Source organism: Pseudorhodoferax aquiterrae, from assembly GCF_014652235.1.
In the GTDB taxonomy this organism is placed as follows: Bacteria; Pseudomonadota; Gammaproteobacteria; order Burkholderiales; family Burkholderiaceae_C; genus Pseudorhodoferax; species Pseudorhodoferax aquiterrae.
In genome coordinates this window covers 1-114,624 of sequence record NZ_BMYK01000010.1, presented here as the reverse complement: position 1 = coordinate 114,624, position 114,624 = coordinate 1, and the positions used below count along the sequence as shown (strand labels likewise).

Annotated in this window: 97 protein-coding genes and 2 tRNA genes (1 of these 99 only partly in view); 31 read left to right on the top strand and 68 right to left on the bottom strand. The window is 68.0% G+C overall.

Annotated elements, in window-relative coordinates:
- On the top strand, positions 1 to 340 hold the 3' end of the coding sequence (locus IE209_RS17185; RefSeq protein ID WP_189688242.1) for a LysR substrate-binding domain-containing protein. Its footprint begins 551 nt before the window's first position; 340 of the gene's 891 nt are visible here — the last part of the coding sequence; its start codon lies off the left edge, out of view; it ends in the stop codon at positions 338 to 340.
- On the opposite strand, the gene IE209_RS17180 is transcribed toward IE209_RS17185, so the two are convergent.
- Positions 332 to 1,495, bottom strand: coding sequence for a CaiB/BaiF CoA transferase family protein (locus tag IE209_RS17180; RefSeq protein WP_189688169.1), 1,164 nt, complete (start codon positions 1,493 to 1,495; stop codon positions 332 to 334). The two genes, IE209_RS17185 and IE209_RS17180, sit on opposite strands and share 9 nt — an antisense overlap.
- A gap of 139 nt (positions 1,496 to 1,634) precedes the next feature.
- Here IE209_RS17180 and IE209_RS17175 point away from each other — a divergent pair, with 139 nt between their 5' ends.
- Complete coding sequence (locus tag IE209_RS17175) at positions 1,635 to 2,594, top strand: hydroxymethylglutaryl-CoA lyase (protein ID WP_189688168.1); 960 nt, start codon at positions 1,635 to 1,637, stop codon at positions 2,592 to 2,594.
- Here IE209_RS17175 and IE209_RS17170 read toward each other — a convergent pair whose 3' ends face one another.
- The gene (locus IE209_RS17170) at positions 2,595 to 3,557 is read right to left on the bottom strand and encodes a Bug family tripartite tricarboxylate transporter substrate binding protein (RefSeq protein ID WP_189688167.1); all 963 of its coding nucleotides are present in this window, start codon (positions 3,555 to 3,557) and stop codon (positions 2,595 to 2,597) included.
- A gap of 312 nt (positions 3,558 to 3,869) precedes the next feature.
- Between IE209_RS17170 and IE209_RS17165 the strand changes: the two genes are divergently transcribed.
- Together IE209_RS17165 and IE209_RS17160 are read left to right on the top strand one after the other, a co-directional pair.
- A complete protein-coding gene (locus IE209_RS17165) occupies positions 3,870 to 5,531 on the top strand; it encodes an L-lactate permease (RefSeq protein WP_189688166.1) in 1,662 nt (553 codons plus the stop codon).
- A 21-nt stretch (positions 5,532 to 5,552) separates the two neighbouring features.
- A complete protein-coding gene (locus tag IE209_RS17160) occupies positions 5,553 to 6,704 on the top strand; it encodes an alpha-hydroxy acid oxidase (protein ID WP_189688165.1) in 1,152 nt (383 codons plus the stop codon).
- 225 nt (positions 6,705 to 6,929) lie between these two features.
- On the opposite strand, the gene IE209_RS17155 is transcribed toward IE209_RS17160, so the two are convergent.
- The 14 genes from IE209_RS17155 to IE209_RS17090 form a co-directional block, all read right to left on the bottom strand.
- Positions 6,930 to 8,744, bottom strand: coding sequence for a sensor domain-containing diguanylate cyclase (locus tag IE209_RS17155; RefSeq protein WP_189688164.1), 1,815 nt, complete (start codon positions 8,742 to 8,744; stop codon positions 6,930 to 6,932).
- Between the two features lie 118 nt (positions 8,745 to 8,862).
- The gene (locus tag IE209_RS17150; protein ID WP_189688163.1) at positions 8,863 to 9,639 is read right to left on the bottom strand and encodes an enoyl-CoA hydratase/isomerase family protein; all 777 of its coding nucleotides are present in this window, start codon (positions 9,637 to 9,639) and stop codon (positions 8,863 to 8,865) included.
- A gap of 13 nt (positions 9,640 to 9,652) precedes the next feature.
- A complete protein-coding gene (locus IE209_RS17145) occupies positions 9,653 to 10,450 on the bottom strand; it encodes an SDR family oxidoreductase (RefSeq protein WP_189688162.1) in 798 nt (265 codons plus the stop codon).
- A gap of 186 nt (positions 10,451 to 10,636) precedes the next feature.
- Positions 10,637 to 11,617 (bottom strand): Bug family tripartite tricarboxylate transporter substrate binding protein, encoded by a 981-nt coding sequence (locus IE209_RS17140; RefSeq protein ID WP_189688161.1) that lies wholly within the window; start codon positions 11,615 to 11,617, stop codon positions 10,637 to 10,639.
- Between the two features lie 23 nt (positions 11,618 to 11,640).
- Entirely contained in the window at positions 11,641 to 13,290 is a 1,650-nt protein-coding gene (locus IE209_RS17135) for a long-chain-fatty-acid--CoA ligase (protein ID WP_189688160.1), read from the bottom strand.
- Positions 13,291 to 13,349: 59 nt separating this feature from the next.
- On the bottom strand, positions 13,350 to 14,513 hold the full coding sequence (locus tag IE209_RS17130; RefSeq protein WP_189688159.1) for an acyl-CoA dehydrogenase family protein: 1,164 nt from the start codon (positions 14,511 to 14,513) through the stop codon (positions 13,350 to 13,352).
- Positions 14,510 to 15,331, bottom strand: coding sequence for an SDR family NAD(P)-dependent oxidoreductase (locus tag IE209_RS17125; RefSeq protein ID WP_189688158.1), 822 nt, complete (start codon positions 15,329 to 15,331; stop codon positions 14,510 to 14,512). Before IE209_RS17125 ends, IE209_RS17130 begins: the two co-directional genes overlap by 4 nt.
- Before the next feature lie 17 nt (positions 15,332 to 15,348).
- Complete coding sequence (locus IE209_RS17120; protein ID WP_189688157.1) at positions 15,349 to 15,765, bottom strand: MaoC family dehydratase; 417 nt, start codon at positions 15,763 to 15,765, stop codon at positions 15,349 to 15,351.
- An 11-nt stretch (positions 15,766 to 15,776) separates the two neighbouring features.
- On the bottom strand, positions 15,777 to 16,220 hold the full coding sequence (locus IE209_RS17115; RefSeq protein ID WP_189688156.1) for a MaoC family dehydratase N-terminal domain-containing protein: 444 nt from the start codon (positions 16,218 to 16,220) through the stop codon (positions 15,777 to 15,779).
- Positions 16,221 to 16,222: 2 nt separating this feature from the next.
- A complete protein-coding gene (locus IE209_RS17110) occupies positions 16,223 to 17,407 on the bottom strand; it encodes a lipid-transfer protein (RefSeq protein WP_189688155.1) in 1,185 nt (394 codons plus the stop codon).
- 165 nt (positions 17,408 to 17,572) lie between these two features.
- Positions 17,573 to 18,598, bottom strand: a complete 1,026-nt coding sequence (locus tag IE209_RS17105) for an AraC family transcriptional regulator (RefSeq protein ID WP_189688154.1) — start codon at positions 18,596 to 18,598, stop codon at positions 17,573 to 17,575.
- A 193-nt stretch (positions 18,599 to 18,791) separates the two neighbouring features.
- Positions 18,792 to 19,457: a nucleoid occlusion factor SlmA gene (gene slmA, locus IE209_RS17100; RefSeq protein WP_189688153.1), complete on the bottom strand. Its 666-nt coding sequence runs from the start codon at positions 19,455 to 19,457 to the stop codon at positions 18,792 to 18,794.
- Positions 19,458 to 19,477: 20 nt separating this feature from the next.
- Complete coding sequence (argB, locus tag IE209_RS17095) at positions 19,478 to 20,386, bottom strand: acetylglutamate kinase (RefSeq protein ID WP_145550982.1); 909 nt, start codon at positions 20,384 to 20,386, stop codon at positions 19,478 to 19,480.
- Between the two features lie 55 nt (positions 20,387 to 20,441).
- A complete protein-coding gene (locus IE209_RS17090) occupies positions 20,442 to 21,545 on the bottom strand; it encodes an MraY family glycosyltransferase (protein ID WP_189688152.1) in 1,104 nt (367 codons plus the stop codon).
- Between IE209_RS17090 and IE209_RS17085 the strand changes: the two genes are divergently transcribed.
- The gene (locus tag IE209_RS17085; protein ID WP_229882912.1) at positions 21,487 to 22,335 is read left to right on the top strand and encodes a glycosyltransferase; all 849 of its coding nucleotides are present in this window, start codon (positions 21,487 to 21,489) and stop codon (positions 22,333 to 22,335) included. The genes IE209_RS17090 and IE209_RS17085 overlap by 59 nt on opposite strands.
- Before the next feature lie 22 nt (positions 22,336 to 22,357).
- Positions 22,358 to 23,755: a hypothetical protein gene (locus IE209_RS17080; RefSeq protein ID WP_189688150.1), complete on the top strand. Its 1,398-nt coding sequence runs from the start codon at positions 22,358 to 22,360 to the stop codon at positions 23,753 to 23,755.
- Positions 23,756 to 23,762: 7 nt separating this feature from the next.
- Here IE209_RS17080 and IE209_RS17075 read toward each other — a convergent pair whose 3' ends face one another.
- The 12 genes from IE209_RS17075 to rfbB are packed head-to-tail and all read right to left on the bottom strand — an operon-like array spanning position 23,763 to position 38,542.
- Positions 23,763 to 24,128 carry a GtrA family protein gene (locus IE209_RS17075; protein WP_189688149.1) on the bottom strand — a complete coding sequence of 122 codons (366 nt, stop codon included), beginning with the start codon at positions 24,126 to 24,128 and terminating at the stop codon, positions 23,763 to 23,765.
- 11 nt (positions 24,129 to 24,139) lie between these two features.
- A complete protein-coding gene (locus tag IE209_RS17070; protein WP_229882911.1) occupies positions 24,140 to 25,114 on the bottom strand; it encodes a WxcM-like domain-containing protein in 975 nt (324 codons plus the stop codon).
- Positions 25,092 to 26,045, bottom strand: a complete 954-nt coding sequence (locus IE209_RS17065) for a glycosyltransferase family 2 protein (RefSeq protein ID WP_189688148.1) — start codon at positions 26,043 to 26,045, stop codon at positions 25,092 to 25,094. The genes IE209_RS17070 and IE209_RS17065 overlap by 23 nt, the downstream gene beginning before the upstream one ends.
- Positions 26,033 to 27,127 (bottom strand): DegT/DnrJ/EryC1/StrS family aminotransferase, encoded by a 1,095-nt coding sequence (locus tag IE209_RS17060; RefSeq protein WP_189688147.1) that lies wholly within the window; start codon positions 27,125 to 27,127, stop codon positions 26,033 to 26,035. Before IE209_RS17060 ends, IE209_RS17065 begins: the two co-directional genes overlap by 13 nt.
- Positions 27,127 to 31,440, bottom strand: a complete 4,314-nt coding sequence (locus tag IE209_RS17055) for a glycosyltransferase (protein WP_189688146.1) — start codon at positions 31,438 to 31,440, stop codon at positions 27,127 to 27,129. The genes IE209_RS17060 and IE209_RS17055 overlap by 1 nt, the downstream gene beginning before the upstream one ends.
- Before the next feature lie 19 nt (positions 31,441 to 31,459).
- Positions 31,460 to 32,929: a methyltransferase domain-containing protein gene (locus IE209_RS17050; RefSeq protein ID WP_189688145.1), complete on the bottom strand. Its 1,470-nt coding sequence runs from the start codon at positions 32,927 to 32,929 to the stop codon at positions 31,460 to 31,462.
- A complete protein-coding gene (locus tag IE209_RS17045; RefSeq protein ID WP_189688144.1) occupies positions 32,904 to 34,247 on the bottom strand; it encodes an ABC transporter ATP-binding protein in 1,344 nt (447 codons plus the stop codon). The genes IE209_RS17050 and IE209_RS17045 overlap by 26 nt, the downstream gene beginning before the upstream one ends.
- Positions 34,237 to 35,073, bottom strand: coding sequence for an ABC transporter permease (locus IE209_RS17040; protein ID WP_189688143.1), 837 nt, complete (start codon positions 35,071 to 35,073; stop codon positions 34,237 to 34,239). Before IE209_RS17040 ends, IE209_RS17045 begins: the two co-directional genes overlap by 11 nt.
- Positions 35,074 to 35,125: 52 nt before the next feature.
- Positions 35,126 to 35,683: a dTDP-4-dehydrorhamnose 3,5-epimerase gene (rfbC, locus tag IE209_RS17035; protein ID WP_189688142.1), complete on the bottom strand. Its 558-nt coding sequence runs from the start codon at positions 35,681 to 35,683 to the stop codon at positions 35,126 to 35,128.
- Positions 35,683 to 36,570 (bottom strand): glucose-1-phosphate thymidylyltransferase RfbA, encoded by an 888-nt coding sequence (rfbA, locus tag IE209_RS17030; RefSeq protein ID WP_189688141.1) that lies wholly within the window; start codon positions 36,568 to 36,570, stop codon positions 35,683 to 35,685. Before rfbA ends, rfbC begins: the two co-directional genes overlap by 1 nt.
- A complete protein-coding gene (rfbD, locus tag IE209_RS17025; protein ID WP_189688140.1) occupies positions 36,567 to 37,475 on the bottom strand; it encodes a dTDP-4-dehydrorhamnose reductase in 909 nt (302 codons plus the stop codon). The genes rfbA and rfbD overlap by 4 nt, the downstream gene beginning before the upstream one ends.
- Positions 37,472 to 38,542, bottom strand: coding sequence for a dTDP-glucose 4,6-dehydratase (gene rfbB, locus IE209_RS17020; RefSeq protein WP_189688139.1), 1,071 nt, complete (start codon positions 38,540 to 38,542; stop codon positions 37,472 to 37,474). Before rfbB ends, rfbD begins: the two co-directional genes overlap by 4 nt.
- Before the next feature lie 97 nt (positions 38,543 to 38,639).
- Between rfbB and IE209_RS17015 the strand changes: the two genes are divergently transcribed.
- The 6 genes from IE209_RS17015 to IE209_RS16990 all read left to right on the top strand — a co-directional run bounded on the left by IE209_RS17015 (position 38,640) and on the right by IE209_RS16990 (position 41,984).
- Positions 38,640 to 39,161 carry a phasin family protein gene (locus IE209_RS17015; RefSeq protein ID WP_189688138.1) on the top strand — a complete coding sequence of 174 codons (522 nt, stop codon included), beginning with the start codon at positions 38,640 to 38,642 and terminating at the stop codon, positions 39,159 to 39,161.
- 5 nt (positions 39,162 to 39,166) lie between these two features.
- Positions 39,167 to 39,586 carry a hypothetical protein gene (locus IE209_RS17010; RefSeq protein ID WP_189688137.1) on the top strand — a complete coding sequence of 140 codons (420 nt, stop codon included), beginning with the start codon at positions 39,167 to 39,169 and terminating at the stop codon, positions 39,584 to 39,586.
- A 47-nt stretch (positions 39,587 to 39,633) separates the two neighbouring features.
- Entirely contained in the window at positions 39,634 to 40,311 is a 678-nt protein-coding gene (locus IE209_RS17005) for a TetR/AcrR family transcriptional regulator (RefSeq protein ID WP_189688136.1), read from the top strand.
- A gap of 37 nt (positions 40,312 to 40,348) precedes the next feature.
- Positions 40,349 to 41,122 (top strand): tetratricopeptide repeat protein, encoded by a 774-nt coding sequence (locus IE209_RS17000; protein ID WP_189688135.1) that lies wholly within the window; start codon positions 40,349 to 40,351, stop codon positions 41,120 to 41,122.
- Between the two features lie 100 nt (positions 41,123 to 41,222).
- Positions 41,223 to 41,669 carry a hemerythrin domain-containing protein gene (locus IE209_RS16995; RefSeq protein ID WP_308433188.1) on the top strand — a complete coding sequence of 149 codons (447 nt, stop codon included), beginning with the start codon at positions 41,223 to 41,225 and terminating at the stop codon, positions 41,667 to 41,669.
- A gap of 57 nt (positions 41,670 to 41,726) precedes the next feature.
- The gene (locus tag IE209_RS16990; protein WP_189688134.1) at positions 41,727 to 41,984 is read left to right on the top strand and encodes an acyl-CoA-binding protein; all 258 of its coding nucleotides are present in this window, start codon (positions 41,727 to 41,729) and stop codon (positions 41,982 to 41,984) included.
- 4 nt (positions 41,985 to 41,988) lie between these two features.
- Here IE209_RS16990 and IE209_RS16985 read toward each other — a convergent pair whose 3' ends face one another.
- The gene (locus IE209_RS16985; RefSeq protein ID WP_229882917.1) at positions 41,989 to 42,987 is read right to left on the bottom strand and encodes an aminopeptidase; all 999 of its coding nucleotides are present in this window, start codon (positions 42,985 to 42,987) and stop codon (positions 41,989 to 41,991) included.
- Positions 42,988 to 43,183: 196 nt separating this feature from the next.
- Here IE209_RS16985 and IE209_RS16980 point away from each other — a divergent pair, with 196 nt between their 5' ends.
- Positions 43,184 to 44,722, top strand: coding sequence for a gamma-glutamyltransferase (locus IE209_RS16980; RefSeq protein ID WP_189688132.1), 1,539 nt, complete (start codon positions 43,184 to 43,186; stop codon positions 44,720 to 44,722).
- A gap of 85 nt (positions 44,723 to 44,807) precedes the next feature.
- On the opposite strand, the gene IE209_RS16975 is transcribed toward IE209_RS16980, so the two are convergent.
- Genes IE209_RS16975 through IE209_RS16955 form a run of 5 tightly spaced genes read right to left on the bottom strand, consistent with a single transcriptional unit; the run spans position 44,808 to position 50,469 of the window.
- Complete coding sequence (locus IE209_RS16975; protein ID WP_189688131.1) at positions 44,808 to 45,200, bottom strand: RidA family protein; 393 nt, start codon at positions 45,198 to 45,200, stop codon at positions 44,808 to 44,810.
- Complete coding sequence (locus IE209_RS16970) at positions 45,197 to 46,822, bottom strand: AMP-binding protein (protein WP_189688130.1); 1,626 nt, start codon at positions 46,820 to 46,822, stop codon at positions 45,197 to 45,199. The genes IE209_RS16975 and IE209_RS16970 overlap by 4 nt, the downstream gene beginning before the upstream one ends.
- A 2-nt stretch (positions 46,823 to 46,824) precedes the next feature.
- A complete protein-coding gene (locus tag IE209_RS16965; protein WP_189688129.1) occupies positions 46,825 to 47,679 on the bottom strand; it encodes an enoyl-CoA hydratase family protein in 855 nt (284 codons plus the stop codon).
- Entirely contained in the window at positions 47,676 to 48,152 is a 477-nt protein-coding gene (locus IE209_RS16960) for a MarR family winged helix-turn-helix transcriptional regulator (protein ID WP_189688128.1), read from the bottom strand. The genes IE209_RS16965 and IE209_RS16960 overlap by 4 nt, the downstream gene beginning before the upstream one ends.
- Before the next feature lies 1 nt (position 48,153).
- Positions 48,154 to 50,469 (bottom strand): bifunctional salicylyl-CoA 5-hydroxylase/oxidoreductase, encoded by a 2,316-nt coding sequence (locus tag IE209_RS16955; protein WP_189688127.1) that lies wholly within the window; start codon positions 50,467 to 50,469, stop codon positions 48,154 to 48,156.
- A 121-nt stretch (positions 50,470 to 50,590) separates the two neighbouring features.
- Between IE209_RS16955 and IE209_RS16950 the strand changes: the two genes are divergently transcribed.
- Together IE209_RS16950 and IE209_RS16945 are read left to right on the top strand one after the other, a co-directional pair.
- Complete coding sequence (locus tag IE209_RS16950) at positions 50,591 to 51,859, top strand: class I SAM-dependent methyltransferase (protein ID WP_189688126.1); 1,269 nt, start codon at positions 50,591 to 50,593, stop codon at positions 51,857 to 51,859.
- A 5-nt stretch (positions 51,860 to 51,864) separates the two neighbouring features.
- Entirely contained in the window at positions 51,865 to 52,191 is a 327-nt protein-coding gene (locus tag IE209_RS16945) for a DUF1840 domain-containing protein (protein ID WP_145551042.1), read from the top strand.
- Positions 52,192 to 52,202: 11 nt separating this feature from the next.
- Here IE209_RS16945 and IE209_RS16940 read toward each other — a convergent pair whose 3' ends face one another.
- Positions 52,203 to 53,213: a Bug family tripartite tricarboxylate transporter substrate binding protein gene (locus IE209_RS16940; protein WP_189688125.1), complete on the bottom strand. Its 1,011-nt coding sequence runs from the start codon at positions 53,211 to 53,213 to the stop codon at positions 52,203 to 52,205.
- A 202-nt stretch (positions 53,214 to 53,415) separates the two neighbouring features.
- On the opposite strand from IE209_RS16940, the gene IE209_RS16935 reads away from it, so the two are divergent.
- The 6 genes from IE209_RS16935 to IE209_RS16910 all read left to right on the top strand — a co-directional run bounded on the left by IE209_RS16935 (position 53,416) and on the right by IE209_RS16910 (position 61,579).
- Positions 53,416 to 55,467: a PQQ-dependent dehydrogenase, methanol/ethanol family gene (locus tag IE209_RS16935; protein WP_229882916.1), complete on the top strand. Its 2,052-nt coding sequence runs from the start codon at positions 53,416 to 53,418 to the stop codon at positions 55,465 to 55,467.
- Between the two features lie 70 nt (positions 55,468 to 55,537).
- The gene (locus IE209_RS16930; protein WP_229882909.1) at positions 55,538 to 55,873 is read left to right on the top strand and encodes a hypothetical protein; all 336 of its coding nucleotides are present in this window, start codon (positions 55,538 to 55,540) and stop codon (positions 55,871 to 55,873) included.
- Positions 55,874 to 55,969: 96 nt separating this feature from the next.
- Complete coding sequence (locus IE209_RS16925; protein WP_189688123.1) at positions 55,970 to 58,078, top strand: TonB-dependent siderophore receptor; 2,109 nt, start codon at positions 55,970 to 55,972, stop codon at positions 58,076 to 58,078.
- On the top strand, positions 58,078 to 58,803 hold the full coding sequence (locus IE209_RS16920) for an ABC transporter ATP-binding protein (protein ID WP_189688122.1): 726 nt from the start codon (positions 58,078 to 58,080) through the stop codon (positions 58,801 to 58,803). The genes IE209_RS16925 and IE209_RS16920 overlap by 1 nt, the downstream gene beginning before the upstream one ends.
- Positions 58,800 to 60,227 (top strand): DUF3526 domain-containing protein, encoded by a 1,428-nt coding sequence (locus tag IE209_RS16915; protein WP_189688121.1) that lies wholly within the window; start codon positions 58,800 to 58,802, stop codon positions 60,225 to 60,227. Before IE209_RS16920 ends, IE209_RS16915 begins: the two co-directional genes overlap by 4 nt.
- Positions 60,224 to 61,579 (top strand): DUF3526 domain-containing protein, encoded by a 1,356-nt coding sequence (locus IE209_RS16910; protein ID WP_189688120.1) that lies wholly within the window; start codon positions 60,224 to 60,226, stop codon positions 61,577 to 61,579. Before IE209_RS16915 ends, IE209_RS16910 begins: the two co-directional genes overlap by 4 nt.
- A gap of 49 nt (positions 61,580 to 61,628) precedes the next feature.
- On the opposite strand, the gene IE209_RS16905 is transcribed toward IE209_RS16910, so the two are convergent.
- From IE209_RS16905 to IE209_RS16870, 8 genes are all read right to left on the bottom strand, one after another.
- Positions 61,629 to 62,606, bottom strand: coding sequence for a tripartite tricarboxylate transporter substrate-binding protein (locus tag IE209_RS16905; RefSeq protein ID WP_145551058.1), 978 nt, complete (start codon positions 62,604 to 62,606; stop codon positions 61,629 to 61,631).
- A gap of 94 nt (positions 62,607 to 62,700) precedes the next feature.
- Positions 62,701 to 63,954 carry a phenylacetate--CoA ligase family protein gene (locus IE209_RS16900; RefSeq protein ID WP_189688119.1) on the bottom strand — a complete coding sequence of 418 codons (1,254 nt, stop codon included), beginning with the start codon at positions 63,952 to 63,954 and terminating at the stop codon, positions 62,701 to 62,703.
- The gene (locus tag IE209_RS16895) at positions 63,951 to 64,790 is read right to left on the bottom strand and encodes an ABC transporter ATP-binding protein (RefSeq protein WP_189688118.1); all 840 of its coding nucleotides are present in this window, start codon (positions 64,788 to 64,790) and stop codon (positions 63,951 to 63,953) included. The genes IE209_RS16900 and IE209_RS16895 overlap by 4 nt, the downstream gene beginning before the upstream one ends.
- Positions 64,791 to 64,794: 4 nt before the next feature.
- Complete coding sequence (locus tag IE209_RS16890) at positions 64,795 to 66,102, bottom strand: ABC transporter substrate-binding protein (protein ID WP_189688117.1); 1,308 nt, start codon at positions 66,100 to 66,102, stop codon at positions 64,795 to 64,797.
- 29 nt (positions 66,103 to 66,131) lie between these two features.
- A complete protein-coding gene (locus tag IE209_RS16885) occupies positions 66,132 to 67,193 on the bottom strand; it encodes a branched-chain amino acid ABC transporter permease (protein ID WP_189688116.1) in 1,062 nt (353 codons plus the stop codon).
- Between the two features lie 3 nt (positions 67,194 to 67,196).
- On the bottom strand, positions 67,197 to 68,126 hold the full coding sequence (locus IE209_RS16880) for a branched-chain amino acid ABC transporter permease (protein ID WP_145551068.1): 930 nt from the start codon (positions 68,124 to 68,126) through the stop codon (positions 67,197 to 67,199).
- Between the two features lie 12 nt (positions 68,127 to 68,138).
- Positions 68,139 to 68,963, bottom strand: a complete 825-nt coding sequence (locus tag IE209_RS16875) for an ABC transporter ATP-binding protein (RefSeq protein ID WP_189688115.1) — start codon at positions 68,961 to 68,963, stop codon at positions 68,139 to 68,141.
- Between the two features lie 14 nt (positions 68,964 to 68,977).
- Positions 68,978 to 70,924, bottom strand: coding sequence for an AMP-dependent synthetase/ligase (locus IE209_RS16870; RefSeq protein ID WP_189688114.1), 1,947 nt, complete (start codon positions 70,922 to 70,924; stop codon positions 68,978 to 68,980).
- Between the two features lie 101 nt (positions 70,925 to 71,025).
- On the opposite strand from IE209_RS16870, the gene IE209_RS16865 reads away from it, so the two are divergent.
- The 3 genes from IE209_RS16865 (at position 71,026) to IE209_RS16855 (ending at position 72,859) form a co-directional block, all read left to right on the top strand.
- The gene (locus IE209_RS16865) at positions 71,026 to 71,766 is read left to right on the top strand and encodes a Crp/Fnr family transcriptional regulator (protein ID WP_189688113.1); all 741 of its coding nucleotides are present in this window, start codon (positions 71,026 to 71,028) and stop codon (positions 71,764 to 71,766) included.
- A gap of 62 nt (positions 71,767 to 71,828) precedes the next feature.
- On the top strand, positions 71,829 to 72,266 hold the full coding sequence (locus IE209_RS16860; RefSeq protein ID WP_189688112.1) for a FecR family protein: 438 nt from the start codon (positions 71,829 to 71,831) through the stop codon (positions 72,264 to 72,266).
- Complete coding sequence (locus IE209_RS16855) at positions 72,266 to 72,859, top strand: OmpA family protein (protein WP_229882908.1); 594 nt, start codon at positions 72,266 to 72,268, stop codon at positions 72,857 to 72,859. Before IE209_RS16860 ends, IE209_RS16855 begins: the two co-directional genes overlap by 1 nt.
- On the opposite strand, the gene IE209_RS16850 is transcribed toward IE209_RS16855, so the two are convergent.
- The 3 genes from IE209_RS16850 to IE209_RS16840 are packed head-to-tail and all read right to left on the bottom strand — an operon-like array spanning position 72,860 to position 78,737.
- Complete coding sequence (locus IE209_RS16850; RefSeq protein WP_189688110.1) at positions 72,860 to 74,983, bottom strand: CHASE2 domain-containing protein; 2,124 nt, start codon at positions 74,981 to 74,983, stop codon at positions 72,860 to 72,862.
- Positions 74,980 to 75,369, bottom strand: coding sequence for a response regulator (locus IE209_RS16845; protein ID WP_189688109.1), 390 nt, complete (start codon positions 75,367 to 75,369; stop codon positions 74,980 to 74,982). The genes IE209_RS16850 and IE209_RS16845 overlap by 4 nt, the downstream gene beginning before the upstream one ends.
- Positions 75,370 to 75,371: 2 nt before the next feature.
- Positions 75,372 to 78,737, bottom strand: coding sequence for a PAS domain S-box protein (locus IE209_RS16840; RefSeq protein WP_189688108.1), 3,366 nt, complete (start codon positions 78,735 to 78,737; stop codon positions 75,372 to 75,374).
- A gap of 93 nt (positions 78,738 to 78,830) precedes the next feature.
- On the opposite strand from IE209_RS16840, the gene IE209_RS16835 reads away from it, so the two are divergent.
- Positions 78,831 to 79,565, top strand: a complete 735-nt coding sequence (locus IE209_RS16835; protein ID WP_189688107.1) for a response regulator — start codon at positions 78,831 to 78,833, stop codon at positions 79,563 to 79,565.
- A gap of 26 nt (positions 79,566 to 79,591) precedes the next feature.
- On the opposite strand, the gene IE209_RS16830 is transcribed toward IE209_RS16835, so the two are convergent.
- Positions 79,592 to 80,950, bottom strand: coding sequence for a hypothetical protein (locus tag IE209_RS16830; RefSeq protein WP_373305368.1), 1,359 nt, complete (start codon positions 80,948 to 80,950; stop codon positions 79,592 to 79,594).
- Positions 80,951 to 81,053: 103 nt separating this feature from the next.
- Between IE209_RS16830 and IE209_RS16825 the strand changes: the two genes are divergently transcribed.
- Positions 81,054 to 81,992 carry a LysR family transcriptional regulator gene (locus IE209_RS16825; protein WP_189688106.1) on the top strand — a complete coding sequence of 313 codons (939 nt, stop codon included), beginning with the start codon at positions 81,054 to 81,056 and terminating at the stop codon, positions 81,990 to 81,992.
- Positions 81,989 to 82,933, top strand: a complete 945-nt coding sequence (locus tag IE209_RS16820; protein ID WP_189688105.1) for a Bug family tripartite tricarboxylate transporter substrate binding protein — start codon at positions 81,989 to 81,991, stop codon at positions 82,931 to 82,933. The genes IE209_RS16825 and IE209_RS16820 overlap by 4 nt, the downstream gene beginning before the upstream one ends.
- 12 nt (positions 82,934 to 82,945) lie before the next feature.
- Here IE209_RS16820 and IE209_RS16815 read toward each other — a convergent pair whose 3' ends face one another.
- Genes IE209_RS16815 through IE209_RS16805 form a run of 3 tightly spaced genes read right to left on the bottom strand, consistent with a single transcriptional unit; the run spans position 82,946 to position 85,705 of the window.
- The gene (locus tag IE209_RS16815; protein ID WP_189688104.1) at positions 82,946 to 84,553 is read right to left on the bottom strand and encodes a serine hydrolase; all 1,608 of its coding nucleotides are present in this window, start codon (positions 84,551 to 84,553) and stop codon (positions 82,946 to 82,948) included.
- Entirely contained in the window at positions 84,550 to 85,239 is a 690-nt protein-coding gene (locus IE209_RS16810) for a substrate-binding domain-containing protein (RefSeq protein ID WP_189688103.1), read from the bottom strand. Before IE209_RS16810 ends, IE209_RS16815 begins: the two co-directional genes overlap by 4 nt.
- A 49-nt stretch (positions 85,240 to 85,288) precedes the next feature.
- Positions 85,289 to 85,705 carry a MarR family winged helix-turn-helix transcriptional regulator gene (locus IE209_RS16805; RefSeq protein ID WP_145551095.1) on the bottom strand — a complete coding sequence of 139 codons (417 nt, stop codon included), beginning with the start codon at positions 85,703 to 85,705 and terminating at the stop codon, positions 85,289 to 85,291.
- Between the two features lie 240 nt (positions 85,706 to 85,945).
- Here IE209_RS16805 and IE209_RS16800 point away from each other — a divergent pair, with 240 nt between their 5' ends.
- Complete coding sequence (locus IE209_RS16800; protein WP_189688102.1) at positions 85,946 to 86,434, top strand: tripartite tricarboxylate transporter TctB family protein; 489 nt, start codon at positions 85,946 to 85,948, stop codon at positions 86,432 to 86,434.
- An 8-nt stretch (positions 86,435 to 86,442) separates the two neighbouring features.
- On the top strand, positions 86,443 to 87,957 hold the full coding sequence (locus IE209_RS16795; protein WP_189688101.1) for a tripartite tricarboxylate transporter permease: 1,515 nt from the start codon (positions 86,443 to 86,445) through the stop codon (positions 87,955 to 87,957).
- Between the two features lie 58 nt (positions 87,958 to 88,015).
- Here IE209_RS16795 and IE209_RS16790 read toward each other — a convergent pair whose 3' ends face one another.
- Positions 88,016 to 90,097 (bottom strand): spermidine synthase, encoded by a 2,082-nt coding sequence (locus IE209_RS16790; protein WP_189688100.1) that lies wholly within the window; start codon positions 90,095 to 90,097, stop codon positions 88,016 to 88,018.
- 157 nt (positions 90,098 to 90,254) lie between these two features.
- Here IE209_RS16790 and IE209_RS16785 point away from each other — a divergent pair, with 157 nt between their 5' ends.
- Together IE209_RS16785 and IE209_RS16780 are read left to right on the top strand one after the other, a co-directional pair.
- Entirely contained in the window at positions 90,255 to 90,473 is a 219-nt protein-coding gene (locus IE209_RS16785) for a hypothetical protein (RefSeq protein ID WP_189688099.1), read from the top strand.
- Positions 90,474 to 90,507: 34 nt separating this feature from the next.
- Positions 90,508 to 94,830, top strand: coding sequence for a DEAD/DEAH box helicase (locus IE209_RS16780; protein ID WP_189688098.1), 4,323 nt, complete (start codon positions 90,508 to 90,510; stop codon positions 94,828 to 94,830).
- 106 nt (positions 94,831 to 94,936) lie between these two features.
- Here IE209_RS16780 and IE209_RS16775 read toward each other — a convergent pair.
- The 17 genes from IE209_RS16775 to IE209_RS16695 all read right to left on the bottom strand — a co-directional run bounded on the left by IE209_RS16775 (position 94,937) and on the right by IE209_RS16695 (position 114,551).
- Positions 94,937 to 95,012: transfer RNA gene (locus IE209_RS16775), tRNA-Phe, on the bottom strand.
- A gap of 20 nt (positions 95,013 to 95,032) precedes the next feature.
- The gene (locus IE209_RS16770; RefSeq protein ID WP_189688097.1) at positions 95,033 to 95,737 is read right to left on the bottom strand and encodes a response regulator; all 705 of its coding nucleotides are present in this window, start codon (positions 95,735 to 95,737) and stop codon (positions 95,033 to 95,035) included.
- A gap of 43 nt (positions 95,738 to 95,780) precedes the next feature.
- Positions 95,781 to 98,060 carry a sensor histidine kinase gene (locus IE209_RS16765; protein ID WP_229882906.1) on the bottom strand — a complete coding sequence of 760 codons (2,280 nt, stop codon included), beginning with the start codon at positions 98,058 to 98,060 and terminating at the stop codon, positions 95,781 to 95,783.
- Positions 98,057 to 98,689: a DUF4390 domain-containing protein gene (locus tag IE209_RS16760; RefSeq protein WP_229882905.1), complete on the bottom strand. Its 633-nt coding sequence runs from the start codon at positions 98,687 to 98,689 to the stop codon at positions 98,057 to 98,059. Before IE209_RS16760 ends, IE209_RS16765 begins: the two co-directional genes overlap by 4 nt.
- On the bottom strand, positions 98,640 to 99,965 hold the full coding sequence (gene rsmB, locus IE209_RS16755; protein WP_189688095.1) for a 16S rRNA (cytosine(967)-C(5))-methyltransferase RsmB: 1,326 nt from the start codon (positions 99,963 to 99,965) through the stop codon (positions 98,640 to 98,642). The genes IE209_RS16760 and rsmB overlap by 50 nt, the downstream gene beginning before the upstream one ends.
- A gap of 4 nt (positions 99,966 to 99,969) precedes the next feature.
- A complete protein-coding gene (locus IE209_RS16750) occupies positions 99,970 to 101,247 on the bottom strand; it encodes an NAD(P)/FAD-dependent oxidoreductase (RefSeq protein ID WP_189688094.1) in 1,278 nt (425 codons plus the stop codon).
- 13 nt (positions 101,248 to 101,260) lie between these two features.
- On the bottom strand, positions 101,261 to 101,578 hold the full coding sequence (locus tag IE209_RS16745; protein ID WP_189688093.1) for a c-type cytochrome: 318 nt from the start codon (positions 101,576 to 101,578) through the stop codon (positions 101,261 to 101,263).
- A gap of 91 nt (positions 101,579 to 101,669) precedes the next feature.
- A complete protein-coding gene (locus tag IE209_RS16740) occupies positions 101,670 to 102,224 on the bottom strand; it encodes a LemA family protein (RefSeq protein ID WP_189688092.1) in 555 nt (184 codons plus the stop codon).
- 102 nt (positions 102,225 to 102,326) lie between these two features.
- Positions 102,327 to 106,544, bottom strand: coding sequence for a DNA-directed RNA polymerase subunit beta' (rpoC, locus tag IE209_RS16735; RefSeq protein WP_189688091.1), 4,218 nt, complete (start codon positions 106,542 to 106,544; stop codon positions 102,327 to 102,329).
- A 27-nt stretch (positions 106,545 to 106,571) separates the two neighbouring features.
- A complete protein-coding gene (rpoB, locus tag IE209_RS16730) occupies positions 106,572 to 110,684 on the bottom strand; it encodes a DNA-directed RNA polymerase subunit beta (protein ID WP_189688090.1) in 4,113 nt (1,370 codons plus the stop codon).
- A gap of 275 nt (positions 110,685 to 110,959) precedes the next feature.
- Positions 110,960 to 111,337, bottom strand: coding sequence for a 50S ribosomal protein L7/L12 (gene rplL, locus IE209_RS16725; RefSeq protein ID WP_189688089.1), 378 nt, complete (start codon positions 111,335 to 111,337; stop codon positions 110,960 to 110,962).
- Between the two features lie 43 nt (positions 111,338 to 111,380).
- On the bottom strand, positions 111,381 to 111,917 hold the full coding sequence (gene rplJ / locus IE209_RS16720; RefSeq protein ID WP_145551130.1) for a 50S ribosomal protein L10: 537 nt from the start codon (positions 111,915 to 111,917) through the stop codon (positions 111,381 to 111,383).
- 242 nt (positions 111,918 to 112,159) lie between these two features.
- Positions 112,160 to 112,855 carry a 50S ribosomal protein L1 gene (gene rplA / locus IE209_RS16715; protein ID WP_145551132.1) on the bottom strand — a complete coding sequence of 232 codons (696 nt, stop codon included), beginning with the start codon at positions 112,853 to 112,855 and terminating at the stop codon, positions 112,160 to 112,162.
- Positions 112,856 to 113,287 carry a 50S ribosomal protein L11 gene (gene rplK, locus IE209_RS16710; RefSeq protein WP_145551133.1) on the bottom strand — a complete coding sequence of 144 codons (432 nt, stop codon included), beginning with the start codon at positions 113,285 to 113,287 and terminating at the stop codon, positions 112,856 to 112,858.
- A 121-nt stretch (positions 113,288 to 113,408) separates the two neighbouring features.
- Entirely contained in the window at positions 113,409 to 113,996 is a 588-nt protein-coding gene (gene nusG / locus IE209_RS16705; RefSeq protein ID WP_145551135.1) for a transcription termination/antitermination protein NusG, read from the bottom strand.
- A complete protein-coding gene (secE, locus tag IE209_RS16700; RefSeq protein ID WP_189688088.1) occupies positions 113,997 to 114,380 on the bottom strand; it encodes a preprotein translocase subunit SecE in 384 nt (127 codons plus the stop codon).
- A 95-nt stretch (positions 114,381 to 114,475) separates the two neighbouring features.
- Positions 114,476 to 114,551: transfer RNA gene (locus IE209_RS16695), tRNA-Trp, on the bottom strand.
- Between the last annotated feature and the right edge of the window lie 73 nt (positions 114,552 to 114,624).

Here is a 114,624-nt window from a genome sequence, read left to right as displayed (position 1 = left end):
CTATGCCGACACGCTGGAGTACGACCAGGTCGGCATGCACCGCGGCAGCGCCGGCAACGAGATGCTGATGCGCGCGGCCACGGCCGCCAACCTGCCGCTGCGCATGCGCTTTCAGGTGACGTCCTACGACGCCATGGTCGCCATGGTCAAGGCCGGCTTCGGCGTGGGCGTGATGCCGGGCGAGGCGCTGGCGCTGTACGCGGGCGACGGCCTGGCCCCCATCGCGCTGACGGACGGCTGGGCGCAGCGCGAACTCAAGATCTGTGTGCGCGCGGGCGAGGGCCTGCCCAACGCGGGCCGGCTGCTGCTGGCCCATCTGCAGGCAGCGTCCCTAAGCTGACAGCGACGCGATCTCCACTTCGCTGAGTCCGGCCTCGCGCAGCACCTCGGCCGTGTGCGCGCCCGGGTCCGGCGCCGGCAGCCGCACGGCGCAGGGCGCCTCGGAGAACTTGACCGGAAAGCCGTTCATGCGCACCGTGCCATGGCCCGGATGCGCGACCTCCAGCACCATCTGCTGCGACAGCACCTGCGGGTCGCTGTAGACCTCGGCCAGGTTCATGACCGTGCCACAGGGCACGCCGGCCGCGTTCAGGGTGGCGATCCAGTGCGCCTTGTCGTGGCGCGACACGGCCACGTTCACATGCGCATTGATCGCTGCGCGGTGCTGCACGCGCAGCGCATTCGTGGCGAAGCGCGGGTCCTCGCGCAGGTGCGTGAGCTCCAGCGCCTGCAGCAGCTTGTGGTAGACGGCATCGTTGGACGGCGCCACCGCGATCTCGCCATCGCTGGCCGTGAACAGTCCGTAGGGGGCGACCAGCAGGTGGTCGTTGCCGGTCGGCACGGGCAGCTTGCCGCTGGCCAGGAAGTCCGCGCTCGCGAACGCGCCGAAGCTGATGAGCCCGTCCACGAGCGAGGCGCCCACGCGCTCGCCCTGGCCCGTGCGCGCGCGCCGCACCAGCGCGGCGGCCGTGCCGAGCGCGGCATAGCAGCCCGCGATCAGGTCGCTGATCGGCAGCGTGCTGCGCAGGGGCCCGGTGGCGGGCGTGCCGTTCATGCTCATGAAGCCGCTCATGGCCTGGGCGATGAAGTCGAAGGCTGGCCGGTCCACATAGGGGCCGGAGGCGCCGAAGCCGGTCACGCTGGTGTGCACGATGCCCGGGGCCAGCGCGCGCAGCGCGTCCCAGCCCAGGCCCATGCGTTCCATGACGCCCGGGCGGAAGTTGTCGACCACCACGTCGGCGCCTGCGATGAGCCGGCGCAGCGCGGCCATGCCGGCCTCGGACTTGAGGTCCAGCCGCACCGAACGCTTGTTGCGGTTGAACGCGGCGAAGTACCAGCTCATGCCGGCGACGATCTCGCCCTGGGCGCGCACCGGGTCGCCGTCGGGCGCCTCGATCTTGACGACGTCGGCCCCCATGTCGGCGAGCAGCATGGTGCAGAACGGGCCGGAGAGGATGCGCGTCAGGTCGATGACGCGGATGCCGCTCAACTGCATGGAACGAACTCCTGGAATCGGGGACGGGTGCGATCTTGCGGCACGACCGTGGCCCACGCATCGCATTTGGCGATGCCGCCCTGCCCAAAGGCCAAGCCTGCGCCGGCCCGCACCGCTATGCTGGCCGCAGGAGACCCGCATGCCCAACGCACTCTTGCACCCCACCTACCCTGCCCAGGTCCGCATCACCGAGGTCGGCCTGCGCGACGGCCTGCAGTCGGAGGCCGTGTTCGTACCCACAGCCACCAAGGTCGCGCTGCTGGAGCGGCTCATGGACGCCGGCGTGCGCCACTTCGAGGCCACCTCCTTCGTCTCGCCGCGCGCCGTGCCGCAGCTGCGCGACGCGGCCGAACTGCTGGCCACGGTGCGGCGCCGCCCGGGCGTGCAGCTCGCGGTGCTGGCGCCCAACCGCAAGGGCGTGGAGCGCGCGCTGGCGGCCGATGCCGACGAGGCCGTGGTCTTCCTCTCGGCCTCGGAGACGCACAACCGCAAGAACCTGAACCGCAGCATCGCCGATTCGCTGCAGGACATGCGCGAGATCGCCGAGGTCGCGCGTGGCGCGCCCATGCGCCTGCACGGCGCGATCGCCTGCGCCTTCGGCTGCCCGTTCGAGGGCGACGTGGCGCTGGACCAGGTCGAGGCCATCGCGCGGCAGTTCGCCGAACTCGGCTTCGCCGGCCTCACGCTGGGCGACACCACGGGCATGGCCACGCCACCGCTGGTGCGCGCCACCGTCGAACGCCTGGCCGCCCGCGTGCCGCAGCTGCCCGTGGCGCTGCACTTCCACAACACGCGCGGCCTCGCCCTGGCCAACGTCATGGAAGGCCTGGCGTTGGGCGTCACGCGCTACGAGGCCGCGCTGGCCGGCACGGGCGGCTGCCCGTTCGCGCCCGGCGCCACGGGCAACGTCTGCACCGAAGACACCGTGCACCTGATGGCGCAGTTGGGCGTGCAGACCGGCATCGACCTCGACGCACTGTGCGAGGCCGCGCGCGAACTCGAGCGCGTGCTGGGCCGGCCGCTGCCGGGCCAGGTCATGCGCGCCGGCCCGCGGCTCAAGCGCTACGACGCCGAGGCGCAGGCCGCGGCCGTGGGCTGATCACTCCAGCTGGATCTTCGCGGCCGCGATCACCTCGCGCCACTGTGCGATGTCGGCCGCCAGGCGCTCTCCCAGTGCCTGCGGCGTGCCAGGCCGCACCTCGCCGCCCTGGGCGCGAACGGCACTCTGCACCTCGGGCAGCTGCAGCACCTTGTCCAGCGCGGCGTTGAGCTGCGCCACCACGGGCGCCGGCACGCCGGCCGGCGCGAACACGGCGTACCAGACGTTCACGTCGAAGTCTTTCACGCCGCTCTCGGCGATGGTCGGCACGTCCGGCAGGATGGGGCTGCGCCGCGCCGAGCTCACGGCCAGCGGCCGCAGCTTGCCGGCCTGCACCTGCGACAAGGCCGAAGGGATGGACGAGGACAGCACGGTGACCTGGCCGCTCACCACGTCCACGAGCGCCGGCGCCGAACCCTTGTACGGGATGTGCTGCATCTTGGCGCCCGCGCGCAGCTGGAACAGCTCGCCCACGAGGTGCGAGACGGTGCCGTTGCCGGCCGAGGCGAAGGTGATGCGCCCGGGCTCGCGCGCGGCCGCCACCACGTCGGCCAGCGTCTTGTAGGGCGAGGCGGACGAGGTCAGCAGGATGATGGGGAAGTCCGCCACGTTGGTGACGGGTTGCAGGTCGCGCTGCGGCTGGTAGGCCAGGCCTTTGTAGAGCAGCGGCGCCACGCCCAGGTTGTCGAGCTGACCCAGCAGCAGCGTGTGGCCGCTGGCCTCGGCCTTGGCCGCCTCGGCCACGCCGATGGTGCCGCCGGCGCCGGCCTTGTTGTCGGGCACGACCGTCCAGCCGGTCCCCTCGGCCAGCCGCGTGGACACGGTGCGCGCGATGAAGTCGGTGCCGCCGCCGGGCGGGAACGGCACGATCATGCGGATCGGCTTGCTCGGAAAGGCCTGTGCGCGTGCCGGCGCGGCGGCGGCCAGCGCGAGTGCGCTGGCCAGCAGGTGTCTGCGGTCCATGCTGTCTCCTTCTTGTGGTGGCCGGGGGATTGCGCTCCCCCCGGTGCGGGCCCATGATCCCGGCCGGCACCGCTGGCTGCGTGCATTTTTTTCGACCACGCATCGCGCCACGCGACGGCAGCCGACTGACACAAGGCTGACAAAGAGGGCGCCCTGCCGCGTGAAAAACCTTCACAAGCCCGTCGCGGGCATTTCACACCCCGCGGGGACTGGCCCCCCTACAGTCCGACGCGCCGTGCACCGCGCACCCGGGCGCCCGCCGCCCCACGCCCTGTTCACAACCACTTTTTCAATACCGGCAGGAGACCCGCCATGACCTGGCAGCAAATCTACGACCCCTTCGGCAACATGTTCCTATCGACCGCGCTGGCGGCGATTCCCGTGATCGTGATGCTCGGCGCTCTCGGCTTCTTCCACATCAAGGCCCACATCGCGGCCGGCATGGGCCTCATCGCCGCGCTGATCGTCGCGGTGTTCGCCTATGGCATGCCGGCCGACATGGCCGGCCGCGCCGCCATGCTGGGCGGTTTCACGGGCCTCTTGCCGATCGGCTGGATCGTGCTGAACATCATCTTCCTGCACCAGCTGACCGAGCAGAACGGCAGCTTCAAGGTGCTGCAGGATTCGCTGTCGGGCATCACCGAGGACCGCCGCATTCAGCTGCTGCTGATCGCGTTCTGCTTCGGCGCCTTCTTCGAGGGCGCGGCCGGCTTCGGCACGCCCGTGGCCGTGACGGCCGCCATCCTGATCGGCCTGGGCTTCTCGCCGCTGGCCGCCTCGGGCCTGTCGCTGATCGCGAACACCGCGCCCGTGGCATTCGGCGCGCTGGGCACGCCGGTCATCACGCTGGCCCAGGTGCATGGCTACGACCTCATGGAGGTCACGGCCATGATCGGCCGCCAGCTGCCCTTCTTCTCGCTGCTGGTGCCGTTCTGGCTGATCTGGGCCTTCGCCGGCCGCAAGGGCATGCTGGAGATCTGGCCCGCGATCCTCGTGACGGGCCTGTCCTTCGCGATCCCGCAGTACCTGGTGTCCAACTTCATGGGCCCCGAGCTCGTGGACATCATCGCCGCCATCGTCTCCATGCTCTGCCTGGTCGCCTTCCTGCGCGTCTGGCAGCCCAAGAAGGTCTGGACTTCGCCGGCCATGCGCGGCAGGGACCCGAGCGCCGCCGAGGCCAAGCCGCCGCAGCCCGTGGTGCGCCACTCCAAGGAGGCCCTGGTCGCGGCCTGGACGCCCTGGGCCATCCTCTCGGTCTTCGTGTTCGTCTGGGGCCTGCCGCCCGTCAAGGCCTGGCTCAACGGCATCTTCGCGCCCAAGTTCCCGATCGAGGGCCTGCACAACCTGATCATGAAGGTGCCGCCCGTGGTGCCCACGCCCCACCCCGAGGCCGCCGTCTACACGCTGAACCTGCTGTCGGCCACCGGCACGGGCATCCTGCTGGCCGCCATCGTCTCGGCGCTGGTCATGAAGTACAACCCGGTCGCCATCGTGCGCACCTTCTTCAAGACCTTCTGGCTGGTGAAGTACTCGCTGCTCACCATCGTGCTGATGCTGGCCCTGGGCACGCTCACGCGCTTCTCGGGCACCGACACCACGCTGGGCTTGGCGTTCGCCAACACCGGCGTGCTGTACCCCTTCTTCGGCACGCTGATGGGCTGGATCGGCGTGGCGCTGACGGGCTCGGACACGGCATCGAACGTGCTGTTCGGCGGCATGCAGAAGGTCGCGGCCGAGCAGCTGGGCCTGTCGCCCAACCTCATGGGCGCGGCCAACAGCTCGGGCGGCGTGATGGGCAAGATGATCGACGCGCAGTCCATCGTCGTGGCCTCCACGGCCACGCGCTGGTTCAACAAGGAAGGCGAGATCCTGCGCTACGTGTTCTTCCACTCGATCGCGCTGGCCTGCCTGGTGGGCCTGTACGTGACCATGCAGGCCTACGTCTGGCCGTTCACCCTGATGGTGGTGAAGTGAACTGAGCAAGAAAATACCGCCATGACCGTCATCACCACCATCGAGGACCTGCGCGTCCTCGCCGAAAAGCGCGTGCCGCGCATGTTCTACGACTACGCCGACTCCGGCTCGTGGACCGAAGGCACCTACCGCGCCAACGAGGCCGACTTCCACAAGATCAAGCTGCGCCAGCGCGTGGCCGTGAACATGGAGGGCCGCACCACGGCCACCACCATGGTCGGCCAGGCGGCGAAGATGCCCGTGGCCATCGCGCCCGTGGGCCTGACGGGCATGCAGCACGCCGACGGCGAGATCCATGCCGCGCGCGCGGCCGAGAAGTTCGGCATCCCGTTCACGCTGTCGACCATGAGCATCTGCTCGATCGAGGACATCGCCGAGCACACCAAGGCGCCGTTCTGGTTCCAGCTCTACATGATGCGCGACCGCGACGCCATGGCCCGCATGATCGAGCGCACCAAGGCCGCCAGGTGCAGCGCGCTGGTGCTCACGCTGGACCTGCAGGTGATCGGCCAGCGCCACAAGGACTTGAAGAACGGCCTCACCGCGCCGCCCCGGCCCACGCTGCGCAACATCGTGAACCTGGCGACCAAGCCGCGCTGGTGCCTGGGCATGCTGGGCACCCAACGCCGCACCTTCCGCAACCTCGTGGGCCATGTGAAAGGCGTGAGCGACATGCGTTCGCTGTCGGCCTGGACCAACGAGCAGTTCGATCCGCGCCTGTCCTGGGCCGACATCGAGTGGGTCAAGAAGCAATGGGGCGGCAAGCTGATCCTCAAGGGCATCATGGTGCCCGAGGACGCCCAGCTGGCCGTGGACGCCGGCGCCGACGCCATCGTGGTCAGCAACCATGGCGGCCGCCAGCTCGACGGCGCGCCCAGCAGCATCGAAGCGCTGCCCGCCATCGTCGATGCCGTCGGCACGAAGACCGAGGTGTGGATGGACGGTGGCATCCGCGGCGGCCAGGACGTGCTCAAGGCCTGGGCCCTGGGCGCGCGCGGCACCATGATCGGCCGCGCCATGGCCTACGGCCTGGGCGCCATGGGCGAGGCCGGCGTGACCAAGGCGCTGCAGATCCTGCACAAGGAGCTGGACGTGACCATGGCCTTCTGCGGCCACACCAACATCCAGAACGTGGACCGCAGCATCTTGCTGCCGGGCACCATCCCGGGCTGAGAACGTGTGAACGAACCGCTCACACCCACGCGAGGCCCCCGATGAGCACCCGTTTCCATCATGATCGTTGCGCTCGGGGCCTCGCCCTTCGGGCCGGGGCCCGCCAGGCCGCATGCGGGCGTTGCGGTCCTTGCCCGGGCACGAGCCCGGGCGGCGGCCCGCGCCTACGCCTGCGGCCCGCCGCACCCCGTCGTGGGAGCGATCGGTTCATTCACACGTTCTGAGTCAGAACAGAGTGCTGTAGACGCTGACCTGGTCGCGGCCGGCCTGCTTGGCTGCGTACATGGCGTGGTCGGCGCGCTGCAGCAGGGTATCGAATGCGGCGTCGCCTGCCTCGATGGTGCTGACGCCGAAACTGGCCGTGCAGCGCAGCGCCTGGCCCTCGAACGCGCCACGCCAGTCGGCGATGAGCTCACGCAGGCGCTCGGCGGTGCGCTGGGCATCCAGCAACTCCACTTCGGGCAGCAGCACCGCGAACTCCTCGCCGCCGATGCGCGCCAGGAAGTCCACCTCGCGCACCGCGCCGCGCACGATGCCGGCCACGGCGCGGATCACCAGGTCGCCCGCCGCATGGCCATGGGTGTCGTTGACCTGCTTGAACAGGTCGATGTCGAACACCAGCACCGCGAGCGGATGCCCGTAGCGCCGCGCGCGCAGGAATTCACGCTCGGCCACCTCCTGGAAGGAGCGCCGGTTGGCCACGCCCGTCAGCGCGTCCAGCCGGGCCAGCTGCTCGGCCTCGTCGCGCGCCCGCGCCAGTTCGGCCGTGCGCTCCTGCACCTGCTGCTCGAGCCGGATGTTGGCCTTCTCGAGCTGGAACGAGGCCTGCAGGCGCTGGCGCGTGGCCTGCGCCTGCGCGGCGCGGCGCTGCTGGTGCAGCAGATTGATGCGGTCGGCCAACGCCAGCGAGAGCAGCACCACGTCCACGAGAATGCCGAACTCGGCCGCATGGAAGTGCACGAAGGTGTAGGGCAGGAAACCGCTGACCGTCAGGGCGGTGACGAAGCTGCCGGTCAGGCTGGCCATGGTGGCCAGCACGAAGAAGCGCGCGGCGCGGTAGCCCCGCAGCCAGGCGCGCAGGCCGGCGGTCAGGATCAGCGGCGTGCCCAGGAAGATGAAGTACACGGGCGCGGCGTTGTAGGCCACCGGGTCGCCGGCCAGCGTCACCACCAGCCAGGCCACCAGCGTGAGCGCCAAGTAGACCTGCATCACGCGGTGCACGCGCGGCGTGCGCTGGCGCGACTCCAGGAAACTCATCGAGAACCACAGCGCGACGACCTGGAAGCCGAAGATGAAGGGCGTGTGCGCCCAGTTGCTGAAACGCGGCGACTCCGGCCAGAAGTACTGGTACGCGAAGCCGTTGTAGGACGCGTTCATGAGGAAGAACGACAGCAGGTAGGCGCAGTAGGCCAGGTAGTTGCGGTCGCGCGTGGAGGTCCAGATGAAGGCGTTGTAGAGCACCATCACGGCCAGGATGCCGTAGAACATGCCGTAGTAGGCCGACCAGCGCCGGTCGCTCTCGTGGAAGGCCTTCAGCTCCCACAGCTCCATGGGCGTCATGAAGGCCTGCGCGCTGGTGATGCGCAGGTAGTAGGTGTGTCGGCCGGGCAGAACGGACAGGCTGACCACGAACTGCGGCGCATCGACCTCGCGTTCTTCGAACGGCAGCGTGTCGCCGAAGCGGCGGTGGACGGTCTGGCCGTCAGCCCCCGGCGCGTAGAGGTCCACGGTGTCCAGCCAGTTGGTGCGCAGCACCAGCAGCCGCGAGAGCGGGCTGGCGCCGGGGTTCTCCAGCGTGAAGCGGAACCAGTAGGCGGACGCGGTGAAGCCGAAGCTGGACAGCCCGCCTTGGGGCGGTGCGAAGCGCTGGCCAAGCACCGCCTCCAGCGTCAACTGGCCCGTGGGGTCCTCGAGCACCTCCGCCGCCTCGTGCAGCACCAGCTGGCCCTGCCCGGGCACGACCTGGACGGCCTGGGCCGCCGCCACGCCGACGCACAGCCACAGACAGACCCCCCACAGCCACCCCAGAGCCCTGCGCATCGATCAGCATCCGGACGCCGGTGCGACAACGGGCGCCCCATGCGCACCGCCCCACCGCGAAGCGGCGCATTGTCGCAGCGCCGGCGCAACACGTCGTACGCCGAATGGCGCCAGGGGATTACGCCGGCCAGGAAAACCGGGGCGGACGCTTGTGCAGGAAGTCCTGGATCGCGCTCTTGTGCTCGGGCGAGCCCATGGCCAGGGCCTGGGCATCGGCCTCCAGGTTGAGCTGGCCGACCAGGTCGCCGGTGGAGGCGCAGGCGCGCTTGATCAGGCTCACCGCCAGGGGCGAAGCGCCCTCGAAGCTCTTGGCCAGCGCCAGCGCGCGCGGCAGCAGTTGCTCCGCCTCGACGACCTCCATGGCGATGCCCAGGCGCAGCGCCTCCTCGGCCTGGACCTCGCGGGCCGACAGCATGAGCTCGCGCGCGCGCTGCGGGCCGACCACGCGCGGCAGCGTGTAGAAGATGCCGCAGTCGGGCACCAGGCCGACCTTCAGGAAGGAAACGCTCATGCGCGCACGCGGCGTGGCCAGAATGAAGTCGCCCGCCAGCGCCAGGCCGAAGCCCGCGCCGTAGGCCGCGCCGTCCACCGCGCAGATCACGGGCTTGTCCAGGCTCAGCAGCTTGGCCAGCCAGTCGTGCAGCAGGTGCAGGCGGTCGCGCCAGCCGCCGTTGTCCAGGCCCACGGTGGCGATGTTGCGCAGGTCGCCGCCCGAGCAGAAGTGCCCGTTGGCGCCCGTGATCACGAGGGCGCGGATGCCGGCGTCGGTGCGCACACGCTCAACCACCTCGGCCACCTCCACGCGCATCTCGGGCGACAGCGCGTTGCGCACGGGCGCATCGTCCAGCGTCAGGATGGCGGTGGCGCCCTGTTGTTCGAAACGGATCTTGCTCATCGCTGCTCCCCGCTCATTGCGGGCTCGCGCCCAGGTCGCGCCCGCCCGGCAGCGAGCTGCCGCCGTCCACGTGGAGGATGGCGCCGGTCACGTAGCTGGCCAGCGGCGAGGCCAGCACCAGGGCCATGTTGGCGATCTCCTGCGTGCTACCCATGCGGCCCAGCGGCACGGAATCGATGACCCGCTTCTCGGCCGCGGCATCGGGCGCCAGGCGCTTCATGCCCTCGGTGCCGGCGACGGGGCCGGGCACCAGCGAGTTGACGCGGATGCCGTCCGGCCCCCACTCCATGGCCAGCACGCGCACCATCATGTCCAGCCCGGCCTTGGCCGCGCAGACATGCGCCTGCAACTTCGTCGGGTTGGCCGCCTGCGGGGCCGAGATGTTCAGCACCGAGGCCCCGGGCTTGCGCAGGAAGGCATGGGCCCCGCGCACCACGTTGAAGCCGCCGAGCAGGTCGATGTCGACCACGGTCTTGAAGCCTTTGGGCGACATGCCCAGTGCCGGCGCGACGAAGTTGCCGGCCGCACCCGAGACGAGCACGTCGATGGGGCCGAAGCGTTCGTGCGCGGCGCGCAGCGCGGCCTCGATGGCCTCGGCATCGCGCACGTCGGCGCTGTAGCCCTCGGCCTCGCCACCGTGGGCGCGCAGCTGCGCCACGGCGCCCGCGATGCGCTCGGCCGAGCGGCTGGCGATGGACAGCTTGGCGCCGGCCTGCGCGAAGGCATCGGCGATGGCGAGGTTGATGCCCGAGGAGCCGCCGGCCACGAAGACGTGGCGGCCCTTGAAGTCGAAAGGATGAGGTTGAGACATGTCAGTGGTCCATCGGGCGCGCGGCCCGTATCGCATGAAACCGGCACGCAGGCCGCTGCTCGAAAGGCCGCGGAGCAGGCCATGCCAGCAGCCGCCGCGGAACGGGCTTTGCCCGGCCGCTGGCGGCGCCCCCTTGAGGGGGTATCGAACTTCTACACGCAGTGAGAAGTTCAAACGGGGGTGGGTTCATTGGTCGATCCTGATGTTGGCCTCTTTGATGACGCGGCCCCAGATGTCCAGGTCGCGGCGCATCTCCTTCGCGAACTCGGCGACCGGTTCGCCGCCCGGCAAGAGGCCCAGCTCCTCCAGCCGCTTGCGCACCTCGGGCTGGGCCACGATGGCGATGAGTTCGTCGGACAGCTTCTTGACGATGGCCGGCGGCGTGCCGGCTTGCGTGAACAGCGCGAACCAGCCGTAGGGCTCGAAGGACTTGTAGCCCAGCTCGGTGAGGGTCGGCGCGTTGGGCGCCAGCGGCGAGCGCCGTGCGCCCGTCACGCCCAACACCTTCACGCGCCCGCCGCCCATCTGCGCGGCCGCTGTGGTGGAGTCCAGGAATCCCACCTTGACCTGGCCGCCCAGCAGGTCGGCCATCAGCGGGCCGGCGCCCTTGTAATGCGCGATGGCCAGGTCCAGGCCGGCTTGCTGGTTGAGCATGGCCGCATGGATGTGGCCCGAGGTGCCGTTGCCATACGAGCCCAGCGCGTAGGTGCGCGGGTCGGCCTTGGCCAGCTTGACGAACTCCTCGACCGTGTTGGCCGGCACGTCGCGGTGCACCAGCAGCAGGTCGGCCGAGCGCGCGGCCACGGCCAGCGGCTGGAAATCCTTGAGCAGCTCGTAGGGCAGCTTGGGCATCAGGGCCGGGTGCTGCACCATGACCGTGATGGCCATCAGGATGGTGTGGCCGTCGGCGGGCGCCTTGGCCGCCATGTCGTTGCCGATCACGCCGCCCGCGCCGGGCTTGTTCTCCACCACCACGGTGGCCTTGAGGTTCTCGCCCAGCTTGGTCGCCATGAGGCGGCCGATGGTGTCGGTGCCCCCGCCCGGCGCGTAGGGCACGATCACGCGCAGCGGCTTGTTCGGGAAATCCTGCTGCGCGAGCGCCGGCAGGCCGGTAATGGCGAGTGTGGTGAAGGCCAGGGCCTGGCGGCGTGTGATGTCTTGGTGCATCGGTTTGTCTCCTTGGTGTGTGCTCAGGTTCGGGAAAAAGCTTCCTGGATCTCGCGCCAGGCCACCTTGCCGGTGTTGGACTTGGGCAAGGCCGCGCGAAACTCCACGGCGCGCGGCGCCTTGTACACCGCCATGCGCTCGCGGCACCAGGCAATCAACGCGGCCTCGTCGAGCGCCTGGCCGGGCCGCAACACCACCACCGCGCAGACCGATTCGCCCTGCTTGGTGTCGGGCCTGGACACGATGCAGGCCTCGTGGATGGCCGGATGCTCGTAGAGCATGCTCTCCACCTCGGCCGGCCAGACCTTGTAGCCGCTCACGTTGATCATGCGCTTGAGGCGGTCGCGCATGAAGAAATAGCCGTCGGCGTCCATGCTCGCCAGGTCGCCGGTGCGGAAGTAGCGCTGGCCATCGATCTCCAGGAAGGCCGCGCGGTTGGCCGCCTCGTCGCGCCAGTAGCCCTGCATGACCTGCGCGCCGCGGCTGACCAGCTCGCCGGTCTCGCCGGGCGCGAGCTCGGCCAGCGTCTCGGGATCGACGATGCGCGAATCCACACCGAAGGTCGGGATGCCCAGGCATTGGCGCTTGCTGGCCTGCATCGGGTTGCAGTGCAGGAAGGAGGCCGTCTCGGTCAGGCCGTAGCCCTCGATGTAGGTGATGCCGAAGCGCTCCTTGAGCATGGCGGAGACGGCCTCGGGCATGGCCGCGCCGCCGCCGTTCAGCATGGCCAGGCTGGACAGGTCGCGCCGTTGCGCATCCGGATGCGCGAAGAAGTCGATCAGCATCGCCGGTGGCGAGGCCCAGACCGACACGCCGTAGCGTTCGATCAGCGCGGCCGCGGCGCCGGCGTCCCAGCGCGCGAGCATGACCACGGTGGCGCCCTGCCAGACCGGCATCAGCAGCGCGTTCTGCATGCCCAGCAGGTGGAACATGGGCGCCACGCCCAGCACCACGGATTCGGCGTGCAGGTTGCGCCACAGGCAGGCGCCCACGCTGGAGGCGATCAGGCTCGCGTGCGTGTGCATGCAGCCCTTGGGCCGGCCGGTCGTGCCCGAGGTGTAGGGCAGCGCGGCGAGGTCGCCGGGCTGGCTGTCCGCGGGCGCGGCGGGGGCGCCGGCCAGTGCCTCGGCCCAGGCCACGCAACCGGCTTTCGCCAGCGGCTGGCGCGGCGCGCGCACGACCTCGGGCACGGCAAGTTCGGTCGGCGCGGTCAGCGCGTCGGCGTAGCAGATGACGACCACCTCGCGCAGCGCGCCACGCGCGAGCGCGGGCTCCATCGCCGGCAGCAACTCCTGCGCCGCGATGGCGTGGCGCGCGCCACTGTCTTCGAGGTAGTGGTCGACCTCGCCGGCCGTGCACATGGCGTTGACGGGCACGACCATCGCGCCGCAGCACTGCACGGCGAAGAAGCCGATCGCGAACTGCGGGCAGTTCTGGCTCATCAGCAGCACGCGGTCGCCCTTGGCGACACCGGCGCGTTGCAGGTGGCCGGCCAGCGCCCGCGCCTGGCGCAGGTACTCGGCATAGCTCAGCACGCTGTCGTAGTAGACGATGGCGGGCCGCTGCGGGTAGCGCGCGGCGCTGGTCGCCAGGTTGTCCCACAGCGTGGTCTGCGGCACGGCCAGCGCGTGCGGGAAGCCGCGCGGCCAGTGCTTCAGCCAGGGCCTGGTCATGGAACTCCCTCCGGCTTCGCCTGCGGTGCGCGCTGGCTTGGGGCGGCCCGGCGCGGCGCTCATTGGTTCTCCATCGCGCGGGCGATGATTTCCTTCATGACCTCGTTGGCGCCGCCATAGATGCGCGAGACGCGCACATCGGCGTACATGCGGGCGATCGGATACTCCTGCATGTAGCCATAGCCGCCGTGCAGCTGCAGGCATTCGTCCACGACCTCGCAGGTGGCCTGGCTGACCCACCACTTGGCCATCGCGGCCGTGGGAATGTCCAATTCGTGACGCGCGAGCCGGGCCACGCAATCGTCGAGGAAGCTGCGCGCGATCGTCGCCTTGGTCTGGCACTCGGCCAGCTTGAAGCGCGTGTTCTGCAGGTGCAGCAGCGAATCGCCGAAGATCTTGCGGTCGCGCGTGTAGGCCAGCGTTTCGTCCACGGCGCGCTGCATGGTGGCCGCACAGCCGATGGCCAGCACCAGGCGCTCGCGCGGCAGTTGCTGCATGAGCTGTGCGAAGCCCTTGCCCTCCTCGCCGCCGAGCAGGTTGGCCTGCGGCACGCGCATGTCGTTGAAGAACAGCTCCACCGTGTCCTGGCCCTGCTGGCCCACTTTTTCCAGCAGGCGGCCGCGGCGGAAGCCTGCGAGATCCTTGGTCTCGATCACGACCAGCGAGACACCCTTGGCCTTGGCCGTCGGGTCGGTCTTGCAGGCCACGACGATGATGTCCGCCAGCAGGCCGTTGGTGATGAAGGTCTTGGCACCGTTGATCACGTAGTCGTCGCCGTCCTTCACGGCGCTGGTCGTGATGCGCTGCAGGTCCGTGCCGGCGCCGGGCTCGGTCATCGCGATGGCGGCGATGGTCTCGCCCCGCGCCATGCCGGGCAGCCAGCGCTGCTTCTGCGCCTCGGTGCCGTAGGCCAGCAGGTAGTGCGCCACGATGCCGCTGTGCACGTTGATCGAGAAGCTGTTGACCATCGCGCGCATCTGCTCCTCGCAGATCACGGCCTCGTGCAGGAAGCTGCCGCCACCGCCGCCATACTGCTCGGGGATGCCGGCGCACAGCAGGCCCAACTCGCCGGCCCGGCGCCAGATGGGGCGGTCCACGTGGCCCTGCTCCTGCCATTTCTTCAAGTGGGGCACGCACTCGGTCTCGAAGAAGCGGCGCGCGGTGTCGCGCACCATCTGCAACTCGTCGGTCATCCAGGGCCGTGGCGCGTTGGCGAATGTCATGGACGCCCCCCGCCGCAGACCAGCACCTGGCCGCTCACGTAGTTCGACTCGGGGATGCAGAACATGTAGACCGCACCCGCCGCTTCTTCGGGCGTGCCGCCACGGCCCAGCGGGATCGTGGCCTCGGCGGCCTTCAGGCGGTCGGGTTGCACGCCTACCGCGATGGTGCGACCGCCGATGTCCACACTGGCTTCGCCGGCCGTGAGCGGCTGCGTCAGCCGCGTCTGGATCAGGCCGAAGGCCACGCTGTTGACGTTGACCTTGTAGCGGCCCCATTCCTTGGCCATGGCCTTGGTCAAACCGTTGATGCCGGCCTTGGCAGCCGCATAGTTGGCCTGGCCCGCGTTGCCGTACACGCCCGAGGTGGACGAGATGTTGACGACCTTGCGGAACACGGGTGCGTCGGCCTCCTTCTTGGCGGCCTCGCGGATGAAGTCGGCAGCGGCGCGCAGGATGCGGAACGGCGCGGTCAGGTGCACGGCCAGGATGTCTTCCCACTGCTGGTCGCTCATCTTCTGGATCACGTTGTCCCAGGTGTAGCCGGCGTTGTTGACGATGATGTCCACGCCACCGAATTCCTTCAGCGCGGTGGCTACGAAGCGCGTGCCGAAGTCGGCGTCGGTCACGCTGCCCACGCAGGCGCAGGCCTTTCCACCGGCAGCGCGGATGGCGGCCACGGTTTCCATGGCCGGGCCTTCGTCGAGGTCGTTGACGACCAGCCGCGCACCTTCGGCGGCGAGCTTCATCGCGATGGCGTTGCCGATGCCGCGGCCGGAGCCGGAGACCAGGGCGACTTTGTCTTGGAGCTTGAGCGTCATGTCGTTTCTCTTGGACATCAGGACAGGGCGACGACCGCGTCGCCAGAGAGCTTGGTCTGGCCGTTCTGGTCGGTGGTGGACAGCTCCACGCGCAGGCGGCGCTCGCCGTCCTGCTCGAACTTCTCGGTCACGCGGCCTTCGCAGCGGACCTGGGCACCGACCTGGGTGATGGCGACGAAGCGCACGCCGTACGCGCGCAGCGCGCTCTGCGGCACCCAGTTGGTCAGCAGCCGGCCCAGGTAGGCCATGGACAGCATGCCGTGCGCGAAGACGTCGCCGAGGCCGGCCGCCTTGGCGAAATCGGTGTCCACGTGGATCGGGTTGTGGTCGCCCGAGGCGCCGCAGTACAGCGCCAGCGTGAGGCGCGAGATCGGCTCGGTCTCGAAGGACGGCAGTGCGTCGCCGACCTGGATCTGGTCGTAGGAAATCGTCATCTGTTGGCTCCTCATGCGTTCCTCATCACGGTCACGCCCTGGAGGTCGGCCACGTGCTCGCCGCGCTGGTTCGTCACGCGCGTGCTGCGCACGACGAACTCCAGCGCCCCGCCCTTCTTGTCGTAGATGTCTTCGATGCGCTGCTCGAAGGTGAGCCGGTCGCCGGCGTAAGCCATGCGGTGGTAGACGAAGCGCTGCTCCCCGTGCAGCAGCCGGCGGTAGTCCAGGCCCAGCAGGTTGCGCAGCGCAGCCGGGTCCGGCGACTCCATCTCCAGGCAGAACAAAAAGGTGGGCGGCACGGGCAGCGCGGGGTGGCCGGCATCGCGTGCGGCGGACGCGTCGCTGTAGACCGGGTCCGCCTGGCCCGTGGCCTTGGCAAAGAAGCGCAGGCGCGAGGCTTCCACGGCGACCGTGAAGGCCGGCTGGGTGTGGCCGATGTATTTCTTGTCGATCATGGTCAGACGCGCTCGTAGAGGGTCACGACGCACGCACCACCCAGGCCCAGGTTGTGCTGCAGCGCGAGGCGCGCGCCTTCCACCTGGCGTTGGTCTGCGGTGCCGCGCAGCTGGTGCGTCAACTCGTAGCACTGCGCCAGGCCCGTGGCGCCCAGCGGGTGGCCCTTGGACAAGAGGCCGCCCGAGGGGTTGGTCACGACCTTGCCGCCGTAGGTGTTGTCGCCGTCCAGGATGAACTTCTCGGCCGTGCCTTCGGGCGTCAGGCCCAGGCCTTCGTAGGTGATGAGTTCGTTGGCCGTGAAGCAGTCGTGCAGCTCCACCACGTCCAGGTCCTCGGGGCCCACGCCGGCCGCTTCATAGACCTGCTTGGCGGCGGCGGCCGTCATGTCGTAGCCGACCACGCGGCGCATGTCGCCGCTGTCGAAGGTGCTGGGCGTGTCGGTCGTCATGGACTGGGCCGCGATGCGCACCTTGCGCGCGATGCCGTGCTTCCTGGCGAATTCTTCCGAGCACACGATGGTGGCGGCCGCACCGCAGGTGGGCGGGCAGCATTGCAGGCGCGTGAGCGGGTCGAACACGGCGGGCGAGGCCATGACCTCTTCCAGCGTCACGGTGTCGCGGAACACGGCGAGCGGGTTGCGCGCGGCGTGCTGGCGGGCCTTGACCGAGATGCGGCCGAAGGTGTCGGGCCGGATGCCGTACTGCTTGATGTAGTCGCGGCCGGCGCCGCCGAAGAACTGGGCCGCGCGCGGTGCGGTGGGCAGCGTGCCTTGCAGCTGGTCCATGGTCTCGGCGAAGCGGGCCATGGGCGAGGGACGGTCGTCGTAGGCGCCCTTGAGCGCGCCCGGCACCATCTGCTCGAAGCCCAGCGCGATCGCGCATTCGGCCACACCGCTTTCCACGGCCTGGCGCGCCAGGTACAGCGCCGACGAGCCGCTCGAGCAGTTGTTGTTGAGGTTGAAGACCGGGATGCCCGTCAGGCCCACGCCGTAGATGGCGGCCTGGCCGGCGGTGGAGTCGCCGTAGACGTAGCTCACGTAGGCCTGCTGCACGGCGTCGTAAGGCACGCCGGCGTCCTGGAGCGCGAGCGCGGCGGCGCGTGCGCCCATCACGTTGTAGGCCTCGCTCTTGCCGGGCTTGGTGAAGGGGATCATCCCGACGCCGGCAACGTAGACATTGCGTCTCATGTGTGGTCTTCCTCTGGTTGGAGCGGACCGATGGCGCGCGCAGGCACGCGACCGGAACTGCGGGGAAGTCTAGGGACGGGCATGGGCATCGCACATGGCCGAAGCGATGGGCCGCATTGGCCCGAACGCTCAAAAGTGCAGAGACCGGGGGTTAACCCGGAGGCTTCAGGACAGCCGCTCCTGCCGATAGGCGCCGGGCGCCAATCCGGTCCAGCTCTTGAACGCGCGGTGGAAGGTGCTGGCTTCGGAGAAGCCCAGCCGCCCGGCGATTTCGGGCAGGGTGAGGCCGGGCTGGGTCAGGTAGTCGATGGCGGCGTCGCGCAGCAGGTCGTCGCGGATCGCGCGAAAGCCCGTGCCCTCCTCGCGCAGCCGCCGGCGCAGCGTCTGCGGCGTCATCGCCAGCTGCGCGCCCACTTCCTCCAGCGACGGCATGGGTCCGCCCAGGTGGCGGCGCAGCAGGCGGCGGATGCGCTCGGCCAGGCTGCTGTCGTCGCGGTACTTGAGCAGCAGACTGGCCGGCGCCTGGGCCAGGAAGCCGGCCAGGCTCTCGGGCGTCTGCACGATGGGCAGGCTGAGCCAGCGGGCCTCGAAGCGCCAGCCGGTGCGCAGGCCGTAATGCGGTGGCGCCTGGAACAGCTGCGGCGCGTCGCCCGGCTGGTCTGCCTCCTTACAACGCAGGTCCACCGCCAGCAGCGGCAACCGCCGCGCCACCAGCCAGCACACCAGGCCATAGCCCAGGAAGCCGAAACAGCGCATGGCGTAGCCCAGCGGTTCGTCGACCGGTGCACGCGGCGCCAGCGACATGCTGGCCACGCCCTCGCGCACCTGCAGCCGCGGCGTGAAGTCGGACAGCAGCAAGCGGTAGTGGCGCAGGCCCGCGCGCAGGGCCTCCTCCAGCGTGCGGCAACCCACGGCAAGGCGGCACACGGCCTCGAAACTGCCCAGCGGCAGCGGCCGGCTGCACAGACCCCAGAGCTCGTCGCGCAGGCGGTGGCGCAACTGGAAGATCAACGCGGCGTACTGCGCCTGGCTCACGCGCGAGAGCGGCGAGCCCAGCAGTTCGGGCGGGATGCCGGCGCGCTGGAGCAGCGCGTCGCAGTCCAGGCCGGAGCGCCGTGCACCCAGCACGATCTGCCGGACCTGGCCGATGGGGATGGTCTGCCGGGTGGTGCCGCTGGAGGGGGGAGACATGGGACGCGGCAAATTGTAGGAGCGCGGTACCTGCGCCCCTGTCGCCTCCGTGGCCCGGCACGGCCGGCGCTGGCCGCGGCGGGTGGCGGTCTGCGCAGGATCGGGAAAGCCCCGCCGACCATCCAAGGCGCATGGCAGCGCCGATCGGCGCAAAGTGACAAAGCCGCCGAACCCGCGGAAATCCCGGGGCCGGTCAGAGCAGGCGCTGCAGGCTGGCTTCGAGCTGCTCGGTCGGCAGCCGGCGAAAGCCCGAGCGCGCGAAGCGCTGCAGGCGGCCGATGGCGAAGGCCGTCAGCACCGAGGCCTGCACGGTGGCGTCCACGGTGGGCGTGGCGGCGCCATCGTCGGCCAGCGCCGGCCGCAGGCACTGGCGCAGGGCGGACTCGATGCGGTCGAAGAACTGGTTCATGCGGCTCTGCAGCCGCTCGTGCTCCAGCACCAGCGCGTCGCCGACCATCACGCGCACCATGCCGGGGTTCTTCTCGCCGAACTGCAGCAGCACGGTCAGGATGCTGCGTGCCTGCTGCGTGCCGCTGGCGGCCCCATCGGCCGTGATGGCCGCCACGAGCTGGAAAACGCTCTGCTCGATGAACTCGATGAGGCCCTCGAACATCTGGGCCTTGCTCGCGAAGTGGCGGTACAGCGCGGCCTCGCTGACCTGCAGCCGGCCGGCCAGCGCCGCGGTGGTCACACGCTCGGCGCCGGGCTGCTCCAGCATGGTGGCCAGGGTCTGCAGGATCTGCAGCCGGCGCTCGCCGGGCTTGGGCCGCTTGCGCTGCTCGCGTGGTGCGGCTGCGGCTGCCGAGGCGTCCTCGCCGCCTTCGGACGTTGCGGTCGGCAGGGCGGCGTCTTGGGGCATGCGGTGGTGTCGTCGTGCGCTCAGCGCGCGCGGATCATGGTGCCGTAGGCCTGGTCGGTCAGGATCTCGAGCAGCATCGCGTGGGGCACGCGGCCGTCGACGATGTGCACGGCGTTGACGCCGCTCTTAGCCGCGTCGATCGCGCCGGCCAGCTTGGGCAGCATGCCGCCCGAGATGGTGCCGTCGGCGACCAGATCGTCGATCTCGCGCGAGGTCAGCTCGGTCAGCAATTCGCCGGCCTTGTTCAGCACGCCCGGGATGTTGGTCAGCATCATGAGCTTTTCGGCCTGCAGCACGGTGGCGAGCTTGCTGGCGACGACATCGGCGTTGATGTTGTAGCTCTCGTTGTCCTCGCCGAAGCCGATGGGGCTGATGACGGGGATGAACTGGTCATCCTGCAGCGCCTTGACCACGCTGGGGTCGATGCCCACGATGTCGCCGACCTGGCCCACGTCGTGGAACTTGGTCGGGTCGGCCTGGTCGGGCATCTGCAGCTTCTGCGCGCGGATCAGGCCGCCGTCGCGGCCCGTCAACCCCACGGCCTTGCCGCCGGCCTGATTGATCAGGCCCACGATGTCCTGCTGCACCTCGCCGGCCAGCACCCATTCGACGACTTCCATGGTCTCGGCGTCCGTCACGCGCATGCCCTGGATGAACTGGCCCGTCTTGCCCAGGCGCTTGAGCGCGGTCTCGATCTGCGGGCCGCCGCCGTGCACGACCACGGGGTTCATGCCGACCAGCTTGAGCAGCACCACGTCTTCGGCGAAGTCGGCCTGCAGGGCCGGATCGGTCATGGCGTTGCCGCCGTACTTGATGACGATGGTCTTGCCGTGGAACTTGCGGATGTACGGCAGGGCCTGGGCCAGGATCTCGGCCTTGTCGCGCGGCGCGATGGCGGACAGATCGGGCTCGGTGGGGGCGGCGGTCATGGCGGGCTCTCCGGAGGCTGGAAAAACTGCGGCGGATTGTAGGGGCCGCTGTATGTCACTTGCCCAGCCAGCGCGGCACCTTGAAACGGATGATCATGAGGTAGGCGCCGACGTAGGTGACCACGAAGAGCGCGCAGAACGCCGCCAGCACGGCGGTGTTGCTCCAGAACATGACGGCCGGCACCACGGTCAGCAGCGAGAAGATCCACAGGTAGGGCGAGGTGCGGTTGTTGCGCGCCAGCAGGTCGCTGGCCTCGTCGTCCTCGAACACCACGCGCACGATGCGGCGGAAAATCAGCTGGTGCAGGTGCAGCGCATCGGCGGTGCTGGGCGACTGGCCGCGCGCGAGCTTGCGGTAGACCGAGAACATGGTCTCGCTCACGGGGTAGATGAGCAGCAGCATGGGGAACCAGGGCGAGACCACGGGATGGCGCTGCACCAGCAGCACGCAGGCCACGGCGATCACGAGCCCCCACACGTAGGCCCCACCATCGCCCGCGAAGATCTTGCCGTAGGGGTAATTCCAGAGCAGGAAGCCGCCCGTGGCGCCGACCAGGCAGACCAGCATGGCGGCGAGCTGCCGGTCGCCGACCTGCAGGGCCACGTGGACCAGGGCCAGGCTGATCAGGATGGCGACCATGCCCGCCAGGCCGTTGTAGCCGTCGATGAGGTTGAAGGCATGCGGCAGGCCGGCGATGGCGACCATGGCGAAGAGGGCGGCGGCGAGCGGGACGGCTTGGAGCCAGTCGTCCACAGAGGCGAAGCCGATGCGCCGAACCCCGAGGTTGAGCAGCCAGCACAGCAGGATGGCGGACAGGGCGGTGAGGCCCAGGCGCAGGCGGGCGCGCAGGCGCTGGGTCATGTCTTCGGCGATGCCGGCGAACACGGCGGGGGCCATGCACATGGCCATGAGCCAGAGGAAAGTGGAATTGGCGTGCCAGTCGACGTTCAGGGAGGCAGCCTGGGGGGTGCCGGCGTAGGCCCAGGCGAGGACGAGGCCGAAGAAGATGCCCGCGCCGCCGATGCGGGGGATGTGGCCCAAGTGGAAGCGCTGGGGCATGTCATGCGCGTACTGGCGTGCGTGACGGCGCGCGAGCCGGATGACGACAAAGGCCGAGGTCGCAGAGACTAGGAAGCTGAACACAACAAGAAAAACCATAGCGACCGAGAACCTAGAATTGGCGACACAGAGTCAAATCATGGTAGACGCAAATCAAATTCAAATCGCGGTATCGCTGGTCAGTCACGGGCAGCGGGAGCTAATTATTCCACTCCTGGAGCAACTGGAGCGGCACTGTTCAAACCTGATCGCGCAGCTCATAATAACAGTCAACATTCCAGAACGCGACCCTACAAGCGACAACCCCTTCAAAATACCAACCACCATTATTCGAAACGACAAACCGAAAGGATTTGGAGAAAACCATAATACTGCATTTTCCAAATGCACAAGCCAATGGTTTTTAGTTCTCAATCCCGACATAAGATTAGACTCCGACATTATCACGCCACTTCTAAAAACAGCGAAAGAACGTGATGGCCTCTTATCCCCAAGAATAGCCGAAGGCGAAAACGACCAACCCGAACCGCACAGAGCGTTGATTACACCACTAGAAATATTGACCAGAAGACGTGTCAATTACACCGCCCCAAACGAACCAGTATGGATTCCCGGAATGTTCATGCTATTCCGCTCAAGCGCATACAAAGAAGTGAACGGATTTGACACGAAATATTATATGTATGCAGAGGACTTCGACATCTGCGCGAGGCTCCAACTTCGAGGCTGGCGCATCAATATAAACGAGAGCCTGCGCGTCATGCATCATGCACAAAGAGCAAGCCAAAGGGACTTGCGCCATTTGACATGGCACTTGATAAGCTTGTTCAAGCTATGGACCTCCTCAACGTTCTGGCGCTACTGGCTCAAAGCCAAAAGACCCAACTGATCAAATCTTTAATGAGCACAAAATGAAAAGCGCCGCCAGAAGCCCAAGCGATCACACAGGAAGCATTGGCCCAGCAACTCTCAGCTTTGCGATAGCACTGCTCGCTATTTACACGATCTACATTCTGGTGATTCGGGCAGACGTCGCCTACATGGACAGCCTGCGATTTATCACATATTATCCATCGATCCAAGAAAATTGGCTGAATGCATTCGCATTCTGGAATCAAGGCCAACACACGGGACTGATCCTACAACTGACTACCTGGGTGAACATCGCTTGGTTCAGACTCGATCCTCTTATACCAAGCTTTCTGAGCGGAGTGGTGCTCTTACTAATTTCATTACTTCTTTGCAAAAGCCTGCCACTAGCGAAAAATAAGACCGAAAAAGCACTGCGATGCGCTGCCTCACTAGTTTTCTGTGCAATGGCTTTCCACCCAGCTTCATTTGAACTGTTCACGCTCGACATTGGATTTGGAGAGCTCGCACGCAGCCTCATATTTCTCTGCATTGCATCCGCATGCTTCAGCGACCCGACCAAAGAAAAGTCCATTGCGCAAACAATCATTATTTCAGCAATGATTTTATTTGCAGTATTCCTATTCGCGTATGGGCGGGCCTACATCTTTGCAGCCGCCGTAATCATAACTATAAGTGCTCTCCGAAAAAGCTCTACCAACAAAAAATTTTACCGAGCAGTTTTCTTTACAACAATTGCGACTATTGTTGCGTTCATCGGGGCTGGAAGATTTACTACGACAGCATCCGGAATGGCCGGAAGCCAGAGCATCCTTACACAGATCCAAAACGTGTCTCTTGCACCAATTGCAGCAGTCGGAGGAATAATCGGCGTCGAGGCATACGGGCGCTTGAACCTGCCAAAGCTAAGCTCGTTCTTCATCGGCTCGCTTTGGCTGTGTATGGCCGCCTTATCCACCTTTCGATTTATACGCAGCGGCCAACATAAAGTAAATGGACTACCGGTCTACCTTATGGCGTACGGCACAATCTCCACAATTGCATTTTCATTCGCACGAGGAGACAAAGGCCCCGAAGCAGTGATGGCCTCCCGATATTACATTGACCTCAGCTGCATATCCATAGCGATAATCTGGATGAATATGCAACTATCATTCAACGAACCCAAAGATACGAAAAAGTTTCGAGCAGCAACTGCATGCGCCCTCTGCCTATGTACGCTCGGTTTCTTCATTACCACCGTTTTCGAAACTAAAGCCATGCCCTATAGAGCAGCCTATTTCAATCAACTCCGAGCGGCAGTACTCTCACCACTTGATTTGACGACCGAGCAATCTCGCGCGTTGCAAGCAACTAGCTTACAAGTCGCCCAGCAAGCCAAAGAAATACAACGGACGTTAAATATAGGCCCATACTCACGCCAAGCGCCCACCCAGTAAGGGGATCTCATCCACGAACTCGCAAAACCAACTTAGTCAAAACGAACGTCGCAGGCACCGTCACAGCCGAAACGACAAGCGGAGCAACCTTCTCGCCGACTCCAAGATTCACAATCAATCCTAACAAGGATGCTGATACAATATACTGAACAACATACACCGACGGGAACGCAAAGAAGCGTCCCCAAGACAGCGACTGAGAGAACACAAATGTAGAGTTAATGACGTATGACAGTGCTATTCCGGCCACATAAGCAATTGCGTAGGCCACGTGATATGAGAACCACAGATGCAGCAGTAAGTAGACGCCATAGCTGGCTATCGTATTAAAGCCACCTCCGATCAAGAATTTCGCCCAACGCGGAATTTTCATCGCACAAGAAACTAAAGCGCTGTAGCAGTAAGCCTAGTGAACTCTCCGTAGTCTCGGAGGTAGTCGCTAGCGTCGTAGTAATGTGACGTAAAAACAAGAAGGACGGCATCAGAACTGTATTTGTATTGAATTCCCCATATCATAGGCGGCAGGTGCAGCCCGAGATCCGGCGAATTCAACAATATTTCAGCCCGAGAAGCCCCGTCGTCAACCACTACAGAACACCGACCCTTGACACAAATGAGGAACTGGTGACACTCTTTGTGGGCGTGCTCGCCTCGGGTTTTCTCGCTCGGCACATTAAACACCAAGAAATAGCGCCTCACCGAAAACGGGATATCTTTCTCAAATTCACCTACAGATAAGTCTCCGCGCATATCCTGCACGGCGTTCAGCCTACGTAACGTCACGCGCCCTACGCCTATTTCTTGGACCGCACCAGGGATTTTCGGCACTACGTATGCGCGGGACTGCTCAGGCCCGGCTACAGCGATCGCACCGTTCTCAACGTATCCCATTATGCGCGCCGGAGATCCTTTTACAATGGCATGCGGTGGAACAGACTTCGTTACAACAGCACCAGCGCCGACCATTGCGCCGGTTCCGATGGTGACGCCCGGCAAGATCACTGCGCCGCCACCAATCGTCGCACCCGCCTCGACTGTCGTCCGAAGGGGCTTATCAAGAAACTGTTTAGACCTCGGAAATTTATCGTTGGTAAATGTGGCGTTGGGGCCGACGAACACGTCATCCCCCAGCGTGACACCGTCCCACAAGTAAACGCCCGACTTAACGGTCACGCGGTCACCAATTACCACGTCGTTCTCAATAAAACAATGTGCGCAGATATTCACATCTGCGCCGATCACTGCCCCCTTCAGGACAACAACGGATTGCCAGATTGTCGTGCGATCACCAACTCTATCCGTAAGAACTTCGGCGGTTCGATGAATTTGTTTTTCACTACTCATCTGCTTTTTCTCCATTCCTAACCTCCATTGCCACTACTGCGAGCGGTCGATTTTTGCTATTTTCATAGGTGCGCCATGCATACGTCCCGACCAAACCTATGCCAAGGAGGTTGAGAGCACCAAAGAATAGGACAACCAGCATGGTTGGGACATATCCCGGTACAGTAACGTTTCCACTGAATCGCGCCAGCAACACCACCAATGTCAAGACGATTGAAAGTCCGCAGCCAGCCAAACCAATACGAGTCAATAGCCTAATTGGGTAATCGGTGAATGCAAAAATACTATCCAGCATGTAGTCAACCTTTTTCCTAAAGGTCCATGCCGAGACGCCTTCTTTTCGCGCAAGGCGTTCATACCCAATTGTCTTTCGCCTAAATCCGAGCCAAAAAATCAGTGCAATCAACGAGGATCGAGATTCTTCGAGCTCCAGAAGGCGGTCGCGGAATATTTTGTTGCACCCGAAGACATCCACGCCTCCCTCCGGCATCTCAGGGACAATAAGCCGGCGATAAAGCCACCAAAATAATCCCGACGTAAATTTTGATGTTGTGGAGTCATTGCGCTGAACTCTGGTTCCGATCGCCACATCGCACTCATCTTTTTCCAAAGACCGGAGGAATGAGACCATAAGTTGAGGCGGCTCCTGAAGATCTGCCGCCATCACGCCGTAGTATGAACCCCTTGCGGCCGCCAAACCGGTCCGAATGGCAGGAAATGAACCGAAATTTCGCGAGTGGGCGAGCAGCTGCGCAGGGAACTCAATTTTGAAAAGAGCGTCTCGAAGAATTTCAAATGACGAGTCTGGGCTGCCGTCTACAACAAACACCGCCTCCATCTTTCCATCCAACTGGAAATATAAGTCCGCCAAGGCCTGCAGCAAACGCGGAATTGACTCCTCGTTCCTATAGACCGGTATCACGACAGAGAACTTTATTGCTTCCATGCGTTAACAGTCGCAATGACTCGTGCCACCTGATCATCGGTCATCTCTGGATAGCATGGCAGGGTCAGTACCTCGGATGCAAGGCGTTCTGTATTTGGCAAGTGAATATGCGCGTAGAGCGCGCCGAAGATCTGTTGCCGATGATCTGGGACCGGATAGTGGACGTCAGAGGAAATGTCAACGGCCTGCAAGTGGGCCTTGAGTTCGTCTCGACGGGATGAACGTATGACGTAGAGGTGTGCGACAGAGCCCTCTCCATTGTGAAGCGGAGCGCGTACGGCTGGATGATGAATTCCGGTTCCATATGCGTGGGCAATAGAACGACGCCGTTCGTTTGAGGCATCAAGGTCTGGCAAAAAAATTCGCAAGATCGCAGCTTGGATTTCGTCCAAGCGGCTGTTACGGCCTCCGGCAACACCCACATGATACTTGCTCGTCCAGCCATATTGGCGCAACGTCGTCACTGCCTTTGCGATTGCGTCGCTATTTGTCACCACCGCGCCACCATCGCCCAACGCGCCGAGGTTTTTGGTGGGGTAGAAGCTGAAGCTCGCTGCATCACCAAAAGATCCAACTCTTTGCCCGTTGGATCTGGCCCCGTGGGCCTGGGCGCAATCTTCCAGCAACGCTACACCGGCGCGCTTACAAGAGCGGGAAATCTCGGCAATTTCAGGAACGGCCTGACCATAAAGGTGGGTGACCACGACCACCTTGGCACCTGCGGCAATCGCTTTCTCGACCTCAGAATGAGCAATGTTGTGTGTTTCCAGGTCGACGTCCATGAACATCGGCCGAGCCCCGAGCGCGTTGACAGCGGCCGTCGTGTACATACCGGCGTTAGCGACGGTAGCGACAAGATCGCCGATTTCCACCCCAAGCGCCTTAAGTGCCAGTTCGATTGCATCAGTACCGTTGGCGACGCTGATGCAATGGTTGACATGCAAGTAACTTGCGAATTCCGCCTCAAATGCTTTAACTTGAGGCCCCAGAACAAACCACCCAGTTTCAATGACGCTTTCAACCGCTGCACAGATGGCAGGACGGTATTGGCGGACTCGCGCGTTCAAATCGTTGATCAGCATTACGTAACTCCGTTAACCTCTTGAAAATCCTGAGCAAATACCGCACTTAGTGCAGACTGCGAAAAGCGCGCGTGCACAAAATCGAAACCGTTCTGCGCGGTTACCTGCCATGCGTTGACGTTCGTCATAACTTTGATCACAGCGGCAGCGAAGTCCGCGGCACTGTCACAGACGGAAACAACATTTTCCAAGCCTGGAAGGCCTTGCGCTCCGACCGCCGTCGTGACGAGCGGAACGCCGTGGTGCATTGCCTCCAATACCTTGCCTTTTACTCCTGCGCCAAATCGCAGCGGAACGACGGCTACCCCGCAACGAGCGTAATAATTGTCCAGTTCTGCATCCGACAGATAGCCGGTAACCTGTATTGAGTCACCGGCCAATGCCTTGACGGCTGGTGTCGGATTCGACCCCGCCAACACCACTTGCACATCATTCAGTTGCCCCTGAATGATCGGTAGAACTTCTCGAACGAACCACATCGCTGCGTCTACGTTCGGCGGATGACCAAACCCAGCGACGAAAAGAATTTCCCGCAGGCGACGCCCTGCGATGTTGACGCTGAATTCATTGCGATCAAAGAAATACAGAGGGACTGTCCTCGCCGTCTTCCCGGGGATCAAGGCCTGGACAGCGGCAGTTTCTGTCGTTGACGGATAGTAGACGACATCGCATTCCCGCCAGAGCATCTCTTCGACGGCACGGATCTGCCCCGCATCACGCAGAAGGCGAGCTTCGCCGGTATGCTCGTGCTCGAGCAGCAGGCGAGCGTAGTGCAGGTCGTGGCCGTAATACAGCAGTTTGGCTCGGGTATGCTCGCGCACTGCCTCCCAGTGTTCTAGAGCGATGTGGGGACGGTTCAGGAAAACATAGTCCAAATCCCCGGCATGGGTCTCAACCCAATTGGCGTAACGGCCGACGTACTCGTTACCGTAGAGCACCTCGATACCCTCCTGCTCCAGCAAAGGGGCGTAGTGCGTGTCGTGCCAATGGTTGGCCGGCCAGAACTTGACATTCAAGCCCATCGCACGGAACTCGCGCAGAAAGCACCAGATGCTGCGCGAACCGGCATCGCGGTCGGGCTGGGGCACGTAGTGGTCGACCACCAAAATGGTCCGTTTGCCGATCGAGCGGTCGTGCGCACGGAACGGATTGACGCCGTTGTCCAAGTGCTCGCGTTCGAGAATTTCTTTCCAGCGTACGTAGAACTTCTTTTGGTTCTCCACTTGGTGCGCCTTGATGCCGCTGCCAGTGTCGGTGCCGTGGGAGATTCCTTCGTAGTGGATGACGACCGACTGCGGCTGGTACATCACCTTCTTGCCAGCCGCGCGCACGCGGAATGCCAGATCGGTGTCTTCGTAATAGGCCGGGAGATAGTGCTCATCGAAGCCGCCGAGTTGGTGCCAGAGCGCGGCTGGAACCATGAGAGAGGCGCCCGAGCAATAGTCGGCCTCTTTCACATAGTTGTAGACGGGGCGCGAAGGGTCGTCGAGTCGCCCCCAGTTCCAGGCGGATCCATCGCGCCACAGAATGCCCCCGGCTTCCTGCAGGCGCCCGTCAGGATAGACGAGTTTGGAGCCGACCAGTCCGCAATCGGGGTGCTTCTCGAACAACGCGAGCATGCTGTCCAGCCAGCCTGCGGTCACCTCCGTGTCGTTGTTGAGCAGATAGATGTAGCGCCCTTTGGCCTGCTTGACCGCCGCATTGCACGATCGCAGGAATCCCAGATTCTGCGGGTGCCTGATGTAGCGCAGACCCGGAATGCGGCGAATCAGGTCGATCTGCGGATCGCCGGATGCATCCTCTGCAACCAGCACCTCCATGGACGCACGCGGCATGTGCATTGCAATCGAACGCACGCAGGCCAGCGTGTGCTCCAGGTTTCCGTAAGTCGGAATGACGATGGAAACGTCTGGATTGGCAACGACAGGAAAGCGAAGCGATGACAACACCTCGGCAAAGTCGGCTTGCGGCACCGGGCCCGCGCCCACCGGCGCCAGCGGAGCGTTGTCGCGCTGCCGGCGCCAGATCTCGTAGTGGACAACGCCAGTGAACAGCGGGCCCGCAACGCGGTATGCCAATGCAGCAGCCTTGTCTTTCATGTGCGGCGAAAGCGGTGCGCGCCTGTAGCCAGCCCGCGCCAGTCGCACCACTTCCGGCGCCACCAGTGTGCGGATCGTCGACCACTCGCCACGCGCAACCCGCGCGAGCATGCGCAAAGGCTTGGTCACACGCCACGACAAGGATCCCGCCAATGCAGCACGCTTGGCCTCCACTTCAGCAAAGCGCCGCTCTGCCTGCTCCTTGGCTGCCAGGATGTCATCCCGTGTCGACGAGATGGAGCGCACCTGCATATGCGCGTCGTCGCGCTCACGCTGCAATTGCGCAGAGCGCAGTTGCAAGTCCGCCAGAGTGGCTCGCAGGACGTTGAGTTCGTTCTGGCCTAGCTCGCGCTCATGACGGGCTTGGACCGTAACGCGCTCAAGTGCCTGGTAGTCCTGCTGCGTTCGCGCCAAGCTCGCATCCAGCTGCAATGCCCAGTTCGTCCGCTCCTCAAACTCCTTTTGAAGACCTTCGTGCGCAGCGGCGAGCTGAATCAACTTGGCACTGCGCCGCTGCACGGCCAACGACAGGTTCTCCGTCGGCAACGCTGCGATGGCGCCCCAGTCCTTGAGAACCTCGAACGCTCGTCCCGTCAGGTCTGCCTGCAGCCGACTTTCTTCAAGCGCGTAACTGTCGACGTCGTTCGGGCCGACATGTAGACCCGCGGCCTGCATCGCCGCCAGAATAAAGCTTTGGCGCGTCCACTCCTCGGCGTCGGCACAGCGCCCGAAACGGGAGACAGAGTTGATGAGCAGCAAAAGTGTCCGAAACAACAACCACCCGACCGAGATCCCATCCTGAAGGTCCCATTCGCGGTCGATCACGGCAAAACCCTGCCCACCTGTCTTGACGATGATGTTCTGGGGCACCAAGTCGAAGAACACGCCCGGTAGCTGCATCTCGGCACGCCATGGAGCTTCAGGTACCCGCACGCCCCCGGCCAGATCGGCAACGACGTGCAGGTACTCGCGCAGAAGAGCCCCGACTTGTTCGAGCGTCCAACCATCGGTCGACACGGTACGCAGCAAGGCCAGCGACAGCGGCACGCCGTGAACATAGTCAGCGGAAGCCACCAACGCATGGTGCACACGCGTCGAAACCGGCAGCTCATCTGGGCTCAGGCGCCTGTACTCCAGTGTGATCGCGTCGCCGTCCCGGCGTAGGAACCGTGTCTCCTTGCAGTACGGCTTGGCGCGATCGGTGCTGTAGTGGTAGGCCAATACCGTCGCCGCGTCCGGCGTTGCCGGTACTTGCGCCGCCACGAACAGCAATGAGTTCGCCATGTCCAATGCCAGCCCGTTGCGGGCCAGCACAGGCCACACGAGTTCCGGCGAGAAAGCCAGCACCTCAGGCAGTTGCGGATCGCGGCGCACGCTCTGCGAAGCGAATGCAGCGGCATCGAAGCCCTCGGCACGAAAGCCCTCTTCCGTGACGATAGAAGTCGGGAATTTGTAGTCTGGGAACGGCGCCAGGCATTGAACCTGGGGGAAGCCCGCGCCATGGAGCATGGCTTGCAGCACGGCGCGGCCAAAAGTCTGCGCCTCGTCTGCCCGGTACCGGTCTTCCACCCCATACATGGCGACACCAAAATGGTCCTCCGGTGCCGCTGCGAAATACTTGAGGCCCAGCTGGTTCTCGATCGCGATGATGAGCCGCCCCTGCGGCTTGAGCAGCGCACGCGCTCGCTGGAGCATCACCTGTGCGGGACACTCTCCCGATACAAACCGGTTGGCGTACTCCAGCACGCCGATCAATGTCACAACATCGAATTGCTGGGCCGTAGCAAACTGCTCGAAGTTGTCGGCCACGACCTGCACATTGGCTAGGTCACGCGTGCGGGCGCGTGCGATCGAAGCGCGGCGCAACGTGCCTTCCAGCGCCAGCACCTGGGCGCCGCTCTCGCCCAGGTAGCGTGTGATGGCTCCGCAGCCAGCGCCGATCTCCAAGACCTCCGCACCGTCCAGAAGGTGCGAAAACGGCCTCAGAATGTTGGCTCGGGTGCCGGTCAAGTGGTACAGCGAAGGCCAGTCAGTGCAATGTGCCCGCAGTTCCTGCGACAGCACTGAAAGATCGTCTGCCTGCTCAACAATGCGCATAAGGCGCAGTTCGACCTCGTCGCCGTCGCTGTACGCCAAACTGGCGTAGCCTTCGCGCCGCCACACCCCGCGCTGCACATCGAAGCCATAGCCAGCCTCTTGGAGAAAGTCGTTCATCGCTATCCGTTCCGAGCAATCAATCCAGGCCAATGCCACTGATGCGCTCGACAAGGTACTCAGTGTTGAAATGCACCGCATGCCATGGCAACAAGTCCTTGTACTTCCAACCGGTAACACGCTCGACCGTCTTGTACGCGTCGTACTGGTGATGCCACTGGTACTTCTGTTGCTCGGTCGTGAAACGCGGTAATCGATGGTGGTGGATCTTGCGTAAAGCCTGCTCCTCATTGCGCAACGGATAGTGCTTCAGCAAAAACTTGACCGGGTAGACCTTGCGACCAGGCAACTGCACGTCGTGCCCGCCCGAGTCTGCCAATTCGGCCGGCGCATCGTTGCGCCAGCATTTGATCTGCCTGAAATGGCCGGGCCGGCGCCCGAACTCGAAATGGTTCAGATCGCGCTCGTAGTGCGCTGTAATCTGAGCGCGACCGTCGACGAAGCGAAAGTCCAGCACAGTGAAGTCAATCGCGTTGTAGCCCAGCGCATCAATGAAGGCGACAGCATCACGAAGCGACACGCCAGGCCAGGGCGAAGTGCGTATCTCGTCCGCATCGTGATGCATGACCCACGTCGCATCTAGCGTCTGGGCGTAGCTCGTGGTGTGACTCAGCTGCGCATGCCACTCGTACTGGTCGGTCGGTGCTTCGGGGAATCGGGCGCAATGGGCAATCTGGCCTCGGTGCAGGCGCTCTTGTGCCAACTCCCACGATCCATCGGTCGACCAATTATCGAAGTAATGCACTTCGACGCCCTGAGCTGCCAGATGGTCCAGTACCTCGGGGAGTATGTCCACCTCGTTGAAGCCATGCATGACTGCCGCCAACTTGCAGGGCGGGCATGGCCTGGGCGAAACGTGAATCCCTGCAAGCGCGATCAGCGTGCTCTTGGCGCGGTGGTGGTCGGTGTTGATGGTGTGCCCATGGAATGGCACGTCGCCAAAGCCAGCTTCGCGCAGGAAGCGTACGAACTCGGATGCGTTCCATTCGAGCGCATGTGCAGGATTGGCCGGAGGTCCTCGATCCAGCCAACCGCGAGCTCTGTCTCTATCCGGCGTGGACACAAGGACATATGGTGCGCGCCTGGCCAAGTCCGCCAACTGCCCGGCCAGATGCGCCGGTTGCGGCAGATGCTCGATCACATCGGAGCAGATTACGACGGCATCACGCAGCACATCGTCACCCAGCGGCGGCAACGGCTGCTCCAAGTCGTGCACGATCCATCGACCTTCGGGCATCGTCTTGCGGGCCATGTCAATGCCGAACTCCGAATCAATGCCGATGACTGCGCAATGCCCACGGAAAGCTAGGAGTTTGCCGGCCGAGCCGCAGCCGATGTCGACCACGTGGCGCAGCCCAGCTCGCTGGGCCAAATACAGCGCAAGTCGGTAGACATCTGGCTGATAGACAAGCTCGCCAGGGACATCGCCGTACAGGGGGTTATCACGGCGCACCGTGTAGTCGTCAGGTAGAAACAGCTTCATCTTCATTTCGAGACAGGACTGCAATGGTGTCAGCGCCGGCAGCAATCTGCACATAGCCGCCCTGCGGCTTGCGCCGTGGAGGCTGAGCCACGGTAAACGGCCAAGCGTCGTATACGTGGCAAAGCACAACGCTCTGGCCAGAAACGCCGTCATCGAGGCCTACGGAGATCAGGTACTCACCGGGTCGCAGCGCAGGGAGCTCCAGCGCAACCCGCACGGTGTGCCGCCCAGGTGCTAACGCGGCCAACGCAGCACCGACGTTCTCGCTGTTGAAATGCACCAGCGGCTCGTTGAGCTCGTTAAAAACTCCGACAGCCAGGAGCGGCATGGGCACCCGTTCATGCACGAGAACGGATAGGAATAAGTCGACGGCCTGAGTTTCGCAATCGGCCACACGCAAGGCTGCGCCATCCGGGCCCACCACTTTGATGCGGTCGATCACAGCGGACAGCGTTCCGCTGCGATGACCTGACGCGCCGAGTCCCACCCAGTCGGCCGACGGCGCCGGCTGGGCGTCGCACGCCACCGGCGCCACAACCGCCGGTACGGCGTCGTCCATGTCATGGGTCATGAAGTTGATGTATCGGCGCATCAAGGTTTTGGGCTGTTCGTCCGCCTTGACAACCCCGTCATGCAGCCAGATCGCGCGGCTGCACAGCGCTTCGACCTGACCCGGGCTGTGCGTCACGAAGAGGACCGCTGCACCACGCTGTTTGATGGCCTCGATAGCGTGCAGACACTTGGACTGAAATCGAATGTCACCCACACTCAGCGCCTCGTCGACAACCAGAATGTCCGGCTCGACATGGATCGCAACGGAGAATGCAAGCCGCACATACATTCCGCTGGAGTACGTCTTGACTGGCTGGTCGATGAATGCGCCGATATCAGCGAACGCGAGGATTTCCGCCAACTTGGCGTCGACTTCGTGACGGGCAAGGCCTAGCACCGCGGCATTCATATACACGTTCTCGCGGCCGGAAAACTCGGGGTTGAAGCCGGAGCCCAACTCCAGGAGGGCCGCAACGCGACCGTTGAGTTGTACCTCGCCTCGGCTAGGGTTCAGAGTCCCGCAGATGATCTGGAGCAGCGTGGACTTGCCGCTGCCATTCTTGCCAACGATAGCAACGGTCTCGCCACGGCGTATCTCGAATGAGAGATCCTGCAGTACTCGAAACTCACGGTAGTACTGGCGCTGGCGCAAGCCTAGGAGCCGTTGAACGCGCGGCCACACGAATTGACGCAGTCGGTCTCGTGGCGTGTCGTAGATCTCGTATGACTTGGTCAGATGTGAGACACGGACGGCAACGTTGTCAGAGGACATCGGCAAATCCCCGACGGGTCCGCTGAAACCAAAAGTATCCGGCCCATGCAATCAGCAACGCGCACAGCATGTAGGCGGCCAATCCGAACCAGTCGGGCAGGTGACCAAATACCAGTACTGCGCGTGCCTGCTCAATGATGAAGGTCAGCGGGTTAAGCATGACCAGGGACTGCAAGCCCTCCGGAATTGCACTCAGTGGATAAAAAACAGGCGAAAGGAACATAAGGACCGTGGTCAGGATGACCACAACTTGGCCGACGTCGCGTAGGAACACGCCTAACGACGCCAACAACCACGAAAGCCCCAGACCGAGAAGGATGAGCGGCAGGAAGACCATTGGCACCAGCAGGGTCGTCCAGTGGAGATATCCGTGGAACAGCCAAAACGCCACTACCAACACAGTCAGGCTGATGGCTGTATGGAACAAGGTGCTGAGTGCGGTAACGACCGGCAGAATTTCGAGGGGGAACACCACCTTCTTGACGTAGTTCACGTTGCCCAGCACCAACCCTGGCGCGCGGTTCATCATCTCCGCCAGCAGCCCGTGCACGATCATCCCGGCGAACAAGATCACAGCAAACTGGGTTCGGCTCTCCCCGACGTCGGGACCCGCAGTCCAGCGCGCCTTGAAAACCACCGAAAACACGAAGGTGTAAACGGCTAGCATAAGGATTGGATTGAAGAACGACCACGCCAACCCGAACACCGAGCCCTGGTACCGTCCGACGACCTCTCGCCGAGCCATTTGAAAGATCATGGCGCGGTGGACAACGAGCGTCCGCACCAACGAAGCAGGGGAGCCGGAACGTTCCGCGTGAGGATTCATAAGGCAACAGTGCCTGCGTGTGGCAGGACGTGCAGTGTCACAGGCTGTGTATTCAGGCGAACAACTCGGCGGCGGACAGCCCTGGCGCGGCAGCGTCCTTGACCGACAACGTTGGTGCAGTTTGGAGTGCGTACAGCGGCCACTCGATGGCCAATGCCGCATCGTTCCACGCAATGCAGCGCTCGTGCGTCGCGGCGTAGTAGTCGGTCGTCTTGTAGAGAAAATCAGCGCTATCGCTCAGCACCAGGAATCCATGCGCAAAGCCAGGCGGAACCCAAAGCTGGCGATGGTTCTCCTCCGTTAGCTCCGCTCCCACCCATCGCCCGAAGCTCGGGGACGATGCACGGATGTCTACCGCCACATCGAACACTGCGCCGCGGACCACACGCACCAGCTTGCCCTGCGCATGCGGCGGCAGCTGGTAGTGCAAGCCGCGCAGGACACCCTTGCTACTGCGGCTGTGGTTGTCCTGTACAAAATCTAGACCGAGGCCGGTCGCAACGCGGAACCCTTCAGCGTTGAAGCTTTCGTAGAAGAAGCCGCGGGTGTCACCGAACACCTTCGGCTCGACCAACAGGACATCGGGGATCTCCAGCCGCGTCACCTTCATCAGAACACCTTTTCCTTCAAGAGACGCAGCAAATACTGGCCGTAGCCGGCCTTGAGCAGTGGGGCGGCGAGCCGCTCCAGTTGGCCGGCATCGACCCACCCTTGGCGAAAAGCGATCTCTTCAGGACATGCCACCTTCAAGCCCTGCCGATGCTCAATGGTCGCGATGAACTGGCCCGCTTCCAGCAGGCTTTCATGCGTGCCAGTGTCAAGCCATGCGTAGCCTCGCCCCATGATCTCGACGTGGAGCTTGCCGTCGTCGAGGTAAAACCGGTTCAGATCGGTGATTTCGAGTTCGCCGCGCGCGGAAGGTTTGAGTTGCCTTGCAAGTTCTGACACGCGGCCGTCGTAAAAATACAGGCCTGTCACTGCATAGTTCGACTTGGGCTCCTGCGGCTTTTCTTCCAGCGACAACACCTTGCCTTCGGTGTTGAACTCAGCCACTCCGTAGCGCTCGGGATCATGTACGTGGTAAGCAAAGACGCTAGCCCCTTCTGTCCGCCGGCTTGCGCTTTCCAATAGATCCTGAAAGTCGTGCCCATGAAAGATGTTGTCACCCAGTACCAGCGTGCTCGGAGAACCATTCAGGAATGACTCGCCGATCAAGAACGCCTGAGCCAATCCATCGGGACTAGATTGGACCGCGTATTGCAGATTTAACCCCCACTGACTCCCATCACCCAGCAACTGCTGGAAGCGCGGCGTGTCCTGCGGCGTACTGATCACCAGAATGTCGCGGATGCCCGCCAGCATCAGCGTGCTGAGCGGGTAATAGATCATGGGCTTGTCATACACCGGCAGCAGTTGCTTGCTGATGGCCAGCGTGGCGGGATGCAGCCGGGTGCCGGACCCACCCGCTAAGATGATGCCTTTGCGTTGAATCGTCATGCAGAGCGTTCCAGGGTTTCGGTGAGCATACGTGCGACGCCAATTTGCCAGTGCGGCAGCACCAGGCCAAAGGCACCGCGCAGCTTTCTCGTGTCCAACCGGCTATTGCGAGGGCGCGGCGCGATCACTTTGAACGCACTGGATGGGACGGCCTGAATCGCATCGCCGACTGCCTTGAGCGTGATCCCGCGCTGCTGGGCAAAGTCGATCACGAAGCGTGCATAGCCATGCCAGGAGGTTTCACCGCCAGCCACGACGTGGTACAGACCGGCCAACGCATCGCCGTCCGCCGCCTGCGTTCGACGCAATGCCAAAGCCGTCACATCGGCGAGAAGCTCCGCGCCGGTGGGCGCACCGAACTGGTCGTCCACCACCGTCAAGCGCTCGCGTTCGGCAGACAGCCGCAGCATGGTCTTGGCGAAGTTCTGGCCTCGCGCGGCGTAGACCCAGCTAGTGCGAAAGATGAGGTGGCGACGGCAATGCTGCTGGAGCAATTGCTCGCCTTCCAGCTTGGTGCGGCCATAGACCGACGGTGGGCCGGTCTGGCTACTTTCCGTCCAAGGCTGATGCCCACTGCCGTCGAACACGTAGTCGGTCGAGTAATGAACCATCCAGGCGCCCAGCTTCTGCGCCTCGCGCGCGAGCACGCCGACGCCCACCGCGTTCAACGCGCGCGCAAGTTCGGGCTCGCTCTCGGCCTTGTCCACCGCCGTGTGGGCGGCGGCATTCACAATGACAGTCGGCGCCACACGGCGCACGGTCTCCGCCAGTTCCTCGGGCTTGCTCAAGTCGCCGCACAGCTCGGTACTGTCGAAGTCCAGCGCCACCAACTCGCCCAACGGCGCCAAGCTGCGCTGCAGCTCCCAGCCGACCTGGCCACCCTTGCCCAACAGTAGGATTTTCATGCTGCAGGGCGCTCGCTGTAGTTCTTCGACAACCACTCGCGGTAAGCGCCGCTCTGCACGCGCGCGACCCAATCGGCGTTCGCGAGGTACCACTCCACCGTCTTGCGGATGCCCGTGTCAAAGGTCTCGGCGGGCTTCCAGCCGAGCTCGCGCTCGATCTTGCGCGCGTCGATGGCGTAGCGTCGGTCGTGGCCGGGGCGGTCTGTCACGTAGGCGATCTGCTCGGTATAGGACTTGCCGTCGGCCCGCGGCCGCTTCTCGTCCAGCAGCGCGCAGACCGTGCGCACGATCTCCAGGTTGGGCTTTTCGTTCCAGCCCCCCACGTTGTAGACCTCGCCAACGCCGCCAGCCTCCAGCACGCGCCGGATGGCGCTGCAGTGGTCGCCGACGTAGAGCCAGTCGCGGATCTGCTGTCCATCGCCATACACCGGCAGCGGCTTGCCGGCCAGGGCGTTGACGATCATCAGCGGGATCAGCTTTTCGGGGAAATGGAACGGGCCGTAGTTGTTGCTGCAGTTGGTCGTCAGCACCGGCAAGCCGTAGGTGTGGTGGTAGGCGCGCACCAGGTGGTCGCTGGCGGCCTTGCTGGCCGAATACGGGCTGTTGGGCTCGTAGCGGTGCTGCTCAGTAAAGGCTGGCGCCTGCGGATCCAGCGAGCCGTAGACCTCGTCGGTCGAGACATGCAGGAAGCGGAACGCCGCCTTGCGCTCGGCCGGCAAGGCCCCCCAGTAGGCGCGGACAGCCTCCAGCAGGCCGAAGGTGCCGACCACATTGGTCTCGATGAAGGCGGCCGGGCCGTGGATGGAACGGTCCACGTGCGACTCGGCAGCGAAGTTCACGACGGCACGGACAGCGTTCTCGGCCAGCAGGCGGCCGACCAACGCCGAGTCCCCGATGTCGCCCTGTACGAACCGATGCCTGGCGTCGTCAGCCAAACTGGCCAGATTTTCCAGGTTGCCCGCATACGTGAGCTTGTCCAGGTTCAGTACGGGTTCGCCAATCTTGGCAACCCAATCCAGCACGAAGTTGGTGCCGATGAAGCCGGCGCCGCCGGTGACAAGAATCATGGGGAGTATCCGCAAAACGAACCGGCGATTATCGCAGGGCAGTTGTAACGCCAATGGCGCTTACAGTTACCGGCATCCACTCCTTCGAGGATCCGCCATGGCCAAAAAACCCAACCCCTTCAACCCCTTCGGCGACGACGCCTCGGCCGCCCAGTTCGCCGAATCGGTCCGCGCCTCGGCCCAGCAGATCTGGCTGGCGGGCCTGGGCGCCTTCGCCAAGGCCCAGGCCGAGGGAAGCAAAGTGTTCGAAGGGCTGGTCAGGGAAGGCGCGGACATGCAGAACAAAACCCAGGCGGCTGCCCGGGACGGGCTGCACGAAGCTGGTGCCCGCTTCGGCAGCCTGGCCAGCGAGTTCGGCGCGCGCGCCGCCGGCCAATGGGACAAGCTGGAAGGCATCTTCGAGGAGCGCGTGGCCAAGGCGCTGCGCAAGCTTGGCGTGCCGCGGATCGAGGAGCTGGAGCAGTTGGCGGCGCGCGTCGAGGCACTGGAACGCGCGGCGAAGCGCCCGGCAGCGGCGCGCAAGACCGCCGCCCGGCCGCGCCACGCCGCGGCCACGCCGCCGCCGGCCGCACCAGCCAAGCGGGCCGCCCGCAAGCGCCCGGCTCCACGCCAGGACTGAGCGCCATGGCCGAAGAAGACCGGATCTGGGACGCCCGCGCACTGCGGGATCTCGCCGCCCAGGCGGCTACCACGCCCTGCGCCTCCTGCGCCACGCTGCCCAGCACCGGCTGGGAAACCGTCCCGGTCTCGCTGGACCGCCAGCGCCTGGAACCCCTGGGCACGCTCTACGACCCACAGGCCGGCAACCCGCTCGACGCCACGCTGGAGGAATACCACCCGCAGCACACGCGCTACTGGTCGGCCGATGCGCCCATCGCTCCGGCCTGGTTTCCTTACAACCGCTGCGGCGTCTGGCGCTGCCGGGTCTGCGCCACCGTCTTCCTGCGCTACGCCGAGCATGGCGGTTACTTCGAGGAAGAACGCATCCGCCGCGTCGTGCCGGCCCTGGTCGACCTGGCGGCCCCGCCACCGGGAAATACCTAGCGGCCGGCGAGCATCTGCTGCGGCATGCTGCCTCCCAGGGAGGACCGATGCCGAAGAAAGCCCCGCGCCGCACGGCCGAACGCATCCTGGAAGTCACACTGGCGTTGTTCAACCGTTTCGGCGCGCCCAATGTCTCCACCACGCTGATCGCCGCCGAACTGGGCATCAGCCCCGGGAACCTCTACTACCACTACCCGGCCAAGGACGAACTGCTGGGTGCGCTGTTCGACCGCTACGCCCAGCACATGCACGAATTGCTGGACGCCGGTGCCGAGGTGCGCGACGTGGAAGACGCCTGGTTCTTCCTGCACAGCCTGTTCGAGCGCATCTGGGAATACCGCTTCCTCTACCGCGACCTCAACGACCTGCTCAGCAACCACCGCCGGCTCGAGCAGCAGGTGCAGCAGGTGCTGCAGGCCAAGACGCGGGCGGTGCGCGACATGCTGGCCAGCCTGTCGGCCCACGGCGCGCTGCAGATCGACCCGCGCACGGCCGAGCCCACCGCCACCAGCATGGTGGTGGTGCTGAGTTGGTGGCTCAGCTACGAATACGCCCGCGCGCCGCGCGACGCGCTGGAACCGGCCGCGGCACAGGCCGCGCTGCTGCGCGGCGCCCACCATGTGCTGATGCTGCTGGCGCCCTACCTGGTGCTTGCGCAACGTGAACACCTGCTCGCGCTGGTGGCCGCCTATGCCGGTGCAGCGCCTGTCACGCAAACCACCTAGACTCGGATCCGCCACCCGCCACAAATAGGAGACCACGATGGGCGACTGGAGCGCATTCCCCCATGCGGGCGCATTCCATCTCGATGCAGCCGGCGTGCTCCAGCGTTGGGCCAGGCTGCATGCCGGCGATGCCGAGCCGCCGCCCGCCGATCCGGCCGTGCTGCAGGCCTGGGTGCTGTTCCACAACGGCGATTTCGAGCAGGCCTGCGCGGCGGGCCTGGCGGCCGGCGGTGCCGGCGTGACCGTGGCCAACAAGGCCACCGCCATCTACGCCAACTACCTGGAGCCCAGCGAGAAACAACGCCTGGACCTGTTCCGCCTGGTCGCCACACGGGCCGAGCAGCAGGCGCAGGCCCGGCCCGACGACCCCAACGCCTGGTACTGGCAGGCCTATGCGCTGGGCCGCTACAGCCAGGGCATCAGCATCGCCAAGGCGCTGGCCCAGGGCCTGGGCAACAAGGTCAAGGAGTCGCTGGAGAAGGTCATCGCGCTGTCGCCGCGGCACGCCGATGCCCATCTCGCACTGGGCACCTTCCATGCCGAGGTCATCGACAAGGTCGGCGCGCTGATCGGCTCGATGACCTACGGCGCCAAGAAGGAGGTGGGCCTGCGCATGTTCCGCCGGGGCCTGGAACTGCATCCGGGGTCGGTCATCGGCATGGTGGAGTACGCCCACGCGCTGCTGATGCTGGAAGGCGACGGCCGCATGGAAGAGGCCAACCGCCTCTACGAACGCGCCGCGGCAGCGGAGCCGCAGGACGCCACCGAGCGGCTGGACGTGGACGTCGCGCAGGCCGCGCTGGCGGACTGACAGCGCACGCGCAGCTGTCCTACAGCGCGACCCGGTTCGGGGCGCTGGCGGCCATGGCATGCTGCAGCGAGCATGCGGGGCACCCACAGGAGCCCTTGCCATGCTGAACATCTTCGAAGCCCTGCGCATCAGCCACCAGCTGCAACGCGCGCTGGCAGACCAGTTGGTCGCCACCAGCGGCGACAGTCCCGAGCGCCAGCGGCTGTTCCGCGACCTGCGCCGCGAGCTCGCCGCGCACGAGACCGCGGAGGAGCGCTGCTTCTACGCCCCGCTGATGGAGCACGATGCCGCCGTCGACACCTCGCGCCACGGCATCGCGGAGCACCACGAGATGGACGAGATGGTCGAGGAGCTGATGGACCTGGACATGTCCTCGCCGGCCTGGCTGGCCAAGGCGCGTGCGCTGCACCACAAGCTGCACCACCACCTGGACGAAGAGGAGCAGAAGTTCTTTCAGCTGGCCGGCAAGGTGCTGAGCGCGGCGCAGAAGACGGCCCTGGCGAAGGAGTACGAGGCAGAATTCACCACACAGCGCGTGCAGGCCTGATGCCGTCCGGGGCGCAAGCGCCGTGTGCCCGCTGATATCCAAGAAGAGGAGCCCGCCATGTCCGAACTGCAGACCGCCTTCCAGGCCGCCGTCGTCGCTTCCCAGCAGCGCAGCCAGCGCCCCGACAACGCCACGCTGCTGCGCCTGTACGGCCTGTACAAGCAGGCCAGCGCGGGCGACAACAAGGTGCCCAAGCCCGGCTTCTCCGACATGGTCGGCCGCGCCAAGTGGGACGCCTGGAACAAGCTGCAAGGCATGTCGGCCGAAGACGCGATGCAGCAGTACATCGACGCCATCGCCGCGCTCGACGACTGAAGCTTCAGCGCCCCGCCAGCGCAGCCAGGGCCGCTTCGCGGTCGGCCTTGGGTCGTGCCGCCAGTGCCGCGACGGCGGCATGGAAACGCGCCCAGTCGCGGCCTTCGCGCGCGAACAAGGCCTCGAAGGCCGCCACCTGCCCGTCGTACGCCGCCTGCACGCCGAACACGGCGTTGTTGGCGCGCGCGATGTAGGCGTCGTAGCCGGCAAAGCCCGCCCAGTGCTCGCGCTTGAGCCGCGCATAGGCTGCGTGGAAATCCGCCATCGCGCGGGCCTTGCGTTGCTCCATGGGCTGCGGATTGGCGTCGTCGGCGTACACCGCGGCCAGCGCCTGGCGCGTCTGCAGCATCAGTGCACGCAATTCGCGGCGCCGCCCGTCGAAGCGCAGGTAGGCCTCGCGCGCATCCTCGCCGGCTTCGCTGGCCAGCCACTCGGCGCCCCCGAGCCGTTCGACCGCCGTGGCGTAGGACTCGTTGAAGGTGGTGTCGTCCTTCACGTAGACGACCTGGTGCGCCAGTTCGTGGAACAGCAGGCGCGCCAACTCGCCTTCGTTGGAGCGGATGAAGGTGTTGAGCAAGGGGTCACCGCCCAGCCAGTTCATCCAGCCCAGGGTGGAATAGGCCGGCACGCCGTACACACTCGTTTCCAGGCCCTCGGCCCGCAGCTGCTCCGCCAGCGCCCGCGCCTGCGCCTCGTCGAAGTAGCCGCGGTAGCCGATGCAGCCGGTGAACGGGAAGCACCAGGTCTTCAGCGTCAGCGAGTACGGTGGCGCCGCCACGGCATTCCATACGGCCGCGGGCCGCTGCAGGTCAGCGTAACGGTGGTAACTCGCGTTGTCGGGCAGATGCAGACGCTCCACCGCAAACCGGCGCATGCGCTGCGCCAGCTCCAGCCGCTGGCGCAGCTCGGGCGGCGTCGTGGGATCGGCCAGCCAATCCTGGATCGGCCGGGCCGCCTGCATCAGCGCCAGATGCCCGCGTGCCGACTGCAGGTAGTAGGACATGTCGGCACAGCCCGCCAGGGCCGACAGCGCCAGCGCGGCGCCAACACGCTTGAGCAATGCACGATTCCACACATCGGGCAGTTTACGGGCAGGCCCGCCGCACCCTGGCACGCAGGTTGCTGGCGCTACGGCACGCCCTCCGTGTTCCGTGCAACGGCCGTGAACCAAGACGCCCCGCCAGCGTCCAACAGCTGACATGCCAAAGCCTCCCCGTCCCAAGAGCCAATACGGTCGCGTCACTGCGCTTGCCAGCGGCCACCACCTCGCCACCCTGACGGCCCAGCGCGTGGTCGAACAAGGCGGTTCGCTGGTGGACGCCATGCTGGCCGCGTCGGCAATGTTGACAGTGACCTTGCCGCATGCCGGATCGCTGGGCGGCTGCGGGCTGCTGCTGGTCTACGACGCGGCCTCGCACCAGGTGCAGGTGCTCAACGGCACGGGCCGGGCGCCGGCCGCCACACCGGTCGATGAACTGGCCGGCACCGGGCTGCCGCGGCATGGCGTGCGTGCGGCGGTCACGCCCACACTGGTGCGCCTGTGGGCCCGCGCGCACGAACGCTTCGGCCGGCTGCCCTGGGCGCAACTGCTGGCGCCTGCCATCGCCGCGGCCTCGGCGGGCATCGGCACCTCCGAAGAGCTCGCGCGCAACCTGATGCAGGCCGATCCGCAGGTCGCGGCGCAACCGGGCTTCACCGACGCCTTCCACCGCAACGGCCAGCCACTCGCCGCGGGCCAGCCCCTGCGCCAGCCGCAGCTGGCCGAGGTGCTGCAGGCCATCGCACGCCAGGGCGAGGCGGGCTTCTACAGCGGCTGGGTGGCGCGCAGCCTGGCCGCCTTCTGTGCCGAGCATGGCGGCTGGCTGGGCCAGGACGACCTGGCCCAGGCCCAGGCCGACTGGTGGGAAAGCTGGAGCACGCACTATGCCGGCCGCCAGGTGCATGTGGCGCCGCCCAACTCGGCCGGCGTGCTGATGCTGCGCCAGCTCAACCTGCGGGCCGCCGCCGGCGCGGCGCAGAACGACCCGGCCCACGACGTGCTCCGCGCCGTGGCCGTGCTGCAGCGCTACCGCGCCCGTCTGGGCGACCCTGCGCGACGGCGCCTGATGCCGGCCGACTTCGAGCTGGGCGAGCGCCACATCGGCAACGGCCCGCTGGATGCCACCGCCACCCGCCTGACGCCCGCCGATGCCACCGGCTTCGTCGCCATGGACGTGGACGGCAACGCCGTCGCCCTGCTGCAAAGCGTGTTCCAGCCGCTGGGCAGCGGCGCTGTGGACCCCGGCACCGGCGTGCTGCTGAACAACCGCATGGCCGAGTTCCGCGCCGAGCCGGGCCTGCCCAACAGCGTGCAGCCGCGCGCCCGTCCGGCGCACACGCTGTCGCCCTGGATCGTGGTGCAGGGCAACCGGGCCGAATTGGCCGCCATCTCGCCGGGCGGCATCGGCCAGACCACCGGTGGCCTGCAGCTGGCCAGCGGGGCGCTGGAGAGCGAGGCCACGCTCGGCGAGCTCGCCGGGCGCCCGCGCTGGAGCTTCAACGATGCCGGCGAGGTGCTGCTGGAAGCCGGCATGGACGCAGCCGTGGCGCCCGCCCTGCGGGCGCATGGCCTCACCGTGCACGAGGATGCTGGCCAGCAGCTGCACTTCGGCTCGGTCAAGGCGGTGCGTGCCCACGCGCATGGCGGCCTGGAAGCGGTGGCCGACCTGCGCCGGCAGGCGCATGCCGTGGCCTGGTAGCGCCCATGGCCGCAGCAGCGGCCACTTTTGCCCATTGCCGCAGCAGCGGCCGTTTTTCCCATGACCGCAGCAGCGGCCATTTTTGTCAGTCGGGCAGCACGGCCGTCGCCTCGATCTCCACCTTGGCCCGCGCCTCCATCAGCGCGCTGACCTCCACGCAGCTCATGGCCGGAAAGTGCCGGCCGATGTGGGTGCGGTAGGCCTGGCCCAGTTCGCGCAGGCGGCGCAGGTACTCCGCGCGGTCGGTCACGTACCAGGTCATGCGCACGATGTGCTCGGGGCCGGCGCCGGCCTCGCGCAGCACGGCCACCACATTGGCCAGGGCCTGGGCGGTCTGGTCGATGAAGTCGTCGCTCTCGAACTGCTGGGCGGCGTTCCAGCCGATCTGGCCGCCCACGCAGACCAGCGTGCCGCGGGCGGCCACGCCGTTCGCATAGCCCTTGGCAGGGGCCCAGCCGGGGGGATGCAGCAACTTCATGGCTCTCTCAACTTGTAACGCTGCAGCTTGCCGGTCTCGGTGCGCGGCAATGCCGGCAGGAAAGCCACCTCGCGCGGGTACTTGTAGGGTGCCAGGCTGGCCTTCACATGCGCCTGCAGCGCGTGCACCAGCGCTGCATCGCCGCTGTAGCCCGGCCGCAGCACGCAGAAGGCCTTGACCAGCATGCCGCGCTCGGCGTCGGGCTTGCCGACCACGGCGCATTCGGCCACGGCCGGGTGCTGCAGCAGCACGTCCTCGACCTCGGGACCGCCCACGTTGTAACCCGCCGTGACGATCATGTCGTCGGCCCGCGCCTGGTAGAAGAAGTAGCCGTCGTCGTCCTCGACGAAGGCATCGCCCGGGTAGTTCCAGCCCTGCTGCACGTACTGCGTCTGGCGCACGTCGTCCAGGTAACGGCAGCCCACAGGGCCGATCAGCGCGAGCCGGCCGACGCTTCCGCGCGGCAGTTCGCGGCCCTCCTCGTCGACCACCCGGGCCGTGAAGCCCGGCACCACCTGCCCCACGGCGCCGCGCCGCACCCGCTCGGGCGGCGAGGAGATGTAGATGTGGAACAACTCGGTGCCGCCGATGCCGTCCAGCATCTCGATGCCCGTGGCCTGCTTCCAGAGCTGGCGCGTGACGTCGGGCAGCGCCTCGCCGGCGCTGACGCAGATGCGCAGCTGCGGCAATCCGCCCAGCGCCTTGGCGTGCGGCGCCATCTGGCGGTAGAAGGTCGGCGCCGTGTAGCAGATGGTGGCGCCGACCGCGCGCGCCTGCTGCACCAGGCTCTCGGGCGTGTAGGGCGCACCGGGGAAGTAGACCGAGGCGCCCGCCCACATCGGGAACAGCAGCAGCCCACCCAGGCCGAAGGTGAAGGCCAGCGGCGGCGAGCCGACCACCACGTCCTCGCTGCGCGCCCGCAGCACATGGCGCGGCCAGCAGTTGCACATGGCCAGCACGTCGCGGTGGCTGATGACGGGCGCCTTGGGTTGGCCCGTGGTGCCCGAGGTGAAGGCGATCAGCGCGATGTCGTCGGCGGCGGTCGGGCAGGCGGCGCCGGCGCCGGGCTGGCGTGCGGCGCGCGCCTCCAGGCTGTGGGGGTCGTCGGGCGCGTGGAAGGCGACGGTGCCAGCCGGCAGCTGGTCGGCGCCCGGCGCCTGGCGCAACTCGTCCAGCAAGCGCGCTTCGCACAAGGCCGCGGCCGGCTGCGCCTTGGCGATGATCTGGCCGAGTTCGCGCGCGCGCAGCAGCGGCATGGTGGCCACCGCGACCAGCCCGGCCTTGACCACGGCCAGCCAGGCCAGCGCCAGCGTGATGGAGTTGCCGCCGCGCAGCAGCACGCGGTTGCCAGGCACGAGGCCCAGGTCCCCGGTCAGCACCTGGGCGATGCGGTCGACCTCGGCGCGCGCCTCACGGTAGCTCAGCGTGCGCGCGTCCGAGCGCAGCAGCGGGCGGTCGGCCCAGGGCCGCCCGGCGGCCTTGTCTAGCAATTCCTCGACCAGGTTGAGCTGGTCTGGCAGCTGCAGCTCCGGCAGCTCGTAGCGCAGCTGGGCGCACTGCGCCGGCGGCGGCAGGCGCTCGTGCACGAAGCGATCAAGCTGCGCGCTGGTGCCGCGGGCCATGTTCAGTCCCCCTGGAAGACGGGCTTGCGCTTGGCCGCGAAGGCCTCGTAGGCCCGGCGAAAGTCTTCGGTCTGCATGCAGATCGCCTGGGCCTGGGCCTCGGCCTCGATGGCCTGGTCGATGCCCATGGACCATTCCTGCGCCAGCATGGTCTTGGTCATGCCATGGGCGAAGCTGGGGCCGGCAGCGAGCTCACATGCCATGGCCTGGGCCTGGTCCAACAACGCATCGGGCGCATGCAGGGCATTGAAGAAGCCCCAGGCCAGGCCTTCGGCGGCCGTCATGGCGCGGCCCGTGTACAGCAGCTCGGACGCGCGGCCCTGGCCGATCACGCGCGGCAGCAGCGCGCAGGCGCCCATGTCGGCACCGGCCAGGCCCACGCGCGTGAACAGGAAGGCCGTGCGCGCCGCCTCGGTGCCGTAACGCAGGTCGCAGGCCAGCGCCAGCATGGCGCCGGCACCGGCGCAGACCCCGTCGATGGCGCCCACGATGGGCTGCGGGCAGGCGCGCATGCACTTGACCAGCTCGCCCGTCATGCGCGTGAACGCCAGCAGCTCGGGCATGGGCATGCGGGTCAGCGGGCCGATGATCTCGTGCACGTCGCCGCCCGAGCAGAAGTTGCCACCGGCCCCGGCCAGCACCACGGCCCGCACGTCGGTGGCGAAGCGCAGGCCATGGAACAGGTCGCGCAGCTCGGCATAAGACTCGAAGCTCAGCGGGTTCTTGCGCTCGGGCCGGCGCAAGGTGATGGTGGCCACGCCGGCCTGCAGCTGCCAGTCGACATGCCGGCCCTGGTAGCCGGCGCGCTCGGAGAACTGGGCGCGCATGGGGTTGTCCATGCCGATGGGATAGGTCATTCGGTCTCCAGGAAGTTGTGTTGCGTGTGCTGCTTGACCTTGCCCAGCAGCTTGTGCAGCGTGGCGATGTCGCGCGCGCCCAGGCCGGCGAAGGCCTCGACGATCCACTGCTCGTGCTGCTGCGCCATGGCGCGGAACTGGGCGCGGCCGCGCGCCGTCAGGCGCACGCGGTAGGCGCGCCGGTCACCCTCCACGTCCACGCGTTCCACCAGTCCTTCGGCCACCAGTTGGTCGGTGATGCCCGTGACATTGCCGCCCGTGACCATCAGGCGCGCCGACAGTTCGCGCATCTTGAGGCCGGCCGGCACGCGCTCGAGCTGGGCCATCAGGTCGAAGCGAGGCAAGGTGGTGGCGAACTGCGTGCGCAGGCGCGCGCGAATCTGGCGTTCGACCTGCTGGGTGCAGGTCAGCATGCGCAGCCACAGGCGCAGCTCCTGCGGATGTTCGCTGTGGGCGCGGGCTTCGAGGTCCATGTCAGTGTCTGTCGGCTTCGTCGGTGGCGGCACGCTGGCGCGCCAGCTCGCGCAGCAACTGGTCGCGCCCGGCCAGGTAGGGCAGCGGCCAGTCGGGCTGCGGCGCGGCCTGCAGGCGCGCGGCTTCGTGCAGGGTCCAGGCCGGATCGGCCAGGTGCGGACGCGCCACGGCGCACAGGTCGGCCCGGCCTGCAGCGATGATGCCGTTGGCCTGGTCACCGTCGGTGATGGCGCCGACCGCGATGGTGCGGATGCCCAGCTCCTGGCGGATGCGGTCGGCGAAGGGCGTCTGGTACATGCGGCCGTACACCGGCCGGGCCGCGCGCGTGGTCTGGCCGGAGGAGACGTCGATCACATCGCAGCCGGCGGCCTGGAAAGCCCGCGCCACCGCCACGGCATCGTCGCCGGTGTGGCCGCCCGGCGCCCAGTCGTGCGCCGAGATGCGTACGCTCATGGGCCGCTCGGCCGGCCAGACCGCGCGCATCGCCGTGAAGACCTCGAGCGGATAGCGCAACCGGTTCTCCAGCGGGCCGCCATAGGCGTCGCTGCGCCGGTTGGTCAGCGGCGTGATGAAGCTCGACAGCAGGTAGCCGTGCGCGCAGTGCAGCTCCAGCCAGTCGAAGCCGGCCGCGGCAGCGCGCTCGGTGGCGGCCACGAAGGCGTCGCGCAGCGCGTCCATGTCGGCGCGCGTCATGGCCTGCGGCACCTGGTTGTCGGGACCGTAGGGCACGGCGCTGGCAGACAGCAGGGGCCAGTTGTCCGCGGGCAGCGGGGCGTCCACCGTCTCCCAGCCGCGCTGGGTCGAGCCCTTGGGCCCGCTGTGGCCCAGCTGCAGGCCGATGGCGGCGCTGCTGCTGGCATGCACGAAGTCGACGATGCGCGCGAAGGCCTGCTGCTGCGCCGCGTTCCACAGGCCCGGGCAACCCGGTGTGATGCGGCCCTCGGGCGTGGGGCTGGTCATCTCCACGAACACCATGGCCGCACCGCCCAATGCACGCGCGCCCAGGTGCACGAGATGGAAGTCCTGCGGCACGCCGTCGACGGCGCTGTAGGTGGCCATGGGCGAGACCAGGATGCGGTTCTTGAGCGTGAGCCCGCGCACCGTGAGCGGCAGCAGCATGGGCAGCCGTGCCTCGGTGCCGCCAGCCAGCCAGCGCTCGTACGCGCCGAGCCAGTGCGCGTCGCGCAGGCGCAGGTTCTCGTGGCCGATGCGCTGCGAGCGTGTGAGCAGCGAGTACATGAACTGCTCCGTCGGCAGGCCGCTGTAGCGCGCCACGTTCTCGAACCACTCGGTGGAGTTGCGTGCCGCGTTCTGGATCTTGAGCACCTCCACGCTGCGGCGCGCCTCGAAGGCAGCCAGTGCCGCGTCCAGGTCGGGCTCTGTCGCCAGGGCGCCGGCCAGGTCGATCGCATCTTCCAGGGCCAGCTTGGTGCCGCTGCCGATCGAGAAGTGCGCCGTGTGCGCTGCGTCGCCCATCAGCACCACGGGCACGCTGCGATCGTCGAGCCCGAGCCGGTGCACCCAGCGCGCGCAGACCACGCGCGGAAAGCGGATCCAGATGGCCGAGCCACGCAGGTGGGCGGCATTGCTGATGAGCTTCTCGCCATCCAGGTAGCGCGCGAACAGCCGCTCGCAGAACGCGATCCCCTCCTCCTGTGCCATGCGGTCCAGGCCGTGGGCCTGCCAGACGGCCTCGGGCGTCTCGACGATGAAGGTCGAGGTCTCGCCGTCGAACTGGTAGGCATGGGCCTGGAACCAGCCGTGCTCGGTCTGGGCGAAGGCGAAGGTGAAGGCATCGAAGCGCTTGCGCGTGCCCAGCCAGACGAAGCGGCAGGTACGCAGGTCCACGTCGGGACGGAACGTCTCGGCATAGCGTTGGCGCACGCGGCTGTTCAGGCCGTCGCAGGCGACGACCAGATCGGCCGCGTACTGCCGCGCCGCCTGCTGGTCGTCGCGCACCTCGGTCTCGAACACCAGCTGCACGCCCAGCTCCATGCAGCGTGCCTGCAGGATGTCGAGCAGGCGCTTGCGGCCGATGCCGCAGAAGCCATGGCCGCCCGAGCGCAGGCTGCGGCCCTTGAAGAAGACCTCGATGTCATCCCAGTGGTGGAACTGCTCGCCGATGCGCTCGGCCGATGGCGCGTCCGCCGCCCGCAGGTTCTCCAGGGTCTGGTCCGACAGCACCACCCCCCAGCCGAAGGTGTCGCCCGCGCGGTTGCGCTCCAGCACGGTGACCCGGTGCGCGGGGCTCTGCCGCTGCATCAGCAGCGCGAAGTACAGGCCGGCCGGCCCGCCACCCAGGCATAGGATGTTCATGTCCAAATAGTTTAGACATGAATTATTGCAAGTCAATCGGGTTGCATGCGGCCGGCACGCGGCCCCGTCCTACAGAACCATGGCTTGACCAGGGCTTTCGCAATTGGCAAGAATTTGTTGCATGCGCAATCCCCTCATCCCCAAGATCGAGGCCCAGCTGCAGGGACTCCCGGTTCCCGTCGCACTGCAGCTGCCGGCCGGTGAACGCGTGGGCGCCAGCGGCGCCAAGGTCACGCTGTCGTTCCAGGACTGGTCCAGCCTGGCCACCATGGCCGCCGGGCAGATCGGCCGGCTGGCCGAGGACTTCGTCGAGAGCCGCGTGCAGCTGCAGGGCCGCATGCGCGACCTCATGGAGGTGGCGGCGCGGCTGCTGCCCGGGCATCCCGGCGAGCAGGGAGCCTCGGGCTGGTGGGGCAACATGCTGCGCCGCGCCAGATCGCTGGCCGCGCACTCGCATGCCAAGGACGCCGAGCAGATCCAGTTCCACTACGACGTCTCCGACGACTTCTACGCGCTGTGGCTGGACGACAAGCGCGTGTATTCCTGCGCCTACTTCCGCGAAGCCGACATGACGCTGGCCCAGGCCCAGGAGGCCAAGCTGGACCACATCTGCAAGAAGCTCATGCTGCGCGCCGGCGAGCGCTTCCTGGACGTGGGCGCGGGCTGGGGCGGCCTGCTGCTGTGGGCCGCCGAGCACTACGGCGTGGACGCCACCGGCATCACGCTCTCGCACAACCAGCATGCGCACGTGAACCGCGAGATCGAGCGGCGCGGCCTGTCGGGCCGGGTGCGCATGCTGCTATGCGACTACCGCGACCTGCAGGCCGAGCCCTTCGACAAGATCGCCTCGGTCGGCATGTTCGAGCACGTCGGCCGGGCCAACATGCCGACCTACTTCGCGCGCATCCGCGATCTGCTCAAACCGGGCGGCCTGGTGCTCAACCACGGCATCACGGGCTCGTCGGTGCACCACGAGCAGCTCGGCGCGGGCATGGGCGATTTCATCGAGAAGTACATCTTCCCGGGCGGCGAGCTGCTGCACGTCTCGCACGTGCTGCGCGAGCTGGCCGGCGCCGGCCTGGAGATGGTGGACACCGAGAACCTGCGGCCGCACTACGCCCGCACGCTGTGGGCCTGGTCCGATGCGCTGGAGGCGCGGCTGGACGAAGCCCGGCAGGTGCTGACGGCCACGGCCAAGGATGCCGCCAGCGCCGAGCGGGTGCTGCGCGCCTACCGGCTGTACCTGGCCGGCAGCGCCATGAGCTTCGAGCACGACTGGATCTCGCTGCACCAGATGCTGGCCAGCCGGCCCAGCGGCGTGACCCGTGGCGGCCCGATGACGGGCGCACAATCGGCCTATCCGTTCAACCGCGGTTACATGTACCGCTGACCCCCATGCTGTTCAAGTTCAAGTCCAAGGCCACCGGCGACCTCATCATGCTGGAGCCCAACGGGCGCCGCGTGCTGCAGCTGATCGGCAAGGAGCCCGGACCCAGCGGCATCATCCAGCCCGAACAGATGGCGCAGGCCGTCGCCGCGCTCGAGAAGGCCATCGCCGAGGAAGAAGCGGCCCAGAAGGCCGCCGAAGACGAGGCCCGCGCCAAGGGCGAGCAGCCCAAGCTCAAGCCCGAAGTGGTGTCGCTGCGCCAGCGCGCCGTGCCCTTCATCGAGATGCTGCGGCGCGCCCAGGCCGCGGGCAAGGACGTGGTCTGGGGCGTGTAGGCTCCTGACCTTCAATCCACCTTCGCGCCCGAGGCCTTGACCACGGGCTGCCACTTCTTCAACTCGGCCGCGATCAGTGCGGCGAACTGCTGCGGCGTGTTGCCGCTGGGAATGGCGCCCTGGGCCAGCAGGCGCTCGTTGACCTCCTGCGTCTTGATGGCCTTGGCCACGTCCTGCTGGATGCGGTTCACGATCTCGGGCGGCGTGCCCGCGGGCGCCAGCAGGCCGAACCAGGAGCTGGCTTCGAAGCCCTTGAGCGCGGGGCCGCCGGCCTGCTCCACGGTCGGCACGTCGGGCAGCGCGGCCGAGCGCTGTGCGCTCGTCACCGCCAGCGCGGTCAGCTTGCCGGCCTTGATCTGCTGCATGGCCGAGGGCAGGTTGTCGAACATCACGTCCATGTTGCCGGCCACCATGTCCATGAGTGCAGGGCCCGAGCCCTTGTACGGGAAGTGGACCATGTAGGCCCCTGTCATGGTCTTGAACAGCTCGCCGGCCATGTGGATGGACGTGCCGTTGCCGCTGGAGGCCATGTTCAGCTTGCCCGGATTCGCCTTGGCATAGGCGATGAAGTCCTGCACGTTGTGGATCTTGAGCGCACGCGCCTTGTCGGCATTGACCACCATCACGTTGGGCACGCCGGCGACGAGGCTGATGGGCGCGAAGTCCTTCACCGGGTCGTAGGGCATCTTGTCGTAGAGCCACTTGTTGATGGCGTGCGTGCCCACCGTGCCCATCAGGATGGTGTAGCCGTCCGGCGCCGACTTGGCCACGATATCGGCGCCGATGTTGCCGCCGGCGCCGGCTTTGTTGTCCACGACCACGGGCTGGCCCAGCGATTTGGTCAGCTCCACTGCCACCGCGCGGGCCAGGATGTCGGTGGTGCCGCCCGGCGCGAAGGGGACGACCATGCGGATGGGTTTGTTGGGCCAGCCCGATTGGGCCAGCACAGGCAGGGCCTGGGCGCAGGCGGCCAGGGCGGCAGCGCCCAGCAGCAGGCGGCGGATCGGCAGGAAGGATGGCATGTCGCAATGTCCTCGGTTCGAAGTGGCCGCGATCCTAGGTCAGCACCATGCTGCAGTGCGCCAGTGGTAACCCGGGCGACAGCGGCTAGGGAAAGTACGGAGCAGCCATCTGCCCAGCGCGCAGATGCTCGACGGCACCCCGACAACAAGAGGAGACAGCACGATGGTCGTACGTTCCCTTGCCGCGCTGGCCCTGTCCGCGATGGCGTTCTCGGTCGCCGCGCAGACGCCGGCCGAGCGCGCCGCGAGCGCCGTGAAGAAGGTCAACGGCAGCTTCATCCGCGCCAATGCGGCCAAAACGCCGGACTGGCCCAGCGTGGGCCTCGACTATGCCGAGACGCGCTACAGCCGGCTCGACCAGATCAACACCGGCAACGTCAAGCAGCTCGGGCTGGTCTGGTCCTACAACCTCGAGAGCACGCGCGGCGTGGAGGCCACGCCGCTGGTCGTCGACGGCGTGATGTACGTGACGGCCTCGTGGAGCGTGGTGCACGCGATCGACGTGCGCACCGGCCAGCGTATCTGGAGCTACGACCCGCAGGTTGACCGGTCCAAGGGCTTTCGCGGCTGCTGCGACGTGGTCAACCGCGGCGTGGCGCTGTGGGAGGGCAAGGTCTACGTGGGCGCGTACGACGGCCGGCTGATCGCGCTGGACGCGGCCAGCGGCCGCGTGCTGTGGGAGAAGGACACGCTGATCGACCACGCACGCAGCTACACCATCACGGGCGCGCCGCGCGTGTTCAAGGGCAAGGTGCTGATCGGCAACGGCGGCGCCGAGTACGGCGTGCGCGGCTACATCACGGCCTACGATGCCAACACCGGCGACCAGAAGTGGCGCTGGTTCACGGTGCCGGGCGACCCGGCCAAGCCGTATGAGGACGCCTCCATGGAGCGCGCCGCCAAGACCTGGGACCCGTCCGGCAAGTACTGGGAGGCCGGCGGCGGCGGCACGGTGTGGGACACCATGGCCTTCGACCCCGAGCTCAACCTGATGTACATCGGCACCGGCAACGGATCGCCCTGGGCCCGCAGCAAGCGCAGCCCCAAGGGCGGCGACAACCTGTACCTGGCCTCCATCGTCGCACTGGACCCGGACACCGGCGCCTACAAATGGCACTACCAGGAGACCCCCGGCGACAACTGGGATTACACCTCCACGCAGCCCATGATCCTGGCCGACATCCAGGTCACCGGCAAGCCGCGCAAGGTGATCCTGCATGCGCCCAAGAACGGCTTCTTCTTCGTGATCGACCGCACCAACGGCCAGTTCATCTCGGCCAAGAACTTCGTCGAGGTGAATTGGGCCACGGGCTACGACGCCAAGGGCCGGCCGATCGAGATCGCCGCCGCGCGCCAGAACGACAAGCCCGGCGAGAGCATGCCCGGCCCCTATGGCGCGCACAACTGGCACCCGATGTCGTTCAACCCGCAAACGGGCCTGGTCTACCTGCCGGCCCAGCATGTGCCGATCAACCTCATGGACGACAAGGACTGGAAGTTCAACGAGAACGTGGCGCTGCGCCCGCATTCCAACCAGGGTTGGAACACCGCCATGTTCCTCAACGCCGCGCCGCCCACGAGCAAGCCCATGGGCCGGCTTGTGGCCTGGGACCCGGTGGCCCAGAAGGAAGCCTGGGGCGTGGAGCATGTCTCGCCCTGGAATGGCGGCACATTGACCACGGCCGGCAACCTCGTGTTCCAGGGCACGGCCGACGGCCGCATGGTGGCCTACGACGCCAAGACCGGCGCCAAGCTCTGGGAAACGCCCACCGGCACCGGCGTGGTGGCCGCACCCTCCACCTACCTCGTGGACGGCAAGCAGTACGTGTCCGTCGCGGTGGGCTGGGGCGGCGTCTACGGCCAAGCCACGCGCGCCACCGAGCGCCAGGGCCCGGGCACGGTCTACACCTTCGCAGTGGGCGGCACCGCCAAGATGCCCGACTTCGTCGAGTACCGCGCGGGCAAGCTGCTGCAGGGCGTGAAGTACGACGCGGCCAAGGTCGAAGCCGGCACCGGGCTGTACGTCAGCAACTGCGTGCTGTGCCACGGCGTGCCGGGCGTGGACCGCGGCGGCAACATCCCCAACCTGGGCTACATGGACGCAGCCTTCATCGAGAACCTGGACAAGTTCGTGTTCAAGGGCCCGGCCATGGCACGCGGCATGCCGGACTTCACGGGCAAGCTCTCGATGTCCGACGTGGAAGCCATCAAGGCCTTCATCCAGGGCACGGTGGACGCGGTGCGGCCCAAATGATGCGGCCTTCATGAAACTGAGATTTCATTCTCAGTAAAATCACGGTCCGCACTTTCTGCGGACCGTTTTCTTGCGCCATCCCCTCCGTCTCCTGCTGCTGCGCCTGTTGCTGCTGGCCGTGTTCTTCAACACGGCCATCGGCGTGCCCGCACACGCCATCGAGCACCTGCGCGAGGCGCAGGCCAACCTGCTGGATGACGAGACCCCGGCAGAGCGCGCCGAAGTGCACGCGGCCTGCGCCTGGTGCAGCAGCCATGCGCAGCTGGAGCACGCGCTGGATGCGACGCCGCCGCGGCCTGGCCCCTGCGCGGCCATCGCCGGCCATGCCGTTCCCTGGCACGGCGCCAGCGCAGGCCCGAGCGCGGAGCGCTGGCCGTTCTGCGCGCGCGACCCACCGCAAGCCTGAGACCCCGCCGCCCCCGCGGCTCCCGTCCGGCCCTCACCGGCCACCGTCTCAGCCTGCCTGCCATCCCGCCGGCCGGCGCCTTGCTGCCTGTCACCCATGCCCATCGCCCCGTTCACCCTGCGGCTGCTGCCGCTCGCGCTCTGCACCGCCCTGCCCGTCCTCGCCCAGGACGCCCAGCTCTCCACCGTCGAGGTGGTCGGCCGCACCGCCTCCGGCGCCTACCACGCCGAAGAAGCGGCCGGCGCCAAGACCGAACTGCCGCTGCGCGAGCTGCCGCAGTCGGTGCGCATCGTCACGCGCCAGGCCATCGACGACCTGGGCGCGACCAAGGTCGACGACGTACTCGACTACGTGGGCGGCGTCTCGCGCCAGAACAACTTCGGCGGCCTGTGGGACAACATCGCCATCCGCGGCATGCCGGGCGACCAAAACATCGGCATGGCCACGCTGTTCAACGGCTTCTCGGCCGGCCGCGGCTTCAACGCGCCGCGCGACCTGGCCGGCGTGGAACGCATCGAGTTCCTGAAGGGGCCGGCCGCCGCGCTATACGGCAGCAGCGAACCGGGCGGCACGCTCAACGTCGTCTCCAAGCGCCCGCTCTGGAAATCCGCCCATGCGGTGGAAGCCTACGGCGGCAGCCATGGCCTCAAGCGCGGCGCGCTCGACAGCACCGGCCCCCTCGCCGACAGGCTCGCCTACCGGCTCAACATCGCGGTGGAAGACCGTGACGGCTGGCGCGACCACGTCGGCTCGCAGCGCCAGGTCATCGCGCCGGCCTTCACCTGGAAGATCACCAACGACACGGTGCTGGAGTACACGGGCGAGATCCTGCGCCACGAGACCGCGCTGGACCGCGGCGTGGTGGCCGTGGACAACCGGCTCGGCGCCATCCCGCGCACACGCTTCCTGGGCGAGCCGGCCGATGGCGACGTGCGCGTGGACAACCGAACGCACCAGGCCATCCTCTCGCACATCTGGGACAGCGGCTGGACCGGCCGGCTCGGCCTGTCGCACCGCACCACGGGCATCCACGGCACGTCGACCGAGGCCTTGGACCTCCAGCCCAGCGGCCTGCTGACGCGCCAGCGCCGCCTGCGCGACTACGACTCCGACGACCTCGCCGTGCAAGCCGAGCTGCAGGGCAAGCTGGAGGCCTCGGGCCTGCAGCACGAGCTGCTGTTCGGCATCGAGCGCTACCACTTCGACATGGACACGCTGATGCAGCGCGTGAACGGCGGGCCGACCTACGCCATCGACATCTACAACCCCATCTACGGCCAGGCCCGGCCCACGCCCGCGGCCAACACCGACACCTTCGAACGCCAGCGCAACACGGCCTTCTACCTGCAGGACGCGATCACGCTGGCGCCGGCATGGCGGCTGCTGGCCGGTGTGCGCGTGGACCGCTACGACCAGACCATGCTGAACCGCCGCACCGGCGTGCAGACGCAGCAGGAGCCGACCTCGACCTCACCACGCCTGGGTCTCAGCTGGCTGCCTTCGTCGCAATGGACGCTATACGCCAATGCCGGCCGCTCGTTCCGCCCCAACACCGGCACCGACAGGGGCGGTGCCGACTTCGCGCCCGAGACCGGCCGCGCGCTGGAACTCGGCGCCAAGTGGGAAAGCCGCGACAAGCGCATCGGTGCCACGGCCGCGCTGTTTGACATCCGCAAGCGCAACGTCAAGACCACAGACCCGACCGACGCCAGCCAGTCCATCGCCGCCGGCGAGGTCCGCTCGCGCGGCCTGGAGCTGGACCTGGCCGGACAGATCAACACGCACTGGCGCCTGAACGCCAGCCTGGTGCTCAACGACGTGGAGATCACGCGCGACAACAACCTGGAGGTGGGCGGCCGCCTGCTCAACGTGCCGCGCGTCAACGGCAGCCTGCTGGCGGTCTACGAGGACGCCTTCGCCAACGGCCAGCGTTTCGGCATGGGTGGCGGCGTCACGCACACGGGCAAGCGCCTGGGACAGGCCCGCACCCAGGCCGAGGTCGAGGCCGGTACGGCCGCCTTCGAGCTGCCGCACTACACCACGGCCAAGCTGGTCGGCTACTGGCGCATCACACCGAACTTGCGCCTGACGCTGGACGTCGACAACCTCTTCGACGCCACCTACTACACCAGCTCGTACAGCCGGCTGTGGGTCACGCCGGGCATGGAGCGCTCCATCACCGTCGGCCTGCAGGCGAAGTTCTGATGGCCACCCGCGCACTCCACGCCCAGGCGGTCGAGGCCGGTTATGCGGGCCGCAGCATCCTGCGCGGCCTGGACCTCGCCGTCGCGCCCGGCCAGACCTACGCCCTGCTCGGCGCCAACGGCGCCGGCAAGACCACCACGCTGGGCCTGTTCCTGGGTTTCGTGCAGCCCACGTGCGGCCGGGTGCGCGTGCTGGGCGCCGACCCCGTGGCTAAGGCCGCCCAGGCGCGCCGCCAGCTCGCCTACATCCCCGAGAACGTGGCGCTGTACGAGCACCTGAGCGCGCGCGAGAACCTGGCCTACTTCCTGGACCTCGCGGGCCAGCACCAGGGCGCGGACGCCATCGCCGCCGCGCTCGCGCGCGCCGGCCTGGACTCCATGGACCATGGCCGGCGCGTGGCCGGCTTCTCCAAGGGCATGCGGCAGAAGGTGGCCATCGCGCTGGCGCTGGCGCGCCAGGTGCCGGTGCTGCTGCTGGACGAGCCGACCTCGGGCCTGGACCCGCAGGCCCAGGCCGAGTTCAGCCGTCTGCTGGTCTGGCTGCGCAGCGAGGGTGTGGCCATCCTGATGGTCACGCACGACCTGCTGGGCGCGGCCCAGGTGGCCGACCGCATCGGCTTCCTGGACCAGGGCCGTCTGCTCGACGAGGTGGCGGCCAGCGGCCCGGAGCGCTTCGACGTGCGCGCGCTGCATCGGCGCTACGCGACGGCAGGAGCGGCGAAGTGAGCCCCGTGCTGCGCATTGCCACCGAAGAGTGGCGCTGGCTGCGGCGCGACCGCGTGGCCGTTCTGGGGCTGGCCCTGGTGTTGCTGCTGACGGCCGTGTCCATCTTCCACGCGGCCGAGCAGCGCGAGGCGCTGGCGGCCGAACGTGCGCGCCGCCAGGGCCAGGTGGACAAGGCATTCGAGGCCTCGCCCGACCGGCACCCGCACCGCATGGTGCACTACGGCCACTTCGTGTTCCGGCCCTTGAATCCGCTGGCCGCCTTCGACTCCGGCGTCGATGCGCAAACCGGTCACACGCTGTTCCTCGAAGGCCACCGCCAGAACAGTGCCAACTTCAGCGAGGCGCGCCAGTCCACGCTGCTGCTGCGCTTCGGCCAGCTCACGCCGGCCTTCGTGCTGCAGGTGTTGGCGCCGCTGGTGCTGGTGTTCGCCGGTCACGCCATGCTGGCGCGCGAACGCGAGGCCGGCACGCTGCGCCAGCTGCTGGCCCAGGGCGTTCGGCCGGCGCAGATCGTGCAGGGCAAGCTGCTCGCGCTGGCCGGCCTGGCCGTCGTTCCGCTGCTGCCGGCCTGGTTGGCATTGGCCTGGATGGCGCTGGCCACGCCGGCCTCGGCGCTGCTGGCCTGCGTGCTCGCGGCGGGCTACACGCTGTGGCTGGCGCTGTGGGTGCTGGGCACCGTGTGCGTCTCGGCCTGGCTGAAACAGGCGCGCAGCGCGCTCGTAGCGCTGCTGGCCGTCTGGGCCGTGGGCGTGATGCTGCTGCCACGCCTGGCCGCCGAATGGGCGGCGGCGGAGCGGCCATTGCCCACGCGCGTGGAGACCGACATCGCCATCGCACGCGAGCTCGCGGCCCTGGGCGACAGCCACGACGCCAAGGACCCCTACTACGCCACCTTCCGCGCGCGCACGCTCGCACAGTACGGCGTCAGCCGCGTGGAAGACCTGCCGCTCAACTACAAGGGCCTGGTCGCCATGGAGGGCGAACGCCTGACCTCCGAACTGTTCGTGAAATATGCCGCCGCCGGCTTCGCGCAGCAGGAGGCCCAGTTGCAGGCGGTCGACCGCTTCGCACCACTGGCGCCGGTGCTGGCGCTGCGCCGCCTGTCCATGGCTGCGGCCGGCACCGACCTGGCGGCCTACCGCAGCTTCCTGGAGCAGGGCGAGCGCCACCGCTACCAGCTGGTGCAGGCGCTGAACCGGCTGCAGGCCGAGAAGCTCACGCTGGCGACCGACCGCTCCAGCCGCGACGACCGCATCGGCGCCGCGCACTGGCACGATCTCGCGCAGTTCCAGTTCGAACCCGCCCCCGCGAGGCAGGCGCTGCACGCGGCAGCGCCTGCGGCCGCGGTGCTGCTGCTGTGGCTGGCCGCCCTTGCAGGCGCGCTGGCCCTGGCCACGCGCCGGATCGCGCAGGTGATGCGATGAGGGTCTGGCTGCACGAATGGCGCCTGCTGGCGCGCACCCCGCTGGCGGCGCTCGCGCTGCTTCTGCTGCTGGCGCTGTCCAGCCTGGCCGTGGGGTCCGGCGCGCGCGAGGTCGTGCGCCAGCAGCGGACCCTGGAGCGGCTGGCCCCGCTGCAGCAGCAGGATCTGGCGGCCCAGCTGGCCAAGCCCCTGGCGCGCGGCGATGCTGGCGCGGCCGCCTACTACGGCCAGCATCCGACCTCGAGCCCGCCCTCGGACACTGCCTTCCTGGCCGGAGGCTTGCGCGACAACGCGCCGCTGCTGCTGCGCGTGCGCGCGTTGGCGCTGCAGTCGCAGCTGCACGAGGGCGAGAGCTTCAACCCGGAACTGGCCCTGACCGGCCGCTTCGACTGGGCCTTCGTGCTGGTCTACCTTGCGCCGCTGGTGCTGGTCGCGCTGCTGTACGACCTGGTATCGGGCGAGCGCCGGGCCGGCCGGCTCGGTATGCTGCTGGCCCTGCCCGGCGCCGGCGCGCGGCTGTGGCTGCGCCGCGCCGGCCTGCGCGCAGCACTGGTCCTGCTGTGCCTGCTGCTGCCGGTGGCAGCCGGTGCAGTGGCGCTCGGCACGCCGCCTGCGGCGCTGACGACCGCGGTGGCGTCCTCGGTGGCCTATGTGGCGTTCTGGACCGGCTTGTCCATGCTGGTCGGCGCACGCGGCCGCAGCCCGGCCGCCCATGCCACGGCGCTGATGGGCTGCTGGGTGCTGCTGACCCTGGTGCTGCCCACGCTCGCCCAGGCCGCACTGACACGCGCTTTGCCCGCGCCCCAGGGCGTGGAGCTGGCACTGGCCCAGCGCGAACAGGTGCACGGCGCCTGGGACCTGCCGCGCGAAGAAACCATGGCGCGCTTCTTCGCCAGCCATCCGCAGTGGCAGGACACGGCGCCGCTACCCGCGGGCTTCCACTGGAAGTGGTACTTCGCGTTCCAGCAGCTCGGCGACGAGGCTGTGGCGGCCGACGTGCAGGCCTGGCGCACGACACTGCTGGCACGCCAGCGCTGGACCGAGCGCCTGGGCTGGCTTCTGCCCGGCGTCGGCGTGCAGGCCGCGCTGCACCGGCAGGCCGCGACCGACCTGCAGGCCCTGCTGGCGCAGCAGGATGCGGTGGCGGCCTTCCACCAGCGGCTGCGCGGCTACTTCTACCCGCACCTGTTCGCCGACAAGCCCTTCGACGCGAACGCCATCGGGGCGCTCCCGCGCTTCGCTGCCGTGCCGCCAGCCACGCAGGGCTGGGGCCCATCCCTCGCGGCCCTGGCCGTGCTTGCTGCGCTGGCGCTGGTGGTCGGCGGCCTGGCCACACGCCGGCTGCAGGCGTAAAAAAGCCGCCGAGACCACCCGGCGGCTTCTCTCGGGACGGGGACCGGCTTCAGTCGGCGTACTGGCCCGCGGCCTTGATGACGGGGCCGAAGCGCGCCACTTCGGCCTGCACGAACTTCTTGTGCTCGGCCGGTTCCACGCGCTTGTCGTTCGTCACGACGGCGCCCAGGCCCTCCTGCTTCTTGATGAAGTCCGCATCCTTGAGCGCGGCCTTCAGTGCCGTGTTGATCTTGGTCAGCACCGGCGCCGGCGTTCCCTTGGGGGCGTACAGACCGTGCCAGATCGTGACCTGGAAGTTCTTCATGCCGGCCTCGTCCAGGGTCGGCAGGTCCTTGAGCGCGGGCGTGGTCAGACGCTTGGCCGTGGTCACGGCATAGGCCTTGACCTTCTTGGCCTCGATCTGCGAGGTGGTGTTGGTGGTCTGGTCGCACAGCAGGTCGATCTGGCCACCCAGCAGGTCGGCGATGGCCGGTGCCGTGCCCTTGTAGGGCACGGTGGTCATCTCGGCCTTGAGTTCGCTCTGGAACATCAGCCCGCACAGATGCGAGGCCGAGCCGATGCCGGCGTTGCCCAGGTTCACCTTGCCGGCGTTCTGGCCGATCCAGGTGCGCAGCTCGGCGAAGTTGTTGGCCGCCAGGCCCGGCTTGCCGATCAGCGTCATGGGCACGTCGTTGACGATGCCCAGGTACTCGAAGTCGGTCTCGTAGTTGTAGGACAGCTTGCGGTACAGCACCGGCGTGGTGGCCATGCCGACATGGGTCAGCAGCAAGGTGTAGCCATCGTTCTTGGCGCGCGCCACCTTGGTCGTGCCGATGGTGCTGCCAGCGCCGCCCAGGTTCTCGATCACGATGGGGTTGCTGTTCATCTGGCGCTGCATGGCCTCGGCCAGGTCGCGCGCCACACGGTCGGTGGGGCCGCCGGCTGCGAAGGGCACGACGATGGTGATGGGCTTGCCGCCCGGGAAATCCTGGGCCTGTGCGCCCAGCGCGGCAACCGCCAGCGCGGCAGCCGTCAACAGCTTGTTCATCTTGACTCCTCTACAACCGAAGTGAAATAACGGCGCGGATGGTAGCCCCCCAGGATGTGTAGGGAAATTCAGACAAGCCCCAGGATGGGCCGCGTCAGCGGTAGCTGCGCTGGTCGTCGATGAGCTTGCCGTCCTCGGGCAGGCTGCCCACCGCGCACCACTGCACCTCGCCGCGCAACTTGGTCAGTTCACGGATGGCCTCGGCCACGCGCGCGCGCAGGCCCTCGTCGGGCGCGGCGCACTCCGCATGCAGCGCCATCGCATCGCTGGCCATCTCGCCGCTGACGATCAGGCGCACGCGGCCGAGCGCGGGGAAGCGCCGCACGATCTCCTGCACCTGGGTGGGGTGCACGAACATGCCGCGCACCTTGGTGGTCTGGTCGGCCCGGCCCATCCAGCCCTTGATGCGCGTGTTGGTGCGGCCCGTGGGACAAGGCCCCGGCAGCACGGCCGAGAGGTCGCCCGTGCCGAAACGGATCAGCGGGTAGTCGGCGTCGAAGCTGGTCACCACGACCTCGCCGACCTCACCCTCGGCGACCGGCAGGCCGTCCGGCCCGACGATCTCGACGATGACCTGCTCGTCCAGCACCAGGCCCTCGCGCGCGGGCGTCTCGTAGGCGATCAGGCCGATGTCGGCCGTGGCATAGCACTGGTAGGCCGCGATGCCCTGGGCGCCGAACCAGTCGCGCAGCGAGGGCGGGCAGGCCTCGCCGCTGACCAGGGCCTTGGAGATCGACAGCGGCCGGCCCGCGGCCTTCTCCAGCGCGATCTTGAGGAAGCTCGGCGTGCCGCAATAGCCATGCGGGCGCAGGTCGGCCATGGCCTGCAGCTGCATCTCGGTGTTGCCCACGCCGCCCGGGAACACCGTGCAGCCCAGTGCCAATGCGCCCTCTTCCATCATCGCGCCGGCCGGCGTCAGGTGGTAGCTGAAGCTGTTGTGGACCAGCTCGCCCGCGCGAAAGCCGGCGGCGGCCATGGCCCGCGACATGCGCCAGCTGTCTTCGTCCTGGCCCTGCGGTTCGTAGAGCGGGCCGGGCGACTGGAACACGCGCTTGGCACGCCGCGCCAGGTGCAGGCCGGTCCAGCCGCTGGCCGCGAAGCCACCGAAGGGATCGCCGCCGGCCGCGCGCGCGGCCTGCTGGCGCGCCAGCAGATCGTGCTTGCGCAACACGGGCAGCGCCGCCAGCGCGCCACGGCTGTTGACCGTGGCCGGGTCCACCTGGGCCAGCCGTTCGGCCTGCGCCGGGCTGTGCGCCTTGGCGTGCGCAATCGCTGCCGGCAGCGCAGCCATCAATGCGGCCTCGCGCTCGGCCGGGTCGCGCGCCTCGCGCGCATCCATGAATGTCATGCCAGCCACCTCTTGCGGCGCTTGTAGCTCTTGACGTCACGGAAGCTCTTGCGGCCTTCGCCGCCGGTGCCCAGGTAGAACTCCTTGACGTCTTCGTTCTCGCGCAGCGCGCTGGCCGCCCCGTCCATGACCACGCGCCCGCTCTCCAGGATGTAGCCGAAGTCCGCATAGCGCAGCGCCATGTTGGTGTTCTGCTCGGCCAGCAGAAAGGTCACGCGCTCCTTGGTGTTGAGGTCCTTCACGATCTCGAACACCTCCTCGACGATCTGCGGCGCCAGCCCCATGGAGGGCTCGTCGAGCAGCACCATCTTGGGGTTGGCCATCAGCGCGCGGCCGATCGCACACATCTGCTGCTCGCCGCCCGAGGTGTAGGCCGCCTGGCTGGTGCGCCGGGTCTTGAGCCGCGGAAAGTAGGCATAGACCTTCTCCAGCGTCGCGTCCACGGCGCCCTTGCCGTCGCGGCGCGTGTAGGCGCCGGTCATGAGGTTTTCCTCGATGGTCAGGTGGGCGAAGCAGTGCCGGCCCTCCATGACCTGGATCACCCCGCGGTCCACGAGTTCGGCCGGCGTGAGGTTCTCGATGCGCTCGCCGCGCAGCGCGATCGAGCCCTTGGTCACCGCGCCGCGCTCGGCGTGCAGCAGGTTGGACACCGCCCGCAAGGTGGTGGTCTTGCCGGCCCCGTTGGCGCCCAGCAGGGCCACGATGCTGCCTTCGTCCACGCGCAGCGAGACGCCCTTCAACACCAGGATCACGTGGTTGTAGATGACCTCGATGCCGTTGACATCGAGGAATGCTCCAGGAGATTCGCGGCGCTCGGCCGAAGGCACTGCGGACATGGTCTTAGGAGCAGGAACGCGGCGTGATCTTCTTGTCGGTCGCGTACTTGGCCGACAGTTCCTTGACCAGCGGATCGATCAGGCTCTTGTCGGCCTGGTACCAGTCCGAGGTGATGTTCCACTTGCCACCGTCCCACTGCACGATGCGCGCCCAGTCGGTGCCCATGTGGTTGCTGCAGGAGGTCTTGACGGGCCGCATGATCTCGCCGAAACCCAGCGCCTTGAGCTTGTCGGCCGTGAGGTCCAGGTTCTCCATGCCCCACTTGATCTGCTCGGGCGTCATGACCTTGCCCTTGCCGAACTTCTCCTGCGCGGCGCGGATGGCTTCGACCTGCAGCATGGAGATCATCATGCCGCGCGTGTGCGCCATCACGCCGACCTCGCTAGCGTTCGATGCCGTGCCCTGGCCTTTGTCGTAGACGAACTTCTTGAGGTCGTCGTGCACCTTGTCCTTGGCCGCGCTGTTGTGGATGGTGATCGCGTTGTAACCCTTGGCGCCGGCGCCGATGTCCTTCACGTCGTGGTCCGAGCCGGCCCACCAGATCGCGTAGATCTTGTCGCGCGCATAGCCCGTGGCCTGGGCCTCACGCACGGCGGCGGGCGTCATCACGCCGGCCGACCAGAGCAGCACGTAGTCGGGCCGCTGCTGGCGGATTTGCAGCCAGGTGCTCTTCTGTTCCACGCCGGGCGGCGTGACCGGGAACAGCGAGAGCTCGAAGCCGTCCTTGGCGGCGCGCTTTTGCAGCAGCGCGATCGGCTCCTTGCCATAGGGCGAGTCGTGGTAGACCAGCGCGATCTTCTTGCCCTTGAGGTTGCCCTTCTCCTTCTTGAGGATGTCCTGCACCATCACGTCGGCGGCGGTCCAGTAGGTCCCCAGCAACGGGAAGTTCCATTCGAACACAGTGCCGTCGACCGATTGCGACAGGCCGTAGCCCATGGTCACCACGCTCATCTTGTCGGCGAAGGCCTTGTCGGTCACGGCGAAGGTGATGCCGGTGGACTGGGTATCGAAACCGGCCGCGCCGCCGCTCTTGCCCTTCAGGCGCTCATAGCACTCCACGCCCTTGGCCGCGTCGTAGGCGGTTTCGCACTCCTCGAAGCTCAGCTTGACGCCGTTGACGCCACCGTCGCGTGCGTTGACGAGCTTGAGGTAGTCCTGCTTGCCGTCGGCCCACGGGATGCCCAGCGGCGCGAACTGGCCCGTGCGGTAGACCAGGAGCGGCACGAACTGCTCGGCCTGGGCATGGGCGCCGGGCGCGGCCAGCATGGACAGGCTGGCAGCGGCGACGGCGGCGAGGGTTTTCAGCTTCATGGGATGTCTCCTGGGGGTGGGTGAAGAACTCAGTGAGGGAAAGGCCACAGGCGCAGCTTCTCGCGCGCCGTAAGCCACAGGCGCGCCAGGCCATGCGGCTCGACGATCAGGAAGAACACGATCAGCGCACCGAAGATCATGTGCTCCAGGTGCGAGGCCGTGGCCGTGGACAGCGGCAGGCCCAGCCAGTGCGGCACGTAGTTCAGGAGCAGCGGCAGCAACACCATGAAGGCCGCGCCGAAGAAGGCGCCCGAGATGGAGCCCAGGCCGCCGATGATGACCATGAACAGCAGCTGGAACGAGCGGTCGATGCTGAAGGCGGCGGGCTCCCAGGAGCCCAGGTGCACGAAACCCCACAGCGCGCCGGCCACGCCGACGATGAAGGAGCTGACCGCGAAGGCCGACAGCTTGGCGTAGACCGGCCGGATGCCGATCACGGCGGCCGCCACGTCCATGTCGCGGATCGCCATCCACTGGCGGCCGATGGCGCCGCGCACGAGGTTCTTGGCCAGCAGCGCGAACACGCAGACGATGGCCAGGCACAGCAGGTACTTCTGCACCGGCGTCTCCACCGGCAGGCCGAAGAACGACAGCGCGCCCACGCTGACCGAGCCCGAGGGCGAGTCGTTCGTGACCCACTTGACGCGGTTGGTGAACCAGTCCGTGAAGAACTGCGCCGCGAGCGTGGCCACCGCCAGATAAAGCCCGCGGATGCGCAGGCTGGGAATGCCGAACAGCACGCCGAACACCGTGGCCGCCAGGCCGCCGCCGATCAGCGACAGCAGCAGCGGCAGATCGAAGCGCACCTGCAGGTTGTAGGCCGCGTAGGCGCCGATGGCCATGAAGGCGCCCGTGCCCAGCGAGATCTGGCCGCAGTAGCCAACCAGGATGTTCAGGCCCAGCGCGGCCAGCGCGAGGATCAGGAACGGGATCAGCACGGCGCGGAAGAAGTAGTCGCTGGCGAGCATGGGCACGGCGACGAAGGCCACCAGCAGCAGCGCGTACATCGCGACCCGGTCCTGCAGGACGGGGAAGATCTGCAGGTCGGCGCGGTAGGTCTGCTTGAACTGGCCGTTTTCTCTGTACAGCATCGCTTAGACCCGATCAATGATTTTGTCGCCGAACAGGCCTTGCGGCCGCACCAGCAGAAAGCCCAGGGCCAGCACGTAGGCGAACCAGTTCTCGATGCCGCCACCCAGCATGGGGCCGATGTAGATCTCCGAGAGCTTTTCGCCCGCGCCGATGATGAGCCCGCCCACGATGGCACCCGGCACCGAGGTGAGCCCGCCCAGGATCACCACCGGCAGCGCCTTGAGCGCGACCAGCGAGATCGAGAACTGCACGCCGAGCTTGGAGCCCCAGATGATGCCGGCCACCAGCGCGACGATGCCGCCGATGGTCCAGACGATGACCCAGATGCGCGACAGCGGAATGCCGATGGACTGCGCTGCCTGGTGGTCGTCGGCCACGGCACGCAGCGCGCGGCCGGTCGGCGTCTTCTGGAAGAACAGCGTGAGGCCGATGACCAGCATGGCCGAGACCAGCGCCGCGTAGAGGTCTTCCTTGCTGAGCAGCAGGCCGCCCTCGAAGGTGTTCTCCAGCACCATCATCGGGTCCTTGGGCATGCCCACGTCGATCTTGTAGGTGGCACTGCCGAACAGCAGCTGGCCCGCACCGTCGATGAAGTAGGCGATGCCCAGCGTGGCCATCAACAGCGCGATCGGCTCCTGGCCGACGAGCTGGCGCAGCGCCAGCCGCTCGATGAGCCAGGCCAGACCCGCCATCAGCGCGATCGCCGCGACCAGCGCCATCGCATTGGCCAGCAGCAGGCTCTCGAAGCCCAGCCACTTGGGGAACCACTCGGAAAAGCGCGCCATGGCCAGTGCCGCGAACAGCACCATGGCGCCCTGCGCGAAGTTGAAGACGCCCGAGGCCTTGAAGATCAGCACGAAGCCCAGCGCCACCAGGGCGTAGAGCATGCCGGCCATGAGGCCGCCGAACAGTGTTTCGAGGAAAAAGCCCATCGCAGCTCGCCTTCAGTGGGTGGTGCCGAGGTACGCGCGGATGACGTCCTCGTTGGTGCGCACTTCGTCCGGCGTGCCGTCGCCGATCTTCTTGCCGTAGTCCAGCACGACCACGCGGTCGGAGATGTCCATGACCACGCCCATGTCGTGCTCGATCAGCACGACGGTGGTGCCGAACTCGTCGTTGACGTCGAGGATGAAGCGGCACATGTCCTGCTTCTCCTCTACGTTCATGCCGGCCATGGGCTCGTCGAGCAGCAGCACCTGCGGCTCCATGGCCAGGGCCCGGCCCAGGTCCACGCGCTTTTGCAGGCCGTAGGGCAGGCGGCCCACGGGCGTCTTGCGGAAGGGCTGGATCTCCAGGAAGTCGATGATGCGTTCGACCTTCTCGCGGTGCGCGATCTCCTCGCGCTCGGCCGGGCCCCAGCGCAACGCCTGCAGGAAGAGGTTGCTCCTCATGCGCAGGTTGCGGCCGGTCATGATGTTGTCCAGCACGCTCATGCCCTTGAACAGGGCCAGGTTCTGGAAGGTGCGGGCCACGCCCATCTCGGCCACCTGGCGCGAGTTCATGTGCTTGAAGGTCTGGCCGCGGAAGGTGATGGCGCCTTCCTGCGGCGCATAGACGCCGTTGATGCAGTTGAGCATGGAGCTCTTGCCGGCGCCGTTGGGGCCGATGATGGCGCGGATCTCGTGCTCGCGCACGTCGAAGCTGATGTCGGTCAGCGCCTTGACGCCGCCGAAGCGCAGGCTGATGTTGCGCACCTCCAGGATCACGTCGCCGATGCGGCGGCCCGAGGCCGGAGACTGCGACGAGGGCGGCAGTTGGGTGTCGGTCATGGTGGGGTTGAACATCAGGCGGCCTTGCGCACGGCGGGGAAGGTCTTGGTGTCGAGGATGTTGAGCGTGGCGCTCACGCTGCCCGTGCGCCCGTCCTCGAACTTGACCTGGGTTTCGATGAACTGCTCGGCCTTGCCGCCGTACAGCGCGTCGATCAGCACCGCGTACTTCTCGGCGATGAAGCCGCGGCGGACCTTGTTGGTGCGCGTGAGCTCGTTGTCGTCGGCGTCCAGCTCCTTGTGCAGCACGAGGAAGCGGCTGACCTGGCTGCCGGCCAGCATGGCGTCCTGCGCGAGATCGGCGTTGACCTTTTCCACGCACTCGCGCATGAGTTCATAGACCTCGGGCTTGCCGGCCAGATCGGTGTAGCCCGCGTAGGGCAGGTTGCGGCGCTCGGCCCAGTTGCCCACGGCCTCGAAGTCGATGTTGAGCATCACGCAGACCGTGGCGCGGCCGTCACCATAGGCCACGGCCTCCTTGATGTAGGGGAAGAACTTGAGCTTGTTCTCCACGTACTTGGGCGCGAACATGGCGCCGTCGTTGGCGCCGCCCGCGAGGCGGCCCACGTCTTTCACGCGGTCGATGATCTTGAGCTGGCCGCTGGCGTCCAGGAAGCCGGCATCGCTGGTGTGGTACCAGCCGTCGGCCGTCAGCACCTCGTCCGTGGCCTTCTGGTTCTTGTAGTAGCCCTTGAGCAGGCCGGCCGAGCGCACCAGGATCTCGCCGTTGTCGGCCACCTTGATCTCCACGCCCTCGATGGGCACGCCCACGGTGTCGGCGCGCACGGCGTTGTCCGGCTGCAGGCAGACGAACACGGCGGTCTCGGTCGAGCCGTAGAGCTGCTTCAAGTTGATGCCGATGGCGCGGTAGAAGGTGAACAGGTCCGGACCGATCGCCTCGCCCGCGGTGTAGGCCACGCGCACGCGCGAGAAGCCCAGCGTGTTGCGCAGCGGGCCGTAGACGCACAGGTCGCCCAGCGCGTAGAGCAGGCGGTCGCCGAGCGAGAGCGGCTTGCCATCCATGCGCGCGGGGCCGACGCGGCGTGCCACGTCCATGAAGCGGTGGAACATCGCGCGCTTGAAGCGGCCGGCATCCTCCATGCGGATCATGACGCTGGTGAGCAGGCCCTCGAACACGCGCGGCGGCGCGAAGTAGTAGGTCGGGCCGATTTCCTTCAGGTCGATGCCGACGGTGGCGGCCGACTCGGGGCAGTTGACGGTGTAGCCGCAGGCCAGCCACTGCGAGTAGCTGAAGATGTTCTGGCCTATCCAGGCCGGCGGCAGGTAGGCCAGCACGTCCTCGGCCGCGGTCAGCTTGTCGAAGTCGGCGCCGGCGCGGGCGCGGTTGAGCAGGCTGCGGTGGGTGTGGACCACGCCCTTGGGGTTGCCCGTGGTGCCCGAGGTGAAGAACATGGCGCCCACATCGTCGGGCCGGCCCTGGTCCACCTGGGCCTGGAAGAAGCCGCTGTCCTGGGCGGCGCGGGCCTTGCCGAGTTCCAGCAGCTCGGTGAGGCCGGCCAGGCCGCTTTCGCTGTAGTTGCGCAGGCCGCGCGGGTCGTCGTACCAGATGCGGGCCAGTGCCGGGTACTTGCTGCGCACCTCCAGCATCTTGTCGACCTGCTCCTGGTCCTCCACCACGCACATGCGCACTTCGGCGTTGGACAGCGGGAAGACGCATTCGGCCGCCACCGCATCCTGGTACAGCGGCACGGGGATCGCGCCCAGCGCCTGCGCGGCCAGCATGCAGGCGTACAGCCGCGGCCGGTTGGCGCCCACCACCGCGAGGTGCTCGCCGCGCTGCAGGCCGGCCAGGTGCAGGCCGCAGGCGGCGTGCTCGACCATGGTGGCCAGGTCGCGCCAGGTCAGCGTCTGCCAGATGCCGAACTCCTTCTCGCGCATGGCGGGTGCGTCCGGGCGTTCGGTGGCGTGCTTGCGCAGCAGTTGGGGAAAGGTGGTGTCCATGACGCTCCTCAATTCGGCTCCGGCAGGCGCAGCCATGCAGAAGTGGGGGCATCGTAGGCGGGACTTTGACGCCAGGATGTCGGCTCAACGACAATTTAAGGGTGACCCCTCCCCAGGACTTACCCGAAGCCCCGCTGCACCAGCGCCGCCGCCCACCGACGGTACGCGAACTCGATGCCATTCCCTGGCTGGCCGAACTCACGCCACCCGAGCGCGCCGGCGTGCTGCCCGAGATCACGGCCGTCAACGCCCGCCCGGGCGACCATGTCTGCCGCATCGGCCGGCCCGTGACCTACTGGTTCGGCGTGATCGAAGGCCTGCTCAAGATGAGCTCCGAGACCGCGCTGGGCCAGACCATGACCTTCGCCGGCCTGCCTTCGGGCGGCTGGTTCGGCGAGGGCACGGCCTTGAAGCGCGAGCCCTACCGCTACAACGTGCAGGCGCTGCGCGCCAGCGTGGTGGCCGGCATTCCGGTGGACAGCTTCCACTGGCTGCTGGACCACTCGATCGGCTTCAACCGCTTCGTCATGAACCAGCTCAACGAGCGGCTCGGCCAGTTCATCGCTGCGCGCGAGATCGACCGCCTGGCCGACCCGGACGTGCGCGTGGCGCGCAACCTGGCCGCGCTGTTCAACCCTGTGCTCTATCCCGGCGTGGGCCAGGTGTTGCGCATCACCCAGCAGGAGCTGGCCTACCTCGTGGGGCTGTCGCGCCAGCGCGTGAACGAGGCCCTGGCCACGCTGCAGCAGGCCGGGCTGATCCGCACCGAGTACGGCGGCCTGCGCGTGCTGGACCTCGAACGCCTGCGCACCGAGGTGCCTGGCCGGGCCGCTGTCACCTGAAAGCGCAGGTGTATCGTTATGTGTTCTCCGACCCACTCCGCGCCGCGCACAGGCTCCCCCCCATGAAACAGCTCCTCCTCTTCCTCGGCGCCGCATTGGCGCTGACCGCCGGCAGCGCGATGGCGCAGGCGGCCGGCTATGTGAAGACCACCAGCGGCCAGGCCATCATCTTCTCGGCCGGCAAGAGCGTGCCGGCCCAGCCCGGCATGGCGCTGGCGGTGGGCGACGTGGTGCGCACGGGCGCGGACGGCAGCCTGGGCATCACGCTCAAGGACAACACCATGCTGTCCTTCGGTCCCTCGACCACCTTCACGCTGGACGAGTTCCTGTTCGCGCCGGCCGAGGGTGGCCTGCAGCTGGGCGGCAGCATCGCGGCCGGCAGCCTGCAATACGTCTCCGGCGCCATCGCCCGGCTCAAGCCCCAGGCCGTCCGGATCAAGACGCCGACCGGCATCATCGGCGTGCGCGGCACGCGCTTCGTCGCGGTGGTGCAGCCATGATGGCGCGCTGCTGCGCCCTGCTCGCCGCCCTGCTGCTGGCCGGCTGCGCCACGCCGCCGGCGCCGCCGCGGGCCTATGTCGCGCTGCTGGAGAACGCCGACGGCAGCACCGGCCGCGTGGTCTACAGCAGTCCGGCCGGCGCCGCCGAGCTGCAGGCGCCACGCCAGGCCGTGGCGCTGGATGGCCCACCCACGGTGTTCAGCGTGAGCCCCGAGCAGCTGCAGCGCGACGCCGGCGCGGCCATGGCGGCCCAGCCGCGCGCACCGCGCGTGTTCGTGCTGTATTTCGACGTGGGCAATGCGCAGATCACGGCCGCCTCCCAGGCGCTGCTGGCCGACATCCTGGCCGACGTGAAGAGCCGCCCCACGGCCGACCTGTCCATCGTCGGCCACACCGACACCGTGGGCAGCGCCGAGCAGAACGCGGTGCTCGCGTTACGCCGGGCCGAACAGGTCGGCCAGCTGCTGAAGGAGGCGATCGCCGCGGCCCAGCATGTGGACATCACCTCGCACGGCGAGACCAACCTGCTGGTGCCCACGCCGGACGAGACCGCCGAGCCGCGCAACCGGCGCGTCGAGGTCACGGTGCGCTGATCACTTCCCGTCGAGCACGATGAGGTCGCCGCGCTCGCCGCGGCGCAGGCGCTCCAGGTGCATGCGCACCAGGGTGTCGTCCGGCTGCTGCCGGGCCAGCGCTTCGAACAGCGCCAACACATCAGGCGCTCCTTGCTCCAGCGCGGCGTAGGCTTGCGCATACGCGGCCTGCGCGGCTGCGTCCACAGGGCCCGGCAGACCGTCGTGCAGCGGCTGGAACACGCGCAGCGGCCGAGTCTTGCCCTTGGGCAGCAGCCGCGCCACCGGGCGCACCTGCGCGCCGCTGCAGCCCGCCAGCGTGGCCTCGGACACGCAGACGCGCGTGCCCAGGTACTTGTTGGCGCCTTCGAGCCGCGAGGCGGTGTTCACGGCATCGCCCAGGGCTCGGTAGTCGAACATGGTGCGGCCGCCGAAATTGCCGACGATGACCTCGCCGCTGTGCACGCCGATGCGCGTGTGGCCGAGCGGGCGGCCCCGCGCGTAGACATGGGCGAAGCGCTGCATCTCCAGCGCGCAGTCGTAGGCGCGCTGGCGGTGGTCGCGCTGGTCCAGCGGGGCCGAGAACATGATGGCCAGCGCGTCGCCGATGATGCGGTCCAGCGTGCCCTGGTGGCGGAACACGATGGCGATCATGCCGTCCAGGTAGTCGTTGAGCAGGCCCACGGCGTCGGCCGGGTCGATGCGCTCCATGAGCCCCGTGAAGTCGATGAGGTCGGTGAAGATGAAGCTGCACTCGCGCCGCTCGCCCGACAGCGCCAGCTGCTCGGGATGCCGCACGATGTGCGAGACCAGGTTCGGCGAGACATAGCGCGAGAAGGCACGCGCGAGCCAGCGCCGGCGCCGTTCGCTGGCCTGGTAGCGCACCACGCTGGGCACGAGGAAGGCGGCCAGCACGCCGAGCGCCGGCGTCAGCGGATCGACCAGCAGATTGCGGGCCGAGAAGGCCCACCAGCCCAGGCCGGCGAACAGACACAGCACGGCCAGCAGGGCCGCCGTCGACGGCAGTGGTCCACGCCGCAGCGCCAAACCGCCGACCAGCAGGCCACCCAGCAGCAATGCCAGCGCCTCGAGCGCCTCCATCTCGGCCGGCCGCCGCAGCGGCGTGCCGGACAGCATCTGCTCCAGCGCCTGCGCATGCACCTCCACACCGGGCACGACGCTGCCCAGGGGCGTGAAGCGCAGGTCCTGCAGGCCCTGGGCCGAGCTGCCCACCAGCAACAGGCGGCCGCGCAGGTCCCCGCCATCGACCTGGCCCTGCAGCAGCTGCCAGGCCGGGATGCGGCGCGCCGGGTCGCCATGGCCGAAGTGCAGCCAGAGTTCGCCGTCGGCCGTGAGCGGCAGCGCATGGCGGCCCACGCGCAGTTCGCGCAGACCGCCGGCCGGCCCGCCATCGGCGCGCAGCAGGAAGTTGTGCTGGCCCTGCGCCACGCGCAGCATCTCCACCGACAGCGAGGGCAGCAAGCGCTCGCCCGTGCGCAGCACCAGCGGCACGCGCCGCAGCACGCCGTCGCCGTCGGGCAGGAAGGACAGCGCACCGAACCCGGCCGCCCCCTCGGCCAGCAGCGGCAGCGGTGCCACCACGCTACCCCCTTGCGGCACGTAGGCCAGCGCCGGCGCGCCCAGCTGCACATAGCGGGCGCGCTCGGGCAGTGCGGCCGCAGATCCATCGGGCCGCAGCGAAAAGCCCAGCACGGCCGGCGCACCGGCCAGGCTGGCGGCGAAGCGCACATCCGGGTCGGGCAGGGCCAGCACGGCGGCACGCGCCGCGGCCGGCAGTGCCGCCAGCTGCGGCAGGGCCCGCGGTGCGCTGCGGTCGGGCTCGGCGAACACGGCGTCGAAACCGAGCACCGCGGCCCCGCCCGCGCGCGCACGCTCGACCAGTTCGGCCATGCGCGTGCGCGGCCAGGGCCACTGCCCCAGCCGCGCCAAACTCTCCTCGTCCACGTCGACGATGCGCACGCCCATGTCCTGCGCCACGCGCGGCTGCCAGCGCTGGTACTGGTCGAACACGGCATGGCGCATGGCGCGCAGCCAGGCCGGATCGGCCAGCACCACAGCCAAGGCCAAGGCCAGCGTCGCGCCCAGCACGGCCAGTTGGCCGACCACCCGCCATCGACGCTTCATGCGCTGCCGCCGGCCAGCAGGCCGCGGATGCAGTCCAGCAGCACGGCGCGCTGGAAGGGTTTGGTCACGACCGCGCTGGCGCCGGCCTGCAGGGCGCGCGCATGGTCCTCGGTGTCCGCGCGGGCGGTCAACAGCAGCACCGGCAAGCTGGCGTAGCGGGCCTCGGCACGCAGCAGGCGCAGCAGCGTCTCGCCGTCGACCTCGGGCATCATCGCGTCGGTGAGCAGCAGGTCGGGCCGCTGCGCCTGCAGCGCGGCCAGCGCCGCGCGCCCGTCGGCCACCACGCTGACGCGGTAGCCCTCCAGCCGCAGCAGGCGCTGCAGGTTGGCGCGGATCTCCGGTTCGTCCTCGGCCACCAGGATGCTGGGGCCGGTCGGGTGTCCCACGCTCACAGCAGCACCCGGAAGCAACTGCCCTGCCCGGCCGCGCTGAGCACCTCGATGCTGCCGCCATGGGCCTCCACGGCCTTCTTGGCGATCGCCAGGCCCAGGCCGGTGCCCGGGATGGCGCCCACGTTGCTGGCGCGGTGGAAGGTCTCGAACAAGTGGGCCTGTTCGGCCAGCGGAATGCCGATGCCATGGTCGCTGACCTCGAACACGCGGCGCGCGCCCTCGTCGCTGACCCGCAGGCAGACCTGGCCGCCCTGCGGCGAGTACTTGACGGCGTTGGACAGCAGGTTGCCCAGCACATGGCGCAGCAGGCGTTCGTCGAACTGGCCGTCACTGCGCGCGCTGCGGTACTCCACGAGGATGTCGCCCGCGCGCCCGGGGTACTGGCTGCGCACCTCCTCGGCACAGTGCCGGCACAGCGCGGCCAGGTCCAGCGGCTGCGGCCGGCAGTCCAGCATCTGGGCGTCGGCCCGGCCGATCAGCAGCATGCGGTCCAGCATGCCGGTCATGCGCTGCACGCCGGAGACGATGCCTTGCAGCACCTCCTGCCGCTCGGCGGCCTCCATGCGCTCGCCGTAGTGCGCGATGAGTTCGGCCGAGGACAGGATGGTGGCCAGCGGCGTGCGGAACTCGTGGCTGGTCATGGCGACGAAGCGCGAGCGCAGCACGTTGAGCTCCTGCTGGCGCACCAGCGCAGCGCGGATGTCGTCCTCGGCGCGCTTGCGGTCGGTGATGTCCAGAAAGGTCCAGATCGCGCCGGCCTCGGGGTTCTTGCCGAACACGCAACGCCCGGCCAGCTGCACCCAGATGCGCTCGCCGTTCTTGCGCACCATCTGCCGCTCGCTGGTGTAGTGGCCGTCGCGGCGCAGGTGCTCGGCCGTGAGCAGGCCCTCGCGCTGGTAGCTTTCCTCGTCCGGGTACAGCATGCGCGACGGCTGGCCGGTCAGCTCCTCGCGGCTGTAGCCCATGATCTCGATGAACTTGTCGTTGACCCAGCGGATGTGGCGGTTCACGTTGAAGGCGATGCCCACCAGCACGCTGGCGAACATGGCTTCGCGTTCGGACAGCGTGCGCTGCAGCGTCACCTCGAGCTCCTTGCGCTCGGTCACGTCCATGACGGTCCAGACCGTGCCGCGCGCGGCGTCGCTGGCGCTGACGGCCGTGCCCGTGACCGAGGCCCAGAACAGCGCGCCATCGCGCCGGCGCAGCTGCAGCTCGGCCTCGTAGGGTTGCTGCGCGGCCATGCGCGCGTCGATGGCGGCGCTGGCACGGGCGTGGTCGTCGGGCGTGGGGAACAGGCTGTCGAACGCCACCTCGGACCAGTTCGGCGCGCTGCGCAGCGCGCGGTCGGTGCGGAAGATGCGCCCCATGGCGCGGTTGGCCCAGCGCAGCTGGCGGTCCTGCGTCAGGAAGGCGATGCCCACGCGCGAGTTCTCCAGGATGGTCTCGCGCTCGGCCAGGGTCTCGCGCAGCCGCGCCTCCAGCGCCCTGCGCCGGCTCACGTCGGAGAAGAAGCCGAGCGAGGCGCTCTTGCCCTCCCAGGGCACCTGGGTCACGCCGATCTCGATCCAGGTGGTGCTGCCGTCCGCATGCTGCAGGCGCAGCTCGTAGCGGTCGGGCACGGGCTCGCCGGCGACGCGCTGGCGCTGGCGTTCGGCCACCATGGCGCGGTCGTCCGGGTGCACCGGGTTGACGAAGCCCTCGCCCAGCAGCTCGCGGCGCGTGCGGCGCGCGATCTGCAGCGCGCGCTCGTTGACGAAGACGAAGCGGTTGTCCTGCACCACGACCATGCCCTCGCCCACGTGCTCGACCACGGCGCGGTAGCGTTCCTCGGAACGGTGCAGCGCCTCCAGCATCATCTTGCGGTCGGTGATGTCGGTGAAGAAGGTCAGCGTGGCGCGCTGGCCCGACCAGGGCACGATGGTGGTGCCCATCTCGATCCAGCGCTGCGCGCCGTCGCCGTCCAGCAGGCGCACCTCGTAGCGGCTCTCCACGGGCTCGCCGGCCAGCCGGCGCCGCCGCCGGTCCACCACCATGGCGCGGTCGTCCGGGTGCAGCAGCTGCAGGTAGCCGCGCGCGTCGAGTTCGGCGCGCGTCATGCGCAGGATCTCCAGCGCGCGCAGGTTCACGAACACCGGCTTGTCGGTCTCGATCACGACCATCGTGCCCTCGCCCGCATGCTCGACCACGGCGCGCATGCGCTGTTCGGACACGCGCAGCTCCTCCGTCATGGCCTTGTGCTCGGTGACGTCGGTGAAGAAGATCAGCGCGGCCGGCGCGCCGCCCCAGGGCACGACGGCCACGCCGATGGCGATCCAGCGCACCACGCCGCCGGGCAACAGCAGGCGCAGCTCGTAGTGGTCGGGCGGGCTGCCGCCGGCCAGGCGCTGGCGCTGGCGCTCCAGCACCAGGGCCTGGTCCTCGGGGTGCACGCGCGTGAGAAAGCCGATCTGCTGCATCTGCGCGAGCGGCATGTCGACGATCTGCGCGGCGCGCGGGTTGGCGTAGACGATCTTCTCGTCCTGGACCACCACCATGCCCTCGCTCAGGTGCTCGAGCACCGCGCGGAAGCGCTCCTCGGAGGCCTGCAGCGCGGCGCGTGTGGCCTTGGCCTCGGTGATGTCGGAGAAGAACACCATGGTCGCCGGCTCGCCGCCCCAGGGCACGACGGTGGCATGCACATCCAGCCAGCGCAGCTGGCCGTCGGGCAGCAGGCGGCGCAGTTCATAGCGGTGCTCGGCCCGGTCGCCGCGCTGGCGCGCCTGCTGGCGCACGGCGGCCAGGCCGCGGTCGTCCGGGTGCAGCCATTGCAGGTAGTCGGCGCCGTCGACCTCGCCGGGCTGCAACCGCATGATGGCCAGCGCGCGCGCGTTCCAGAACGCCACGCGGCCATGCTGGATCACCGCCATGCCCTGGCCCAGGTGCTCGACCAGCGCACGGTAGCGCGCCTCGGACTGGCGCAGCGCGCGCTGGGTGGACTGGCGCTCGGACACGTCGCGCAGGAACAGCCCCGCCATGTTGCCGCCGGGCAGCGCGAACGGCGACAGCTCCAGCGTGATGGCCCGGCCGTCGCGGCGCAGCACGTCGAGTTCGTGCAGGCCATCGCCGCCGCGCACGGCGCCGCTCTGCAGATAGCTCAGCAGGCCGCTGGCCTGCAGTTCGTCCGCGTGCAGCGGCACCAGCAGCGCGGCCAGCGGCTGGCCCAGGGCCTCGCAGCGCGGCCAGCCCAGCAGTCGTTCGGCGGCCGGGTTGCACTCGACCACGCAACCTGCCGCGTCGGTGGCGAGCACGCCGTCGCGCGCGTGCGCGAGGAGCTGCGCGGCCAAGCCGGCGCTGGCGAAAGGGGCGGCGGATGCGGCGCGCATGGTGGGCACTGGGCCGTTCTGGGGCGGCCCAGCATAGCGCATGCCGCGCCTACAATCCGGCCCCGTCCCATCCCCTGTCAAGGAGACCTGCAGATGGAGCCGCTGGACAGCGCCAACCGGCCGCGGCTGCTGGTGGTCGATGACGAAGCTGCGCTGCGCGACGTGTTGGCGCGCTACTTCGTCCACAACAATTTCGACGTGCGCACGGCGGCCGATGCAGGCCAGGCGCGCGCCTTGATCGCCGCCGCGGTGCCCGACCTGGTGCTGGTGGACGTGAACATGCCGGGCGAGAGCGGGCTGTCGCTGGCGCGCTGGCTGCGCGAGACCCATCCGCGCGTGGGCCTGGTCATGCTGACCGGCGCCTCCGATGCGGTGGACCGCATCGTCGGCCTGGAGGTCGGTGCCGACGATTACGTGACCAAGCCTTTCGAGACGCGCGAGCTGCTGGCGCGGCTGCGCAACCTGCTGCGCCGGCTCGCGCCAGGCCCGGCGGCGGCGCCGCCGTCCCACCCGCGGCGCGCGCGCTTCGGCCTGTGCGAGCTCGACCTCGATGCGCGCCGCTTGCTGCGCTGCGACGATGGCAGCGAGGTGCCGGTGTCGGCCACCGAGTTCGACCTGCTGGCCCTGTTCTCGCGCCATCCCAACCGGCCGCTGAACCGCGATCAGATCATGAGCCACGGCCATAACCGCAGCTGGGACGCGCTGGACCGCTCGATCGACCTGCGCGTGATGCGGCTGCGCCGCAAGATCGAGCCCAACCCGGACAAGCCGCGCGTGCTCAAGACCGTGCGCAGCGTGGGCTACATGTACGTGCCCGACGGGGAGTGACCCGGGTCACTTTCGTCGGGGGCCGTTCACGGACGGTCCCGCGGCACCACGCGCGTGTCCAGCGCCGCCGGCACATAGTCCGGCACGAAGCTGCAGCCGGCGCCGAACCGGGCCTCGAAACCGGGGCATTGCTGGGCGATCTCGGCCGGCGCGGGCTTGGCGCCCTGCTCCACCCAGCGCAGCAGCGCGGCCAGCAGCGTGGGATAGGTCGGGTCGCTGATGTAGCTGTGCGTGCCTTCGCGCGTGAAGGTCTGCACCAGGCGCGCACCGCTGCCGCCGCTCTCCATGGTCTGCTTGAAGTACGCGTCGAGTTCGACGAAGGCGGTCGGGTCGCTGATCCACTTGGTGCTCAGCACCGGCACCGGGATGCGGCCCGTGGGGTCGGTGTCGGCCGCGAAGCGCTGCACGGCCGCGGGGTCGGCGCGGTAGCGCGCCACGCCGGCGTTCAGCGCCGCATCGTCGGCCGAGCCGCTGTAGACCGCACCCGTGTTGCCGAAGGGGCTGGCGCCGCCCGTGCGCCTGGCCACCACGTCCTGGAAGTGGAAGGTGCCCCAGTTCAGGTGCGACTGGATGGCACTGGCCGGGATGCGGACCACGCGCGTGATGGTGTCGACCTTGGCCTGCTGCGCGGGCGTGCGCTGCGCGGCCGGCAGGTTCAGGCCCAGGCACTCGGCGGTGCGTGCATTGAGGTCGGCCTGCGTCATCGTCGCGCCGGCCGGCAGGCCGATGTTGAGCGGGTACTGCGCCTCGCCGGGCCGCGGATGGTTGTTGCACAGGTACTGGTAGACCACGCGCAGGTCGGTGCGGAAATCGTAGGAGCGCGTGCCGCCGGCCAGCACACCGCTGGTCAGCAGCACGGCGTCGTAGGGTTGGCTGCCCACGGTCTCGGCCGTGAACATCTCGGCCGCCTTGGCCGCCACGCCCGCGCCCCAGGACTGGCCGTGCAGGATGGTGCGCTGCGGCCGCGCCACATGTTCGCGGAAGATGCGGCGCAGCCGCTCGGTGTCCTCGGCCGCGGCGCGCACTTCCACGCCGCCTTGGCGGAAGGTCGAGCCAGCCCAGGCGTAGCCGGCCTTGACCATGACGGCCCAGCGCGTGAGGTCTTCGGTGGCGCGCTCCATGGTCGGCGCGTCCAGGCTGGGGCCGCCGTGCGCGTGCAGCACGAGGTGGCCGTTCCAGTCCTGCGGCATGGCGATCAGGTAGTAGGCGCCGGCCGAATCCTGGCCCTGCAGGCAGCGCGCCGTGGCCGGCACGGCCGAAGGGCAGGTGGCGGCCTGTGGCGCGGCCTCGTCGGGACCGTCGTCGCCGCCGCACGCGCCGAGCAGCAGGCCACTGGCCACGAAGACGCCCAGGCGGACGAACGGAGGGAATGCGAGAGTGGGCAATGCCATGGTGTCTCCAATGTGTTGTCGAAAGCCGGCGCGATGCTAGGTATCCGCCGCACAGATGGCAAAGACCCGATCCGTCTCCTCTCGATATGATGAAGATATGGACCTGCGCCAGCTCCGCTACTTCCTCGCCGTGGCCCGGGCCGGCCACATCACGCGCGCGGCCGAGGAACTGGGCATGCAGCAGCCGCCGCTGAGCCAGCAGATCAAGGCGCTGGAAACCGAGCTGGGCATGCCGCTGTTCCAGCGCCACCCGCGCGGCGTGCGCCTGACCGATGCTGGCCAGCGCCTGCAGGACGAGGCCGGTCGTCTGCTGACCGACTTCGATGCCATGCGCGCGCGCATGCTCTCGCTCAGCGACGGCCGGCACGGTCCCTTGTCGGTCGGCTTCACGAGTTCGGCCGCCGCCCATGCCTTCACGCCCGAGACGCTGCGCGCCTGCCGCAGCCGCTACCCCGGCATCGAGCTGACGGTGCGCGAGAACAACGCCGCCGAGATCACCGAGGCCGTCGCCGCCGCGCGGCTGCACTGCGGCTTCCTGCGCGTGCCGGTGTCCGCCCCGCCCGGCGTGGTGCTGCAGCAGCTGCTCAGCGAACCGGCCGTGCTGGCCGTGCCGCGCGGCCATACGCTGGCCCGCGGGGCCTCCTGCGCGGCTCTGCGCGACCTGCAGGACCAGCCGCTGGTGCTGGTGCGGCGTCCCGGCGCGCCGGGGCTGTACGCCAACCTGCTGGCGCTGTGCGCGCAGCAGGGCGTGCGCGTGCGCATCGCCGCCGAGGTCGAGCGCATGATGACCAACCTGAACCTGGTCGCGGCCGGCGCCGGCATCTCGGTGGTGCCGGCATCCATGCGCGGCGTGCACGCGCACGCCGTCGTCTACCGCGCGCTGGAACCTGCGGCTGGGCTGGACGCGCCGCTCACGCTGGCCTGGCGCGAAGCCGACCGCGCAGGGCCCACGGCCACCTTCGTTGCGCTGGTGCAGCGGCTGGCCGCGGCGCACCGCCGCAAGAGCCAGCGCAGCCGGGACGGGGCGCCCGCATGACCGCGCGCCGCACGCTGCTGCTGGGCACGGCCGCTGCGCTGTGCGCGCCGGCGCTGGCCAGCACGCCCTGGCCCAGCCGCCCGCTGCGCCTGCTGGTGGCCTATGCGACGGGCGGCGTCAGCGACGACATCACGCGCGTGCTGGCCGAGCGCCTGGCCCAGCGCATCGGCGTGCCGGTGGTGGTGGAGAACCGCGGCGGTGCCGGCGGCGCGCTGGCCATGGCCGCGCTGGCGCGGGCGCCGGCCGACGGCCACACACTGTGCTTCTCGGCCATCACCCCGCTCACGGTGGCGCCGCTGCTGGGGCCCGTGCGCTACGACCCGCAGCGCGACATCGCGCCCGTGGCCAGCGTGATGTCCACCCCGGTGCTGGTGGTGTCCACGCCGGCGCTGGCCGCGCGGGACCTGCCGCAGGCCCTGGCCCGCGCCGGTACCAGCGGCCTGCGCTGGGCCAGTTCGGGCCTGGGCACCACGGGCCACCTGGTCATGGAACAGGTGCGCCGCGCCAGTGGCGTGGCCATCACCCATGTGCCCTACAAGGGCGGGAGCCAGCAGATCAGCGATGCGCTGGGCGGGCAGTTCGAGCTGCTGTCCACCAACGTGGGCACGGTGCAGCTGGGCCATGTGCGCAAGGGGCGGCTGCAGGCGCTCGCGGTCGGTGCGCCGGCCCGCGTGCCCGTGCTGCCTGCCGTGCAGACCCTGGCCGAGGCCGGCTTTCCGGACGCCAACCTGTGGTCGCTGTTCGGCCTGTTCGCCCCGGGCGACACGCCCACCGACCTGCGCGAGCAGATCAATGCCGAGGTCAACGCCGTGCTGTCCGAGCCGGACTTGCAGGACCGCCTCACGTCCGTGAACAACCTGCCGCTGCTGGACAGCCCGCGCGGCTTCGCGCAGCGCATCGCGCAGGAGGCGGTGGTGCACCGCGAGCTGCTGCAGCGCTGAGAACGTTCTCGTTCAGGGAATCGCGTCGATGCGCTCGGCCCGGTGCTCTCCGTTCTGGTGCAGCACCAGCGCGTCGATGCGGCCATCGGCGTCGCGCAGGAACTGCAGTTCGGCCGGCACCACGTCGTAAAAATAGCGGTCGCGCTGGCCCGCCCGTGCGAACACCGGAAACGCCGGCTGCTGCGCCAGCCGCGCGATCAGCTGGCCCGGCTCGGCACGGATGCTGAACACGGCACCGTTTTCCAGGCGGTAGCGGCCCACGGCATCGGCCAGGTCGGCCTGGGCCGGGATGGCCATGGCCACTGCGCGCGCACTGCGCAATGCCCGCTGCTCGGCACCGCCTTGCTGCACCGTGAGCTGCGCCGGTTCGGCCTTGTCATCGAACTGCAGCAGCAGGCCGCGCTCGGGCCGCGCGAAGCGGCCCGGCCCCACGGGCACCAGCGGCGCAAAGCCCTGCGCGCCACCGCGCGCGTAGAGCTGGCCATCGTGCAACACCACGCGGAACAGCGTGCCCTCGCCGCTGCGGTACTCGCCGACCAGGGGCGCGAGCTGGGCCGGCGCCACGGGCACGGGTTCGGAAGGCACGGGGAACAGCGCCGCCAGCACGCGGCCACGCAGCGTGGGCAGGGCCGCGCGTGCATTGCTCGCGCTGGCCACCAGCACCTGCCGGCCTTCGGGCATCAGCATCCACAGCGTGCGGTAACCGCCGGTCAGCCCGTCGTGCAGGTACACGCGGCGCTCCGGCGGGCCCAGGATCAGGATGCCGTAGCCGATCTCACCGCCCGCGTAGCGGCCCAGCGGCGTCAGCAGGCGTTCGGCCGCGGGGCCGAGCGGCCCCTCGCGGCCGGCCAGCAGAGCCTGGCCGAAGCGCACCAGGTCGGTCGTGCTGGAGCGCAGCGCGCCGGCACCGGCATAGGCGTCCATGTCCCACAGCGGCGCCACGGCTTCGCCCTCGAAGGCCGGCAGCATGCGCGCGCGCTGCGTGGCGTCCAGCGTCTGCACCGTGTCGTGCAGGCCCAGCGGCTCGGCGATGCGCTCGCGCACCAGCATCTCCCACGTTCGGCCGTAGCGCTGTGCCAGCAGGTTGCCGAGCAAGGCCATGCCCAGGTTGCTGTAGCGCGGCGCGCAGGGTGGCTGGCCGGCCAGCACCAGCTGCGGCAGCGCGTCCCAGAGCTGCGCGGGCGTCAGCGTGCGGATCTCGGCCACGGCGTCGGGCCCGTCGGCCGCCAGCGTGCGCGGCAGGCAGGCGCTGTGCGTGACGAGCTGGCGCAGCGTGAGCCCGGCCACGGGCGTGCCCTGGGTCTGCCGTGGCAGGCGCTGGCCAAGCGTGTCGTCCAGCGAGAGCTCGCCGCGCTCCACGGCCTGGGCCAGCAGCAGGCCGGTAAACACCTTGCTGACCGAGCCGATTTCGAACAGCGCGTGCTCGGCGTCGATGGCGCGCTCGGGCTGGCTGGCACTGCCGCGCAGGACCTGCGCGCCACGCGCGACCGCGACGACCGCGGCGCCGCGCTCACCGCCCAGCAATTGCCCGGCTAAACGGTCCGGGTCGGGCAGCGGCGGCAGCGGTTGCGCCAGCGCCGCGCCGGTGCACAGCGCGAGCCACCAGGCCCGCAGCCTCAAGCCGGCTCCATGCCCTGGCGCTGCTTGGCCTCGGCCGCGGCCGGCGCCGCGAAGAAGGCCAGCAGCGCACGCGCGGCATCGGGCTGGCTGGCCGTGGCCGCGAGGCCGCCCGAGAACACGGTCGTGATCTGCACGGCGGGCGGCAGCGGGCCCAGCAGGTCGATGCCCTGCAGGTGGATCAGCTCGGCCAGCTGCTGAAAGCCCAGCGCCGCCTCGCCCTTGGCCACGAGCGAGCCCACGGGCACGCCGGGCGGGGCCTGCACGGTGCGGCCCTTGAGTTCCTCGGCGATGCCCCAGCGTTCGAACAGCTTGACCAGTTGCACGCCGCTCGGTCCGGTGGAATAGCTGATGCTGGGCGCGGCCAGCACGGCGGCCTTGAGCGCCTCCTCGCTGCCGATGTCGGGCTTGGGTGCGCCAGCGCGCACCGCCACGGCCACGCCCGAGCGCACGATGTCCACGCGGCTGCCGGCCACCACGGTGCCGCCCGCGATGAGCTTGTCGATGGCGTCCTGCGCCAGCATCACGAGGTCGAAGGCCTCGCCGGCCTGCACGCGCTTGGCGGCATCGACGCCGCCCACGGATTCGAGCGCGATGTCCACCGCATGGTCTTGCTGGTAGAGCGCGACGAGTTCGGCCAGCACCTGCTTGGTGGCCATCGAGGAAATGATCTTGAGCGTGGAGGCCATGGGCCCGTCTCCTGCAGGAAGGGTGTTGACGCGGCGGATTATCGGAGTGTCAACCGCGGATCTTCGCCGCGATGCGCACGGCCTCGTTGAGCGTGGTCAGCTGCTCGGCATGCAGCGCCGCGAGCCGGGCCAGCTTCTGGCGGCCGGCCGGCAGCAGATGCACCTCGACCTGGCGCCGGTCCGTGGCGCTCGCACGGCGCTCGACGAGGCCGGCTTCCTCGCAGCGCGTGACCAGCGCCACCACGCCGTGCGGCTGGGCCTGCAGGCAATCCGCCAGCTCGCCGATGGTGGCCCACTCGCGGCCGGCGAAACCCTGCGTGTGCAGCAGCAGCTGGTACTGCAGCGCCGTGATGCCCTCGGCACGTGCGGCGTCCTCGCTGAAGCGCAGGAAGCGGCGCAACTGGTAGCGGAAATCGGACAGCGCCTCGTAGCGCTGCTTGTCGGTTGCCCCCTTGCGGTCGGCCATGGCGGTCCTCGTCCTGTCTTTTTGTCCGGAAATATTAGCAGTGCAAGTCGTACGGAAATCGGTGGAAGCCCCGAGGCCGGTGTACGTGGAATTACTCATGTTGTGATGCAATTCAACTCATAACATGATGTATCTGACTGGAACCTGACCACCCCGGTCGCCCGGTTCCCCGCCGTGGTGCCGCAGCCCTCTTGCCAGTGCAGGCTGCGCCCGTCCTTCCACCCCCATCCCGTCTCACGCATGCAGATCAAGAGCCGCAAGGACTTCGTGTCCGGATTGATGTTCATGGGCTTCGGCGCCGCCTTCTCGCTGGGCGCCTTCAACTACACCGTCGGCAATGCCGCGCGCATGGGCCCGGGCTACTTCCCGATGCTGCTGGGCGCGCTGCTGGCCGGCATGGGCGCCTTCGTGCTGCTGGGCTCGCTGCGCTCCCGGCGCGCCGACGGCGGCCGCATCGGCGCCATCGCCTGGAAGCCGCTGCTCTACATCGTCGGCGCCAACCTGGCCTTCGGCGTGCTGCTGGGCGGCGTGCCTTCGCTGGGCATCCCGGCCATGGGCCTGATCGCGGCGATCTTCGCGGCGGTGATCATCTCCAGCATGGCGGGCAGCCGCTTCGTGTTCCGCGGCTCGCTCATCCTGGCGGCGATCCTGGCGGTCGGCAGCTACCTGACCTTCGTGGTGGGCCTGAGCCTGCAGTTCCAGGTCTGGCCTTCCTTCATCACGGGCTGAGGACCACCATGGAACTGCTCGAACACCTCTCGCTCGGCTTCAGCGCGGCCTTCACGCTGCAGAACCTGCTCTACGCCTTCATCGGCTGCCTGCTGGGCACGCTGATCGGCGTGCTGCCCGGCGTCGGCCCCGTGGCCACCATCGCCATGCTGCTGCCGGCCACCTACGCGCTGCCTCCGGTGGCGGCGCTGATCATGCTGGCCGGCATCTACTACGGTTCGCAATACGGCGGCTCGACCACGGCCATCTTGGTCAACCTGCCGGGCGAGTCGTCCTCGGTCGTGACCGTGATCGACGGCCACCAGATGGCCAAGAAGGGCCGCGGCGGCGCGGCGCTGGCGGCCGCGGGCCTGGGCTCATTCTTCGCGGGCAGCGTGGCCACGCTGGTGCTGGCCGCGTTCGCGCCGCCGCTGACCGAGATCGCCTTCAAGTTCGGCCCGGCCGAGTACTTCTCGCTGATGGTGCTGGGCCTGATCGGCGCCGTGGTGCTGGCCTCGGGCTCGCTGCTCAAGGCCATCAGCATGATCGTGCTGGGCCTGCTGTTCGGCCTGGTCGGCACCGACGTGAACTCGGGCGTGGCGCGCTACAGCTTCGACATTCCGGAACTGACCGACGGCATCAGCTTCATCGCGATCGCCATGGGCATCTTCGGCTACGGCGAGATCATCGCCAACCTGGCCAAGCCCGAGGAAGAGCGCGAGGTCTACACGGCCAAGCTCACGGGCATCTGGCCCACGGCGCAGGATTTCAAGAACATGACGCCGGCCATCCTGCGCGGCACGGTGCTGGGCAGCTCCATGGGCATCCTGCCGGGCGGCGGCTCGCTGCTGTCGGCCTTCGCCTCCTACACGCTGGAGAAGAAGCTCAAGCTGCGTGACGGCGAGGTGCCGTTCGGCCAGGGCAACATCCGCGGCGTGGCCGGCCCCGAATCGGCCAACAACGCGGGTGCGCAGACCTCCTTCATCCCGCTGCTGACGCTGGGCATCCCGGGCAACGCCGTGATGGCGCTGATGGTCGGCGCGATGACCATCCACAACATCCAGCCCGGCCCGCAGGTCATGACCAGCAACCCCGAGCTGTTCTGGGGCCTGATCGCCTCGATGTGGATCGGCAACGCCATGCTGATCATCCTGAACCTGCCGCTGATCGGCATCTGGATCAAGCTGCTGTCCGTGCCCTACCACTGGCTGTTCCCGGCCATCGTGCTGTTCTGCGCGATCGGCGTGTACTCGACCAACAACAACACCTTCGACGTCTGGATGCTGGGCTGGTTCGGCATCCTGGGCTACATCTTCCACAAGCTCGAGTGCGAGCCCGCGCCGCTGCTGCTGGGCCTGATCCTGGGGCCCATGATGGAGGAGAACCTGCGCCGCGCGCTGCTGCTCTCGCGCGGCGACTGGAGCGTGTTCGTCACGCGGCCGATCTCGGCGGCCCTGCTGATCGGCGCCGTGCTGCTGCTCGTCATCGTGCTGAGCCCGACCGTGCGCAGCAAGCGCGAGGAGGCCTTCGTCGAGGAAGGCTGAGCGTCCTGCGCACCGCCTCCGGCCCGGCCCTTCTTCGAGAAGGCCGGGCCTTTCGCTTTCAGAACTTGAGCGTCTTGAACAGGTTGTTGTACTGGTCGGTCCAGAGCGGCGCACCGGGCGTGGGCGCCAGCAGCCAGCCGGCCTCCTGCAGACGGTCGGGGATGCTGCGGCCGACCAGCACCCAGCTCGTGAAGCTCAGGTGGTCCTCCACCGGGCTGTCGTCGACCTGCCAGGCGACGAGCCCATGGGACTGGGCCAGCTGCGCCACCACCGGCGAAAGGTCCAGGTAGCGGTTGGAGATGTGGAAGGCCACCAGCCCGTCGGGTTTCAGGTGCGCCATGTAGACGCCCAGCGCCTCGCGCGTGAGCAGGTGCACGGGAATGGAATCGCTGGAGAACGCGTCGACCGCGATCACGTCGTAGCCGCCTGGCCGGCCCTCGGCCAGTTCGCGCTCCATCGACAGGCGGGCGTCGCCCAGGCGCAGCTGCGGCGTGGTCGGCGCGTCGGCGATGTAGCGGAACCAGCGCCGCGCGGCCTCGACCACCTGGGCGTCGAGCTCGTAGACCACGTAGTCGTCGCCGCCGCGCGCATAGCTCAGCAAGGTGCCCGTGCCCAGGCCCACCGAGCCCACGCGCAGCGACCCGGCCTCGCCCTTGAAGGCCAGCAGGCGGCCGATGCCGCTGGTCTCGCCGTAGTAGCTGGTAGGCAGGCGGCGCCGGTCCTCGGCCGTGTACTGCTCGCCGTGCATGATGGTGCCGTGCAGCAGCCGGCGCACTTCGTCCTCGCCGCTGCCGGCCTGCGTCACGCGCAGCATGCCGTAGGTGTTGCGCGCGCTGGCGATGCTGCCCTGGTGCAAGGCGCGCACGTACTCCAGGCCGTACCAGGCCACGCCGCCCACGGCCGCCAGCGCGGCCGCCAGGGGCAGCGCGCGCAGCGACCAGCGCCCCAAGCCGGCACGCCAGCCGGCCAGCAGGCCCACGAGCGTCACGGCCAGCAGCAGGCCGGGCAGCTCCCAGTAGGCCGTCAGCACGCGCGGCGCGACCAGACCCACGCCCAGCCCGCCGATGGCACCGCCCAGTGCCATGCACAGGTAAAAGCGCGTGAGGTGCTGCGGCGCCGGCCGCAGGGCCGCCATCTCGCCGTGGCAAACCATGCACACCAGGAACAGGCCGCTGGCGAACAGCGGGATCGCGTACTGGATGTGCAGCACGCCGTTGCTGGCCGACAGCGCCCAGGCCATGGCCACGGTCACGGCCAGCGTGGGCAGCAGCCAGAGCCGGCGCGCGACCGGGCCCAGGTACCAGCCGCGCCCGCCGCGGCCCTCGAAGACCAGCATGAAAGACAGCAGGTACAGCGCCAGCGGCACGATCCACAGGAAGGGAATGGAGGCCACGTTCTGCGTCATGTGCGTGGTCACGGCCAGCAGCAGGGCCGAGGGCAGCATGGCCAGCAGCGTCCAGACCGCATGGCGGCCCAGGCCGGGCACCGGCTCGGCGGCCTGCACGGCCTGGCCCAGCGTGGCCGCGCCGGCACCGGCCGGCAGCGCCACCCCGGTCGCGCGCCAGGCCACGCCGGCGCAGGCCAGTGCGAACACCCCGTAGGCCACGCTCCAGGCGCGCGACTGGATGCCGCTGTCGAACCAGGGCTCCACCAGGAAGGGATAGGCCAGCAGCGCCGCCAGGGAGCCTGCGTTGGACCAGGCGAACAGCCGATAGACCCGGAGCTGCTGCGCCGGCGCCACGGCCTGGCTCAACCAGCGCTGCAACAGCGGCGAGGTGGCGGCCAGCGACATGTAGGGCAGGCCCACGGTGACGACCAGCAGCGCGAGGATGCCGCGTGCGGCATCGGCCTCGCCGGCCGGTTTGTAGACCGCATCGGGCACGATGGGCAGGGTCAGCAGCGCGGCCGCCAGCAGCGCCAGGTGCACCACGCGCTGCATGCGCGGCGGCCGCGCCTGCAGCCAGTGGGCATAAAGGTAGCCCGCCAGCAGCGCGCACTGGAAGAACACCATGCTGACCGTCCACACCGCCGAGCTGCCGCCGAACCAGGGCAGGATCTGCTTGGCCAGGATGGGCTGCACGAGGAACAGCAGGAAGCTGGAAAGCACGACGGTGGCGCCGCTGGCGAGAGTGATGAGCATCGGGGGTCCTGGCTGCGAGGTCGGCGCATTCTGCCCAGAGCGGCGCCGGCGCACCGTAGGAGAACACCCACGGCGGCAACGCCTGCCGTCCGCTGGCGCGCCAGGCGGAGCTCGCGGATGCTGCGCCGAACGGACACGGTGTCCAAGGGAGTTGCGCATGGCACAGAAGGCTGAGATCACGGGCAAGGTGGAGTACCGCGAGGGCGACGGCCCGCTGATTCCGATCCGCAAGGGGCCGGTCGAGGTCACGACCACGGCGCAGGACGCCACCCTGAGCTGGCACGACGAAGGCGGCGAGGTGCGCGGCAGCACCGCCATGCCCATCGCGGACTTCAAACGCTACCTGGCCGAAGGGGCGATCCGGCTGGCGGACTGACAGCGCACGGCGCGCCGGCCACAATCGCGGGCCGATGCCCCTGCGCGCCTTCCACCCCGCCGTCGCAGCCTGGTTCCGCCAGACCTTCCGACGCGCCACGCCGGCCCAGCGCGCCGCCTGGCCCAGCATCCGCGCGGGCCGCCACACGCTGGTGGCGGCGCCGACAGGCTCGGGCAAGACGCTGACGGCCTTCCTCGCGGCGCTGGACGATCTCGTGCGCCAGGGCCTGTCCCCCGCCGGCCTGGCCGACGGCACGCAGGTGGTCTACGTCTCGCCGCTCAAGGCCTTGTCCAACGACATTGCGCTGAACCTCACGGCGCCGCTTGAAGGCATCCGCGCCGAACTCGCCGCGCGCGGCCTGCCCGAGCCGGCCATCCGCGTGGCCGTGCGCACGGGCGACACGCCGGCGCGCGAGCGCGCGCTGAGCATCCGCCAGCCGCCGCACATCCTGGTCACCACGCCCGAGTCGCTGTACGTGCTGCTGGGCTCGGCCTCGGGCAGGCGGCTGTTGGGCGGCGTGCGCACCGTCATCGTCGACGAGATCCATGCGCTGGCGGCCAACAAGCGCGGCAGCCACCTGGCGCTGTCCCTGGAACGGCTGCAGCACCTGACCGGCCGGCCGCTCACGCGCATCGGGCTGTCGGCCACGCAAAAGCCCATCGACGAGGTGGCGCGTTTCCTGGTCGGCGCGACAGCCGTCGATGCCCAGGGGCAGGCCGACTGCGCCATCGTCGACATCGGTTATGCCAAGCGCCGCGACCTGGCGCTCGAGCTGCCGCCCACGCCGCTGGCCGCCGTGATGTCGAACGCGCAGTGGGAGCAGGTCTACGGCCGCGTGGCCGAGCTCGCGCTCGCGCACCGCACCACTCTGGTCTTCGTCAACACGCGGCGCATGGCCGAACGCGCCACACGCCACCTGGCCGAGCGGCTCGGCAAGGAGGCCGTGGCCGCCCACCACGGCAGCCTCTCGCGCGAACTGCGGCTGGACGCCGAGCAGCGCTTGAAGCGCGGTGAACTCAAGCTGCTGGTGGCCACGGCCTCGCTGGAGCTGGGCCTGGACATCGGCGAGGTCGACCTGGTCTGCCAGCTCGGCTCGCCGCGCGCGATCTCCACCTTCCTGCAGCGCGCAGGCCGCTCCGGCCACGCCGTGGGCGGCGTGCCCAAGGCGCGGCTGTTCCCGCAGTCGCAGGGCGAGCTGCTGGAATGCGCGGCGCTGCTGGACTGCGTGCGCCGCGGCGAACTGGACACCTTGTCCATCGTGCCGCAGCCGCTGGACGTGCTGGCCCAGCAGATCGTGGCCGAGACCGCCTGCCAGGAATGGCACGAGGATGCGCTCTACGCGCTGGTGTGCCGCGCCTGGCCCTACGCGGGCCTGTCGCGTGCCGACTTCGACGCCGTGGTGCGCATGCTGGCCGAGGGCACAAGCACGCGCCAGGGCCAGCGCGGCAGCTACGTGCACCGCGATGCCGTGCACCAGCTGCTGCGCGAGCGCAAGGGCGCGCGCATGACGGCGCTGACCTCGGGCGGCACCATCCCCGACGCGGGCGACTACACCGTGCTGCTGGAGCCGCAGGCCCAGGCCATCGGCAACGTCAACGAGGACTTTGCGGTCGAGAGCCTGGCCGGCGATGTGTTCCAGCTCGGCAACACGAGCTACCGCATCCTCAAGATCGAGCCCGGCCGCGTGCGCGTGGAGGATGCCCAGGGCGCCGCGCCCAACATCCCGTTCTGGCTGGGTGAGGCGCCGGGCCGCAGCGATGCGCTGTCGCTGGGCGTCTCGCGCCTGCGTGCCGAACTCGCCGAGCGCCTGCGGCCGGAGCCGGCCGCAGCGCGCGACTGGCTGCAACAGGAGCTCGGGCTCGACGAAGACGCCGCCCAGCAGTTGATCGATCCGCTGGACCGCGCGCTGGCCGTGCTGGGGGCGCTGCCCACGCAGCAGTGCGTGGTGCTGGAGCGCTTCTTCGACGCCTCCGGCGGCATGCAGCTGGTGCTGCACGCGCCCTTTGGCAGCCGGCTCAACCGCGCCTGGGGCCTGGCGCTGCGCAAGCGCTTTTGCCGCAGCTTCAACTTCGAACTGCAGGCCGCGGCCACGGACGACGCCATCGTGCTCTCGCTGTCGACCAGCCACAGCTTCCCGCTCGAGGAGGTCGCGCGCTATCTGCACCCGGCCACGGCGCTGGACGTGCTGGTGCAGGCCGTGCTGGACGCGCCGCTGTTCGGTGTGCGCTGGCGCTGGAACGCGACCACGGCGCTGGCGCTGCCGCGCTTCACGGGCGGGCGCCGCGTGGCGCCGCAGCTGCAGCGCATGAAGTCCGAGGACCTGCTGGCCGCCGTGTTCCCCGACCAGGTGGCCTGCGCCGAGAACCTGCAGGGCCCGCGCGAGGTGCCCGAGCACCCGCTCGTGGCGCAGACACTGCGCGACTGCCTACACGAGGCCATGGACAGCACGGGCTGGCTGCGCGTGCTGCAGGGCCTGTTCGATGGCTCGGTGGCCGTGGTCGCGCGCGACCTGCCCGCGCCCTCGCCGCTGGCGGCCGAGGCCTTGAACGCCAAGCCCTACGCCTTCCTCGACGATGCGCCGCTGGAGGAGCGCCGCACCCAGGCGGTGCAAAGCCGACGTTTTGCCGATCCCCAGAGCGGCGACGCGCTGGGCCAGCTCGACCCCGGTGCCATCGCCAGCGTGCGCGAGCAGGCCTGGCCGCAGGCACGCACGGCCGACGAGCTGCACGAGGCGCTGTGCGGCCTGGGTGTACTGACCGAGGCGGAGGCGGCCAGCGCCGCGCACTGGCCCGGTCTGCTGGCGCAGCTGGTGAACGCCGGTCGCGCCACGCGGCTCGTGCTGGACGGCGGGGCGGGCCTGTGGGTCGCGGCCGAACGGCTGGCGCTGCTGCAGCAGTTGCATCCCGAAGGCCGGGCGGCACCGCCGCTGGCACGGGTGCCGCCCAGCGAAGCCGCCGATGCGGACGCCGCCGCCACGGCGCTGCTGCGCATGCGCCTGTCCGGCCTGGGCCCGGTCACGCCGGCCCGGCTGGCGGCCGAGCTGCGCCTGCCGCCCGACACCGTGCAGGCGGCATTGGCCGCGCTGCAGCGCGAGGGCTCGGCCATGCAGGGCATCTTCACGCCCGGCGCGCCCGATCCCGAATGGTGCGAGCGCCACCTGCTTGCGCGCATCCACCGCTACACGCTGCACCAGCTGCGGCGCGAGATCGAACCCATGGAACCGCGCGACTTCATGCGCTTCCTGTTCGAGTGGCAGCACGTGGGCGCGGCCAGCCGCATGCGCGGACCCGAGGCCCTGGGCGGCCTGCTGGCCCAGCTCGAGGGCTACGAAGCGCCGGCCGCCGCCTGGGAGGCCGAGCTGCTGCCCGCGCGGCTGGCCGACTACAGCAGCGGCTGGCTGGACGAACTCACGACCGCAGGCCGCAGCCTCTGGGCCCGTCTGCGGCCGGCCGACACGGGCGGCCGCGGCGGCGGCGCCGTGGCCCTGCGCGCCGCGCCCATCGTGCTGCTGCCGCGCCGCCACGCCGGCATCTGGACGCAGCTGGCACCCGTTCCGTCCGGCGAGGCGCAGGCCAGCGGCCGCGCCCGCCGCGTGCTGGACTGGCTGGCCACGCACGGCGCCTCCTTCTTCGACGAGATCGAGACGGGCGCGCGGCTGTTGCCCGCCGAGCTCGAAGACGCGCTCGCCGAGCTCGTCGCCCATGGATGCGTGCATTGCGACAGCACGGCCGGCCTGCGCGCGCTGATGCTGCCAGCCGCCAAGCGCAGCGCCAGCGCGCGCCGGCGCCGCGGCATGGCGCTGTTCGGCGTCCAGGACGCCGGCCGCTGGACCCTGGTGCGCCGCCCCGCGGCCGAGCCCACGCCTGCGGCCCAGGCCGAGGCGCTGGAGCATGTCGCCCAGGCGCTGCTGCGCCGCTACGGCGTGGTGTGCTGGAACCTGCTCGAGCGCGAGGCGCCCTGGTTGCCGCGCTGGCGCGAGCTGGTGCGCGTGTACCGGCGCCTGGAGGCGCGGGGCGAGCTGCGCGGCGGCCGCTTCATCGCGGGCGTGGCGGGTGAACAGTTCGCGCTGCCCGAGGCGATCGCCGCGCTGCGCCAGACACGCCGCCAGGCGCATGACGGCGAGCTGGTCAGCCTGGCGGCCAGCGATCCGGCCAACCTGCTGGGCAGCATCCTGCCCGGCAGCCGCGTGCCGCGCCAGGCCGGCGCGCGCGTGCTGTACCGCGACGGCCTGGCGATTGCCAGCTGGACGGCGGGGCGCATGGAAGCGCTGGTGGCGCTGAGCCCGGCCGAGCAGGCCGAGGCCACGCGCGTGCTGGGGCGGCTACCGGGCGCCATCGCCATGGCGTCTACCGCCTGACGGGTCCATCCCGCAGACTGCGCTTTGCGCCGGGGAGCTGAACCCCGAAAGCCGCGCCAAAGACAAAGGCGCTGCAACCTGAAAGATTGCAGCGCCTTGTTTTGTTTGGTGGCCTGGGTCGGAATCGAACCAACGACACGCGGATTTTCAATCCGCTGCTCTACCAACTGAGCTACCGGGCCGGGGAGCCTATGAGTATATATCAAATTGCGGCACGTTTGCCGCGCGAGAGATCGACACCCAATTGTTTGAGCTTGCGGTACAGGTGCGTGCGCTCCAGGCCGGTCTTCTCGGCGACGCGCGTCATCGAGCCGCCTTCCTGTGCCAGGTGGAATTCGAAGTAGGCCTTCTCGAAGCCGTCGCGCGCTTCACGCAGGGGCTTGTCCAGCTCGAAGGTCTGGCGTGCCTGCGGGCCGCTGTCGGTCACGGCCATCGCGTGGGCGTTGCCAGGCGCACCTGGCAGTGCCGCTGCATCGACCGGCTCGGCCTTGGCCTCGATCACGCCGGGAATGGCCACGCCCGGCAGTCCCGGCTTGCGCACGGCGTTGCGGGCCAGCGCCTGCTCCACGGCCTTGAGCAGCTTTTGCAGCGTGATGGGCTTCTCGAGGAAGGAATGTGCCCCGATCTTGGTGGCTTCCACCGCGGTGTCGATCGTCGCATGGCCGCTCATCATGATGACCGGCATGGTCAGCGTGCCGGCGCTCGACCACTCCTTGAGCAACGACACCCCGTCGGTGTCGGGCATCCAGATGTCCAGCAGCACGAGGTCGGGGCGGCCACGTGCGCGCGCGGCACGGGCCTGGGCCGCGTTCTCGGCCAGCTCGATGTTGTGGCCTTCGTCGTTGAGGATCTCGGAGAGCAGGTCCCGGATCCCCAGTTCGTCGTCGACCACGAGTATGTTTGCCATTGTTCAGAAGAAGCGCAGTTGCCGTTTGCCGTCGAGCGGGCAGCTAGGCCGCGCCATCGACGGCGAATGATAACGACACTTGCGCACCGATCACGGCACCATCGACCACGCGATTTGCAAGGTCGATGCGCGCATGGTGTTCGTCGGCGATCTTCTTGACGACCGCCAGGCCCAGCCCGGTGCCGCGCGGCTTGGTCGTCACATAGGGCTCGAACGCGCGCTTGAGCATGGCTTCCGGAAAGCCCGTGCCCTGGTCGCGCACCGACAGGCGCACACGCTGGGCCTGCTCCAGCCACTGCGTGCGCAGCCGCACGGCACCACCGTCTTCCAGCGTCGCACCGCGCCCGCCGGCCTCGGTGGCGTCCTGCGCGTTCTGCAGCAGGTTGTGGATCACCTGGCGCAGCTGTTCGGCATCGCCGCGGATCGGCGGGCAGCGCGGATCCAGGTCGAGCAGCACGGGCACGGCCGCGCCTTCCTGCGGATACAGCTGCATCACGTTGTGCACCAGCGCATTGAGGTCCAGCGGCTTGAGGTCGGCGGCGGGCAGACGCGCGTAGTCGCGGAACTCGTTGACCAGCCGCTTCATGGCGTCGACCTGCTCGACGATGGTGCGCACGGACTTGGCCAGCAGCGCGCGCTCGGACTCGCCCTCGAGCTTGGGCTCGAGCTTCATCTGCAGCCGCTCGGCCGACAGCTGGATCGGCGTGAGCGGGTTCTTGATCTCGTGGGCGAGCCGGCGCGCCACTTCGCCCCAGGCCTGGGCGCGCTGGGCCGACACGATCTCGGAGATGTCGTCGAACACCAGCAGCCGCGTCTGGTCGGGCAGTTGCGCGCCGCGCGCCAGCAGCACCACGGCATCCTGCGAGAACGCCGACTGCGCGGCATGCAGCTCGAAGGGCTGCTGCCAGTGGTCCAGGCCGTGGTGGTCGCGGCCTTCGTCGAGCCGCTCGAACTGGGTCTGCACGCTCTGCGCCAGCCCGTCCAGGCCCGCCACTGCGGCGAGCGGCTGGCCCTCGAAGGCGGCCAGCGGCGCGCGCAGGATGCGCGTGGCACCGGGGTTGGACGAGAGCACGCGGCCCTGCGCATCGAGCACGATGACGCCCGAGGTCAGGTTGTCCAGGATGGTCTGCAGGTTCGCGCGTGCATGGTCGAGCTGCTCCATGCTGTGGTCGGCGGCCTGGCGCGCATCGAGCAGCTGTTGCGTCATGTCGGCGAACGAGCGCGTGAGGCCGGCCAGCTCGTCGCGGCTTTGCAGCACCGCCTTGGGCGTGAGGTCGCCCGCGGCCACCTGGCGCACGCCATGGGCCAGCAGCAGCAGCGGCCGGGCCAGCTGGTTGCCCAGCAGCACCGCCAGCAGCACGGCACCGAACACCGCGAGGAACAGGCTCAGCGTGAGCGTGCCGATGTACATGCGCTGCAGGCCGGCGCGGGCCAGCGCGCGCTCCTGGTATTCGCGGTTGGCTTCCTGCACGGCCAGCGCGTTGTCCACCAGCACCTGGGGCAGGCGCTGGCTGGCCTGCAGGAAGCGCGGCTCGGCCAGCAGGCCCACGCTGGCGCTGGGCACCAGCGCCAGGGCCTTGACGCGGCCCTGCGCCGCAACCCCGGGAACGGGATCGTCCAGGCCCTCGACCATGGCGACCACGCGCTGGTTGCGCGCGTTGCGCAGCTGCTGGGCCGTGACACGCTCGGGTGTCAGCAGCACGCTGGACTGACCGGCGCTGGCGATCAGCTGCCCGCTGGCGCTCCAGAGCACGACCTCGCTGGCGGCGAGCTGGTCGCGGATGCGCTCCAGCGCCAGGCCGGCGGCGGCGTCCGGCACCTCGGCGAGTTGGCCGCTGGCGATGCGCGTCTTGTTGCCCAGGTCGTTGGCCAGCACCTCCAGCGTGGTGCGACCCAGGTTCACGCCCGCATCCAGCGCCCCCTCGACCTTGACGTCGAACCAGCTTTCGATGGAGCGCGAGACGAACTGGTAGGACACGACATAGATGACCAGACCCGGCACCAGCCCGACCAGCGCGAAGATGGCGGCCAGCTTGACCAGCAGCCGGCTGCCGAAGCGCCCACGCCGCACGCGGATGGCCAGCCGCACCATGGCCCACAGGATCACGGCCGCCAGCACGCTGGCGACCACCACGTTGAGCACGAACAGCCGCGCGTAGTTGCGCTCGTAGAGTTCGCGGTTGTTGGTGGCCTGGGCCAGCAGGAACAGCAGCACCAGGCCCAGGCCCAGGATCACGGCGGCGCCGATGCCCACGGCCCAGCGGATGGCGCGGGCGCGGCGCGGGTCCACGCCACCGGTGGCCTGCGGCAGGCCGCTGCTCACTTGCCGCCTTCCGCCGGCAGCTTCACGCTGGCGCTGGCCGCGATGCTCCATTCGGACTGGCCGACCGCACCGATCTGGAACGGCCGCGGCAGCTGGGACACGTCCAGACCGAAGCGAAAGCGCAGCAGGTGCGCGCTGTCGCTGGGGATGTCGGCGGTGCGCGCGATGGGCCAGCGGCCGAAGCGCTGCACGCTGGCCAGTGCCTCGGGCAGCGAATCGAAGGTCTGCGCCAGCGTGACGCCCAGGCCGGAAGTTTCGATGGGCCGCGCGCCGACGTTGAGCCGCCAGCGCCGCGTGAGCGGCTGGTAGGCCAGGCGCATGTGGCGCGTGGCGCTGGCCACGGTCTTGTCGGTCCAGTACCAGCGTTCGCGCACGATCTCGGCCTCGGCCACGAAGAACATGGGAATGCCCTTGTGCAGCGCATCCTCCACCTGCGCGGAGAGCTCGAACTGCACCTCGGCGCTGAGCTCCAGTTCGCCGTCCACGCGTTGCACCATGAGCTGGGTGATCGCCGCCGGGCCCGGCGTCGGCGGGTCGGCCTGCACCCAGACGCAGGCCAGCAGCAGCGCCAGCCAGACGCTAGCGCGGGCCTTTCTCCAGCAAGCTGTAAAAAAAACCGTCGTTGTCACGCGGACGATTGTCCGGGACGGCCGGCGCAGCCGCGGCGCTGCAAGGGATTAAATGGCCGGGCGATGGCAGCAATCGCGCCTCACTGTGGTGCGCAAGAAACGTTTCGATGCGCTCGCGGCCTTCGGCCGGAAACACCGAACAGGTGGCGAACAGCAGCCGGCCGCCCGGCGCCACGAGCGGCCACAGCGCCTGCAGCAGCCGGTCCTGCTGCACCACGAGCTGGGCGATGTCGCTCTCGCGGCGCAGCCAGCGCACGTCGGGGTGGCGCCGCACGATGCCCGAGGCGCTGCAGGGCGCGTCCAGCAAGATGGCGTCGAAGGGCCGGCCGTCCCACCAGGCCGCGACATCGGCCGCGTCCGCGGCGCGCACCTCGGCCGCCAGGCCCAGACGCGCCAGGTTCTCGTGGATGCGGGCGCAGCGGGCCGGGTCCACGTCCAACGCGGTCAGCTCGGCGTCGGCGCACTCGAGCAGGTGGGCAGTCTTGCCGCCCGGCGCGGCGCAGGCGTCCAGCAGGCGCAGCGGGCGGTCCGTCGGCCGCGCCAGACCCTGCAGCAGCAGCGGGGCTGCCAGCTGCGCCGCGGCGTCCTGCACCGACCAGGCGCCCTCGGCATAGCCCGGCAGCTCGGGCACCGGGCGTGGGCGCGGCAGCAGCAAGCCGTCGTCGCCGATGGGCTGGGCCGCAATGCCTTCGGCCTGCAGGCGGGCCTGCATGGCGGCCACCGTGCTGCGGCGCCGGTTCACACGCAGCGTGAGTGGCGCGGCATGGTCGGAGGCCCGCAGCACGGCCTGCCAGTCCTGCGGCCAGTCGCGCTGCATGCGCGCGATCCACCAGCGTGGGTGGTTCCATTGCGCCACCGGGTCGCGCGCGCTGGTCGCGACCAGCGCCTCGCGCTCGCGCAGGAAGCGGCGCAGGCAGGCGTTGACGAAGCCGGACTGTGCGCGCGCCCCGCCGCGCCGCGCCGCCTCGACGGCCTGATCGACCAGCGTGAACGGCGTGTAGGGTGCATTCGCCTCGTCCCAGACCAGCGCCAGCGCCAGGCACAGCAGCGCATCCACGGGCGGCGCCGGCGCGCGCTTGGCCAACAGACTGCGCAGGGCCTCGGCCCGGCCGAGCTGGCGCAGCGCGTGGAACAGCAGGGCCTGGGCGGCCGGCCGCAAGGCCGGCGCCACGGTGGCCAGCGCGGTGGTCGCGCTCTGGCCGGCGCGCACGGCCTGCAGCGCCGCCGCTGCGGCCTGCAGTTGCCGCCACAGCGGCGGGGCCTGGGTCGTGCTCAAGCGTTCATCCCAGCGTGTCCGCCCAGATGTTCTGTGCCCAGTTCATCGCGTAGACACCTTCGAGTTCGGTCGGGCCCGTGCTCACGCCGCCGGAGCCCGCCACGGTCTTGAAGGTCTTCTCCGCCGCATCGTAGGCGTGCACGCTGGCCACGTGCACCACGTTGCGGTCGTCGACGAAGCTGTAGCAGGTGTTGTTGAGCATGGGCGCGGGGTTCAGCTCCCAACCCGCCAGCTGCGCCACGATGGCCGCGGCCGCCACCTTGGCATGGCTGTTGGCCATGTGGCCGCTCTTGGGCATGGCCGGCGCGATCTGGATGGAGTCGCCGACGACGAACACGTCGCGCGCGGCCGTCGATTCGAAGCTCTGGTAGTTCACGCCGCACCAGCGGTTGTTGGCCATGTTGTTCAGGCCGGCCTGCACCGCGATGGCGCCTGCGCGCATGGACGGCAGCGCGTTGATGACCTGGGCCTTGACGTCCTCGTGCACCTCGAACTTGACCAGGCCAGCCTTGGCGTCAACGGCCACGGTCTTGTGCTGCCCGCGGTATTCGACGATGCCCTTGTACTGCTCGGCCCAGACCTTCTTGAACAGCGGGCCCTTGGAGGTGACGTCCGGGTTGGCGTCCAGGATCAGCACCTTGCTGCGCGGCTTGAAATGCTTGAAGTACCAGGCCACCTGGCTGGCGCGTTCGTAAGGGCCGGGCGGGCAGCGGTAGGGCGCCTCGGGGATGGTGATGGCGTAGACGCCGCCGTCGGGCATGGCCTCGAGCTGGCGCCGCAGCGCCACGGTCTCCGGGCCGGCCTTCCAGGCCTGCAGGATCTGGCCCGACGCGTGCGCAGCCTGCAGCCCTTCGATGCTGCCGAACTGCAGTTCCACGCCGGGCGAGACCACCAGCTTGTCGTAGGCGATGGTGGCGCCGCCGGCCAGCTTGACGCTGCGCGCCGTGGTGTCGATGGCGGTGGCGCTGTCGCGCACGCGCACGATGCCATGGCGCCGCGTGAGTTCGGTGTAGGGCGAGGTGATCTCGGCGATCTGGCGGCTGCCGCCGACCACGAGGTTGGAGATTGGGCAGGACACGAAGGCCTCGTTCGGCTCGATCAGCACCACGTCGATCTTGTGGTCCGACAGCAGGCGCACGTACTTGGCGGCGGTGGCGCCGCCGTAGCCGCCGCCGATGACCACGACCTTGGCCCTGGACGGAATGGCGCTGGTGCTGGCGCAACCGGCCAGCCCCAGCAGGGCCAGACCGGCGGACGAATGCAGGAAGGAACGTCGTTGCATCGTGGACCGCTCCTTACTTGCTCTGCGTTGCGAAGTAGGCGGCGAGCTGCGCGATCTGCGCGTCGCTGTAGCCCTTGGCCAACTGGTGCATGATGGTCGCGCTGCGCGTGCCGGCCTTGAACGCGGCCATCTGCGCGGTCAGCTGCTCGGCCGGCATGCCCGCCAGCGACACCACGCTGGAGCCCGGTTGCGCCTTGCCCTGGGTGCCGTGGCAGTTGGCACAGGTGGCGGCCAGGCTGCGCAGGTACAGGGCATCCTTGTCCTGTGCGGCGGCCGGCAGCGTCGTGGCGGCCAGGCTGGCCGCGGCGGCCAGCATCGTGTTCCATCGCATGGGCAGCTTCTCCTCGGTCTGTCGGTGGTCTGGGGGCGCCAGTATCCACGACGGCATGCAGCCCTGACAGACATTGTCTGCATATGCTTAGCTACAAGGTGCGCGCCCGCTTGAAGCCGAACAGCCAGGCCAGCAGCACGGCCGGGAACTGGCGCACCGCGCGGTTGTAGACCTCGACCGCGGCAGCATAGGCGCGCTCGGCGCCCTGCACCTGGGTGCCCACGGCGTCCCATTCCGAGCGCAGCGCCGCCACCGGCTGGCCGCTGCGCGCGCGCGCCAGCGTCTCGTCGTCCAGGTACTGCCAGGCCATGGCCAGCACCGCCCGCGCGGCGACCAGGCCGGCCATGGCGGCCGTGTCCCAGGGCTTGCCGCGCGCGGCGGCCAACGACGCCGTGAACTGCGCACTGGCGGCGCGCAGATTGCTCCAGGCATCGCCGGCACGCGGTGGTGCATCGCCCGGCGGCGGCGCGGGCGCGTGCTCGGCCATCCACGCCGCATAGCGCTCCAGCTGCGCGACCAGGCTCGCGAAGATGGACCAGACCTTGGTGCGCAGGCGCACCAGCCGGTTGTAGGCGCCGACCCCCCAGAACAACAGCAAGGCGGCCACGCCGCCCCAGACCAGCCAGGCACTCCAGGCCGCGAGCATCACCTGCGCATCTCCATCGATCGTTCACCCATGAAAAAAACCCCGGGGCCATGATAGGGACCCCGGGGTCGGGCCGGCACAAGGCCGGCGGTGCGGTACGGCTTACTCGCCGGCCGGAGCGTCGCCCGCGGTGTCGGCCGTGGCTTCCTGGCCTGCCAGTTCGGCGGCTTCGGCCTCGGCGATGGCGCGGCGCTCGGCATCGTCCATCGCGTCCTTGGCCTTGCGTGCCTGGTGGTAGGCCATGCCGGTGCCTGCGGGGATCAGGCGGCCGACGATGACGTTCTCCTTCAGGCCGCGCAGCTCGTCGCGCTTGCCCATGATGGCCGCTTCGGTCAGCACGCGCGTGGTTTCCTGGAAGGACGCCGCGGAGATGAACGAGTCGGTCGACAGCGAGGCCTTGGTGATGCCCAGCAGCAGGTTGCTGTAGGTCGCCGGGATCTTGCCATCGGCCTGCAGCGCCTCGTTGGTGTTCAGGATCTCGGAACGCTCGACCTGTTCACCCGCGATGTAGCCGGACTCGCCCGGGTTCTCGACCACGACACGGCGCAGCATCTGGCGAACGATCACCTCGATGTGCTTGTCGTTGATCTTCACACCCTGCAGGCGGTAGACGTCCTGCACCTCGTCGACGATGTAGCGCGCCAGTTCCTCGACACCCAGCAGGCGCAGGATGTCCTGCGGATCGGCCGGACCGTCGACGATGGACTCGCCCTTGTTGACCACCTGGCCTTCGTGCACCACGATGTTCTTTTCCTTGGGCACGAGCTCTTCCCAGACCTTGCCTTCCGGATCGGTGATCTGCAGGCGGATCTTGCCCTTGGTCTCCTTGCCGAACGACACGGTACCGGTCTGCTCTGCGAGCAGGCCCTTGTCCTTGGGCGTGCGGGCTTCGAACAGCTCGGCCACCCGCGGCAGACCGCCGGTGATGTCGCGCGTCTTCTGGCCTTCGACCGGGATGCGCGCCAGCACTTCGCCAGGGCCGACCTCTTCACCGTCGCGCACCTGGATCAGCGCGCCGATCGGGAAGCCGATCGTCACCGAGTGGTCGGTGCCGGGGATCTTGACCTCGTTGCCGTTGGCATCGACGAGCTTGATCTGCGGACGCACGACCTTTACGGCGCCGCGGCGCTTGGGGTCGATGACCACCAGCGTGGACAGGCCCGTCACTTCGTCGACCTGGCGGGCGACCGTGAGGCCTTCCTCCACGTTCTCGAACTTCGAGCGGCCCGCGAACTCGGTGATGATGGGGCGCGTCAGCGGGTCCCAGTTGGCCAGCACGGTACCGGCCTTGATGGCCTGGTCGGCCTTGACGGCCAGCGTCGCACCGTAGGGCACCTTGTGGCGCTCGCGCTCGCGGCCGTGCTCGGAGATGATGATCTCGCCCGAACGCGCGATCACCACCAACTCGCCCTTGCTGTTGGTCACGTAGCGCATGGTGGCGTTGAAGCCCACCGTGCCGCTGGACTTGGCTTCCACGCTGGAGGCGATCGCCGCACGCGAAGCCGCACCACCGATGTGGAAGGTCCGCATCGTCAGCTGCGTGCCAGGTTCGCCGATGGACTGCGCGGCGATCACGCCGACGGCTTCGCCGACGTTGATCAGGCCACCGCGGCCCAGGTCGCGGCCGTAGCACTTGGCGCAGATGCCGAAGCGCGTGGCGCAGGTCAGCGCGGTGCGGACCTTGACCTCGTCGACGCCGGCCGATTCCAGCTCGTCGATCGTGTCTTCTTCCAGCATCTCGCCGGCGGCCAGCAGCACCGAGCGGTTCTCGGGGTGCAGCACGTCCTCGGCCGTGGTGCGGCCCAGCACGCGGTCGCGCAGCGATTCGATGACTTCACCGCCCTCGACGATGGCACGCATCAGCGTGCCGTCGTGCGTGCCGCAATCTTCCTCGGTCACGACCAGGTCCTGCGTCACGTCGACCAAGCGGCGCGTCAGGTAACCCGAGTTCGCCGTCTTCAGCGCCGTGTCGGCCAGACCCTTTCGCGCACCGTGGGTGGAGATGAAGTACTCCAGCACGTTCAGGCCTTCGCGGAAGTTCGCCGTGATGGGCGTCTCGATGATGGAGCCGTCCGGCTTGGCCATCAGGCCCCGCATGCCGGCCACCTGGCGGATCTGCGCTGCGGAACCGCGCGCACCGGAGTCGGCCATCATGTAGATGGAGTTGAAGGACTCCTGGTCCACTTCCTTGCCGTGGCGGTCGACGACCTTCTGCTTGGACAGCTGGGCCATCATCACCTTGGACACTTCGTCGCCCGACTTGCCCCAGATGTCCACGACCTTGTTGTAGCGCTCGCCGGCGGTCACGAGACCGGAGACGTACTGCTGCTCGATCTCCTTCACTTCCTTCTGGGCGCGCGCGATGATGCCGGCCTTCTCCTTGGGCACCAGCATGTCGTCGATGCAGATGGAGATGCCGGCCTTGGTCGCCAGGCGGAAGCCGGACTGCAGCAGCTTGTCGGCGAAGACCACGGTCTCCTTCAGGCCGCACTTGCGGAAGCTGACGTTGATCAGGCGCGAGATCTCCTTCTTCTTCAGTGCCTTGTTCAGGTACGAGAAGGGCAGGCCCTTGGGCAGGATCTCCGACAGCAGCGCGCGGCCGCCCGTGGTTTCCACGAGGCTGGTCGAGGGCACGAACTCGCCCGTGGCCTTGTCCTTGGTGTACTCGGTCAGGCGCACGTTGATCTTGGCGTTCAGATCGAGTTCGCCCGCGTCGAAGGCACGGCGCACTTCACCGGTGTCGGCGAAGATCAGGCCTTCGCCCTTGCCGTTGATGCGCTCGCGCGTCGTGTAGTACAGACCCAGCACCACGTCCTGCGACGGCACGATGGACGGCTCGCCGGAGGCGGGGAACAGGATGTTGTTGGAGGCCAGCATCAGCGTGCGGGCTTCCATCTGCGCTTCCACGGACAGCGGCACGTGCACGGCCATCTGGTCGCCGTCGAAGTCGGCGTTGAAGGCCGCGCAGACCAGCGGGTGCAGCTGGATGGCCTTGCCTTCGATCAAGATGGGCTCGAAGGCCTGGATGCCCAGACGGTGCAGCGTCGGAGCACGGTTCAGCATGACCGGGTGCTCCTTGATGACCTCTTCCAGGATGTCCCAGACCACCGGCGTGCCGGATTCGACTTCCTTCTTCGCGGCCTTGATCGTGGTCGCGATGCCCATGGCTTCCAGGCGCGAGAAGATGAAGGGCTTGAACAGCTCCAGCGCCATCAGCTTGGGCAGGCCGCACTGGTGCAGCTTGAGCGTCGGGCCCACCACGATGACCGAACGGCCCGAGTAGTCGACGCGCTTGCCCAGCAGGTTCTGGCGGAAGCGGCCGCTCTTGCCCTTGATCATGTCGGCCAGGGACTTCAGCGCGCGCTTGTTCGCGCCCGTCATGGCCTTGCCACGGCGGCCGTTGTCCAGCAGGGAGTCCACGGCCTCCTGCAGCATGCGCTTCTCGTTGCGCGCGATGATTTCCGGCGCCTTCAGCTCCAGCAGACGGCGCAGACGGCTGTTGCGGTTGATGACGCGGCGGTACAGGTCGTTCAGGTCGGAGGTCGCGAAGCGGCCGCCATCCAGCGGCACCAGCGGACGCAGGTCCGGCGGCAGCACGGGCAGCACGTCCAGCACCATCCACTCGGGCTTGATGCCGGACTTCTTGAACGCTTCCAGGAGCTTCAGGCGCTTGGCGTTCTTCTTGATCTTGACTTCCGAGCCCGTCAGGTCGTTGCGCAGCTTCTCGATGGCATCGTCGATGTCGATGCTCTCGAGCAGGTCCTTGATGCCCTCGGCACCCATCTTGGCCTGGAATTCGTCGCCGTATTCCTTGCGCTTCGCATCATGGTCGTCCTCGGTCATGATCGCGTACTTCTTGAGCGGGGTCATGCCGGGATCGGTCACGACGTACGCTTCGAAGTACAGCACGCGCTCGATGTCGCGCAGCGTCATGTCCAGCACCAGGCCCAGACGCGAGGGCAGGCTCTTGAGGAACCAGATGTGGGCGCAAGGCGCGGCCAGGTCGATGTGGCCCATGCGCTCGCGGCGCACCTTGGTCTGCGTGACTTCGACGCCGCACTTCTCGCAGATCACGCCGCGGTGCTTGAGGCGCTTGTATTTGCCGCACAGGCACTCGTAGTCCTTGATGGGGCCGAAGATCTTGGCGCAGAACAGGCCGTCGCGCTCGGGCTTGAACGTGCGGTAGTTGATGGTCTCGGGCTTCTTCACCTCACCGAAGGACCAGGAACGGATCTTCTCGGGCGAGGCCATGCCGATCTTGATCGCATCGAAATGCTGATCCGGCGTGAACTGCTTGAACAGGTCGAGTAGTGACTTCATAGCGTTGTTTCCTTTGCCTTGCCCTGATTAGCTGCGTTCCAGCTCGATGTCCAGGCCGAGCGAGCGGATTTCCTTGACCAGCACGTTGAACGATTCCGGCATGCCGGCCTCGATGGCGTGTTCGCCCTTGACGATGGACTCGTACACCTTGGTACGGCCGACCACGTCGTCGGACTTCACGGTCAGCATTTCCTGCAGGGTGTAGGAAGCGCCGTAGGCTTCCAGCGCCCACACTTCCATTTCCCCGAAACGCTGGCCGCCGAACTGGGCCTTGCCGCCCAGCGGTTGCTGCGTGACCAGCGAGTACGGGCCGGTCGAACGCGCGTGCATCTTGTCGTCCACCAGGTGGTGCAGCTTCAGGAAGTGCATGTAGCCCACGGTGGTCGGGCGCTCGAAGCGCTCGCCGGTCCGGCCGTCGAACAGGTAGGCCTGGGTGCGCGTCTCCGTCAGGCCCTTGGCCGCGGCGATCTCGTCCGGGTAGCCCAGCTTGAGCATGGCGCGGATGTCTTCCTCGGCCGCGCCGTCGAACACAGGCGTCGCGAAGGGCACGCCCTGCGACAGGTTCTGCGCCATCTCTAGCACCTGGCCGTCGTCCAGCTGCGACAGGTCTTCCTTGCGGCCGGCGCTGTTGTAGACCGACTCCAGGTAGCCGCGCAGCTCGTTGGCACGCGCCTCACGCTGCAGCATGTCGCCGATGCGCTGGCCGATGCCCTTGGCCGCCCAGCCCAGGTGCACTTCCAGCACCTGGCCCACGTTCATGCGCGAAGGCACGCCCAGCGGGTTCAGGCAGATGTCGCACGGCGTTCCGTCGGCCATGTAGGGCATGTCTTCGATCGGGACGATCTTGGACACCACGCCCTTGTTGCCGTGGCGGCCGGCCATCTTGTCGCCGGGCTGCAGGCGGCGCTTGACGGCCAGGTAGACCTTGACCATCTTGAGCACGCCCGCGGGCAGCTCGTCGCCCTGCGTGAGCTTCTTGCGCTTTTCTTCGAAGGCCAGGTCGAAGCTGTGGCGCTGCTGCTCGATCGAGTTCTTGATCGACTCGAGCTGGGCGGCCACTTCGTCCTCCGCCGGGCGGATGTCGAACCAGTGGAACTTCTCGACCGAGGCCAGGTAGGCCTTGTCGATCTTGGTGCCCTTGGCCAGACGCTGCGGGCCACCATTGGCGACGCGGCCGTTCAGCAGCTTCTCGATCCGGTCGAACGCGTCGGCCTCGACGATGCGCAGCTGGTCGTTCAGGTCCAGGCGGAAGCGCTTGAGCTCGTCGTCGATGATCTGCTGGGCGCGCTTGTCGCGCTGGATGCCTTCGCGCGTGAACACCTGCACGTCGATGACCGTGCCCTGCGAGCCCTGGTCCACGCGCAGCGAGGTGTCCTTCACGTCGGAAGCCTTCTCGCCGAAGATGGCGCGCAGCAGCTTTTCTTCCGGCGTCAGCGTGGTCTCGCCCTTGGGCGTGACCTTGCCGACCAGCGTGTCGCCGGGCATGACTTCGGCGCCCACGTAGATGATGCCGGACTCGTCCAGGCGGTTGAGCTGCTGCTCGGCCAGGTTCGGGATGTCGCGCGTGATTTCCTCGGCACCCAGCTTGGTGTCGCGGGCCATCACCACGAGTTCCTCGATGTGGATCGAGGTGTAGCGGTCGTCGGCGACCACGCGTTCGGAGATCAGGATCGAGTCTTCGAAGTTGTAGCCGTTCCAGGGCATGAAGCCGATCAGCATGTTCTGGCCCAGTGCCAGTTCACCCAGGTCGGTGGAAGCGCCATCGGCCACCACGTCGCCCTTGGCCAGCAGGTCGCCGCGCTTGACGATGGGACGCTGGTGGATGTTGGTGTTCTGGTTGGAACGCTGGTACTTGATCAGGTTGTAGATGTCCACGCCGACTTCGCCGGCCACCGCCTCGTCGTCGTTCACGCGCACCACGATGCGGGTGGCGTCCACGTAGTCGACGATGCCGCCGCGGCGGGCCGTGACCACGGTGCCGGAGTCGACCGCGGAGACGCGCTCGATGCCGGTGCCGACCAGCGGCTTCTCGGGCCGCAGCACGGGCACGGCCTGGCGCTGCATGTTCGCGCCCATCAGCGCGCGGTTCGCATCGTCGTGCTCCAGGAAGGGCACGAGCGAGGCGGCCACGGAGACGATCTGCGCGGGCGACACGTCCATGTACTGGATGCGCTCGGCGCTGACCAGGATGGATTCACCCTTCTCGCGCGCCGACACCAGTTCGCCGGTCAGCTGGCCTTGCTCGTTGAGTTCGGCGTTGGCCTGGGCGATGACGTACTTGCCTTCCTCGATGGCCGACAGGTAGTCGATCTGGTCGGTGACCTTGCCGTCCACGACGCGGCGGTACGGCGTCTCGATGAAGCCGTACTCGTTCAGGCGGGCGTACAGGGCCAGCGAGTTGATCAGGCCGATGTTCGGGCCTTCCGGCGTTTCGATCGGGCAGACGCGGCCATAGTGGGTCACGTGCACGTCGCGCACCTCGAAGCCGGCGCGTTCGCGGGTCAGACCGCCCGGGCCCAGGGCCGAGACGCGGCGCTTGTGCGTGATCTCGGACAGCGGGTTGGTCTGGTCCATGAACTGCGACAGCTGGGACGCACCGAAGAACTCCTTCAGGGCCGCGGAAATCGGCTTGGAGTTGATCAGGTCGTGCGGCATCAGCGGCTCTTGCTCGGCCTGGCCCAGGCGTTCCTTGACAGCCTTCTCGATGCGGGCGAGGCCGGCGCGGTACTGGTTCTCGGCCAGCTCGCCCACGCAACGCACGCGGCGGTTGCCCAGGTGGTCGATGTCGTCGACTTCGCCGCGGCCGTTGCGCAGGTCCACGAGGATCTTGACCACGGCGAGGATGTCCTCGTTGGTCAGCACCATCGGGCCGGTGGATTCGTCGCGGCCGACCTTGGCGTTGAACTTCATGCGGCCCACGCGCGACAGGTCGTAGGTGTCCGGGTTGTAGAACAGGCGCTGGAACAGGGCCTGCACGGCGTCTTCGGTCGGCGGTTCACCGGGGCGCATCATGCGGTAGATGGCCACGCGCGCGGCGAACTCGTCGGCGGTTTCGTCCGAACGCAGGGTCTGGCTGATGTAGGCGCCCTGGTCGAGTTCGTTGGTGTAGATCGCGGGCAGTTCCTGCACGCCAGCGGCACGCAGCTTCTTGAGCAGCGCTTCGGTCAGCTCGTCGTTGGCCTTGGCGATGATCTCGCCGGTGTCGGCGTCGACGATGTTGCGCGCGACCACGCGGCCGATCAGGAAGTCTTCGGGCACGCTGATGTGCGTGGTGCCGGATTGCTCGAGCTCACGCGTGTGGCGCGCGGTGACGCGCTTGTCCTTGGCCACGATGACCTTGCCCGACTTGTCGGTGATGTCGAAGCGGGCGATCTCGCCACGCAGGCGCTCGGAGACGAACTCCATCTGCGCGCCGCTGTCCATCAGGCGGAAGTTGTCGTTGACGAAGAAGTTCGCCAGGATCGATTCCGGGTTCAGGCCGATGGCCTTGAGCAGGATCGTGACCGGCATCTTGCGGCGGCGGTCGACGCGGAAGTACAGGATGTCCTTCGGGTCGAACTCGAAGTCCAGCCAGGAGCCGCGGTAGGGAATGATGCGTGCGGAGAACAGCAGCTTGCCCGAGCTGTGCGTCTTGCCCTTGTCGTGCTCGAAGAACACGCCCGGCGAACGGTGCAGCTGCGAGACGATCACGCGCTCGGTGCCGTTGACGATGAAGGAGCCCTTCTCGGTCATCAGGGGCACCTCGCCCATGTAGACCTCCTGCTCCTTGACTTCCTTGACGACCTTGGACTGCGGCGTGGAGGACTCGCGGTCGTAGATGATCAGCTGGACGCGGGCGCGCACGGCCGAGGCGAAGGTCAGGCCGCGCGTCTGGCACTCGCGCACGTCGAAGGCCGGCTTTGCCAGGTTGTACTCGACGTACTTCATCTCGACGTAGCCGTTGTGCGAGACGATGGGGAAGGCCGCTTCGAACGCCGCCTGCAAGCCTTCGTTGACGCGCTTGGAGGGGACGACATCCGCCTGCAGGAACGCGGTGTACGCGTCCTTTTGCATCTGCAGCAGGTAGGGAACGTCCAACACGCTATCGCGGCTGCCAAAGTTCTTGCGAATGCGCTTTCGTTCGGTGTAGGTATAGGCCATGAATTCTCCGGGCGAGGATACAAATCCTGCGACTGAGGCACCGCCACATGCTCCTGTGCGGTGTACTTGGCGGCTGGCCACTACCAACCTCTGGCGGACGGCGATGCATTGCACATCGCCCGTACCAAGTCGTCTTTTGCAGTCGAGTCAAAAGACACTCGAAAGGGGATTGGACCGCTTTCGGCTGCCTTCTGCAGCGGGGTGCCTTGCAACACCCCACAAGCACCAAAGGCTGGAGGCCCTGTCGGACGCTCCAGCCTTGGCAGAACCCAGAATTACTTGAGTTCGACCTTGGCGCCGGCTTCTTCCAGCTTCTTCTTGGCAGCGTCGGCGTCGGCCTTGGCAATGCCTTCCTTGACGTTCTTCGGAGCGCCGTCGACCAGGTCCTTGGCTTCCTTCAGGCCCAGGCCCGTGATTTCGCGCACGGCCTTGATGACGGAGACCTTGTTCGCGCCGGCTTCGACCAGCACGACGTTGAATTCGGTCTTCTCTTCGGCCGCCGGGGCAGCGGCGCCGCCGCCGCCAGCAGCGGGAGCAGCCATGGCGGCTGCGCTCACGCCGAACTTCTCTTCGATGGCCTTGACCAGGTCGTTGAGTTCGAGGACCGTCATGCTGTCGAGGGCGGTCAGGAATGCGTCTTTATCGAATGCCATTTTGATTTCCTAAATAAGTTGGTTGTGCCGCGCGATCGCTCGATCAGGCTGCGGCGGCTTCGGCTGCGGGAGCCTCGGCTGCGGGTTCTGCGCCTTCGCCCTTCTTGGCCGCCAGCGCGCCCAGCACCACGGCCGTGCGCGAGATCGGGGACATCAGCAGGCCGCACAGTTGGGCCAGCAGGACTTCCTTGGAAGGGATGTTCGCCAGTTGCTTGACGCCGTTGACATCCAGGGCCTTGCCGGCGAACGCACCGCCGCGAATGACCAACTTGTCGTTGGTCTTCGCGAACTCGGACACCACTTTCGCGGCGGCCACGGCGTCGACGGAGAAGCCATAGATCAGCGGACCGGTCATCTGGTCGGACGCGACTTCGAATGGGCTGCCGGCCACAGCGCGGCGGGCCAGCGTGTTCTTCAACACGGACAGGCTCACACCGGCGCTGCGCGCGGTGGAGCGCAGTCGGGTCATGTCGGCGACCGTGATGCCGCGGTATTCCGCCATCACGAGCGTCTGAGCATTTGCGGCGAGGCCGGTCACTTCGGTGATGACCGCTTCTTTCTCACTGCGATTCAGACTCAAGGTCTACTCCTTAGTTTGTGTCTTCGGGCCGGGGCCTTCCGACACGCCTTCTTGCAGCGACCAACTGTTCAGGAAAATTCCATCTGCAGCGGGATCGCCATCTGCGTTGGCTGCTTACGCGATTAAGTCCCTTCGCCATGGGCTCTGGGACACCAACGGTCTTGGATGGCCCGGGCGGTCTTGCGACCCCCCGGCCCACCACCTTGAGCCACCCCTTGCGGAGTGGCCCAAATTTCTTGCGATTACGCCGAGATGGACTGGGTGTCCACGCGGACGCCCACACCCATGGTCGACGAGACCGCCACCTTGCGCAGGTACAGGCCCTTGCTGGAAGCCGGCTTGGCCTTGTTCAGCGCATCGATCAGGGCCACCAGGTTGCCTTGCAGCTTGTCCGAATCGAACGAGCGGCGGCCGATGGTGCCGTGGATGATGCCGGCCTTGTCGACGCGGAACTGGACCTGGCCAGCCTTGGCGTTCTTCACGGCCGTGGCCACGTCGGGCGTCACGGTGCCGACCTTGGGGTTCGGCATCAGGCCGCGCGGGCCCAGGATCTGGCCCAGCGTACCGACCACGCGCATGGCGTCCGGCGCGGCGATGACCACGTCGAAGGGCATGTCGCCGGCCTTGACCTGGGCGGCCAAGTCGTCCATGCCGACGATGTCGGCACCAGCGGCCTTGGCTTCTTCGGCCTTGGCGCCCTGGGCGAACACGGCGACGCGCTTGGTCTTGCCGGTGCCGTTGGGCAGCACGACGGCGCCACGCACGACCTGGTCGGACTTCTTGGCGTCGATGCCCAGCTGCACGGCCACGTCGATGGACTCATCGAACTTGGCGGTGGCGGCTTCCTTGACGATGGCCAGTGCGTCGGCCAGGGCGTACAGCTTGGTGCTGTCGACCTTGCCCTGCAGGGCCTTTTGCTTCTTGGTCAGCTTGGTCATTTAGACGCCCTCCACCGTGATGCCCATGGAACGGGCGGAACCGGCCAGCGTGCGGATGGCGGCATCCACGTCGGCGGCGTTCATGTCCTTCAGCTTGGTCTTGGCGATCTCTTCGAGCTGGGCGCGCGTGATCTTGCCGACCTTGACGGTGTGCGGCGTGGCAGAACCCTTGTCCAGCTTGACGGCCTTCTTGATCAGGACCGTCGCGGGCGGGGTCTTGATGACGAAGGTGAAGCTCTTGTCCGCGAACGCGGTGATCACCACCGGCAGCGGCAGACCCGGCTCGACGCCTTGGGTCTGGGCGTTGAACGCCTTGCAGAACTCCATGATGTTCAGGCCGCGCTGGCCCAGGGCCGGGCCGATCGGGGGGGACGGGTTGGCCTTACCAGCTGGCACTTGCAGCTTGATGAAGCCGACGATTTTCTTCGCCATGGAAAAACTCCTTGCGGGTGCTGACGCCAGACAGCGCTGCCTGGCTCCCCGGGGGTGGGGGCTCTTGCTTGCTACTGCCCCGCGCGAGCCTGGAAAACGCGGGGCCGGGAAATGAAAAGGCTCAGGTCTTCTCGATCTGGCTGAATTCCAGCTCGACCGGGGTGGCGCGGCCGAAGATCGTGACCGACACGCGAACCTTGTTCTTGTCGTAGTTGACTTCCTCGACCGAACCGTTGAAGTCGGTGAAGGGGCCTTCCTTGACGCGCACGTACTCGCCGACCAGGAACTCGACCTTGTGGCGCGGCTTTTCCACGCCTTCCTGCATCTGGCTGACGATCTTGACGACCTCGTCGTCCGAGATCGGCGCCGGGCGGTTCTTGGCGCCACCGACGAAACCGGTCACCTTGTTGGTGTGCTTGACCAGGTGCCAGGACTCGTCGTCCATCAGCATCTCGACGAACACGTAGCCCGGGAACAGGCGGCGCTCGGTCGTGCGGCGCTGGCCGTTCTTGACCTCGACGACCTCTTCGGTCGGCACCAGGATGCGGCCGAACTTGGACTGCATGCCCGCGCGCGTGATGCGTTCGGTGATGTTGCGCTCGACCGCCTTCTCCATGCCCGAATAGGCATGGACGATGTACCACCGGAAGTCCGGGTTGGCCGGAGCCGGCACGGCGTCCGTCGCGGAAGATTCCACTGCGTCAGTCATTTATCGCTTCCAGCCCAAGATGAGGTCGTACAGCACCCATTCCAAGGTCTTGTCCGTGAACCACAGGAACAAGGCCATGATCACGACGAAGGCGAACACGTACGCCGTCATCTGCATGGATTCCTTGCGCGTGGGCCAGACGACCTTCTTGACCTCGCGCCAGGCATCGCGGCCGAAGGCGATCAGCTGGCGGCCGGGTTCGCTGCTGAAGAACAGCGCCACGGCAGCGGCCAGACCGACGATCAGCGCGCCCCACTGGGCCACCTGGCCCTGCTTGCCCAGCAGGTAAAAGCCAGCCAGCGCCGCAATGACGAGCGCCGCGGACACGGCCAACTTGGCCTTGTCCGCGCCGGTACTGACAGTTTCAACTTGCGAAGTCGCCATTTCGGCCCTAATGCTGCAATCAAACACGTGCGCCATTCAGACGCTAAAGCCCGTCAGGCAAGTGACGGGCTTTTTCGGGGGCCACCTGGATCAGGTGGCAGGGGCAGTAGGAATCGAACCTACAACCTTCGGTTTTGGAGACCGACGCTCTGCCAATTGAGCTATACCCCTCCGAATCACATCACTCGATGATCTTGGCGACCACGCCGGCGCCGACGGTCTTGCCGCCTTCGCGGATGGCGAA

Coding starts and splice junctions, on each gene's coding strand:
- IE209_RS17180 (WP_189688169.1), bottom strand. CDS start 1,495: ATGCAGTTGAGCGGCATCCGCGTCATCGACCTGACGCGCATCCTCTCC.
- IE209_RS17175 (WP_189688168.1), top strand. CDS start 1,635: ATGCCCAACGCACTCTTGCACCCCACCTACCCTGCCCAGGTCCGCATC.
- IE209_RS17170 (WP_189688167.1), bottom strand. CDS start 3,557: ATGGACCGCAGACACCTGCTGGCCAGCGCACTCGCGCTGGCCGCCGCC.
- IE209_RS17165 (WP_189688166.1), top strand. CDS start 3,870: ATGACCTGGCAGCAAATCTACGACCCCTTCGGCAACATGTTCCTATCG.
- IE209_RS17160 (WP_189688165.1), top strand. CDS start 5,553: ATGACCGTCATCACCACCATCGAGGACCTGCGCGTCCTCGCCGAAAAG.
- IE209_RS17155 (WP_189688164.1), bottom strand. CDS start 8,744: ATGCGCAGGGCTCTGGGGTGGCTGTGGGGGGTCTGTCTGTGGCTGTGC.
- IE209_RS17150 (WP_189688163.1), bottom strand. CDS start 9,639: ATGAGCAAGATCCGTTTCGAACAACAGGGCGCCACCGCCATCCTGACG.
- IE209_RS17145 (WP_189688162.1), bottom strand. CDS start 10,450: ATGTCTCAACCTCATCCTTTCGACTTCAAGGGCCGCCACGTCTTCGTG.
- IE209_RS17140 (WP_189688161.1), bottom strand. CDS start 11,617: ATGCACCAAGACATCACACGCCGCCAGGCCCTGGCCTTCACCACACTC.
- IE209_RS17135 (WP_189688160.1), bottom strand. CDS start 13,290: ATGACCAGGCCCTGGCTGAAGCACTGGCCGCGCGGCTTCCCGCACGCG.
- IE209_RS17130 (WP_189688159.1), bottom strand. CDS start 14,513: ATGACATTCGCCAACGCGCCACGGCCCTGGATGACCGACGAGTTGCAG.
- IE209_RS17125 (WP_189688158.1), bottom strand. CDS start 15,331: ATGACGCTCAAGCTCCAAGACAAAGTCGCCCTGGTCTCCGGCTCCGGC.
- IE209_RS17120 (WP_189688157.1), bottom strand. CDS start 15,765: ATGACGATTTCCTACGACCAGATCCAGGTCGGCGACGCACTGCCGTCC.
- IE209_RS17115 (WP_189688156.1), bottom strand. CDS start 16,220: ATGATCGACAAGAAATACATCGGCCACACCCAGCCGGCCTTCACGGTC.
- IE209_RS17110 (WP_189688155.1), bottom strand. CDS start 17,407: ATGAGACGCAATGTCTACGTTGCCGGCGTCGGGATGATCCCCTTCACC.
- IE209_RS17105 (WP_189688154.1), bottom strand. CDS start 18,598: ATGTCTCCCCCCTCCAGCGGCACCACCCGGCAGACCATCCCCATCGGC.
- slmA (WP_189688153.1), bottom strand. CDS start 19,457: ATGCCCCAAGACGCCGCCCTGCCGACCGCAACGTCCGAAGGCGGCGAG.
- argB (WP_145550982.1), bottom strand. CDS start 20,386: ATGACCGCCGCCCCCACCGAGCCCGATCTGTCCGCCATCGCGCCGCGC.
- IE209_RS17085 (WP_229882912.1), top strand. CDS start 21,487: ATGACGACAAAGGCCGAGGTCGCAGAGACTAGGAAGCTGAACACAACA.
- IE209_RS17090 (WP_189688152.1), bottom strand. CDS start 21,545: ATGGTTTTTCTTGTTGTGTTCAGCTTCCTAGTCTCTGCGACCTCGGCC.
- IE209_RS17080 (WP_189688150.1), top strand. CDS start 22,358: ATGAAAAGCGCCGCCAGAAGCCCAAGCGATCACACAGGAAGCATTGGC.
- IE209_RS17075 (WP_189688149.1), bottom strand. CDS start 24,128: ATGAAAATTCCGCGTTGGGCGAAATTCTTGATCGGAGGTGGCTTTAAT.
- IE209_RS17070 (WP_229882911.1), bottom strand. CDS start 25,114: ATGGAGAAAAAGCAGATGAGTAGTGAAAAACAAATTCATCGAACCGCC.
- IE209_RS17065 (WP_189688148.1), bottom strand. CDS start 26,045: ATGGAAGCAATAAAGTTCTCTGTCGTGATACCGGTCTATAGGAACGAG.
- IE209_RS17060 (WP_189688147.1), bottom strand. CDS start 27,127: ATGCTGATCAACGATTTGAACGCGCGAGTCCGCCAATACCGTCCTGCC.
- IE209_RS17055 (WP_189688146.1), bottom strand. CDS start 31,440: ATGAACGACTTTCTCCAAGAGGCTGGCTATGGCTTCGATGTGCAGCGC.
- IE209_RS17050 (WP_189688145.1), bottom strand. CDS start 32,929: ATGAAGATGAAGCTGTTTCTACCTGACGACTACACGGTGCGCCGTGAT.
- IE209_RS17045 (WP_189688144.1), bottom strand. CDS start 34,247: ATGTCCTCTGACAACGTTGCCGTCCGTGTCTCACATCTGACCAAGTCA.
- IE209_RS17040 (WP_189688143.1), bottom strand. CDS start 35,073: ATGAATCCTCACGCGGAACGTTCCGGCTCCCCTGCTTCGTTGGTGCGG.
- rfbC (WP_189688142.1), bottom strand. CDS start 35,683: ATGAAGGTGACGCGGCTGGAGATCCCCGATGTCCTGTTGGTCGAGCCG.
- rfbA (WP_189688141.1), bottom strand. CDS start 36,570: ATGACGATTCAACGCAAAGGCATCATCTTAGCGGGTGGGTCCGGCACC.
- rfbD (WP_189688140.1), bottom strand. CDS start 37,475: ATGAAAATCCTACTGTTGGGCAAGGGTGGCCAGGTCGGCTGGGAGCTG.
- rfbB (WP_189688139.1), bottom strand. CDS start 38,542: ATGATTCTTGTCACCGGCGGCGCCGGCTTCATCGGCACCAACTTCGTG.
- IE209_RS17015 (WP_189688138.1), top strand. CDS start 38,640: ATGGCCAAAAAACCCAACCCCTTCAACCCCTTCGGCGACGACGCCTCG.
- IE209_RS17010 (WP_189688137.1), top strand. CDS start 39,167: ATGGCCGAAGAAGACCGGATCTGGGACGCCCGCGCACTGCGGGATCTC.
- IE209_RS17005 (WP_189688136.1), top strand. CDS start 39,634: ATGCCGAAGAAAGCCCCGCGCCGCACGGCCGAACGCATCCTGGAAGTC.
- IE209_RS17000 (WP_189688135.1), top strand. CDS start 40,349: ATGGGCGACTGGAGCGCATTCCCCCATGCGGGCGCATTCCATCTCGAT.
- IE209_RS16995 (WP_308433188.1), top strand. CDS start 41,223: ATGCTGAACATCTTCGAAGCCCTGCGCATCAGCCACCAGCTGCAACGC.
- IE209_RS16990 (WP_189688134.1), top strand. CDS start 41,727: ATGTCCGAACTGCAGACCGCCTTCCAGGCCGCCGTCGTCGCTTCCCAG.
- IE209_RS16985 (WP_229882917.1), bottom strand. CDS start 42,987: ATGTCCTACTACCTGCAGTCGGCACGCGGGCATCTGGCGCTGATGCAG.
- IE209_RS16980 (WP_189688132.1), top strand. CDS start 43,184: ATGCCAAAGCCTCCCCGTCCCAAGAGCCAATACGGTCGCGTCACTGCG.
- IE209_RS16975 (WP_189688131.1), bottom strand. CDS start 45,200: ATGAAGTTGCTGCATCCCCCCGGCTGGGCCCCTGCCAAGGGCTATGCG.
- IE209_RS16970 (WP_189688130.1), bottom strand. CDS start 46,822: ATGGCCCGCGGCACCAGCGCGCAGCTTGATCGCTTCGTGCACGAGCGC.
- IE209_RS16965 (WP_189688129.1), bottom strand. CDS start 47,679: ATGACCTATCCCATCGGCATGGACAACCCCATGCGCGCCCAGTTCTCC.
- IE209_RS16960 (WP_189688128.1), bottom strand. CDS start 48,152: ATGGACCTCGAAGCCCGCGCCCACAGCGAACATCCGCAGGAGCTGCGC.
- IE209_RS16955 (WP_189688127.1), bottom strand. CDS start 50,469: ATGAACATCCTATGCCTGGGTGGCGGGCCGGCCGGCCTGTACTTCGCG.
- IE209_RS16950 (WP_189688126.1), top strand. CDS start 50,591: ATGCGCAATCCCCTCATCCCCAAGATCGAGGCCCAGCTGCAGGGACTC.
- IE209_RS16945 (WP_145551042.1), top strand. CDS start 51,865: ATGCTGTTCAAGTTCAAGTCCAAGGCCACCGGCGACCTCATCATGCTG.
- IE209_RS16940 (WP_189688125.1), bottom strand. CDS start 53,213: ATGCCATCCTTCCTGCCGATCCGCCGCCTGCTGCTGGGCGCTGCCGCC.
- IE209_RS16935 (WP_229882916.1), top strand. CDS start 53,416: ATGGCGTTCTCGGTCGCCGCGCAGACGCCGGCCGAGCGCGCCGCGAGC.
- IE209_RS16925 (WP_189688123.1), top strand. CDS start 55,970: ATGCCCATCGCCCCGTTCACCCTGCGGCTGCTGCCGCTCGCGCTCTGC.
- IE209_RS16920 (WP_189688122.1), top strand. CDS start 58,078: ATGGCCACCCGCGCACTCCACGCCCAGGCGGTCGAGGCCGGTTATGCG.
- IE209_RS16910 (WP_189688120.1), top strand. CDS start 60,224: ATGAGGGTCTGGCTGCACGAATGGCGCCTGCTGGCGCGCACCCCGCTG.
- IE209_RS16905 (WP_145551058.1), bottom strand. CDS start 62,606: ATGAACAAGCTGTTGACGGCTGCCGCGCTGGCGGTTGCCGCGCTGGGC.
- IE209_RS16900 (WP_189688119.1), bottom strand. CDS start 63,954: ATGACATTCATGGATGCGCGCGAGGCGCGCGACCCGGCCGAGCGCGAG.
- IE209_RS16895 (WP_189688118.1), bottom strand. CDS start 64,790: ATGTCCGCAGTGCCTTCGGCCGAGCGCCGCGAATCTCCTGGAGCATTC.
- IE209_RS16890 (WP_189688117.1), bottom strand. CDS start 66,102: ATGAAGCTGAAAACCCTCGCCGCCGTCGCCGCTGCCAGCCTGTCCATG.
- IE209_RS16885 (WP_189688116.1), bottom strand. CDS start 67,193: ATGCTGTACAGAGAAAACGGCCAGTTCAAGCAGACCTACCGCGCCGAC.
- IE209_RS16880 (WP_145551068.1), bottom strand. CDS start 68,126: ATGGGCTTTTTCCTCGAAACACTGTTCGGCGGCCTCATGGCCGGCATG.
- IE209_RS16875 (WP_189688115.1), bottom strand. CDS start 68,963: ATGACCGACACCCAACTGCCGCCCTCGTCGCAGTCTCCGGCCTCGGGC.
- IE209_RS16870 (WP_189688114.1), bottom strand. CDS start 70,924: ATGGACACCACCTTTCCCCAACTGCTGCGCAAGCACGCCACCGAACGC.
- IE209_RS16860 (WP_189688112.1), top strand. CDS start 71,829: ATGAAACAGCTCCTCCTCTTCCTCGGCGCCGCATTGGCGCTGACCGCC.
- IE209_RS16855 (WP_229882908.1), top strand. CDS start 72,266: ATGGCGCGCTGCTGCGCCCTGCTCGCCGCCCTGCTGCTGGCCGGCTGC.
- IE209_RS16850 (WP_189688110.1), bottom strand. CDS start 74,983: ATGAAGCGTCGATGGCGGGTGGTCGGCCAACTGGCCGTGCTGGGCGCG.
- IE209_RS16840 (WP_189688108.1), bottom strand. CDS start 78,737: ATGCGCGCCGCATCCGCCGCCCCTTTCGCCAGCGCCGGCTTGGCCGCG.
- IE209_RS16835 (WP_189688107.1), top strand. CDS start 78,831: ATGGAGCCGCTGGACAGCGCCAACCGGCCGCGGCTGCTGGTGGTCGAT.
- IE209_RS16825 (WP_189688106.1), top strand. CDS start 81,054: ATGGACCTGCGCCAGCTCCGCTACTTCCTCGCCGTGGCCCGGGCCGGC.
- IE209_RS16820 (WP_189688105.1), top strand. CDS start 81,989: ATGACCGCGCGCCGCACGCTGCTGCTGGGCACGGCCGCTGCGCTGTGC.
- IE209_RS16810 (WP_189688103.1), bottom strand. CDS start 85,239: ATGGCCTCCACGCTCAAGATCATTTCCTCGATGGCCACCAAGCAGGTG.
- IE209_RS16805 (WP_145551095.1), bottom strand. CDS start 85,705: ATGGCCGACCGCAAGGGGGCAACCGACAAGCAGCGCTACGAGGCGCTG.
- IE209_RS16800 (WP_189688102.1), top strand. CDS start 85,946: ATGCAGATCAAGAGCCGCAAGGACTTCGTGTCCGGATTGATGTTCATG.
- IE209_RS16795 (WP_189688101.1), top strand. CDS start 86,443: ATGGAACTGCTCGAACACCTCTCGCTCGGCTTCAGCGCGGCCTTCACG.
- IE209_RS16790 (WP_189688100.1), bottom strand. CDS start 90,097: ATGCTCATCACTCTCGCCAGCGGCGCCACCGTCGTGCTTTCCAGCTTC.
- IE209_RS16785 (WP_189688099.1), top strand. CDS start 90,255: ATGGCACAGAAGGCTGAGATCACGGGCAAGGTGGAGTACCGCGAGGGC.
- IE209_RS16780 (WP_189688098.1), top strand. CDS start 90,508: ATGCCCCTGCGCGCCTTCCACCCCGCCGTCGCAGCCTGGTTCCGCCAG.
- IE209_RS16770 (WP_189688097.1), bottom strand. CDS start 95,737: ATGGCAAACATACTCGTGGTCGACGACGAACTGGGGATCCGGGACCTG.
- IE209_RS16750 (WP_189688094.1), bottom strand. CDS start 101,247: ATGCAACGACGTTCCTTCCTGCATTCGTCCGCCGGTCTGGCCCTGCTG.
- IE209_RS16745 (WP_189688093.1), bottom strand. CDS start 101,578: ATGCGATGGAACACGATGCTGGCCGCCGCGGCCAGCCTGGCCGCCACG.
- IE209_RS16740 (WP_189688092.1), bottom strand. CDS start 102,224: ATGCTCGCGGCCTGGAGTGCCTGGCTGGTCTGGGGCGGCGTGGCCGCC.
- rpoC (WP_189688091.1), bottom strand. CDS start 106,544: ATGAAGTCACTACTCGACCTGTTCAAGCAGTTCACGCCGGATCAGCAT.
- rpoB (WP_189688090.1), bottom strand. CDS start 110,684: ATGGCCTATACCTACACCGAACGAAAGCGCATTCGCAAGAACTTTGGC.
- rplL (WP_189688089.1), bottom strand. CDS start 111,337: ATGGCATTCGATAAAGACGCATTCCTGACCGCCCTCGACAGCATGACG.
- rplA (WP_145551132.1), bottom strand. CDS start 112,855: ATGACCAAGCTGACCAAGAAGCAAAAGGCCCTGCAGGGCAAGGTCGAC.
- rplK (WP_145551133.1), bottom strand. CDS start 113,287: ATGGCGAAGAAAATCGTCGGCTTCATCAAGCTGCAAGTGCCAGCTGGT.
- nusG (WP_145551135.1), bottom strand. CDS start 113,996: ATGACTGACGCAGTGGAATCTTCCGCGACGGACGCCGTGCCGGCTCCG.
- secE (WP_189688088.1), bottom strand. CDS start 114,380: ATGGCGACTTCGCAAGTTGAAACTGTCAGTACCGGCGCGGACAAGGCC.